The sequence below is a fragment of the Phyllobacterium sp. RCAM01083 genome (assembly GCF_055685835.1).
Map to the genome: position 1 here is coordinate 1,245,341 of NZ_JBVFZN010000005.1, position 113,625 is coordinate 1,358,965.

Consider the following 113,625-nt stretch of genomic DNA (forward strand, 5'->3'; position numbering starts at 1 on the left):
CCGTTTTTATTCGGGCACTTACATATCTTTCGGCCAATGGCGTGTCGCTTCAAGCGATTCACCTGTCTCAAGCAGGCTCTTGAGGCTTGAGAGAAGGCTGGGCCATCCGGTGGAAACCTGTTCGATCAGCTTGGATTCCGGCCGGTCCATCTCATGGACTACAGTCAGTTTCACCATATCGCCCATCGGATCAAGCTCATAGGTGAGGCGCGAAAATCCCTCCTGCTTCAATTCCGGCATGAATTCGTTGCGCCAGGACAGAACGAGGCGTTTGGGCGGATCGATTTCAACAACCTCTCCGGCATCGCCGACCCGCCCGTCCGGAATCATGAGTTTCCACGAGGAACCGGGCTGCCAATCGCAATCCTGCCAGGTTCCCGCCCAATACTGCCGGGTAAATTCCGGATCGATCAGCGCGTGCCAGAGCTTTTGCGGCGTTGTGCGGATATAGGTCACGTACACAAATCTGGGTTTAGTCATGGCCGTCTTCCTCCAGGGTTTTCTTGAGTTCATCGAGGGTGCGCAGCGGACCCTGTTCATACTTGTGGATCCAGCGCGTGGAAATTTCATGGATCGGCACCGGGTTGAGGTAGTGCAGCTTTTCCCTGCCCCGCCAGACCGTCGCGATGAGATTGGCCTCTTCCAATATCGCAAGATGCTTGGTCACGGCCTGACGCGTCATGTCGATGCCCTCGCAGAGTTCGCCCAGCGTCTGGCCGTTCCTGGCAAAGAGATTGTCGAGCAATTGGCGCCGGCTCACATCGGCAAGGGCCCGGAATGTCGCGTCTATGGTCATATCAATATTATGCAACCTTTTGGTTGCATGTCAAATCATTGCTCGATAGTGCTGGGTTGCACACCCTGTGCAACAGCCATGCATCAAAACTTGAAAACTGAAATACTGACGAAATAACATTGGAGTAACCGCTCTTTCTAAAGCGGTTACTCCACTTCTTTGCTTTCAATGGTCAAAGACCGTTCTTTTTGAGAATCTCCGGCGCATTCGCCTTGGTGATGGTTTCAGTGCCGAGAACGATCTTCTTTTCCACCTTTTCGCCGGCCAGAACTTTCAGCGCCTGGCGCAATCCTTCCGCTCCGGGTGTCGGATAGAGGAATGTTGCGGCAAGCTCCCCCTTGTTGACCCACTGGACGCCTTCATTCGGCAGTCCGTCGACACCAAGGAACAGGATGTCCTTCTCGCGCCCCGCATCCTTGGCGGCAAGATAGGCACCATAGGCCATCGGATCATTGTGGCCGTAGACCAGCTTGATGTCCTCATGGTTGCGCAGGGCGGTTGCCATGATGTTGTAGGCCTGATCCTGCTTCCAGTCGCCGGACTGCTTGTCTAGGAGATAGGTGATGCCCTTCTCCGCATCGGTGTATTTGTGGAAGCCGTTGCTGCGGTCATGGCTTGCCTGCGTGCCGAGGCCACCCCAGATTTCGACCACGGTGCCCTTGGCCTTGCCCTTGCCGCCGAGGAGTTCCACGGCATGTTGTCCCGCCGCTTCGCCGATCACCACATTGTCGCCGCCGATCCACTGGGTGAACTTGTCGGTATCGACATTGCGGTCAAGCACGATCACCGGAATGCCGGCATCCATCGCTTTCTCCACGACACCGGTCAGGCCTGCGGATTCCTTGGGTGAAATCAGGATTGCGTCCACCTCCTGCCGGATGAAATTTTCAACATCGGCCACCTGCTTTTCCGTCTTGTCCTGGCCATCGGCGACGAGCAGCTCAACATTCGGATGGTTTTTGGCTTCGGCAACCAGATCCTTGTTGAACTGGACGCGCCAGGGCTCGACGGTCGTGGTCTGGCTGAAGCCGATGACATACTTATCCTTGGCCCATGCGCCCGGCATGTGCAGCGCCAGCGGCGCGATGAAAGCGGTTGCCATTGCCAATCTGGCAAAATGTCTGCGTGTCAGATTCATCATATCCTCCCTGATATTGCTTGTTGTCAGTTCATTCCCCCTGCCCTTGCCGGTTTTCTGGCTTGCCGGGCACGGATTTCTTGGATGGCGTGGCTGTCATGAGCTGGGAGAGAAAAAACAGCCAGCCGCTGGAGCGCCGCTCCTGCAGCAGCACCGCCACGATGATGATAATGCCCTTGAGCACAAGCTGCGTGTTGCTGTCGATATTGTTGAGCTGCAGGATATTGCTGAGAAAGCCGAAGATGAGCACGCCGACAAGGGTGCCGATCATCGAGCCGCGGCCGCCCATCAAGCTGGTGCCGCCGATCACCACGGCAGCGATGGCGTCGAGTTCAAGCCCCATGCCCGCATCGGGCTTTCCCTGCCTGTATTGCGCGACGTAGAGAATGCCGGCCAGTGCGGCGAGATATCCCGATATGGCATAGACGCTGATCTTTACCCGCCAGACCGGCACGCCGGCGAGCCGCGCCGCCTCTTCATTGCCGCCGATGGCATAGATGTACCGGCCGAACTTGGTGTATTTCAGGATCACCCAGAACAGGAGAATGATACCGGCGAAAATCAGACCCGGCACCGGAATCAGCCCGAAAATGAGCGCGCGCAGGAATTCGAAGTTCGCCGTCGCGTTGCTGCCGGTATAGACCGGCCAGACCGCCGTATTCTGCCCCGCCGTCAGGCGGGCAATGCCCAGTCCTGCCACCATCATGGCAAGTGTCACGATGAAGGGCTGCAGGCGGCCGCCGACGATGACGAGGCCGTTGACCATGCCGAGCATGAAACCGACGGCGGGAACCACCACGAGCACCAGCAGCACACCGGCCTTTGCATCAGCGCCGGAGGCGACCCACCAGGCAACAGCGGCCGCGGCGGCCACAGCCACAAGGGCGATGATGCGGTTCAGTTGCGTCCGGTCATTTTCGGGCTCGCCAACCGAGCGGCCGGGCACCTTGGCAAGGAACAGCCCTGCCCCCAGCACAACAAGGAATGCCAGCACGAAAATGGCGGGAACGCCGATGGAATAGGCGGCCGACCAGCCCTCATTGGTCAGAAGCATGGCGCAGACGACGGAACCCAGCGCAAGCACGGACCCGACCGAGAGGTCAATTCCGGCAATGAGGATCACCAGTGTCATGCCCACGGCAGTAATGCCGGTAACCGAAATCTGCCGGAAAACATCGGACAGGTTGCCATAGGACAGGAAAATATTGTGCCCCTTGGACGAGATCGGCGATGAGAAAATGCCGACCAGAAACAGCAGCACCAATCCCCAGTAGAGCTTGGTTGCATTCAGCAGGCGCTTGATCCGGCTAAGATTGCCTTGGGGAGACTGCATGGTCTGCTCGCTCGTTCGTGTCATGCCGCGTCCCTTGTCAGAGCCGTGCCCAGGGGTGTCGCCAGTTCCATCACCTGTTCTTCGGAAAACGCTGTGCTCTCAAGAATGCCCGCCGCCCTGCCCTCGCACATCACGAGGATGCGGCTGGAGAGCGCAAGGAGTTCCGGCAATTCGGAACTCACCATGATCACCGCCACGCCGGACAGGGCGAGCTTTTTCAGGAGCTCGTAGATTTCATCCTTGGCGCCGACGTCGATCCCTCGGGTCGGTTCATCCAAGAGGACGACGCTGGGCCGGGTTTCCAGCCATTTGCCCAGTACGATCTTTTGCTGGTTGCCGCCGCTCAGCTGATCGATCTTCTGGTCCGGACCATCGCAGCGCACGTGCATCGCTTTGATGATCCGGCCCGCTACGGGGTCCTCGCGCCGGCGGCTGATCCAGCCGAACGGCGCGAGCCACGGCAGGGACGGCAGCACGGCATTGGCCCGGATGTCCGCATCCATGAGAAGACCGGTTCCCTTGCGGTCCTCGGTCAGGAACGCAATGCCCTTCGCCACCGACCGGCGCGGGGTCAGGGACGCGGCGGCAAGACTGGCGCCGTTGCGGGTGATCGTGCCGGAGCGTTCTCCGGTTGCCGCGCCAAAAATCAGTTCGAGCACTTCAGTGCGCCCGGAACCGAGCAGCCCGCCGATCCCGAGAATTTCACCGGCGTGAAGATCGAAGCTCACATCGTCGACGACATTGTGCATGCTGCCGCGCGAATTCGGGCGGCGCAGGCCGAGATGGCGCGCTTCAAGCACAATCGGCCTGCCCGATCTATCCGCCTTGGGTTCCGGGGCTGCCAGATCGCGCCCAACCATCATGCGGATGAGATCGCGCTCACTTACATCCTGGGCCCGGCGCGTGGCGATGAAGCTGCCGTCGCGCAACACGGTGATCTTGTCGGCCAGCGAGAATATTTCATTCATCCGGTGGGAAATGTAGATAATGGCAACGCCGTTACGGGCGAGTTCCCGCACAAAACTGGCCAGTCTCTGGGCTTCGGCCTCCGACAGCGCCGAGGTCGGCTCGTCCAGAACCAGCACATCGGCATTCAGGGACAATGCGCGGGCAATCTCGACAAGCTGCTGCTCGCCGACGCGCAAATTCTCCACGTCGGCACGCGGATCGATATCGATGCCGAAGCGGTCGAGCAGTTGCGCGCTCCTCGTCTCGATGCTCCTGCGATCGATGAACAGGCCGCCGATCAGCGGCTCGCGCCCGAGAAAAATATTCTCGGACACGCTGAGGCTTGGAATGAGATTGAGTTCCTGGTGGATGATGGCGATGCCGTTATGCTCGGCTTCCCGCGGCGAGGCGAAGTCGACCGCCCGCCCCCGGACAAGCATGTCACCGCCGCTGCGGCGATGCACGCCGCTGAGGATTTTCACCAGCGTCGACTTGCCCGCACCGTTCTCCCCCATGATGGCATGAATCTCGCCCGGATAGATGTCGAGATCGATACTTCGCAGGGCAACAATATGAGCGAATGACTTGCTGATGCCGCGCATCGAGACGATCGGCAGCTGACTATCCAAAATGTTCCTCCCAAAACATTCTTTCAAGTTAATATGTAACATGTTAGATGTTATTGGGCAGGAGTCAAATGCTTCATTCGGAGAAATGGAATTCAGCCTCCCGCCATGCAACAGGGCCTACCGGGGAGCTTTGGACGTGCAATTGGGGTCAGGCAGCAAGAGTTTCAGGGAACAGAAGGTCGTCGCGGTCACACGCAAGGACCAGGTCTATTCCATCCTGCGGCAGGCCATCATTTCATCGCAGCTGGCACCCGGCGAAGCCATCCGCAAGGAACTGGTGGCGCTGCAGCTCGGCGTATCGCGCACGCCGGTCAGCGATGCCATCAACCGCCTCGCCGACGAAGGCCTGGTGGAGATTTACCCGCAAACCGGCACTTTCGTTGCCCGGCTGCGCCTCGACAAGATCGAGACCGCGCAGTTCGTGCGCATTGCCCTGGAGACGGCGGCCATCCGGCGGGCGGCGGAGCGCAGCGCAGCTGATATCGTGCAGCGCCTGCGCGATAATCTCGACCGGCAGCGCAAGGCGGCGGACTCCAGGGATTTCGAAGGGTTTTATGCGCTCGACGAGGAATTGCACGACATGATCTGCGATGCGGCGGGTTTGGTCGGATTGCGCGAAATTGCCGCCAAGGAGCGCAGCCAGATCGACCGCGTGCGCCGGCTGCTCCTGCACTACGAAACGCGCATGGTCGAAACGCTGAAAGAGCACCAGGCTATTGTTGATGCCATTGCCGACAACAGCGTCGAGCGCGCGGCAGCGGCGATGGAAGAGCATATTTCCAAGATGGGCAAAATGCTGCTGCAGCTGCAGACCAAACGGCCGGAGCTGTTTGCCGATTAGCAAACCGCCCCTCGCCGCGGCCTAGTCTGCATGCAGGTCGCGCGGGATTGCCGGACCGACCTCGAGATCGCGGAATTCCGCCGCAAAGCCGCCGCGCTGCGGCGAACAGGCCATGATACCGACCGACGCATCGTCTTTGGGAAATGGCGCGAGCCTCGCCAGCTGCCATGGCGCATCGTTGATGGCATACTGAACCCGCACCGCATCATCATGGCGGGTGAGCCGGATGTGCACCGCGTCGTCGACGCGGGCGCTGTGCAGGGGAATGATGGACCAATCGGATATGCGGTTGGTCACGACAACGCTGAAATGCATGAGGCCGTCGGTATATTCGATGCCGGTCTTGATCCAGGTCCGGGCGTCGATCCGCAGCATCAGACCGGCCTGATCATAGAGTTCCCGGTAATCGCCGCGCGCCGTCACGCGGGCGCTGAAATCGCCGCTGACCGGCGTCAGATAGGCATGGCCGCTGTCGCGTTCGAAACCATAGAAGGTATGCTGCCAGAAATCGGTATTCTCAGCCGTCGCTAGCGTGAGCAAACGGGCATCACCGTGATGGGACGGCGGCGCATTGAGCCAGTTGAACGCATCAGTCATCACTCTCTCCACACGCGAATCCGGCCTCAAACGGCAAATGCGGTGTAGCAGATTGTGGCAGGTGCTGAAACGTGCCGATTTCTGATCTTACGGTCGCTGAAAGTCGAGATGCGCTATAAGAGCGGCAACATTTTCATCGATGCCTCGAAGAGCCGTCGCGCGCGATGGCTTTCGTGATTCACGCATACTCATGTCGGATTAACGGAGCAAGGTCTCACGAATGCAGCGTTTGCGGGCGTTCGTCGGCTGGCGTGAAGCGGAACGGCTTTTGAAAATGCCCTCTCTCCGCCAAGACGTTCAGTTCGCGATTTGCCGCCATGACGGCCAGCTCATCCACATCGCGCACACCGCTTTCGTAGATCGCAATGACAATCCGGGCGAGCTGGTTGCAGCGAGCGTGGGTTTTCGGGCAGCGATCGAGCATTTTGGAAGCCCGGTCATGGGCCTGCTGCATGATATCCCAATCCGTCGTGGAGTGAATGCGTTGGTCCCTGCTTGAAAAAGGCATGACACACTCCCTGGATATGACTGAAAGTTTTGCAATGCCGCACTGCCGTGCCTGTGGCACGCCAAAATCGCGGACAAAACGAGTAGATTCCTCTTTGCGCCGGAACGCAAATCACACCCGACAAAGCTGGTGATAACTATTTTGTGATAGGCATTTTGGGTTATAAGCGCCAACCATTTTTTGTTGACCAGAGCGCTCATGTTTTGTATGGCTCACTTGTTCCGGGGTCCATTGCTGGCGCAACCGAAATTTGCTCTGCAAGCCATACAAATCAAAGAGGTTTTCATGAAAATCAACTTTCCGACTTTTGCAAGTGCTGCGGCGCTCGCTGTTGCCTTGATCGCCGCGCCGGCGATGGCGCAGAACGCCGATGGCATCGTTGTTTATAATGCCCAGCATGAAAGCCTCACCAAGGCGTGGGCCGACGGTTTCACCAAGGAAACCGGCATCAAGGTGACGATCCGCAACGGCAAGGACATGGAACTGGCCAACCAGATCGTGCAGGAAGGCGCTGCTTCCCCGGCTGACGCATTCCTGACGGAAAATTCCCCGGGAGTGGTTCTGGTCGACAATGCCAAGCTGTTCGCACCGCTCGACAAGGCAGTGCTCGATCAGGTGCCGGCCAATTACCGCCCGGAACATGGCCGCTGGACCGGCGTTGCCGCCCGCTCCACCGTGTTCGCCTATGACAAGAACAAACTGACGGAAGACAAGCTGCCGAAGTCGCTGCTCGACCTTGCTGATGCAAGCTGGAAGGGCCGCTGGGGTGCCGCACCGGCTGGCGCGGATTTCCAGGCGATCGTCAGCGCGCTTCTGGAACTCAAGGGCGAGGAAACCACAGCCAAGTGGTTGAAGGCACTCAAGGAAAATGCGACCGCCTACAAGGGCAACAGCGTCGCCATGAAGGCCGTCAATGCCGGAGAAATCGAAGGCGCGGTGATTTATCACTATTACTATTTCGGCGATAAGGCCAAAACCGGCGAAAACACCAAGAACGTGTCCCTGCACTACTTCAAGCATGAGGATCCGGGCGCATTCGTCAGCATTTCCGGCGGCGGTGTTCTCGCTTCGAGCAAGCACAAGGACGATGCCCAGGCATTCCTGAAGTGGGTCACCGGCAAGGCTGGCCAGGCAGTATTGAAGGACGGCGATTCCTTCGAATATGCCGTTGGCAAGGATACGGCATCCAATGCCGCTCTGGTGCCTCTGGCCGATCTGCAGGCGCCGAAGGTCGAACCTTCGAAGCTGAACAGCAAGAAGGTGACGGACCTGATGACGGCAGCGGGCCTGCTGTAACCACAATGCCGGTTAGCCGGCAATGAAATAACTCTGGACACCTCCTGCACAGACATTTGATCTTGCAGGGGGTGTTGTTCGATTCCCCTTCGGGTATGAAGGCCAATCTGGCCGCCGGCGGGTGTTCGTGCATATGAAAGCAAATGTGAATTGTTGTCTACCGGATCAATAAACGGCCAACGTCCCGATGCAGCTGCTGCGCAGCTGGCCTTGGTCCCGCATCATGCCGTGCGTCGCCTGCCGTTTTTATCCGTTTTCGGCCTTGCGGGGCTTGTTGCCCTGCTCAGCCTTCTGCCTCTCGGCTTCGTCATCTGGGTGACCATCCAGACCGGCTGGGATACGGTCGTCACCCTGGTGTTCCGCGCCCGCGTCGGCGAACTCCTGATCAACACGGTGCTGCTGGAAGTCTGGACAATCCCGCTTTCCATCGTTCTGGCGGTCAGCCTTGCCTGGCTGACCGAGCGCACCGACCTGCCTGGCGCCCGCCTGTGGGCGTGGCTGGCGGTTGCGCCGCTTGCCGTCCCGGCTTTTGTCCACAGCTATGCCTGGATCAGCATGGCCCCCAGCCTGCATGGCCTGTTCGGCGGCGTGCTGGTTTCCGTTCTGGCTTATTTCCCGTTTCTCTATCTTCCGGTCGCGGCGCAGATGCGGCGCGTCGATCCGGCCATGGAAGATGTCGGCGCATCGCTTGGCCTCGGGCCGTGGCGGGTCTTCTTCCGGGTGCTCCTGCCGCAGCTGCGCTTTGCCATTTGCGGCGGCTCCCTGCTGATCGGCCTGCATCTTCTGGCGGAATACGGCCTTTTCGTCATGATCCGCTTCGATACCTTTGCGACAGCCATCGTCGACCAGTTCCAGTCAACCTTCAACGGCCCTGCCGCCAACATGCTGGCCGGTGTTCTGGTGCTGTGCTGCGCCGGTTTGCTGGCGCTGGAAGCGTTGATCCGTGGCAATGAACGCTATGCGCGTGTCGGCTCGGGATCAGCCCGTCCGATCACAAAGTACCGGCTGGGCTGGCTTGCTCTGCCCTGCCTGCTCATTCCGCTGGCAACCACGGCGCTGGCGCTGGGCGTTCCATTCGTCACCCTTGGCCGCTGGCTGATTGCCGGCGGCACATCGGTGTGGAAGCTGAACGAAATCGGCGCTGCCTTCGGGACAACACTGCTGCTGGCCGTTGCCGGGGCCTTGCTGGCCACCATCGCAGCGACCCCCATGGCTTGGCTTTCGGTGCGGGCTCCCGGCCGCATGCAGCGAGCCCTCGAGGCCTGCCATTATTATGTCGGCTCCCTGCCCGGTGTCGTGGTCGCGCTGGCGCTTGTGACAATCACAGTGCGTGTTGTCCTGCCGCTCTATCAGACGGCGGCGACATTGCTGCTCGCCTACGGGCTGCTCTTCCTGCCGCGCGCCCTCGTCGGACTGCGGGCCAGCATCGCGCAGGCGCCTGTCGAACTGGAGCGGGCCGCCATGGCGCTCGGGCGCACGCCGGTGCAGGCGGTCACGCGCATTACCATGCGGCTGGCCGCGCCTGGCGCCGCCGCCAGTGTAGCGTTGGTGGCACTCGGCATTACCAACGAATTGACGGCCACGCTGATGCTTGCGCCCAATGGCACGCGTACATTGGCGACGGAATTCTGGTCGTTGACCAGCGAGATTGATTACGCGGCGGCCGCGCCCTATGCACTGATGATGGTGGTGCTGTCCCTGCCCCTCACGCTCCTGCTGCATGCCCAATCGAAACGGATAATTGGACGATGACCTTTCTCGACATTCGCGGTGTAACAAAACGATACGGTGTCACCACCGCCGTCGATGATGTCACGCTGTCAGTCCCAGCGGGCAGCCGCACGGCGGTTGTCGGGCCATCGGGATCGGGCAAGACCACCCTGCTGCGTCTCATCGGCGGGTTCGAAGCCCCGGACAGCGGCCAGGTGACGTTGAATGGCGACGTATTGGCCGAGGGCGCGGCGATCGTTCCGGCGCATCGCCGCAGTGTCGGGTTCGTGACCCAGGATGGCTCGCTTTTCCCGCACCTGACCGTCGCCGACAATATCGGCTTTGGCCTGGACAAGCGCAGTCCCGACCGCAGCCAGCGTATCCTTGCCCTCATGGATATGGTCGAGCTCGACCCCGTCATGCTGAACCGCCGGCCGCATCAGCTTTCCGGCGGACAGCAGCAACGGGTCTCGCTTGCCCGGGCTTTGGCACGCCAGCCCAAGCTGATGCTGCTGGACGAGCCGTTTTCCGCGCTCGACACCGGTCTGCGCGAAAACATGCGCAAGGCCGTTGCCGCGGTTCTGAAAAAAGCCGGCATTACCACCATTCTGGTCACTCACGATCAGGCGGAAGCCCTGTCCTTTGCGGATCAGGTCGCCGTGATGCGGCAGGGCAAACTGGTTCAGGCCGGACCGCCGCGCTCGCTCTATCTGAACCCGTCGGACCGCACGACGGCGTCGTTTCTCGGCGATGCAATTCTGCTGCCGGCGCAGATCGGCAACGGCTGGATCGATTGCGCGTTTGGCCGGCTGAAGGCACGGACAGCCGAACGGCTGGGCACAGCGGAAATCATGCTGCGCCCCGAACAGCTGAAACTTGTCTCCGTCACCGAGAGCGACGCCATGGCCGCCCCTGACGGGAATGCCGGTTATGGCAGGGTCGTTGACATCGAATTCGGCGGTGCGGTGTGCACGGTGACGCTTGCCATCATGGGAGACCACGGTTCTTGCAATGGCCAGAGGGCCGCGCCGGTGCAGATAAAATGTTCCGCAGTCAATCTTCCTGCAACCGGGGATCATGTGCGCATTGAAGTCCTTGGCGAGCCGCATATATTTGCCTGATGCGGTTGCTGTTCCGGAATCGGAAAGCGCAACTGCTTAAACAAGCATGCTTCCCGGAAGGAACACCCATGCCGCTCTCCATGTATCAGATTTCAGTCCCGGTCTTTATCCGCGGGTTTTCGATCGTCTCGGCGCTGATTGCCAAGGCCGAAGCCTATGCGCAGGAAAAGAAGATCGACCCTTCCGTGCTGGTCAGTGCGCGCCTAGCCCCCGACATGCTGCCCTTTTCGGGACAGATCCAACGGGCCAGTGACACATCCAAGGCGACCATTGCCCGCCTGACCGATGTCAAAGTGCCAAGCTTCCCCGACGATGAAGTGAGCTTTGCCGATCTGAAGGCGCGGATAGACAAGACCGTGGCCTTTCTGGAAGGCCTGGACACATCAGTGCTCGATGACAGCGAAAACCGCGAGGTTACCCTGAGCTTTGGTCCGCACAAGGCGCATCTGGGCGGCCATGACTACATGCTGCAGTTCGCGTTGCCGAACTTCTTTTTCCACGTCACCACCGCCCATGACATCCTGCGGCACAATGGGGTTCCCATCGGCAAGCTGGATTATCTGGGCGCCTACAGCAACTAAAAGAGAAGCCGTTAGCGCTGTCTTGCCTTGCGGGCAGCGTAGCGGCGATCGCGTTCCGCCTTGCGCTCGGCCTCATCGGCGACGACGCGGGCGATCCGGTTGCTTGACTCGGCCTGAAGCGCCTTTGCGGCGGCTTCTGCTGCTTCTGCCACGGCTGCGGCTTCCGCAAGTTTGCGGTCCCGTTCTTCCTGCTTTACGCGCTCGCGTTCTGCCTGCCGTGCCGCACGTGCCGCCGCAATGGCTTCCCGTTCTGCGCGTTTTGCCTGCACCTCCGGGTCGGTCGGCTTTGGTGCTTTTTCGAACTTTTTGAGAAGCAGTTGCTTGGCCTCGGCCGCCGCTTTGCGGCGATCAGCGAATTCATTGAGATGTTTCAAACCGGGGTAGTCCTTGTATGGGTCGTTTTGGATCTGCCGGAGGCGCGCCCGGCACCTGCCGTTTACGCTACAACGCACCGCATCACGCAGCGCCGCAGATAGACTTCCTGTAACCTACCCGGCTCGCCGTGACAATGAAAGCCCCGTCTAAAGACCAATTGAATTATCAAGATTTCCGGCTCATTGTAATATCTGGTGTCGATTGGCAAAAAGAACGTGAAAACCTTCGGGTCACGCACCATATCTCTGGAAACGATCAGGCGTCACAATCTGGCACCACGGACGGACGCCCATGGGAGAGCAACATGGCTCACTTTGAATATCAATTGCATGCCTTTGATCTTGATAGCAAATTTGGTTTTGCTGACGGCAATATGTTTGGCGCGCTGCTGCGCGAAAAACTCGGCAAGCTGGCACCCAACAAGCGCGAGGTTCTGGTGGAGTGCGTCAAACGCTTCCTGTTGCCAGCCATTCCGCGCCGGGTACAGACAATGATTGTTGCCAAGGGCCATAACCCGATCCGGCTGGTTGCCGGCGAAACCATCGACGATGTCGAAGATGTCACGGTGGGCATCCGGGAAAAGGACGTGCTGCAGATTGCCCGCGAGCTTCTGCGCCGTGTCAAGTCCTAGGCCGGCTCATTCCGGCCGCAGATCAAGTGTCCACGTCTGTCCAACAAGGTCGTGGCCGAAAGAATGGTGCCGTTCTTCCTCCACGAGCTTGAATCCGGCTTCCTGATAAATGCGCCGGGCCGAAAGCAGAAAGTCATTTGTCCAGAGGGTCAGCTTGTGATAGCCGACCGCCCGCGCCCGCTCGATGCAGGCGGCAACAAGCGCCGAGCCGATGCCCAATCCCCGCGCTGACGGTTCCACATAGAGCATGCGCAATTTGCCGACCTGCGGGTCGTCCGTGCGCATGAGAAAGACCGAGCCGGCAATTTCACCATTCCGGTCGGCAATCCACGCCTGCTCCCGCGCCGGATCGAAATTTGCGATGAACCCGGACATGATGCCGGCAATCAGACCTTCAAACGTCCAATCCAGATTGTATTCCTTGTTGTAAAGATAGGCCTGCCTGTGAACGACCAGGCCAAGATCACCTGCCCTGGGAGCCCGCAAGGTGTAGGCCGGAGCCGGGCTGACCGTTTCGGATCGATTGCCCAATATGGAGCGGATCTCGCGCATGGATTGGGTCAAGCGGCTGACACGGGCTGTATCGAGCGGTGCAAGCACGGCATTGGCCCTCTCGATTGCGCTTCGGTCAAGCGCTGCGAAGGCAGCCTGCCCCTCCGGCGTCAGCGAGAGGATACGCAGCTTGGCATGATCGGTGCTGACCGCGCTGCTGACAAGCTGGCGCGCTTTGAACCGCGCCAGTATCCGGCTGATCTGCGCGGTGTCCATATCGAGTATCCGCGAGAGGTCGGCAGCCGTTTTGACGGTGTCATTGTTGGCAAGCTCATAGAGAATGCGCGCTTCGGGAAGCGAAAACGGACTGTCGGTCAGATGCTCATCCAGCAGGCCGATAATGTGGGTGTAGAAGCGATTGAACGTGCGTATTTCTGCGACCGGTTCCGGCATCGGCCCATTCCTTTGCTGTTGACCGGCTTGAGTATTGACTCAGTCAACATTAAAAGGCAAGCGGTTGTCGTGCACAAACGGAAAGTGCCCGCGAACGGGCACCTTCATTGCCGGCGTGGCTGGTCAATCAGTCAACGGCGACCATGACGTCGGAAGCCTTGACGACGGCATAGGCACTGTCGCCAACCTTCAGCTGCAACTCGTCAACGGCTTCGTTGGTGATTGATGCCGTGACGATTGAACCGCCGACATCGATGCGGACATGGGCCGTCGTTGCTCCCTTGGTCACTTCGACAACTGTCCCTTTCAGCCGATTGCGTGCACTGATCTTCATGGCGTTTCTCCTGTTGTTTGCCGCACTTTAGACGGGCGAATGCTGTTTACAAGAAGCAAAGGAAAAAGGCCTGGAAAACCGGGCCTTTTCTGCGTTCTCCCAAGAAAATTCATCGTCCGGCGAGTGCCTTGCCTTCCCGGTCCAGCGCGCTGAATTCCTCATCGGAGAGGCTGATCCTCGCGGCATCGACGTTTTCCTCAAGGTGTTTGACCTTGGATGTTCCCGGTATGGGCAAAATGACCGGGCTGCGCTTGAGCACCCATGCCAGGGCGATCTGGCCCGGCGTCGCCTTGTGACGGGAAGCGATGGTGTCCAGCAACGCGCCCGGCTTTGCCAGGTCACCCGCAGCCAGCGGGAACCAGGGTATGAAGCCGATTCCGTTCTGCGTGCAGTAATCCACGACATCCTCGCTTGCGCGATCAACGAGATTGTAGCGGTTCTGCACCGTCGCCACCTTGAAGAATTTCGAAGCGGCCTTGATCTCTTCAACAGACACCTCGCTCAGTCCGGCGTGGCGGATCACACCCGCGTCGAGCAGCGATTTCACAGCGCCGAACTGCTCGTCACGCGGCACTTTCGAGTCGATCCGGTGCAGTTGCCAGAGACCGATCTGATCAACACCAAGCTGGCGAAGGCTCTTATGCGCCTCGTCGATCAGGTACTTCGGATCGCCCTTCGGCGTCCAACGGTCCGGTCCCTCGCGCGTAAGACCAGCCTTCGTGGCAACGAGAATGTCGCCATAGGGATGAAGGGCTTCCTTGATCAGAAGTTCCGAAACATCCGGACCATAGGAATTTGCCGTATCGATGAAGTTCACGCCAAGTTCAGGCAGGCGCTGCAAGGTGCGAATGGCTTCCGGCTTGTCGGCGGGCTCCCCCCAGATACCACGGCCAGTGATGCGCATGGCGCCAAAGCCAAGACGATTGATTTCGATATCGCCGCCAATTCTGAATGTACCGGATTGGGATGCAATGGATTGGGACATTGTCACAGTTCTTTCGTTTGAATTGGAGTATTCGATGAAAGTCAGGAGCGTCTGTTGCGCACGGAACGCGCGCAAGATCGTGAACGCACGCCATGGTGCGTCCTTGATACATATAGACCGCAACGGCAAAAGTTTAAGGCTTGAAGAAGCGCCCGCCCTCGTTACTCGTCACGAGATCGGCCAACGATTACCATCGGCCGACACCCGAACGGCTTTATTCTAATTGAAGTAAAAGGCGTAAGAGGCGAAATTTCCTTCGAAGATAGCCGTGATCTGGTTCCATTCGCCGCTGCTCATCGCCGGGCCGTCCTGAAGATACGGCACGGCAGCCGGACCGGTGAGCCAGAGGATGAAATCAAACGGCCTTGGATCGTCGAAAACCTTGGCCAGATTGATACCTTTGTCAAAGCGCCAATGGGGAATGAGGATCTTGCCATCCAGGGCCGCCTCGAATTGCGACAACACCGCGAGCCAGGCCTGGATGCGCTCCTGCGTGACATTGAAGGATGGCAGCACACCGCTCTTCTGCTTCGGGCCGGGCAGCCATTCATGGTCGTCGTCGGTTTCCTTGTCGATGAGGGCCCAGGTTTCCCGGTTGAGTGCAATCACCTTCTTCAGATGAACGCGCACCTCGCTCCACATCGCCTTCTCGGCAACCGGCCAGCGAATGGTGTGAATGAGGGTTATGAAATCAGCGATGTCATCGGCCTGTGCCTTGTTCACCCCGAACATCGTATATTCGTCCGCGCCCCTGCCATTGACTGCCGACATGGTCGAGACAGCGCGGGGAAACACCACGCTGAAGCTGCTGTTCCAGCTTTCGGAAAAATCATGGGAAAGCCATGCCTTGGCGACGGCCATCAGCAGATTGTCATAACCTTGCAGCCATTTCGCATCGGCGGTGTCGAAGCCGACAATGAAGGGCAGAGGATCGCCGTTTTCATTGGTATCCGAAATGGCACGGCCGATATGGTCTTCCGGCCCAACCTTGCCATCGCCGTTCCAGTCAAACCGGGCAACGGAAAGATCGACCTTCAACTTTGCCGGCTTATCGCCAACGGCGGCAAGTGCCTTGTCGGCAGAATCGAGATCGGCAATAAACGTTGCGAGAATACCGCGGAATTGCTCATGGGTGATGGGTTCCGGATTGCCGTTTCTGGCGATTTGGCTGGCGCCCAGCCCCAGATACAATTCATAGCCATCCGATTTCGAACCAAATCCGTGTTTGAAAAGCGATTGCGCCAGCTTTTCGAACGCGCGGGCGGTGCGCACAAGGCCCAGGCCCAGCTGCGCATCGGCATTGTTCGTCGCTTTCGCCGCCAAGGCGAGCAGTTGCTCATCGGCCTCGCCGATGCGGCCATTGGCAAGATATTTCTGGAACAGCTCGGTCGCGGCATTGTCCGCCCGCGCTGCTGCTGAAAAAGCGAAGCAGGCAAAACTTGCCGCCATGATCAGGGAAATGAGTTTTTTCACGCAGATTTTCCGTTGTTGATGACATCGAACAGCGGATTGATAGGCCGGCGGAGAGCAAAAGTCTGTAAAATACAATCTTGTGGTGTGTTTATTCACCTATAGATTGCAACTTTCAGCGTGGCTGATCGTCATCCCTGGCAAAAAATGCCGTCTTTTCTGCCTCCGATTGCAGCACTTCCTGAGCCCGGTCAAGCGCGCGCATGGCGGCAAAAAGCACCTCCCGATCATGCTGGTGCGCCTCGAACAGCGCAACAAAGGCCGGGTTAGTGATTTCATGCGGTTTTGGTGCAGCTTTGGCCCGGTTCAAGCTGTCATCAGCGGTGCGCCTGGCCTTCTCCACGTGATGTCTGGCCGCATCAACATCCGACAAGCTCTTGAAATACTGGCTCATTGTGCGCTTTACCGCTTTCGATGAACGCCCGGCTGCGCTGGAGAGCAAAGCCTGCCTGCTCTGCTCTTCCAACGTATTCTTGCCGGCGCGGCCGGCAGATTTGCTGTTCAGGTCGGACACGTTTTTCATGGGCCATTCTTTGACGATTGGCCACAGCATAGGGCATGGCATCCCATGCTGAAACGAAAGCACGGTTAAAACTCCCGTCAAAACGGGCACCGGATTCCGGTTCTGCCACCTGTGCTAGAACCAGATTGCGCTTTGCCCGTCTCCCAACTCTGTGGGAGGCCGTCTGTCGATTCGCCTCGCGCCTGTTATCGCGAGGGTCTATGGCCGGCGGTCAATGCGAAATGCGGCGTCCCAGCCGAGCGCATGGCGGGCTTTCCAGCTGTTGGCGACAACGTCCGTCTCGGTAACATTGTAGGCACCGCTTGCACCGCGCTCGATAGCCTTGAGTGCTGCGCTGGCGGCCGCATCGACATGGACGCGCAAATCCGGATTGGCCGGCATATCGACACCGGTCCCTGGCCCGTAGAAAAAGCCGTAGCGCAGGACAATGCCCTCCATGCCGGGCTCGTTCAACACGGCCTGTTCCATGGCCGCGACACCGGCAACGGTCGTTGCACGGGGTTCTTCCGCGTGCAGATCAAGCGGATCCGTTTCGATGAACACACCGGGTTTCGGTGCGTAGGCCCAGGCTATACTCTGCGCGATAATACGCCCGACACCCGCAGCTTTTGCCGCCTGTACGAGATTAGCGGTTCCCTCGCTGCGGATGCGGGCATTGCGGCTGATGAAATCCTTCATCGCCGCAGGACTGACACCGTGCGGCAAATCCGTGAGCTGATGTATGATCACATCGGGCTCGGCCTCAGCCACAACGGATTTGAGTTTTTCGGCATCAAAAACATCGACAATGGCCGGCTCAACCCCGATCTGGCGCAAGGAAGCGGCCTTCTCGGCGCTTCGCGTGGTGCCGGTCACCACATATCCGGCCTCCACCAACAGCGGTGCGAGCCGCCTGCCAACCGCGCCGCTGGCGCCTGCGAGAAAGATATTCCTGATCATGTGCCAGTCTCCTGTCATTGCCTGCAATTGGTCTTGCGCCACCAAGACGAGACAGCCCAATCGAACGTGACTTGCCCCTCACATTTTTCGACCTAGACGGGTTCGAGCATGCCAAACCAGGCAACCAGCCCGAGCACGACAATGCCCAGTGCGATCTCCGTCAGGGTTCCGAGCCGTATGGCGCGTATGGAACCTGCCTCGCTGGTGCGCATGCGCGGAACGAAAACATACCGGTTGATCAGGGCCAGTCCGGTCAGCACCACAACCAGAATGATCTTCAGCGCCAGCAAGGCCTGATAGAGGGATGTCCAATCAGCCGGCAGACGTCGAAGGACGAGCGTGGTATTGACCACGCCGGATGCGATCACCAGTGCGACGGCCGCATGACCGGCCGACGAAAACCGCATCAGCGCCGTTTGCGCAGTCACACGCCATTCCGCCTGGCGCAACCGGCCAAGGATCAGCACGACCGGTATCAGCGCGCCGATCCACGCGCCGCCCGAGAGCACATGCACCATATCGTTAAAACGGTGGGCCGCGCCGATCCAGCCCTCCCGCATTGTGGCATGGCCGGAAAATGCCAGGCTTGCCAGAAGCAGCCCCGAAGCCATGGCAAGAGCGATGGACGCGCGGCGTGGCGAGAGAGCCAATGCGGGCAACAAAAGCAGGGCCGCCGCGACCTGTATCGCCCAGCCGCGGCCGACGCTTGTCTCAAGCAGCACGTCGCGGATGGTTCCGAGATCGACGGCATCGCTCCAGCCCTGCCCGATCATTCCAGCCTGCAGCGGCAGAGCGGCAAAGATCGTTCCGATAGCCAGAAAGACCGCGATCCCGCTCGCAGGACGCAGGCGCTCCCCGATCTCCAGCGCCAGGGGTTTGGGCACAAGCAGTGCGAGATAGGCAAACGCGCCCCACAGGAACATCGTGGACGTATTGTGCACGAACCTGCACAGAACAAGCGTGGTCTCCAACCCCATCAGGGTTTGACGGTGAATGTATAGCTGCCCTTGGTCTTGTGACCGTCGGTGGAAAGTGCGGTCCAGTTCACGGTATATTCCCCCGACGCGAGGGGGGCCGACAGCGGAATAACCAGTGTCTTGTGGTCGTTGATCGACAGTTTGGCCTGTCCCGTCGATATGGTCGCCTTGCCCGGGCCAGTGATCGTTGCACCTGAGAATTTCAGGTTCAAACCCTCGGAAAATGTCAGATCGATCTCGACGGGCGAGACCTTCACGATGGCGTTTTCGGCCGGAACTGCCGATTCAAGATGGGCGTGCGCCAATACCTGCCCCAACAGGCCGGCATTAAGGACCGTTGCGACAGCAAAAATACGAATGAGCCGTGACATGAGAACTCCTGTGAGCGGGCGGATTTGACGGATCCGGAGAAAGGGTGCGACCGCGCGGCGAAAGCTAAGCCTGATTTTTGCCGGGATCATGGCAGAATCCCTGTGGGATGCGGCGGCACGCAGGCGGCAGCGCGAAGCATCCACCGGCGGCCGTCGCTGCTCATTTCCGTACAGCTGCGCGGCTCGACATCGATGCGCCAGAATGCGGAATCCGGTGCCTGCAACACGCTCAGAACAGCGGCACGAATGACGGAAGCGTGCGTCACCACGATTGTGTGACCGCCATCATGCATATGCGCGCTCATCCAATCTGCAATCCTGACGAGAAAATCATGGATGGATTCGCCGCCATGCGGGGCCGAGGCGGGATTGTTCATCCAGTCCGTTACATCGTCCGGGTGAGCTTCGTGGACAGCGGCGAGTGTCCTCCCCGCCCATTTCCCGTAATCGATATCCGCCAACGCCGCATCGACAACGGATACCAGACCCAGGGCATCGGCGGTTTGCCGGGCGCGCAGCGCCGGACTGATCAAAACACGGTGCGCACGGCGCAAATGCCCGGCAATAGCCTGCAGGTTTTGGGCTTCCCCGGGTTCAAGCGCTTCGTCGGCGGGGAAAGCACCTGTGCGGACCGCCGGTGTGGCGCCATGGCAAACAAGGGTCAACCGCGTGGCTCTGGTCAAAATATCCCTCAAAACCCTCAGGAAAAAACCGGAAACAGCCTGCAGACCGTTCATTGACAGTCTGCGGCGCGCACAGATATAACCGTGCTGTTGCGAGTTTGGAAGCCGGTGAAATTCCGGAGCGGTCGCGCCACTGTAATTAATCAGTCCTTTTTCACTGATTGAAAGCCAGACCCTGGCCGCAACATCATTTATTCCGTTAGTGAACGCGTCATTCTGGGAGAAAATTCATGTCCGATATCGCTCTTACGCCGTCAGCAGGCGTCACGCCCATTCCTCTTGGCGAAGTCTTGCCCTGGGCCATTTTCGGCGGGCTGATCATGCTGCTCGCAATCTATTTCATTGGTGCGGAAGAAGGTGCGATGTCGCTCTTCTCGGGCATGTATGTGCACGAATTCGTTCATGACGGCCGCCATCTCCTCGGTTTTCCCTGCCACTGAGGAAACAAAACAATGACAAGAGATCTTTTGATCCGCGGCATGATCGCAGGGGTCATCGCAGGGTTATTGGCGTTCGGGTTTGCCCGGGTGTTCGGTGAACCGCAGGTTGATCATGCCATTGCCTTCGAGGAAAAGATGAGCCAGGCGGCCGGCGCAGCGGCTGAACCGGAGCTTGTCACGCGGGCGACACAGGCCGGCATCGGCCTGTTTACCGGCCTTGTCGTCTACAGTGCCGCGCTTGGCGGATTGTTCTCCCTGGTCTTTGCCTTTGTGCATGGCCGGGTCAGTTCCCTCAGCCCGCGCAGTACGGCGGCCCTGCTGGCGCTCGCAGGTTTTGTGGCAATTGTTCTCGTTCCCTGCATCAAGTACCCGATGAATCCGCCTGCGGTTGGCAGCCCGGATACCATCGGGGCCAGAACGGAACTGTTCTTCGTCATGCTGGTGGTTTCGCTCGGTGCCCTTGCGGCGGCTGTGGGTCTGGCAAAGCGCCTTTATGCCCAGCACGGCGCATGGAACGCGACATTGATGGCCGGTGCCGCCTATGTCGTGTTCATTGCGCTGGTGCAATACGCGCTTCCCGCCATCAATGAAGTTCCCGAACAGTTCTCACCGACCGTTCTCTGGAACTTCCGCGTCGCATCGCTGGGCATCCATGTGATCGTCTGGACAACGCTTGGTCTGCTCTTCGGCGCTTTGGCTCAACGGGTTCTGGCCGGACAGCGTCCGCGCTATCGCCTGCATGCGGCACGCTGAGCGCAGTCGCGCCATTCCTGAACGCCCGCGGGCGTTCAGGCTTCCGCTGCCGATGGGACTGTCATGAGACCGCAACGCTTCGATATCCCCATGGGATGCCCGGGAGGCTGGCTTCTGGCTCTGCTCTCATGCTTGTTCATGCTGCAAACCGAAAGCGGCTGGGCGCACCGCAGCAGCGCCGGTACCGATACATCGGGCATTTCCATTCCAAGCCTGTCCCATGGTGAAATGGCGGTTATCGCCGACTACCGCAAGCCGATCCTCGATCTGGCGGCCCGCATGACCCGCACCGATGAGAAATTCCGGCGGCTGCTGAACTACACCAATATCCAATACAGCTATTGTCTCTGGGGCATTGTCCCCGGCAGCATCGCGGATGAGCAAAGCCCGTTCAATGCCTGTTCGCACGCCTATCTTGCTGCGACGAAGGCTGTGCTTGTGTATATGCGTGACATGCCTGAACACCGGGACGCCGTCAGTGCCCTGGTATCCGATCTCGATGCCACACTTGTGCGCAATGGCGGCTCTTTCGTCATGTGCCAGTATAGCGGCGATCCCTACAACACGGCTGATATCATCAGGCCGCGCTGGAGCGATGTGCCTGGACACCTGACCAGCCTGTTTTCCTTCCTGGGATTCGCGATGCTGCTTGCTTCGGCGATTTTTGCCGTCATCCATCTGACACGCCCGCCACGACAGCCCGTCAACGCCTGATCAAGGCTATGGCCTTTAGGTCACACCGCGCATGTCTTGCCGCCAAACTCCAGATCGCCCTTTCCGCTGCGCGCGACTTGACGTAAGCCTGCTGTCCGGATCGTTTTGACCGTTTGAACGTTACTGCATTCCCTGCCCAAAGACGCTGAGAGCCAAGGACACTTCATGCCCTCCTTTGATTATATCCGCCCCATCCTCCTGTTGCTTGGCTCAAATGTTTTCATGACATTTGCCTGGTATGGCCATCTCAAATTCGCGGACCGGCCGCTCTTTCTGGTCATCTTCATCAGCTGGATGATTGCCTTTGCCGAATATTGCCTTGCGGTACCCGCGAACCGCTACGGTCACGAGATCTATTCGGCCGCCCAGCTGAAGACCATTCAGGAAGTGATCACGCTTCTGGTCTTTGCCGGGTTTTCAGTGATGTATCTCGGCGAAAAAATTACGATCAACCACCTCGTCGGCTTCGCGATGATCTGCGGCGGCGCATTCTTCGTGTTCAAGGGTCCGCTCTAGGAGAAAATGGCCGTGCACATGCTCGATGGCGCACACGGGAAGGATATTTAGTCGGATAATTGTATGGGCGACGGCGGGAAATGCCCTCGCACCAACGGAATCACCGGCCCAGATCGTTCTTGGTGTTCTTGTAGATGTTGACACCCAGTTCGCGGATTTTCTTGCGCAGCGTGTTGCGGTTGAGCCCAAGCAGTTCCGCGGCCTTGATCTGGTTGCCATGGGTAGCGGTCAGGCATGAGAGGATGAGCGGGTATTCCACTTCCTCCAGCACGCGCTGGTAAAGCCCGACCGGCGGCAGATCATCGCCATAGGACAGGAAGTAGCGCTGCATGCTGAGTTCCACCGCCTGGGCGATGGTGATGTCCTCGTTGGACATCGACGTCGAGGATGGCTCCGCCGGCCGCAGGTCGGCCTTGAGTTCCGCCTCGATCACATCTGCATTGATTTCTTCCTGCGGATAAAGCGCGGCGAGACGGCGCACCAGATTTTCCAGTTCGCGCACATTGCCGGCCCAGGGATAGCGGCGCATCAAGTCGAGACCATCGGCGGTGATGCGTTTTTCCGGCAGGCCGTCCTTTGCCGCCATCTTGAAGAAATGCCGGACAAGGTCGGGAATATCCTCGCCGCGCTCGCGCAGCGGCGGCAGACGCAGCGGCACGACATTCAGGCGGTAATAGAGATCCTCGCGGAACATGCCCTGATTGATCAGCGTCCGCAGATCCTTGTTTGTCGCGGCCACGATGCGCACATCGGTCTTGATCGGCGTGCGTCCGCCCACCGTCATATATTCGCCCTGCTGGAGTACGCGCAGCAGGCGTGTCTGGGCTTCCATCGGCATATCGCCGATTTCATCGAGGAACAGCGTGCCGCCATCCGCCTGTTCGAACCGGCCGCTCGACCGGTTCTGCGCACCGGTGAAAGCACCCCGTTCATGGCCGAACAGTTCGGATTCGATCAGGTCGCGCGGAATGGCAGCCATGTTGATGGCGACGAACGGCCCCTTGCGGCGACGGCCATACTCATGCAGCGCCCGCGCCACCAACTCCTTGCCCGTGCCGGATTCACCTGAAATCATCACGGTCAGGTCGGTCTGCATCATGCGGGCAAGAACGCGGTAGATATCCTGCATGGCGGGCGAGCGGCCCACCAGAGGCATGGTATCCGGCTGTTCTTCATTGGCCCATTTTTCCGGCTTTTTCTTCGGTTCCGCCAAGGCACGGCCGACAATGCTGACAAGCTCGGTCAGATCGAATGGCTTTGGCAGATATTCATAGGCCCCTGCCTCCGAAGCGCGGATTGCTGTCATGAATGTGTTCTGCGCGCTCATGACGATAACCGGCAGATCGGGGCGCGATTTCTTGATGCGTGGCAGAAGGTCGAAAGCATTTTCATCGGGCATCACCACATCGGTGATGACAAGATCGCCGTCACCGGCGGAAATCCAGCGCCACAGGGTGGCTGCATTGGATGTGATGCGCACATCGTAACCGGCACGTGACAGCGCCTGATTGAGGACTGTTCTGATTGCTGCGTCGTCATCCGCAACGAGAATGCTGCCCAAGCTCATGATCAGAATCCTGCCTTTTTCGATATAATCATTTCATCCGCATGGTCGTCGTCCGACGGATCGCTCTGCCATGCGGGCATCAGAATGCGGAATGTCGTCTTGCGCGGTACGGAATCGCATTCGATGACACCGCCATGATCGCCAACGATTTTCGCAACGAGCGCCAGGCCGAGACCCGAGCCGTTCGGCTTTGTCGTGATGAACGGATCAAAGAGATGTGGCATGATATCCGGTGAAACGCCTGAACCGGTATCCTGCACGCAGAATTCGAGTGGCAGGGATACCCGATTGCGGATGCCCGGAATCGACAGGCGGATACCGGGGCGGAAGGCGGTCGACAGCGTGATCTCGCCCGGCTCGCTCGTGCCGATGGATTCCGCCGCATTCTTCACCAGATTCAGGAACACCTGTACCAGCTGATCACGATTGGCAAAAACATAGGGCAGCGACGGGTCATAATCCTCATGGAACTTGATGTGGCTGGCAAAGCCGTTCTTGGCGATGGCTTTGACGTGATCCAGCACGACGTGGATGTTCACCGCCTCCCGCTCGATCGGGCGCTCGTCGGAAAACACTTCCATGCGGTCGACAAGCGAGACGATCCGGTCGGTCTCGTCGGTGATCAGCCGCGTCAGGGCGCGGTCATCATCGTTGAGACCGGTTTCCAGCAGCTGCGCCGCGCCGCGAATACCCGACAGCGGGTTCTTGATTTCGTGCGCCAGCATGGATGCAAGACCGGTCACCGAGCGGGCGGCGCCGCGATGGGTCATCTGCCGGTCGAGCTTTTCCGCCATTGACCGTTCCTTGAACAGGATGACGATCGATCCCGGCGCTTCACTGACCGGCGTGACGTAGAGATCGACAATGCGATCCTGTCCGAGGCGCGGCGACGAAACATCGACGCGATATTCATTGACGGGCGACGGGCTTTCCCGCACCTGCTTGACCAGAGCCAGCAACGGGCTGCCGAATGGCAGCAGCATTTCCAGCGTGTTACGGCTCAATATGCTGGCGCTGGAGCGGAAAAACGCTTCCGCATCGGAATTGGCATAGGAAATATGCCCGCTTTCATCGAGCATGATCACCGGATGGCGGATCGCATTGAGAACGATCCCGGCCAGTTTGTCGTCCATCGCAACATTGTCTGCCGATGTCATCATGCAACCTTCTTCATGTCATGTTCGTCCGGCCGCGCGAGTGCGGCATGCAGGCGCCCGGCAACCAGACGCGGATTGGTTTCGGTCATGATCGCGGCGCGTTCAGCCGCGCTGATATCGACACCGTGCTTTTCCAGATACCAGCCGAGATGCTTGCGCGCATGGCGAATGCCGGTCGGCTCGCCGTAATGGGCCAGCATCGCTTCGTAATGGGCGACCGCATAATCGGCGATCAGGCCTGTGTCTTGACCGTTCTGCACGCCATGAACGATCGTCCCGGGCAGCCAGGGCTGCCCATAGGAGCCACGTCCGACCATGACCGCATCGGCTCCCGACGCCTCGAGAATGCCATTGGCATCGTCGCGGTTCAACACATCGCCATTGGCAACAAGCGGGATGGAAACGGCCGCCTTGACGGCACGGATGGCATGCCAGTCCGCCTTGCCCTCATAGAACTGGCAGCGCGTGCGCCCATGCACCGTCACCATCTGCACACCTGCCTGTTCGGCACGGGCGGCAAGTTCCGGCGCATTGATGGTGTCGTCATCCCAGCCCAGGCGCATTTTCAATGTCACGGGAACTTTCACCGCACCAATGGTCGCCTCGATCAGCGTCAGGGCATGGTCCAGATCGCGCATCAGGGCAGAACCGGAAAAACCGCCGGTCACCTTCTTGGCGGGGCAGCCCATATTGATATCGATGATATGCGCGCCCTCGCCTTCGGCGATGCGCGCGGCTTCCGCCATCCACTTCGTTTCGCGTCCGGCGATCTGCACCACATGGGTGCCGAGACCGTCTCCGCGCAGCCGCAGCAGGTTGCCGCGCTCGCGCGTGCACAGCTCGGCGCTGGCAACCATTTCGGACACGACCATGCCTGCGCCGGCCTTCCACGCCAGCTGGCGGAACGGCAGGTCGGACACACCGGACATCGGCGCAAGGAACACCCGGTTACGCAGCTGCACGCCGCCTATCTCGAGTGGTTGATTCAGATCGATCACGTCACTATTGCCTGTTTCGTATGCAATTTTCCAATCGCCTATCCTTTAGACAGGAACACCGGACTAGGCAAGGCAAAGAGCACCTCGAATGGACGAGATTTCGTTTAAACCTCTGGTCTTTCGCCTCGGCAAGAGGTAACGCAGTCTGGAGTTACGGAGAGAAGTGTGGCGGCAGGTACAAACGACAAGCAGATGCGGGTGGCAGCCGTCATTGTGGCGGCTGGTCGCGGGGAACGCGCGGGCCAAAGCGTTGAAGGACCGAAGCAATACCGCAAGATCGGCGGTGAAGCGGTTCTGGCGCATACGCTGCGGGCCTTTCTCGGCTGCCCGTTCATCGACGATGTCGTCGTTGTCATCCACAAGGAAGACGAATCCCTCTTCGCCCTGGCGGCAGGAGACTATGCGGCACGGGTCACATGCGTAACCGGCGGGCCGACGCGGCAGGAATCAACCCGGCTTGGCTTGCTCGCCCTGAAGGACCAGGCGCCGGACCACGTGCTCATCCATGACGGCGTGCGGCCGTTCATCTCCGCCGACCTGCTCGAGCGGGTTATTTTCAACCTGACGCCGCATATCGGTGTCCTGCCGGTGCTTGCCGTCTCCGATACGCTGAAAGCAGCGGGCCATGATGCCATGGTCAGCGCCACGGTGCCGCGCGCCGGGCTTTATGCGGCACAGACGCCGCAGGCCTTCCCCTATGGGCCGATCATGGCGGCGCATGATGCGGCATTCGCCATCGGCCGTTCCGATTTCACCGACGATTCCGCCATTGCCGAGTGGCAGGGCCTGCCGGTGCGGATTGTCGAGGGATCGGCTGACAATACCAAACTCACCTGGGCAAAGGATATCGATATGGCTGATGACCGTCTGTCGCAAAGGCATGCCGCCTTCCCGGATGTGCGCACGGGCAACGGCTATGACGTGCATTCTTTCGAGCCCGGCAATGGCGTCACGCTCGCCGGCGTCTTCATCGAACATGACCGCAAGCTCAATGGCCACTCCGACGCGGATGTCGCCTTGCATGCACTGACCGATGCTTTGCTGGCCACGCGCGGCGCGGGCGATATCGGCACGCATTTCCCGCCGTCCGACCCGCAATGGAAGGGTGCCGCCTCGCATATTTTCGTCGAGCATGCCGTGAAAATCGTCAAGGCGGCGGGCGGGCGCATCGCCAACGCCGATATCACCCTGATCTGCGAGGAACCGAAAGTCGGCCCGCACCGCGAGGCCATGACCGCCGCCCTGTCGAAAATGCTCGGGATTACGCCCGATCGCGTGTCGGTCAAGGCGACGACCAATGAAAAGATGGGCTTTATCGGCCGCAAGGAAGGCATTGCCGCCATCGCTACGGCATCGGTGATCTATCCGGGAGGATTACCGGAATGAGCGGACTGATCGCAGAGACAAAGGCCATCGCGGTTCTGGAAGCCTGCCGCGCCAGAGGCATTTTGCTGGCAACAGCCGAATCCTGCACCGGCGGGCTGATTGTGGCCTCCCTCACCGACATCGGCGGTTCATCCGACGTGGTGGATCGCGGCTTCATCACCTATTCCAACGAAGCCAAGCACGCGATGCTCGGCATTCCGATGGAAGTGATCGCTGCCCATGGCGCCGTATCGGAGGAAGTGGCGCTGGCCATGGCCGCGGGCGCATTGCAACACTCGCGCGCCGGCATTGCCGTGGCGGTGACGGGTGTTGCAGGTCCGGGCGGCGGATCGGCGGCCAAGCCGGTTGGTCTCGTCTGGTTCGGTGTCGCCCTCAAGGGACAGGCACCGCAGGCTGTGCGGCATGTTTTTCCCGACCAGGGGCGCGCGAGCATCCGGCAAAACGCCGTCGAAACGGCGCTCGATCTGGTGTTGAAGACGCTCGCCTGACCTCAGGAGCGCGACACCCGGAACGCCATGCCGATGGAATCCGGCGTCACCGGCTCGAAGCCGAATTTTGCGTAGAGATGTTTGGCCGGGCCATCGGCGATGAGGCTGACATAGGCGCCATCAGGCGCTTCCGCCGCCACATAGTCCATCAGCGCAGTCATGATCTTCTTGCCAAGCCCGCGCGCCTGATGGGCGGGGTCAACCGCAATGTCCACCACCTGATAGAAACAGCCGCGATCCCCGACGATGCGGCCCATGCCGACTGCCTTACCGTCCAGTGTCACCGTCACGCCGCAGACCGTGTTGGGAAGACCGATGAGAGCTGCCTCGCGGCTCTTCGGGCTCAAACCGGAAATCACCCGCAACCGGCAATAGTCGTCAACGGATGGTGCTTCCCCGTGAAGGGTGTAATCGGGCTCAACGCCGCTCATCATTCTCTCCCAAGCTGGTTGCGCCGCAGTTCTAGCTGAATCGTCCCGCTGCGATCAATCATCCGATGCGCGGAAACTTGCCATTCTTGACATCATCACCGCCAGCATGGGATATCGGTTCCATGATCGAGAATGACGTTTTGATTGTTGCGCGGGTTGCCGGCATCCCAACAGGCGGGATGCAGGGACTTCGTGCACGCTGATCGAAAAGCGCAACGCGTCACCAGCAAACCCCGCCGGCAACGGACGGGGCTTTTTTATGGTGCGCGCCGTCCATCGGCATCAAGACGGAGAACACGATGACACAGAATATTTACGATACGCCGGCCTTCTTCGAAGGCTACAGCCAGTTGGGCCGCTCGGTGGGCGGTCTTGCCAGTGCCGCGGAGTGGCCTGCCTTGCAGGCGCTGATGCCAGACCTTCACGGCCTGCGCGCCGTGGATCTTGGTTGCGGTTTTGGCTGGTTTGCCCGCTGGGCGCGCGAGAACGGTGCCGCAGAGGTGCTGGGCCTCGATGTTTCGGAAAATATGCTGGCGCGGGCACGATCAATGTCGACAGATGCGGCCATTCGTTATGACAGAGCCGATCTGGAGGTGCTTGACTTGCCCGAGGCAGCGTATGATCTCGCCTATAGCTCACTCACCCTGCATTACATCGACAATCTGGCCGGGCTGTTCCGGACCGTTCACAAGGCACTCGTTCCCGGCGCGACATTCATCTTCTCGATGGAACATCCCATCTTTATGGCACCATCCCGTCCCGGCTGGTTCATCGATGCGGAAGGCCGCAAATCCTGGCCCGTCGACGGCTATCTGGTCGAGGGACCGCGTGTGACCGACTGGCTGGCCAAAGGCGTCATCAAACAGCACCGGACAATCGGCACCATCCTCAATCTGCTGATGTCAGCGGGTTTCACCATCTCCCACGTGGAAGAATGGAAGCCGACGAAAGAACAGATCATCGCGCAGCCCGAGCTTGCCGAGGAACTGGAGCGGCCGATGTTTCTGCTGGTTGCCGCACAGCGCTAAAAGCCGCAAGACGCCGTTTGATCGGGAGAAATCCGGGGGCTTCCAATGGCGCCCGGATTTTGATACGGCTCAGCGCGGAAGAGTTTTTGACCCGCCTGGAGTCTCATTTTGCCATCGTAAAGACCGGTCTCGCCTGTATTACCCTGTGCTGCTGACAACGCGCGTTGCGTTCCGGCAGTGCTGATACATGTTCAGCGGGTGGCAGAGTTAGAGGCCGGTTGGCAATTCAAGCGTGTGCTTTGCGCAGACGCATCGGCCCAAAACTCTTCCCATCCCCGAACACGCCACACCGCGCTCAGTCCATGACTGTCTGACAGCCTTCTTGCTGAACTTCCAAAAGGAAGATCAAGACGGCATGTCCAATACTCTCTGCGTCCAATGGACCATTGTTCCACGAACGGCTCCCCAGCCTCGCATCGCCTGCAGCCATTGCCGCTGCGTGCGGCCCTTCCAATCCAGCGGCAAGGCCCGGCTCAACGCCAATGGCCGCAAACTCGATGCCTGGCTCATCTACAAATGCACGGTCTGCGACAACACGTGGAACCGCACGATTTTCGAGCGCAGGCATGTCCGGGATATCGACCTGCAAACCCTTACAGCGCTTCAGACCAACGATCCGGAATGGCTCGACCGTCTGGCATTCAATCCAGTGGGGTTGAAGGTAATGGAGGTCACGGAGTTCTCGGATGTTACGGTCAGGAAGCAGGTTCTATCCCACGCGCCGGATGTAACCCATCTGTCGATTGAACTCATACTGCCACTGACAACAACCGTGCGCCTCGACCGGCTTCTGGCTTCGGAACTGGCTTTATCCCGCAGCCGGATACAGACACTCGAAAGCGACGGTCTGCTGTCCACGGTGCCATCAGGCCGCAACATTCTGCGAAAAAGCATTGGAGACGGTCTGGTCGTTCTCCTGGATATTTCCGACGAACCAGAGCGCGGCAGGATTATCGATGCGGCAAGCAGACAGGTAAACGGCTGAAACAGAACACCCTACGGCGGCGATTCCTGCGCTGTGGGGTGCTTTATTTATCCGGCAAATCAAAAGATGGTTTTACGTTATAAATCGCGTCCGTAAATCTGGTCGGCGCGTTTTTCAAAGGCCTCGGTGAATTTCCGGAAGGCAATATCGAACATCGATCCCATCAAAAAACCGAGCGTGCGGCTTTTGAATTCATAGTCGATGTAGAATTTGACCTCGGAATGTTCCGGGTTTGCGGAGGGCACGAACTGCCATTTGTTGTCGAGATAGCGAAACGGACCGTCGACATATTTGGTCTCGATCACCTTCTCGTCCGGCTTGAGCAGGACTTGGCTGGTAAACGTCTCGCGGATCAGCTTGTAGCCCACGGTCATATCGGCGATGAGCAGCGTCTTGCCGTCCCGCTCCTTGCGTGAGCGCACCTTCAGGCTTTCGCACATCGGCAGGAACTGCGGATAGCTTTCCACATCCGCCACCAGATCGAACATCTGCTCGGCCCGATGCACCACGGGGCGTGTCGTATCGAATTTCGGCATTCAGTCAGCTTCTGTTGGCGTGCAGCGCCTCGCGTGCAGCCTTCAGCTTGGCGAAATCATCACCCGCATGGTGCGACGAGCGTGTGAGCGGGCTCGATGCAACCACCAGGAAGCCCTTGGTCTTGGCGATGGTCGCATAGGACTTGAATTCGTCTGGCGTGACATAGTTGAGAACCGGATGATGCTTGCGCGTTGGCTGCAGGTACTGGCCGATGGTCATGAAGTCGACATTGGCCGAACGCAGGTCGTCCATCAGCTGCAGCACTTCGTTGCGCTCTTCGCCGAGGCCGACCATGATGCCGGATTTGGTGAAGATGGTCGGATCGAGTTCCTTCACCCGCTGCAGCAGGCGGATGGAATGGAAGTAACGGGCACCCGGACGCACCTTGAGGTAGTTGGAAGGCACTGTTTCCAGATTGTGGTTGAACACGTCGGGGCGCGCGGCAACGACGATCTCAAGCGCACCGTCCTTGCGCAGGAAATCCGGCGTGAGGATTTCAACCGTTGTGCCGGGAGAAATCGCGCGGATCGCGTTGATGACGTCGGCAAAATGCTGGGCACCGCCATCGGGAAGATCGTCGCGGTCAACCGAGGTGATGACCACATGGGTCAGGCCCATCTTCTTGACGGCCTTGCCGACATTTTCCGGCTCGTTCGGATCAAGCGCCGTCGGCAATCCCGTTGCGACGTTGCAGAACGCGCAGGCACGGGTGCAGATCTCGCCCATGATCATGAAGGTGGCGTGCTTCTTGTCCCAGCACTCGCCGATATTCGGGCAACCGGCCTCTTCGCACACGGTCACGAGGCTGTGCGAGCGCACGATCTCGCGCGTCTCGGCATACCCCTTGGAGACCGGCGCCTTGACGCGAATCCAGTCCGGCTTCTTCAGAATTTCCGTATCCGGACGATGCGCCTTTTCCGGATGCCGCAGGCGCCGCTTTTGATCGATCGTATCGAGAACCGTTACCATCAGGACTTCCTAGTTTAATTCGAGGATCTGGCTTTGCCAAAAATCCACAGAATGATAATCGCGCCCGCCGTCGCAACAATCAGATTTCCAAAAAAGCCGTAAAAGTTGAAATTCAACAATCCGGCCAGCGTGCCACCGACGAACGATCCGGCAATACCAACAAGAATATTGGTGAACAAGCCATGATTGCGGCTCATCGCCTTTTCCGCGATATATCCGGCGATGAAGCCGATGACCAGCATCCCGAAGAAACCGACACCGGGCATGCTCATGATACCGACTGGCTGATCCATCTTCCCTCGCTCGCCCTATCGTCCTGATGCAATCGCAATGGCACGAAACACCAGAGCCCATATAGCACCGAAAAGAAAACCACCCAACCCGCAGGCAAAAGTCACTACCCACACACCGGTCCAGCCGCCGATGGCCGTGCCATTGATGGATATGGTGTTGCCGGAAACCAGACTCAAGGCAGACGCAGCAAACCCCAGCCCAAAGCCGATCAGGGTGGACCATTTGAGGATTGCCCATGACAGGCGAATCCAGGGTTTGCTGTCCTTGATGGTGACCAACGGACCGGAATTCCTTTCGTTATCAGGCGTTCAGTGCACGTCCATAGGCATCCAGCACGCTTTCCTTCATCGTTTCCGACAGGGTCGGATGCGGGAAGATCGTGTGCATCAGTTCTTCTTCGGTCGTTTCGAGGTTCATCGCAACCACAAAACCCTGGATCAGTTCCGTCACCTCAGCACCGACGAGATGGGCGCCGAGGAGCTGGCCGGTCTTCTTGTCGAAGACGGTCTTGACCATGCCCTGATCTTCACCCAGAGCAATCGCCTTGCCGTTGGCGACGAACGGGAAACGGCCGACGCGGACGTCATAGCCTTCCGCTTTCGCCTTGGCTTCGGTCAAACCAACGGAAGCGACCTGCGGGTTGCAATAGGTGCAGCCCGGGATCTTGGCCTTGTCCATCGGATGCACGTTCGGCAGTCCGGCGATCTTCTCGACGCAGATGACAGCCTCGTGCTCGGCCTTGTGCGCCAGCATGGGCGGCCCGGCGACGTCGCCGATGGCATAGATGCCGGGAACGTTGGTCTTGCCATAGCCGTCAATGACGATGCAGCCGCGATCGGTCTTGATACCAAGTGCCTCAAGGCCGATGTTTTCGATATTGCCCTGCACGCCGACAGCCGAGACCATGCGGTCCGCGGTGATTTTTTCGACCTTGCCGTCCTTCTTTTCCACATGGGCGGTGATGGAATTGGCTGACTTCTCGACCTTGGTCACCTTGGCGTCGAGAATGATCTTCATGCCCTGCTTTTCGAACTGCTTGCGGGCAAAGTTGGCAATCTCGGTGTCTTCGACAGGCATGACCTGCGGCATGACTTCGACGACGGTCACATCGACGCCCATCGTGCGGTAGAACGATGCGAATTCGATGCCGATGGCGCCGGAGCCCATGACGAGCAGCGATTTCGGCATTTCTTCCGGCTTCATCGCCTCGAAATAGGTCCAGATCAGCTTGCCATCCGGCTCGATACCCGGAAGCGCGCGCGGACGGGCACCGGTGGCGATGATGATATGTTTGGCCGTATAAGTGCCCTCGCCCAGGGTATTCTTGGGCAGCGGCGCCTGCGGCTCGACCGGCTTCTTGGTGGTCTTGGACACGACGATCTCGCCGGGCTTGGTCAGCTTGGCCTCGCCCCAGATGACATCAACCTTGTTCTTCTTCATCAGGAAGCCGACGCCGCCATTCATCCGCTCGGCAATGCCGCGCGAGCGTGCAACGATGGCCTTGAGATCGGCAGTCACGCTGCCTTCGATCTTCAGGCCGTAATTCTTCGCGTGTTCGGCGTAATGAAAGATTTCCGCCGAGCGCAGCAGCGCCTTTGTCGGTATGCAGCCCCAGTTGGAGCAGATACCGGCGAGATGCTCGCGTTCCACGATGGCCGTCTTCAATCCCAGCTGCGCGGAACGGATAGCGGCGATATAGCCGCCCGGGCCGGAACCAATGATGATCACGTCGTAATTATTGGCCAAGTCTCGGTCCTCCTAAGACTGAACTAAATATCGAGTATGCCTCGAACGATTGGTGCAATGGCCTTGCCGATTGCCCGTGTGTTGTCTGCATCCAGATGCACGCCATCGACCGGCGATGTCTTCGCCACCGATCCCGCATCGAAAAACGCGCAATCGGCCTGCCGGGCGGCATCTTCATAAAAGGCGGCGAGCAGGCGCGACTGTGCGATGCCCTGCTCGAACACCAGCCGGAATTCCGGACCGTCCGTCTCGCCGAGCGGCGGCGGTGACATGATCAGGATGTCAGGCGCTTTCGCATCAAGCTGGTAGGGTGCTGTACGGATGATCTCGATCAGCCGCTGCATGCCGCGCTTGGCGCCCTGCGCATTGCCGCAGATAAAGCTCTTCATGTCGTTGGTGCCGAGCATGACAATCACGAGGTCGAGCGGAAAATGCGTGCCAAGCGCCGTGGTCAGCGTCTTGGCAGCATTGCGTTCAAACCCCGAGAGATGGTCGTCGAAGGCGGTTGTCCGCCCGTTCAGACCATCCGCGACAACATTCACGCTGCCGCCAAGCTCTGCCTGCAAAATCTGTGGCCAGCGATCGCCCAGCGCATGGCGTCCTGACCCGTCGGGAATGTACCCCCAGGTCAGTGAATCGCCATAGCAGAGCACCGTTTTCATCGTCGGCCTCAGACCAGCATGCCCATCGGGTTTTCGATGTGGCGCTTGAAGGCCTGAGCAAGCTCGGCACCCAAGGCTCCATCGACGGCGCGGTGATCGGTCGAAAGCGTCACGGACATGACCGTGGCAACCTTGATCTCACCCTTCTTGACGACGGCCCGCTCTTCACCCGCACCGATTGCCAGAATGGTAGCATGCGGCGGGTTGATGATGGCGGCGAAGTCCTTGACGCCGAACATGCCGAGGTTGGAAACCGCAGTCGTGCCGCCCTGGTATTCCTCGGGCTTCAGTTTGCGGTCGCGCGCGCGCTTGGCCAGGTCCTTCATCTCGTTGGAGATGGTGGACAAGGTCTTTTCCTCGGCCTTGCGGATGATCGGCGTGATCAGGCCGCCGGGGATCGACACGGCAACGCCCACGTCGGAATGCTTGTGCTTGACCATGTTGGCTTCGGTCCAGGACACATTGGCGTCCGGAACATCGCGCAGGGCCAGAGCCATCGCCTTGATGATCATGTCGTTGACGGACAGCTTGTAGGCGGGAACATCGCCCTTTTCCGTCTTGCGCATCGGCGATGCCGCATTGATCTGGGCACGCAGAGCCAGCAATGCGTCGAGTTCGCAATCGACCGTCAGATAGAAATGCGGAACCGTCGATTTGGCTTCCAGCAGACGCTTGGCAATCGTCTTGCGCATGCCGTCATGCGGCACGAGCTCGTAGGAGCCTTCCTCGAACAGTTTCAGCACCGTATCGTCCGACATGGGCTTGGGAGCCGCTGCCGGCGTGGCCGCTGCAGCTGCGGCAGGTGCCTTGGCACCGCCGCTGGAGATTGCTGCCTCGACGTCTTTCTTGATGACGCGGCCATGCGGGCCGGAGCCCGTTACAGCGGAAAGATCGATACCGGCGTCCTTGGCGATGCGGCGGGCCAGCGGCGACGAGAATGTCCGGTCGCCGGACTTTGCCGGAGCTGCAACAGCGGCGGCTGGTGCAGCCGGCGCTGGCGCCGCTTCCTTGGATGCTTCGGCCTTGGCGGGCGCAGGTGCGGCTTCTGCTTTCGCAGGAGCTGCGTCGCCGCCCTTGGCAGCAGCACCAACATCTTCGCCGTCCGCCGCCAGAATGGCGATCAGCGCGTTGACCTTGACGCCTTCCGTACCGGCGGGAACCACGATCTTGGCGACCGTGCCCTCATCGACCGCTTCGACTTCCATCGTTGCCTTGTCGGTTTCGATCTCGGCAATCACATCGCCGGGACCAACCTTATCGCCTTCCTTGACAAGCCATTTGGCAAGATTGCCCTCTTCCATCGTGGGAGAAAGAGCCGGCATGGTGATATTGATCGGCATATCGATTTCCTCCCCTTTACGCTGTGTATGTCACAGCTTTGACGGCCTCGACGATTTCTTGAACGTTCGGCAATGCCAGCTTTTCCAGATTGGCCGCGTAAGGCATCGGGACGTCCTTGCCGGCAATCGTCAGGATCGGCGCATCGAGATAATCGAAAGCCTGCTGCATGACGCGGGTAGCGATTTCCGTACCGACCGAAGACTGCGGATAGCCTTCCTCGATGGTGACGCAGCGACCGGTCTTCTTGACCGATTCGACAACCGTCGGAATGTCCATCGGGCGGATGGTGCGCAGATCGATGATCTCAGCATCGATGCCGAGCTTGGACAGCTCTTCCGCAGCCTTGACCGTGTAGTTCATGCCGATGCCGAAGGAGACGAGCGTGACGTCCGTGCCCTTCTTGTGGATACGGGCCTTGCCGATCGGCAGGACGAAATCATCGAGCTTCGGCACATCGAAGGAGTGACCGTAGAGGATTTCGTTTTCGAGGAAGATGACCGGGTTCGGATCGCGGATCGCAGCCTTGAGCAGACCCTTCGCATCGGCAGCCGTGTAGGGCATGACGACCTTGAGGCCCGGAATATGGCTGTACCAAGCGGCATAGCACTGGGAGTGCTGGGCCGCGACGCGGGCAGCCGCGCCGGATGGACCACGGAACACCATCGGTGCCCCCATCTGGCCGCCGGACATATAGAGCGTCTTGGCCGCCGAATTGATGATCTGGTCAATCGCCTGCATGGCGAAGTTGAAGGTCATGAATTCAACGATCGGACGCAGGCCGGTCATGGCCGCGCCAACACCCACGCCGGCAAAGCCGTGTTCGGTGATCGGCGTATCGACAACGCGGCGCGGGCCGAATTCGTCGAGCAGACCCTGGGTGATCTTGTAGGCGCCCTGATATTCGGCGACTTCTTCACCCATGACGAAGACGTTGGGATCACGGCGCATTTCTTCCGCCATGGCGTCGCGCAGAGCTTCGCGCACGGTGGTCGAGACCATCTCGGTGCCTGCCGGAATATCCGGATCGGCGGCAACTTCAGTCTTCGGCGCGGCCGGAACGGTCGCGGCGGGCTTTGCAGCCTCCGCTTCCTGCTGCGGGGCTTCTTGCGCCTTGGCAGGCGCTTCAACGGCTGCAGCCTTTGGCGCGCTATCGGCGCTTTCACCGTCGCCCAGGAGAACGGCGATGACGGTGTTGACCTTCACGTTGTCGGTGCCTTCGGCAATGAGAATCTTGCCGATGGTGCCTTCATCAACCGCTTCCACTTCCATCGTCGCCTTGTCGGTTTCGATTTCCGCGAGAACGTCGCCGGATGTGACCTTGTCACCTTCCTTTTTCAGCCATTTCGACAGTTTGCCCTCTTCCATGGTCGGCGAGAGCGCTGGCATCAGAATATCTACAGGCATGGTTGCGCCTCCCTTAGAGCAGAATATCGGTATAGAGCTCGGATGCATCCGGCTCCGGATCGGACTGGGCGAAATCCGCTGCGTCGGCAACGATGTCGCGAACGTCCTTGTCGATCTTCTTCAGGTCGTCCTCGGTGGACCAGCCCTTGTCGATCAACCGGCTCTTCACCTGCTCGATGGGATCGTGTTCGGAGCGCATCTTCTGCACTTCGTCCTTGGAACGGTACTTGGCCGGATCCGACATGGAGTGACCGCGATACCGGTATGTCTGCATTTCCAGGATCATCGGGCCCTTGCCGGAGCGCGCCCATGCGGTGGCTTCTTCGCCAGCAGCCTGAACGGCGCGGACATCCATGCCGTCGACCTGAATACCGGGAATGTTGAAGGAAATGCCGCGACGGGAGAAATCGGTTTCGGCCGAAGCGCGGGAAACCGCCGTACCCATGGCGTAACGGTTGTTTTCAATGATGTAGATGACCGGCAGCTTCCAGAGCGCCGCCATGTTGAAGCTTTCGTAGACCTGGCCCTGGTTGGCCGCACCGTCACCGAAATAAGCCAGGGAGACATTGCCGTTGTCGCGGTAGCGATTGGCAAAGGCGAGGCCCGTACCGAGGGAGACCTGCGCACCGACGATGCCGTGACCGCCGTAAAAGTGCTTCTCTTTCGAGAACATGTGCATGGAGCCGCCCTTGCCCTTGGAAAGGCCGCCGCGGCGTCCGGTCAGTTCGGCCATGACGCCCCGGGCGCTCATGCCGCAGGCCAGCATGTGGCCGTGGTCGCGATAACCGGTGATGACCTGATCGCCTTCAACCAGCGTCGCCTGCATGCCGGTCACAACAGCTTCCTGACCGATATAGAGATGGCAGAAACCGCCAATGAAACCCATACCGTAGAGCTGGCCGGCCTTTTCTTCAAAGCGCCGGATCAGCAGCATTTCGCCGTAGGCGTGGAGCTCCTGCTCCTTTGTGTACTCGATTGGTTTTGGTGCTTTGACAGCAGAGGTCTGCGCAGAACGCGCAGGGCTTTTTTTCGCCCTCGTAGCCATATCTCACTCCCTGTTATTTTGTCGGACGACAATAGCAGCAGGAGCAGAACTTACAATATGCAGAATTGAATAAGAGCTATGCAAATAAGACGTTCAAAATGCACGATAAAAAGTGAATTAACCGGAATTCAGTTAATAGTTAAATCACCCGAGCCACGCATAATTGTGACTTCGTCCGGCCGCGATACATTCAACGCCTTGCGGGCCTGTTCATCTAACATGTCCCGCTCGATTGTTCCATCATGCATAAGTTGTACTTCCCGTTCAAGCTCCGTGCGCGACGCCTTGACCGCGTCGTACTGGGCGCGCAGCAACCGGGTTTGATCCTGCAGCTTGATGGTGGAATAGAGACCGTACTCGCCGTGATAGGCATGGAAACCGAAATAGGCGAAAAACATCGAGGCAAGGATCGGCACGACAAGCCGTCCGCGATTGGTTTTCCGTCTCTGTTTTGTCCACATGGCAAATGACCCGAAGGGATGCGGAATCAGGTCACGATGGCCCGATTAGTCACACGGCCATAAAACAATGTTTTGCTTAACAGCCGATTAAATTTGCTGTTCCGGCTGCCCCGGGGCCGCCCCACCAAAACAAAATGGCGGGCACAGGGCCCGCCATCTCAATCGCTCGAATGTAACGCGTATCAGAGGCTGCGGAAAATGCCGCGGCCGGCGTAACGGGCCTGCGGTCCGAGTTCCTGCTCGATACGGATCAGCTGGTTGTACTTGGCGATCCGGTCGGAGCGGGAAAGTGAGCCGGTCTTGATCTGTCCGCAATTGGTGGCGACGGCGAGATCGGCAATCGTCGAGTCTTCGGTTTCACCGGAGCGGTGCGACATGACGGCGGTATAGCCAGCGCGGTGCGCCGTATCGACCGCGTCGAAGGTTTCCGACAGTGTGCCGATCTGGTTGACCTTGACGAGAATGGAATTGGCCACGCCCATCTTGATGCCATCGCGCAGACGAGCCGAATTGGTGACGAACAGATCGTCGCCGACGAGCTGGCACTTGTCGCCGATCAGATCGGTCAGGTATTTCCAGCCTTCCCAGTCATCTTCGGACATGCCGTCTTCGATGCTGATGATCGGGTAGTCAGCCGCCAGCTTGGCCAGATACTTTGCCTGGGTCTTCGGATCGCGGCTCTTCTTCTCGCCTTCATAGACGTAATTGCCATCCTTGAAGAATTCGGTTGCCGCGCAATCGAGACCGATGGCGATTTCTTCGCCCGGCTTGAAACCAGCTTTCTCGATGGACTCCATGATGAAGTCCAGTGCAGCCGGTGCCGTCTTCAGGTTCGGCGCAAAACCGCCCTCGTCGCCCACATTGGTGTTGTGGCCGGCATCCTTCAGGCGCTTCTTCAGCGTATGGAACACTTCCGCACCATAACGCACGGCTTCGGCCAGTGACGATGCGCCAACCGGCAGAATCATGAATTCCTGAAAATCGATGGGATTGTCGGCATGCGCGCCGCCGTTGATGATGTTCATCATCGGCACCGGCAGGACATGGGCGTTCGGTCCGCCGAGATAGCGGTAGAGCGGCAGGCCGGAGGATTCAGCGGCGGCCTTGGCAACGGCGAGCGATACGCCGAGAATGGCGTTGGCGCCAAGACGGCTCTTGTTCGGCGTGCCATCGAGATCGATCATGGTCTTGTCGATGTGGATCTGGTTTTCCGCGTCGAGACCGCCGATTGCATCGAACAGCTCGCCATTGACGGCATCGACAGCCTTCAGAACGCCCTTGCCGAGATAGCGTGTGCCACCATCGCGCAGTTCCACGGCCTCATGTGCACCCGTCGAGGCGCCGGATGGGACCGCCGCGCGGCCCAGTGAGCCGTCTTCGAGAATGACATCGACCTCAACAGTCGGGTTCCCGCGACTATCCAGAATTTCACGGCCAATAATATCGACAATAGCAGTCATAAGGCTTTTCCTTCAATTTGCATTGGGCAGCATTCGCCACTGGAATAGCGAATGAAGATGACAAGGAAAATCCCCATGAAGACGAATTGTTGCTCAAAACAGAAAAAAGGCCGTCAGAGACGGCCTTTTCCTGAAAATCAGATCACGCCGACTTGGCGATCCGGTCGAACTCCAGCAGCTTTTCCAGAAGGCGCGGCATCTGGTCGAGCGGCACCATGTTCGGACCGTCCGATGGCGCATTGTCCGGGTCCTGGTGCGTTTCGATGAACACACCGGCCACGCCAACGGCAACTGCGGCCCGCGCCAGTGTCTCGACAAATTCGCGCTGCCCGCCGGTGGAGCCACCCTGCCCGCCCGGCTGCTGCACGGAATGGGTTGCATCGAAAATGACCGGCGCGCCGAAACCCGCCATGATTGGCAGCGAACGCATGTCCGATACCAGCGTGTTGTAGCCGAAGGATGCGCCGCGCTCGGTCACCATCACATTCGGGTTGCCGCTTTCCGTGACCTTGGCGATGACATTTTTCATATCCCAGGGTGCAAGGAACTGCCCCTTCTTGATGTTGACCACCTTGCCGGTCTTGGCAGCGGCGATCAACAGATCGGTCTGGCGGCAGAGAAACGCCGGGATCTGCAGCACATCGACGACTTCGCCCAGAACCGCGCACTGCTCTTCCGTGTGAACGTCGGTCAGCGTCGGCAGTCCGAACTCCTTGCGGATATCCGCGAAAACCGGCAGCGAATTTTCAAGGCCGAAGCCGCGCTTGCCGGTCAGCGACGTCCGGTTGGCCTTGTCGAAGCTCGACTTGTAGACCAGTCCGATGCCGAGCTTGCCCGTCAGCTCCTTCAGCGCGCCCGCCATGTCGAAGGCATGCTGGCGGCTTTCCATCTGGCAGGGTCCGGCAATCAGCGAAAACTGCGCGGTATTGGAAAAGGCAACCGGGCCGGCGGAGACAGTGGAATTCAGGGACATCAGGCAGCCTCAAATACAATGGCAGCGCCCTGTCCCGGTGCCCTATGCACAATCAGGCGGGAGCCGCGCTTTTCGGTGGAGATATTGTTGTTGGCGAGCAGCGTTTCAACCGCAGCCAGATCGCGAACACCGACAACAAAGGCCTGCAAGCGCAAACCCCGCTCGTTTTCCGGCGCATCCAGACCGAGAAAGGATCGAAGACCGGCAGGCGTCAGCACGGTGATATTGGCATTGGCAGCACGGATATCCATGCCGAAGGAATGGGCGTTGACGTCGCGCTGGTTGACCAGTTCCTGCAAGGGATACTGGAAATCCGTCGGATTGACTTCCGACAGCACGATCTCACGCAAGCCGAGCGCGCCATTCCTGTGAGTCTGCAGGGCCGTGCGGTCCACTTTCGGCGGATTGACACGCTGGCAGGTAAAGAAGAAGGCATCGGGAGCCCGCAGGTCCGCGGCAAAGGCAAGACGGAAACCCGCCACGCCTTCCGCACCGTCCGGTGTTTTGAAGCCGCGCGAAAATTCCAGCATCCGGCCGGCCGATATACCGGATTTTACAAAAGCATCATGATCGGCGGCGGCATCCTGCGTTCCCATGACCAGGGCGGAAAAACCTTCCTGGCCCTGGCGGAAACGGTAGGCCTGATCGCGGGCGACGAAGACATTGCCGTTGCGCGCCTCGGTTTCACAGGTCTCGCGCTGGGCGATGGCCAATGGTTCCAGAAACGTGTCGTCGCTGAAGAAGATGCAGGCGTTCTCGGTACCGAACGGATGGATACCGGCGGGCGCAACAGTAAAGCCGAGTGCTTCCAGACGCTGGCGCGCCGTATCGAGATCCACCGTCGGCAGAACCAGATGATCAACAGGTCGGGGCGTGCGCGGCGTTGCTATGGTCATGGGAAAAGGGTGTGCCTCAATGCGGACTGCAATTCAAGCCACACCCCATATTGTTTCAAACGAGCCGGCTCTGGTCCATGGCCGCCTGAATGAACGAGGCGAACAGCGGATGCGGTTCGAATGGCCGCGACTTCAGTTCCGGATGGTACTGGACGCCGATGAACCATGGATGATCGGCATATTCGATGGTCTCAGGCAGAACACCATCCGGCGACATGCCCGAAAACACCAGACCGCAATCTTCCAGACGGTCCTTGTAATCGATGTTCACCTCGTAACGGTGGCGATGCCGCTCGAATATATCGGTCGAGCCATAGATGTCGGCAATCCGCGTGCCGGATTTCAGCATGGCTTCGTAGGCGCCCAGACGCATGGTGCCGCCGAGATCGCCAGCCTGTGTGCGCTTCTCCAGCATGTTGCCCTTGAGCCACTCGGTCATGAGACCGACAACCGGTTCATTCGTCGGGCCAAACTCGCTGGACGATGCCTTCTCGACGCCTGCCAGCGAACGAGCGGCCTCGATGACAGCCATCTGCATGCCGAAGCAGATACCGAAATACGGGACCTTCTTCTCGCGGGCGAATTTTGCCGCCAGAATCTTGCCTTCCGAGCCGCGCTCGCCGAAGCCGCCCGGCACCAGAATGCCGTGTACCTTCTGCAGATAGGGCGTCGGGTCTTCCTGTTCGAAGATTTCCGATTCGATCCAGTCGAGATTGACCTTCACCTTGTTGGCCATACCGCCATGGTGCAGGGCTTCGATCAGCGATTTGTAGGCATCCTTGAGGCCGGTGTACTTGCCGACAACGGCAATCGTGACCTCGCCTTCCGGATTGTGGATACGCTTGCTGACCTCGTCCCAACGCTCCATGCGGGGCTTTGGTGCAGGATCGATCCCGAATGCCGCCAGAACTTCCGAATCGAGGCCTTCCCTGTGATACGCCATCGGAACGTCATAGATCGTATCGACGTCGAGCGCCTGAATGACCGCAGACGAGCGGACATTGCAGAACAGCGACAGCTTGCGGCGTTCCGATTCCGGAATCTCGCGATCCGCACGAATCAGCAGAATATCCGGGGCGATACCGATCGAGCGCAGTTCCTTGACGGAGTGCTGGGTCGGCTTGGTCTTCAGTTCGCCCGCTGCGGGGATATAAGGCATCAGTGTCAGGTGGATATAGACAGCGCTGCCGCGCGGCAGGTCGTTGCCGAGCTGGCGGATCGCCTCGAGGAACGGCATCGCTTCGATATCGCCGACCGTACCGCCGATTTCGCACAGCACGAAATCGTAGTCCTCATTGCCGTCGACGATGAAATTCTTGATCTCATCGGTAACGTGCGGAATCACCTGAACGGTCGCGCCGAGGTAGTCGCCCCTGCGTTCCTTCTCGATGATGTTGCGGTAGATGCGTCCGGTGGTGATATTGTCCTGCTTGTTGGCAGGACGCCCCGTAAAGCGCTCGTAATGACCAAGATCAAGGTCAGTTTCAGCGCCATCGTCGGTCACAAAGACCTCGCCGTGCTGATACGGCGACATCGTGCCGGGGTCGACGTTGAGATAAGGATCAAGCTTGCGAATCCGTACACGGTATCCACGAGCCTGAAGGAGGGCTGCCAAAGCAGCTGCGGCGATGCCTTTTCCGAGGGAAGAAACCACGCCGCCAGTGATGAAAACATATCGGGCCATGGGCTTATCTCGTTAGTCCTTTGTGAGTGATTTGGCCACAAAAAAATCGGCATGAAAGCCGTTTTTCCCGTGCCAATATCTTTTTCAAACAAGCAAAACGGCCAGACGTTAGGTCTGGCCGTTTCAATTCAGCGACGAATAGTTCTTACAGTACAACCACTTCCGTGCCAACAGTGACGCGGTTGTAAAGATCGATCACGTGGTCATTGACCATGCGGAAACAACCGTTCGAAGCGGAGCTGCCGATGGTCCAGGGCTGCACGGTACCGTGAATACGGATATAGGTATCCTTGTTGCCCTGCGAAAGGTAGAGAGCGCGCGCGCCGAGCGGATTGCCTGGGCCACCGTCCATGCCGTTCTCATACTTGGCGTAGTGATTTGGTTCGCGCTCGATCATTTCCTTGGTCGGGATCCAACGGGGCCATTCGCGCTTGGTGCGGATTTCGGCGGTACCCTTGAATTCGAGACCTTCCTTGCCGACAGCAATGCCATAGCGGCGTGCGGTCGTGGAGGACTCAACCAGATAAAGGAACTTCTGCTTCGGATCGATGACGATGGTGCCGGTCTTGTAACCGGTGAAGGAAACGTCCTGCGGCAGATATTTCGGATCGAGCGAATAGTTGCGCTTGGCCGCTGCCGCCGTTGCACGGGCGGGCTTGCGGGCCTGCGAAACCTTGGCTGGTTTTGCAGTGGAAGCGGTTGGCGTCGTGTCAACCTTTGCCGCATCGGCAGGCGTTGCGGCCGTATTGACGGTGGACTGAGCGAATGCCGATCCGGACATGGCCAGAACAGAAATTCCGATGAGCAGAGAGCGACGTGAAATCATAGTGTTAGTTCCCGGATAATATGCACGCGCCATCAGCGGCACTTGCCAGGCCCCCAAGGCCAAACCTGACTATGGCGATATCTGAAGACTGTTTTCCACTCAATGCAAATCACCGTGAAGAACAGCCCAGACTGATTCTTCACCGCCAAGGGTTGCGGAAGCGCAACACATTTGCTGCGCATCCGCAAAGAATCAGTTTCAGCGGCGGTTACTGCGAATTGGGAACGGGGTTTGCAGGCTGTGCTGGCGCGGCCGGAGCAGCGGGCGCAGGCGCTGTTGATTCGGCCGGTGCTGGAGCCGCTGGTGCTGCCGGTGCCGAAGCGTCAGACGCCGGCGGCGTTGTGGTCGCAGCACCCGGAAGCTGATTGAGAATGCCGCCGCTGCCAGCTGGCTGTCCGCCGGTTGCGGGCTGTCCGCCCGTCGTTGCCGGGATACGGTTGAGAATATCCGTCGGGCTTTCGGCGTAGCGCGACATGATGCCGAGCGCCAGGGACGTGATGAAAAAGCCCGTCGCTAGAATTGCCGTTGCCCGCGTGAGCACGTTGGCAGCGCCGCGTGCGCTCATGAAACCCGAGCCGCCACCGATCCCAAGACCGCCGCCTTCAGAGCGCTGCATGAGCACAACTCCAACGAGGGCAAGTACAATCAGAAGATGAATGACGATGACGACGGTTTGCATGGGGTATTTTCTGCTTTCTAGGTGTCGGACGCGGCTCTTTACACCGTATCTCTTAATAAACCAAGCCCGTCAGCGGACAGTTTTCTCGGCAATTCGGCGCTTTTGATGCTCGTCAGAGCGAATGGTACGCCTCACAGATGGCCAGGAAGTCCACCGCTTTCAAGCTCGCGCCGCCAACAAGTGCGCCATCCACGTTCGCGATGCCGAGAAGCTCGACCGCATTGGAGGGCTTTACCGATCCACCATAGAGAATGCGCTGCTGCGCGCCTTCCGCACCAAAACGCGCGGTCAGCGCCGCACGGATCGACGCGTGAACCTCACGGACATCCCCTGCGGTCGGCGTCAAACCGGTCCCGATCGCCCATACGGGCTCGTAGGCGATAACCGTATTGGCAGCGGTGGCCCCATCGGGGATGGAACCGGCGAGCTGCGTTGCAATGATATCGAGCGTCGCTCCGGCCTTGCGCTGTGCTTCGGTCTCGCCGATGCAGATGATCGCGACCAGTCCGGCATCCCATGCGGCCACGGCCTTGGCATTGACAATCGCGTCGGTCTCGCCGTGATCCGTGCGCCGCTCGGAATGTCCGACAATGACATGCGATGCGCCGGCATCCTTCAACATGTCCGCGGAGATATCGCCCGTATGCGCGCCGGACTTTTTCGCATGGCAATCCTCGCCGCCAATGGCAAGCGCCTCGCCTTCGACGGACTGGGCTGCCCGGAAAACCAGCGTGGCCGGCACACAGATCAATGCGTCAATCTTCTCGCCGATGGCCGAATTCGGCCGGTTGACGATAATGCGCAGTTCATCCAGAGACTCTCCCGTCCCGTTCATTTTCCAGTTACCAGCGACGAGTGGACGGACATCAGGGGTCATTCGGCGTTCCTCAAGACGATAGATTTGATGATTTCTCGGTCATTTGATTGTCTGACTAGCAAATTCACTTGATAAAGCAATCGACACAAGCCCTTCATGACGCTATTCCCCTAAGCAATTCAATTTGAGCCTCATACTGTTACGGTGACTTTCTATGCTCGATTCCTTGCGCGACGTGGCCCAGACCTGGGTAGCCAAGCTGCTTCTTGCTCTTCTTGGCGTCAGTTTTGTTGGCTGGGGCGTTTCCAATACCATTCTCAGCGCCGTCGGCAATGGTTCGGCGATCAGCGCCGGAAGCTCGAAAGTCTCACCGGTCGAATATCGTCTGGCCTATGACCGCCAGCTTGCCGCCCTGCAGCAGCGTTTTGGCCAGCGTTTCACCCGAGAACAGGCCGATGCCATTGGCGTCAGCAATCAGGTGCAGGCGCAGCTTGTCGCCGGTGTCGTGCTCGACGAGGAAGCGCGGAAGATGTCGCTTGGCCTGTCCAAGGATCGCCTGGCACAGCTGGCCGCCGAAGATCCGGCGTTTCAGGGACCTGACGGCCGTTTCAATCCCGGCCAGTTTGATCTGGTGCTGCGCAATGCCGGCATGACCCCGCAGGGCTATCTCGACAGCCGCAGCAAGATCGCCCGCCGCCAGCAGATCGTCGAAGCCGTCGCCGACGGCATCACGGTGCCCGATACGCTGCTGAAGGCGGTCGCGACCTACAAAGGCGAATCCCGCACCATCGACTACGTCTCGATGCCGAAATCCTTCATCACCGACATCCCTAACCCCAGCGATGCGGACCTGAAGACCTATTTCGACGCGAACAAGGAAGCCTACGCCGCGCCGCAGTACCGCAAGATCACCTACGTCAAGCTTGAACCCAAGGACATTGCCGACCAGGCGTCGGTTTCGCCCGAGGAGATCAAGACGGAATATGACAAGAACATTGCCCGCTATACCTCGCCGGAAACCCGCACCATCGAACAGCTGACCTTTGCCAATGCCGATGCAGCCAAGGCTGCCCATGACCGTCTGGCTGCAGGCACCTCGTTCGATGATGAAGTGAAGGCCGAAGGCAAGACAATGAATGACGTGCGTCTTGGCACGTTCCAGCGCAACGCCCTGCCCGACCAGACCATTGCCGATGCGATCTTCAAGCTTCAGGCCGGAAATGTCAGCGACGTGATCACCGGCGCGTTTGGCCCGGTCATCGTGCGGGTGACTGCCGCCGCACCGCAAGTCATCAAGCCGCTTTCCGAAGTTGAGAAGGACATTCGCGAGACGATCGCGCTTTCCCTCGCCGCATCGTCTGTCATGTCCGTGCACGACGCCTATGAGAATGCCCGGGCCGACGGCGCGACGATGGCCGATGCCGCCGCCAAACAGAACCTCAAGGTGGTCACCATTGATGCCGTCGACCAGTCCGGTCGCGGACCGGACGACAAGGAGATTCCCGGTATTCCGTTCGGTGAAAATCTTCTGGCCGCCGCCTTCCTTGCCGATCAGGGTTTTGACAATGAGCCGCTCAATATCGGTCCGAACAGTTTCCTCTGGTATGATGTCACCGGCATCACACCGGCACGCGACCGCACCCTCGACGAAGTGAAGGCGCGGGTCACGGACAACTGGCGGACGGCCGAGCTTGAAAAGCGCCTCAATGAAAAGGCCGAGGAAGTGCGCAAGCGCGTTGCATCCGGCACATCGCTTGATGACATCGCGGCCGAATTCAAGTTCACCAAGGAAACCAAACGCGGCATCACGCGCCAGTCAAAGGATACCGACCTCGGTGTCGGCGGCGTTGCCTCGGTGTTCGACGGGCCCAACGGTCTGGTCGGCGTTACGGAATCGGCGGCGGACCAGTCGAAGCTGATCTTCAAGGTGACGGAATCGATCGAACCGTTGAATGTGGGACCGGACTCGCTGACCAAGGCGGAGAAAGATTCCTTCACGTCGCGCCTGTCCGACGATCTGCTCGATCAGCTGGTCATGCAGTTGCAGACCGTCTATCCCGTCACCATCAACAAGACCGTTATTAATCAGGCGCTTGCCCGCCAGTGATTGCAGTGAGACCCAGGAATGGCTGAACTGAAACGTTTCATCGGCATTGCGGCAGCGGGAAAAGCGCTTTCCCGCGAGGAAGCCGCGGAAGCCTTCGACATCATGATGTCGGGACAGGCAACCCCGGCGCAGATCGGCGCCCTGCTCATGGCCTTGCGGGTGCGCGGCGAGCAGGTTGACGAGATTGCCGGAGCGGTCTCGGCCATGCGCTCGAAAATGCTTCCCGTGAAGGCCGTGCCCGGCGCCATCGATATCGTCGGCACCGGCGGGGACCAGTCGGGTTCCTATAACGTTTCAACCTGCGCCGCCTTTGTGGCGGCCGGCGCCGGCGTGCCGGTTGCCAAGCACGGCAATCGCGCCCTCTCCTCGCGCTCCGGCGCGGCCGATACGCTGGCGGCGCTCGGCATCAACATCGAAATCGGTCCGGATCTGATTTCCACCTGCATCGAGGAGGCCGGTATCGGCTTCATGTTCGCGCCGTCGCACCATCCGGCGATGAAGCATGTTGGCCCCGCCCGGGTCGAACTTGGCACCCGCACCATCTTCAATCTGCTGGGCCCGTTGACCAATCCCGCAGGCGTTACCCGCCAGCTCGTCGGCGTCTATGCGCCCGAATGGGTTGAACCCATCGCGCAGGTATTGAAGAACCTCGGTTCGGAATCCGTATGGGTCGTGCATGGCGACGGTCTCGACGAGATCACCACGGCGGGCGTCACCAAAGTCGCTGCCCTTGAAAACGGTGTGATCCGCACCTTCGAGATCGAACCCGAAGCCTTTGGCCTGCGCCTTGTCGACCCCCAGGATCTGAAGGGCGGCACGGCGGAAGAAAACGCGGTCTCGCTGCTCTCCGTCCTTGACGGCGCGCATGGTGCCTATCGCGATATCACCCTGTTCAATGCGGGTGCCGGACTGGTTGTCGCTGGCGCCACCGGCGACCTGAAAACCGGCATCAGCATGGCGGCCCATTCCATCGACAGCGGTGCGGCGCGAAATGTGCTAAAGAAGCTGGTGCACGTATCCAACAGCAAGGCTGACTGACCATGGTTGATATTCTTCGCAAGATCGAAGCCTACAAGCGTGAAGAGATTGCTGCCGCCAAGACACGCCTGAGCGTCGATGACCTCAAGGCCCGGATCGGTGATCAGGACGCCCCACGTGGTTTTCTCAGCGCCTTGCAGCGGAAACGCGCCGCCAATACATTCGGCCTGATCGCCGAGATCAAGAAGGCGAGCCCCTCCAAAGGCCTGATTCGCCCGGATTTCGATCCGCCCGCGCTGGCGAAGGCCTATGAAGAGGGTGGCGCAGCCTGCCTTTCCGTGCTGACCGATGCACCGTCGTTTCAGGGTGCGCCGGAATTTCTGACTGCAGCCCGCGCCGCCGTCAGCCTGCCTGCCCTGCGCAAGGATTTTCTCTTCGATACCTATCAGGTCTTTGAAGCCCGCAGCTGGGGTGCCGATTGCATTCTGATCATCATGGCGAGCGTCGACGATGCGCTGGCCGCAGCGCTCGAAGAAACGGCCATGGCGCTTGATATGGATGTGCTGGTCGAAGTGCATGACGAAGCCGAGATGGACCGGGCGCTGAAGCTTACCTCGCCGCTTCTCGGCATCAACAACCGCGATCTGCGCACGTTCCATGTGGATCTCGCCGTGTCCGAACGACTGGCCAGAATGGTGCCGGCGGACAAGCTGCTCGTCAGCGAAAGCGGCGTCTTTACCCATGCGGATTGCCAGCGCCTCGCCAAATCGGGCATCGGCAGCTTCCTCGTCGGTGAAAGCCTGATGCGCCAGAGCGATGTGGCGGCAGCGACCCACGCGCTTCTGCATGGCACAGCGGACCAGCAGACAAGCGCCGCATGACAACCGCGCCGAAGCTGACCCATCTCGACAGCACCGGCGCGGCCCATATGGTCGATGTCGGTGGCAAGGCCGAGACTGAACGGGTTGCCGTGGCGGAAGGGTCCGTGCGGATGCTGGCGGAAACACTCGAGCTGATCCTTTCCGGCAATGCCAAGAAGGGCGATGTCATCGGCACGGCCCGCATCGCCGGGATCATGGCCGCCAAGAAAACCCATGACCTCATTCCGCTCTGTCATCCGCTGCTTCTAAGCAAAATCAGCGTCGATATCGACGCCGACAAGGCCCTGCCGGGTCTGCGGGTGCGTGCCACCGTCAAGCTGACGGGTAAAACCGGTGTCGAAATGGAAGCGCTCACCGCGGTTTCCATTGCATGCCTGACGATCTACGACATGGCGAAAGCCGCCGACAAGGGTATGATCATTCAGGATATTCGCCTGTTGCAGAAATCGGGCGGAAAATCCGGCGATTGGTCCGCGGAAACTTCAGACGGGAATTGAACGATGGCAGACCTCCTTCCGGTTGACGAAGCGCTGCGGCGCATCCTGGCCAATGTGGATCTGCTGGAACCGGAAACCGTAGCGCTCGGCGATGCGGGCGGACGCGTGCTCGCTGCCGACCTGCATGCCCGGCGCCAGCAACCGCCCTTTGCCGCCTCGGCGATGGACGGCTATGCCGTGCGCGCCGCCGATGTCGCCAGCGTGCCTGTCCGCCTGAAGCTGGTGGGTCAATCCGCTGCCGGACACGCCTTCCAAGGCTCGGTCGATCCGGGCGAAGCCGTACGCATCTTCACCGGCGCACCGGTGCCGGCGGGTGCCGACAGCGTGGTCATCCAGGAAAATACTTTGCCGCACGGCGACGAGGTGGAGATTGTCGAAACGATCGTCCTTGGCCGCAACATCCGCGCGGCCGGCCTCGATTTCAACAGCGGCGATGTCCTGCTTTCCGCCGGTCGGCAGCTTGATCCGGCGGCCCTTGCCCTCGCCGCATCCGCCGATCATCCGCATCTGTCCGTCGTGCGGCGTCCGCGCGTCGCGATACTGGCGACCGGCGATGAACTGGTCAGCCCCGGCGAAAGCTACCGGCCCGACCAGATCATTGCTTCCAACAGTTACGGTCTGGCTGAAATCGTCCGCAATGCGGGCGGCATCGCCATCGATCTGGGCATTGCCGAAGACCGGCTCGAAGCGTTGAGCGATGCGCTGGACCGCGCTGTTGCAGCGCAGGCCGATATCCTGGTGACACTGGGCGGCGCCTCGGTTGGCGACCATGATCTGGTCCAGCCTGCCCTTGCCGCGCGCGGCATGGAACTCGATTTCTGGAAAATCGCCCTGCGTCCCGGCAAGCCGCTGATGTTCGGCCATCTCCAAGGCATGCGCATTCTCGGCCTGCCCGGCAATCCCGTATCGAGCCTGATCTGTGCGCATATATTCCTGACGCCGCTTATTCGCACCTTCATGGGACTATCGCACGCGCCCGATCTGCGCGCTGCGGTTCTCGGCACTGATATGCCCACCAATGACCAGAGACAGGATTATGTTCGGGCGCGCATCTTCACCGGACCGGATGGCACGCTGACCGCGACGCCGTTTCCGCTGCAGGATTCATCCATGCTGAAATTCCTCGCCGACGCCAATGGCCTGATCATCCGCGAACCGCATGCGCCAGCCCTTGCCGCCGGTTCGCCCTGTACAATCCTGATGTTACGCTGATTTAAAAACCGGGCCTCTGGAGTCATGGGTCAGTCCACAACTCCAGAGCGGTATCGCCTGAGAGCAACCCAAGGCAATTCTTATACTCAAATCAGGCAGTTAACCGGTGCTCTCTACGGTCACTTTCCGTTATATTGGCAAGGTCTATTGCTTTTTGCAACCTAGACGCGTGCCGGAAAGATGGTTCGAGTGTTTTGCCCTGTTTGACCGCCTCGACAAACCGCTGATAGTTCGTCGCAACAGGCTCGACCTCGACGTCTTTCCACGCCGCCGTTTCCACGTCATCGCCGAGGCAGACCAGCAGCTTGGAGCCGTCATGACGGTGCACGACTTCGAATGCACCCTTGTCGCCGTAGACGCGCAGGCGCAGTTCATTGACGTGGCCTGTGGCCCAGCGGCTTGAATGGACGACACCCAGCGCGCCATTGGTGAAGCTCACCGTCATGGTGAAACTGTCATTGGCGTCGAGTTCATATTCGCCGATGCGATTGCCTTCCGCCTTGTCGAATGCCTTGAGGCGGCAGAACACCTCGTCGATTTGCGTATCGGTGCCATAGACGACGAAATCGAGAATATGCACGCCGACATCACCAAGCGTGCCGTTGGAGCCGTGCTTCTTTGACAGACGCCAGAGCCAGCGGCTTTCCGTCTGCCAGTCGCCCCACATTTTCGAGACAAGCCAGCTTTGCAGGTACGATGCTTCCACGTGCCTGACCTTGCCGATCTGGCCGCTGGTGACCAGCTTGCGGGCCGCCTGCAACTGCGCGACATTGCGATAGGTCAGGTTCACCATGCCGACGAGACCCGCCGCCTCGATCTTGTCGGCCATTTCGGCGGCATCTTCATAATTGGCCGCAAGCGGCTTTTCGCAGAACACGTGCTTGCCCGCCGCGATGCACTGCAGGGTCGTGGCGTGGTGGATGCTGTCGGGCGTGACATTGGCCACCGCATCGAAATCGCCCCAGGCCAGTGCCTCCTCCAGCGAGGTGAATGCCCGCTCGATGCCATATTCCGCGCGGAATGCTTCCGCCCGGCCCGGATCGACATCCACCGCGCCCGCCAGTGTTACCCCTTCGATTTCAGCGAAATTCTTGGCATGGGAATTGGCCATACTGCCGGTACCCAAGATCAAAAGACGCATTGGTCCAGTCCTTCACATGAATGTGCCGCACGCTGCAACGCGGTGCCGGCATTGATACTGCGGATATTGGAAACGGCCGCGCGGGCCGTCCCTGATCGGATCGGCGCTTAGCGGAAACCTTCCTCGCCGGCTTCGTGCAGGCTGCCGCCGCGGGCGGTGATAGGCTCGATGGCCTGTTCGACCGGCGTGTTCGGCGCCGTATTGAGTTCCGGATAGCGGTTGGGGTTATAAGCCCAGTTCACCGCATTGCGCAGCACCAGCCCGACCGTCTCATCGTGATAGGTTGGATAGGTTTCGTGGCCGGGACGGAAATAGAACACGTTGCCCGCGCCCTTGCGGTAGGTCAGGCCGGAACGGAACACCTCGCCGCCCTGGAACCACGAGACGAAGATGGTCTCGAGCGGTTCCGGCACGGAGAACGGCTCGCCATACATCTCTTCGTTTTCCAGCTCGAAATAGCGTGGCAGGCCTTTTGCAATGGGATGGCCGGGATTGACCACCCAGAGCCGCTCCCGCTCACCTGCTTCCCGCCAGTGCAGCGCACAGGGCGAGCCCATCAGGCGCTTGAAAATCTTGGAGAAATGCCCGGAGTGCAGGACGATGATGCCCATGCCCTCCCAGACGCGTTTGGCAACGCGCTCGACCACGTCGTCGGCAACATCGCCATGGGCGCGGTGACCCCACCAGATCAGCACATCGGTTTCGTCGAGCACCTTGTCGGTCAGGCCGTGTTCAGGTTCCTGCAGGGTGGCGGTCTTGACCGAGATATTGCCGTCGGATTTCAGAAGCTTGGCAATCTGGTTGTGCATGCCTTCGGGGTAGATTTCGGCGACGGTCTTGTTCACCTGTTCATGAACATTTTCGCCCCAGACGAGCGTGCGGATGGTCATCTTTGTCTTCCTATTCATTGCATATGCGGTTGGGAGGATGCTGAGTTCAGTTTGACGCTGCCGGCCTGCCCGATTGATCGAAGCGGTGGACATTGTCGTTGATCGGCGAAATGTGGAGCAGTTCGCCGGGCTGCTGGCTTGCAGTCCCGTCCTGTCTGACGACAAGCGGGTCCTTCGCGCCAATATCGATGTAGAGATAGGTCTCGGAACCGAGGTTTTCGGACAGGATCAGCTTGCCGTTCCATGTGCCGCCCCTGTCCTTGATTTCGAGATGCTCCGGCCGCACGCCGAGCGTGTGGGCGCGGTAGGTATCCGCATGTTTCTCGGTGAGGAAATTCATCTTCGGCGATCCGATGAAACCGGCGACAAAGACCGATTGCGGCTTCTCATAAAGCTCCAGCGGCGTGCCGACCTGCTCAACGATGCCGTCGCGCAGCACACAGATGCGATCCGCAAGCGTCATCGCCTCCACCTGATCGTGGGTGACGTAGATCATCGTGGTCTCGTGCATTTTTGCATGCAGCTTGGCGATCTCGAGCCGTGTCTGCACGCGCAGGGCCGCATCGAGATTGGACAGCGGTTCATCGAACAGGAAGACCTTTGGATCGCGCACGATGGCCCGGCCGATGGCCACGCGCTGGCGCTGGCCGCCGGAAAGCTGTTTCGGCAGGCGGTCGAGATAGGCGGTGATCTGCAGCATGTCCGCCGCCTCGTTCACCCGCCGCTTGATTTCGTCTGTGCCGCCCTTGGCGAGTTTCAGGCCGAACGCCATGTTGTCGAACACCGTCATGTGCGGATAAAGCGCATAGGACTGGAACACCATGGCAATGCCGCGCTGCGACGGCGTCAGGCTGTTGACCACCTTGTCGTCGAAGGCGAGCGTTCCGGCGGTGATGTCCTCAAGCCCGGCGATCAACCGCAGCAACGTGGACTTGCCGCATCCGGAAGGGCCGACGAACACCATGAATTCGCTCGGGCTGATTTCCAGATCGACCCCCTTGATGACGTCGAACGTACCGAAGGACTTGCGGACATTGTTGAGATGAATAGCTGTCATTTGAGTTACCCCTTGACGCCGCCGGCGGTGAGGCCGGAAATGATCTTGCGTTGGAAAATCAGGACGAGAACAACGAGCGGCACCGTCACGATGACGGATGCGGCCATGATCGTGCCCCATGGGATTTCATGCGCACTGGCTCCGGACAAAAGCGCGATGGTGACCGGCACCGTACGCACCTCGGTCGAAGACGTGAATGTGAGGGCAAACAGGAACTCGTTCCATGCGGCGATGAAGGCGAGCAGTCCGGTCGTTACCATCGCCGGCCACATCAGCGGCAGGAACACCTTGGTGATGATGACCCAAGGCGTTGCGCCATCGACAATGGCCGCCTCCTCGATTTCCACAGGCAGATCGCGCATGAAGGTGGTCAGCACCCACACGGTGAACGGCAATGTGAAGATCGTGTAGGAAAAGACGAGGCTCCACAGCGTGTTGTAGAGGCCGAGAAAGCGCACGACCTCGAACAGGCCTGCCAGCACCGCGATCTGCGGGAACATCGAGACGGACAGGATGGTCAGCAGCAGCAGCGAGCGGCCGCGAAACCGCACACGGGCTAGCGCAAAGGATGCGGTGACGGCGATCAGCAGGGCCAGCAGCACCACCAGTGTCGACACGACAAGCGAATTCAGCAGATTGCGGGTGAAACTGCCGGCATTGATGACCGATACGTAATTTTCCAGCGAGAACGACGACGGGAAATACTCGACGGTGAACAGGTTGCTGCCGGTTTTGAAGCTGGTGATGATGGCGTAGTAGAACGGAAAGACCGCCAGCACGACAATCAGGGTGACGAGCGCATAAAACGCCGTGTTCTTGGTGAGATTCCAGATCATCAGCGGTCTCCTCCGTCGAGGCGCACGCGGCCAAGCCAGATCGCCAGTACGGTCATCAGCGCGATCACCAGAAACAACAGCGTCGACTGTGCCGAGCCATAGGCGAATTTGTCGAACTCGATGAGATTTTCCCGCGCCAGCACCGACATGGTCTTGGTCTGCGAGCTGTTGGGCGTCAGAACATAGATCAGGTCGAAAATGCGCATGGCATCGAGCAGGCGGAAAATGATGGCGACCATCAGTGCCGGCTTGATCAGCGGCAGGGTGATGCGGAAGAACTGGCGGATCGGATGCACGCCGTCGATATGCGCGGCTTCATAGATGTCCTTCGGCACCATCTGCAGGCCTGCCAGAATGAGCAGCGCCATGAAGGGCGTGGTCTTCCAGACATCGACGATCAGCACCGCCGTCATGGCCGTATCGGCACTCGCCGTCCAGGCAATGGGATGGCTGATGAAACCAAGGCGCATGAACAGATCGTTGAGAATGCCGAACTGGTCGTTCAGCATCCAGCCCCACAGGCGGGCCGACACGATGGTCGGGATCGCCCAGGGAATGAGGATGGCAGCGCGGACAATGCCCCTGCCCTTGAACTCGGCATTCAGAACAAGCGCGACGATCATGCCGAAAAAGGCTTCCAGCGCCACGGAGATGATGCTGAAGCGCACCGTGTTCCACACGGCGTTCCACCAGGTCGGATCGACCAGAAGTCCTGAGAAGATCGTGCGGCCGCTTTTCAGCTGGATCCACGACAGATAGTTCTTGAATCCCACCCATTTGGCCGCGCTCATATTGGTCAGCGAGGCATCGGTGAACGAGAAATAGATTGTCCGAAGCAAGGGCCAGCCGGCAACGATGGCCAGCGCGATGATCATCGGAATGAGAAACAGCTGCGCCGAGCGGGCGCGCTGCCGCAAAAGCTCTGAACGTGCGGTGGAAGGCGTCATGCTCGTATTCCTGCCCGTGTGGTTCCGGATGAAGCGAAAGCGTCAGGCAAACGGTGCGAACGGGGTTCGGGAGGTTGTGAACGCCATCCGCACCGTGCCCTTTTGCTGGCAGGGGTCTACCAGCTGTTTCCCTTGAGTTCGGTCAGCTTTGCTTCCAGAAGCTCAAGGTTTTCGGCAGCGGTGCCATTGCCCGATAATGTATCGTGGACCGCGCTCCAGAACATGTTGGACACTTCATTGTATTTCACCTTCGTCGGCGCCGAGGGGCGCGGAACGGAATTTTCAAACACCGGCTTCCAGTTTGGAATGAGCGGCTGCGCGGCGGCGATATCCTTGTCGTCATAAAGCGCCTTGATGGTCGGCATGCTGGCCTGGGAAATCGCCCGCGCCTTCTGCTGTGCGGGAGAGCCGAGGAACAGCGCCAGCTTGATCGCCTCTTCGGGCGCCTTCGAATATTTTGAAACCGCCAGGTTCCAGCCGCCAAGCGTTGCAGCCGAGTTTTGGCCATCCTTGCCGCTCGGCAGGGGCGCCACGTCGAACTTGCCCTTGATGGCGCTGCCATCGGCCCCGGCCAGCGCGTAGGCATAGGGCCAGTTGCGCATGAAAACGGAATTGCCGGTCTGCCAGACACCGCGTGCTTCTTCTTCCGTGTAGGCAAGCACGCCCTTGGGCGAGATGGTATCGACCCAGCCCTTGGCGCGGTCGATGGCCGCTGCCGCTTCCGGATTGTTGATCGAAATCGTGCCATCCGCCTCGACAATCTGCCCGCCGCCCGAGGACTTTACCCATTCGAGCGCGTTGCAGGTCAGGCCCTCATAGGCATTGGCCTGGAAGACAAAGCCATAAATGCTCTTGTTGCCGGCCGCCCGCTCGCCGTCCTGGATCTCCTTGGCGGTTGCCGCCATCTCGTCCCAGGTTTTCGGCACCGGCTTCTTGTACTTTTCCAGCAGGTCCTTGCGGTAGTAGAGCGCCGGGGCGTCGGTGAACATCGGCAAGGCGACCAGCTTGCCGCCGACGGTCTGGCTTTCGATGATCGACGGTATGTGCTGGTCGATAACGTCCTTTGCGGCTTCCTTCAGGTCGAGGAACTGGTCGGCCAGCTGCGGCGCCCAGATCACGTCGGTGCGGTAGACGTCGATATCGGTATTGCCGGCGGCGAGCCACAGGCGGTACTGACCGAAATTGTCGGAACTGTTGGCTGGCATGGCAACGATGGACACCTTGTTGCCGGTTTCCTTCTCGAACTGATCAAGCTGCTTGCGCAGGAACTCGCGTCCATTGCCGGTGTCGCCGGATACGATCGCCAGATTGGCGGCAAAAGCCCCCGAAGCCAGCAAGGTCGTGGTCAAAAGGGTCGCAATGAATGATTTGGCTTTCATGATTTCCTCCCAAAAATCTGACAGAATCGGCTGCCGCACATCGCAGCGATGCTTGGCCCCTCTTCAAAAACTCCTCCTGAAGCGCTTTGGAAATCATTTGAAGTATCAAAATTCAAAGCGCTTTGAATGAAAAATGACAAAGGCTCTTTCACCTGTCAAGCCGCAAATTGGCGGCACAAGCCAGACATCAAGGTCAACCGCATGGAGAAATGGATTATTATATATATGTTACAGTGCATTATACGGTATTGCTGAGAACACGAATTCCGGGCTGCCGCCCTGTTGAAACAGCACTACGCCGACCACGGATCACAATATCGCGAGCAATTTACCAAAGCGCTTTGAATTTAGCCTCTGGTTATGTTTATTATTTGGAGTCATATCTGCATTGCCTGAACAGACCGTACTGGATTGCTTGCCATGAAACTCAAGGAACTGGCTGAACAACTGGGCCTCTCGCAAACGACCGTCAGTCGCGCCCTGAACGGCTATCCTGAAGTCAACAAGGCGACGCGCGAACGCGTCAGCCAGGCAGCCCTGAAATTCGGTTACAGCGCCAATGCCAATGCCCGGCGCCTCGCCATCGGCCGCATCGGCGCCATCGGCATCCTGATGCCGCGCGACCGCAGCGAACGTTTCGGTCCGCACACCAGCGAGTTCTTCTCCGGTCTGGCCGAGCAGCTGTCGCAGCATGAAATGGACCTGCTGATGAGCCCGAGCATCAACAATGACGAGCTTGCGGCCTACCGGCGGCTGATTTCCAGCAAGCGCGTGGACGGCATCATCGTCACCGGCCCCACCCTGATGGACGAGCGGGTCGCCATGCTGACGGAAGCGAAATTTCCCTTTGTGCTGCACGGGCGAACCAATATCGCCGCCCCGCATGCCTGGCTCGATATCGACAATGCCGGCGCCTTCCGGCAGGCGGCATCGCACCTGATCGATCTCGGCCACCGGCGTATCGCGATGATTGACGGGCTGAAGGGCCACACGTTTTCCGAACACCGCGAAATGGGTTATCGCGAAGCATTGCTGGAGCGCGGCATTGCCGTTGATCCGCGCTTCATCGTGCATGAGCGTTTTTCCGATGAAACCGGTTTCCATGAGGCGCAGCGGCTCTTGTCCTATACGCCGCATCCGACCGCCATTCTTGCCGGCTCGATGATGACGGCGCTCGGCATTTTCCGCGCCATCCGTTCAAGGGGCTATGAACTCGGCAAGGAAGTTTCGGTGATCGCCCATGACGACGTGTTCCCCTATCTCAATGCCAGCAACATGGTCCCCGCCATGACCACCACCCGGTCGTCGATCCGCTCCGCCGGATCGCGTATCGCCGAACTGCTGGTGCGTGTCCTCGACGGCGAGCCGGTCGAAAACATCCATGAGATATGGCCGGTCGAACTCATCCTGCGCCAATCGAGCGGTCCGCCCGTCGCCCCGCGCCGGTGAGTGCCTAGCCCAATTCGAAGGTTGTGATGCCAAAAATCCGGTCGAGCGGTAATTCGGGCGCCGGTCCGCGATACATGCGTGCGGTTTCGAACACCGGCGCGAGACCATAGCGGTCGCAAAGGCGCCGCGCGGCCCCATTGGTCCCGGGAATATCCAGAAAGACCTGCGCATTCCCGGCTGTTGCTGCGAGCGATTGAAACAGCCGGTCGGCGATCTCTTCGGTTTCGGCAAACAAGGGACCGATTTTGTACCCCTCGCGGCATGCGCGCACGACGCCATACCCCGCGATTTTTCCGTCGGCAATGCAGGCCAGGCCGTGGCGGGAGCCGGACGGGCCAAGCCAGGCACGGATGAACGATTCCCGTGGTTCGGGATTGAATTGACGGTCATAGGCGGCGACGGCGCCAATCCATTGCGCATCGATGGCGACGATATCGCCGCTGACGGGTGCCTTGCAACCGGGTGCGCCGCCATAGCGGTAATTCGCATGGGCATAGACAAATCCCGACTTCCGATAGTTTTCCTGCTGGGCAACGACACCATCAAGGCCGACGGTCTGTCCGGCAAATCCGCTCAGCACGTCCTGCCAGAGCGACCAGCCGAAACCCAGACCGCGCGATTGCGGACGCACCATGTAGAAACCGAGAAAGCCGTAGTCTCGCGCATAGCGGACCAGCGAGACCGCTGCCGTCAGTTCACCATTCACCTCAAGCACGTGATAGCCCTTGGGGTCCGCGGCCCAGAATGCGTCCGCATCGTCCAAACCGGGGTTCCAGCCCTCAGCGGCTGCCCAGTCAATGATCGCGCCAAGGTCCCGGCGCTCGGCGATTCGGATGAAAGCTGTCATGATATTGTGATATCCAACTGGAAACCGACGGAACAGTACCCTGAACGGGCGCATTTCTGCCCGCACATGCTTCGTAACCAAGCTTCCAGCATTGCCGCAACGGAATATTAAGCACTTGTAGAACAATGCTGGAACAGATAGTGTTTGTTCTGGTTTTGTTTTTCCGATTCCCTGCTAAAGGATCGCCAATGCTCACGCGTAAACAACATGAACTTCTTCTCTTCATTCATGAGCGTCTGAAGGAGACGGGCATTCCGCCATCCTTCGACGAAATGAAGGATGCGCTGGATCTGGCCTCCAAATCCGGCATTCACCGGCTGATCACTGCGCTGGAAGAGCGCGGCTTCATTCGCCGGCTTGCGAACAGGGCACGCGCGCTGGAAGTCCTGCGCCTGCCCGACTCCATCGCACCCGGCCTCAACAGCCAGAGAAAGTTCGAGCCGAGTGTCATTGAGGGCAGTCTCGGACGCAATGTTGCGCCGCCGAAGCCGCAGCCGCGCGCCTCCAATGACATGGACATGCCTGCCAATGTCAGCATTCCGGTCATGGGCCGGATTGCCGCCGGTGTGCCGATTTCCGCGATCCAGAACCAGACCCACATGCTGAGCCTTCCGCCAGACATGATCGGCAGCGGCGAACATTATGCGCTTGAGGTCAAGGGCGACTCGATGATCGAAGCGGGCATTTTCGACGGCGATACCGTTGTCATCAAGCGTGGCGACACCGCAAGCCCCGGCGAAATCATCGTGGCACTGGTCGATGATGAAGAGGCCACCCTCAAGCGGTTTCGCCGCAAGGGTGCCTCGATTGCCCTGGAAGCCGCCAATCCCGCCTATGAAACGCGGATTTTCGGACCGGACCGCGTGCGGGTGCAGGGCAAGCTCGTCGGCCTGATCCGGCGTTATTGACCGGCCGCCGCGTCCCGTTCAGCATTGTCCGGGACGCCTTCGGTCGCGTGGGCCTTGTGTGAACGCTCCGGCCGGTTGCGCGCCGCATTGGAGTGGATGCGGTACGTGTTCCAGGGTCGGTCGGGCGGACCGATCGCCCAGGTCAGGCGGGCTGACTGCACTCTTTGCTCCAGCGCTTCTCCGGCTTTCGATGCATCCGTCACGTCACCCTGCCCTTGCCCGCCGGAACCGAACCGGATTTCCGCAGCACCGTTCAAGGCGAGATCACGGCGCGTGATCACCATCGGGCCCGGAACGGGGCAACCGGTGTCCACACCGGCAAAGCCCAGCACGACAATATTCCCCTCATTGCAGGCGGCGTTCCTTTGTGCGGGATCGTCCGTATAGGCAATGATGAGACCGCCCGGTTCGCGCGCCAGACAGAGCTTTCCGGCGCATTCGAAGACACCCTCCGCTGCCTCTTTGCCGATCCGCGCCGGTTTGACGATCTGTTCCAGCCCAAAACCCTGCCGCCAGTTGTTCAACGTGAAGGCGCCGCCCTGCGGGCGATTGATCATCAATGCCATGCCATTGCGCACACCGGCCAGCCGGCCATCCTCGGACAGGACGATATCCGGCGGCGCTGTGCGTGCCATGATCAGGATGGCCGCAGCAAACAGCGGCAGGCTGCACAGACGCAACCACGACGTCGTGAGAAGCAGGATCACAAGTGCCGCGCTCATCAGGATCAGGCTCGGCTGCGGCATCGGACCGAGATTGCCCGAGGGCGAGAGTGCGGCAACGTGATGGGCGATGAACACCACCAGCTCGATGCCGCGTTCCATGACGGCGAACGGCAGGAAATCCAGATCGAACGGCATCAGCAACAGCGCCAGTACGGCGAAGGGCATGACCAGAACCGAGACCACCGGCAAGGCAAATGCGTTGCCGATCAGCCCGAGCGGTGCCGTATTGTTGAAATGATAGGCGGCAAAGATCGCACTGGCCGAACCGGCGACCAGGGATGTCAGCGCGACGTCAACGATGTGATCGCCGATCTTGCCGGGCAGCTGCGCCAACAGATTGCTGCGGCGCGGACGCTTGCCATTCCGGCCGGCCTTGCGCGGCGACCACCAGCCGTAAAGGGCAATCAGTGCGGCAGTGGCCGAGTAAGACATCTGGAAGCTTGGCCCCATCACCTCGTGCGGCGCGATGGCAATGGTTACCAAGGCGGCCAGGGCAACATTGCGCAGCGACAGCGCCGCCCGGTCCACGGTCATGGCGACAAGCATGACTGCCAGCATGACAAAGCTGCGCTGGGCCGCCACGTCGATCCCCGAAAGCAGCAGATAGAATGCCGACGCCAGCAGCGCCGCGCATGCCGAAAATTTCTTGATGGGATAGCGCGCGGCAAAGTCCGGAAAGAAGGCCATGCATGCGCGCAGCGAGCCGATGACGATCCCGGCCACGAGCGCCATGTGCAATCCCGAAATGGAGAGGATATGCGACAGGCCGCTCAGCCGCATGGCGTTGTTGGTGGCCTCGCTGATGCCATCGCGCTGGCCGGTGATCAGCGATGCGGCGATGGCACCGGCTTCTCCCGGTATATGACCGAGGATACGATCGGTGAGCGCCTGGCGCATCGCGGCGACGGCAAACAGCGTTCTGGTTGTCAAATCAGCCGGTTCCGGCAGAGAGGCTGCTTCCGGCCTGCCAAGAAAAAAGCCGCTGCCGCCGATGCCCCTGTAATAATTGTGGAAGGCAAAGTCATAATTGCCGGATCGCACGGGACCGGATGGCGGGCGCAGATGCACCAGACCGCGCAACCCGCTGCCTATGGCAGCTTCGGGTGGCAAGGCTCTGGCCGATACAGCCAGCCTTGCCGGGGCATAGCGCAGCTGCGGGCGCTCTGTCGCCACGACATCCACCGTCACGCGCCAGCCGCCCCGGTCGGCGCGGTTGATCGCGACGATGCGGCCGGTCAACCGCGTGGTCACGGCGGAGCCAAGCATCGGTGTATCCAGCCGCAGCGTTTCCAGTTTGGCGCAGAGCATGCCCGTCACAACCAGCACGGCGGCGGAAAGGCACATCCCGGTCAGATACCGCTCGCGTGCCAGGAGTTTGAACCCGGCAAGCGCGGTCAATCCGAAAAGGATGGCGCTCAGCCGCGGTTCCACGGGCAAGCCGAAATAGACAATGGCGCCGCTGCCGGCAAAAACCGGAACGAACAGAAAAAGACTGCCGCGATCATAATCCTGCCCGCATGCCCGGGAAACGGCCGGGAGCAAATCCTGCCCCAACCCCATGCGCCGGCGCAGCGCTATGGACAGACTCACGCCTCGCCGGGTGACGGCAACATTCTGGGATATTTGGGTCGCAAGACCCGGCTCATCGTCCGCCGGACGATCAAAAAACTGCCGTTCACTCGTTTGTGTACTGGTGCCGGGCCCCTGCATTTGCCTCCAATTCTGCCAATGCCCTTGCACGACAGCGCTCCTATGCTACATCAACGCCAGATCAAATCGATTGGATGTTAGGCTAATGGCCGAGACGTCTGTTGGAGTCCTTATGTCGTCACCTGTTGTTACCCGTTTTGCACCCTCCCCGACCGGATACCTCCATATTGGCGGTGCCCGCACGGCCCTGTTCAACTGGCTTTATGCCAAGCATACGGGCGGCAAGATGCTGCTGCGCATCGAAGACACGGACCGGGAACGCTCCTCGGAAGCGGCTGTCACGGCCATTCTCGATGGCCTGAAGTGGCTGGGCCTCGATTGGGATGGCGATGCGGTGTCGCAGTACGAGCGCGCGCCCCGTCACCGGGAAGTCGCCGAAGAGCTGGTCGCCAAGGGCAAGGCCTATTACTGCTACGCCTCGCCGGCAGAGCTTGAGGAAATGCGCGAAAAAGCCCGCGCCGAGGGCCGCCCGCCGCGCTATGACGGCCGCTGGCGCGATCGCGATCCGAAGGAAGCCCCTGCAGGCGTCAAGCCGGTTATCCGCATCAAGGCGCCGCAGGACGGCGAAACCCTCGTGCGCGACCTCGTACAGGGCGATGTGCGCTTTCCCAACAAGGATCTCGATGATTTCATCATCCTGCGCTCTGATGGCAATCCGACCTACATGCACGCGGTTGTTGTCGATGACCATGACATGGGCGTCACCCACATCATCCGTGGTGACGATCACCTGACCAATGCCGCGCGCCAGGCGATCATCTATGATGCGATGGGCTGGGATATCCCGGTGATGGGTCATATTCCGCTGATCCACGGTGCGGATGGGGCCAAGCTGTCGAAGCGTCACGGTGCGCTCGGCGTCGAAGCCTATCGCGCCATGGGCTATCTGCCTGCCGCCCTGCGCAACTATCTCGTCCGCCTCGGCTGGAGCCACGGCGATGACGAGATCATGTCCGATGCGCAGATGATCGAGTGGTTCGAGATTTCCGACATCAATCGCGGCGCATCGCGTTTCGATTTCCAGAAGCTTGAAGCGATCAACGGCCACTACATGCGGTTCTCCGCCGATGCCGACCTGGTCAAGGCGATGATCGACATCCTGCCGGAGATCGAAGGCGGCGCGGACATTCTGTCGCGGCTGAACGAGCGGACCCGTCAGCAATTGCTGGCGGCAATGCCCGGCCTGAAGGAACGCGCCAAGACGCTGGTCGAACTGGCGGACAGTGCGAAATACCTGTTTGCGCAACGCCCGTTGGCATTGGATGAAAAGGCAGCCGGCCTGTTGAATGAAGAGGGCCTGGGTGTGCTTTCCGGCGTTCTTCCGGCGCTGTCGGCCGTCAATGACTGGACTGCCGAAGCATTGGATGCGGCGGTGCGGGTTCATGCGGAAAATACCGGCTTGAAGCTGGGTAAAATAGCCCAGCCCTTGCGCGCCGCGCTGACGGGAAGAGCAACATCTCCGGGGGTTTTCGACGTGCTGGCGGTGCTTGGCCGCGAGGAGTCACTGGGCCGTATCGAAGACCGGATAAAAGGTTAATCCGTAGCCTCGCCGGTGCATTTTTGCATTGCAACATTATGCCGTTCGGCTACGGTGACGTGCCTGAGAAAATCAGGATAAAGACCTTGCAAAGAGGTCAAGGCTTTGGGCCAGTGTGCTGAACGCAGAGGTCAGAAAATAACCTGCCTGGAAGGAACATCCTGTTTCAAAGGCATACTGGAATATGAAGTAACTCGTGTGCTTTCACTTCCGAAGTTCGACGAGAGTCTACTGCTCAAGCAGCGAACTTCGGAATGGTACACGGGATGTCAGCGAGAGCTGAAGCAAGAAAGGAACGGCAATGTCTGAGAATAGCGTCAACATCGATCTGAATGGTCACGAGTTTGCGTTACCGATTAAAAAAGGCACCATCGGACCTGATGTCGTGGACATTGGAACACTCTACAAGAACACGGGTGCATTCACCTACGATCCGGGTTTTACATCCACAGCCTCCTGCGAGTCGCAGATCACCTATATCGACGGTGACGAAGGCATTCTGCTGCATCGCGGCTATCCGATCGAACAACTCGCCGAAAAGGGCGACTTCCTCGAAACCTGCTATCTCCTGCTTTACGGCGAACTGCCGACAAAGAGCCAGAAGCATGATTTCGACTATCGCGTGACGCACCACACCATGGTGCACGAACAGATGTCGCGCTTCTTCAGCGGCTTCCGCCGTGACGCCCATCCCATGGCGGTCATGGTCGGCTGCGTTGGCGCCCTGTCCGCTTTCTATCACGACTCGACCGATATTTCCGATCCGCATCAGCGCATGGTTGCATCCATCCGCATGATCGCCAAGATCCCGACCCTGGCTGCGATGGCTTACAAGTATCACATCGGTCAGCCCTTCGTTTACCCGAAGAACAATCTCGATTTCGCCACCAACTTCCTGCACATGTGCTTTGCCGTGCCGTGCGAAGACTACGTCCCCAATCCGGTTCTTGCCCGCGCAATGGACCGGATTTTCATTTTGCACGCTGATCACGAGCAGAATGCCTCGACGTCGACAGTGCGTCTTGCCGGTTCGTCCGGTGCCAATCCGTTCGCCTGTATCGCTGCCGGCATTGCCTGCCTCTGGGGCCCTGCCCATGGCGGCGCCAATGAGGCCGCGCTCAACATGCTCGGCGAAATCGGTACGGTTGACCGCATTCCGGAATTCATCAACCGCGCCAAGGACAAGAACGATCCGTTCCGCCTGATGGGCTTTGGCCACCGCGTCTACAAGAACTACGATCCGCGCGCCAAGATCATGCAGCAGACCACCAAGGAAGTTCTCGCCGAACTCGGCATCAAGGACGATCCGCTGCTCGACGTCGCCATGGAGCTGGAGCGCATTGCCCTGACCGACGAATATTTCATCGAGAAGAAGCTCTATCCGAACGTCGATTTCTATTCCGGCATCACCTTGAAGGCACTCGGCTTCCCCACCACCATGTTCACCGTGCTGTTCGCCGTTGCCCGTACGGTTGGCTGGATTGCCCAGTGGAAGGAAATGATCGAAGACCCGCACCAGAAGATCGGCCGCCCGCGCCAGCTTTACACCGGTGCAACGCAGCGCGACTACGTTCCGGTCGGCAATCGCAAATAAGATCATCCAGAATACGAAAAAAGGCGCCATTCGGCGCCTTTTTCATATCCAAAAGCCTGTTCCTCAGGCCCTCTGATGCACGTATTCGAGAACTTTCCCGGCGGCAATCTCGCCGGAAGGCCGTTCGGTACGCATCAATGCCGCGATCTCGTCGAAACCCTCGAGCTGCAACGCCCTGGCGTAACCCGGTTTCAGCAGTTGTTCGATTTCGCGCGCCAGCGGGCCGGGACGAACGAACTGGTTGAAATATTCCTGCACGACCCGCTTGTCGGCGATGATATTGGGCAAGGCCGCACTCCAGACCTTGATGCGCGGCGCAATGAACATGCGCGCCAGCCAGTCTGGCCGGTATGACAACACCGTCGGGATGCGCGCCAGTGCGAGTTCCAGCGACACGGTCCCGGACGCGGCCAGAGCCGCATCGGCTTCGGCGAAGGCTTTCAGGCGTTCCGCTTCGCCCACCACAATGTTTGGCTGGACTTTCCAGCCGGCAGTGAGCTGGCGCACCAGTGGTTCGACTTTGGGAAGCGTCGGCAATGTCAGCCTGAAGCGGTTGCCGCGTTCCGCCAGCAGTTCAATTGCCTCACCGAAAGGTTTGGAAAGGCTTGATATTTCTGCTCTGCGCGACCCCGGCAGGACAACAAGATTGTGTTCGGTTCTGTCAGCGAAACTGCTTTCCCGCGCCCGGTTCCGCTCTGCCGCCGCCAGCAGCGGCGCATGGGTCACCAGCCTGTGGCCGACATAGGTGGCAGGTGGGCCGTCGAGATCTTGCAATGCCTGCACCTCGAACGGCAGAATGGCCAGCACATGGTCGATATAGCCGCGCATCGCCTTGGCGCGTTCCGGGCGCCAGGCCCAGACCGACGGGCTGATATAGTTGATGATCGGGATCGATGGATCGGCCGCCCGCACCTTGCGCGCGATGCGGTGGGTGAAATCCGGGCTGTCGATAATGACGAGGCAATCGGGTTTCGCCGCAATGATGGCTTTGGCCAGCTGCGCTATGCGGCGGATGAGCTGCGGCAGTTTGGTGACGATGGCCGTCAGCCCGACCAGAGCGATTTCGTGCTGGTCGAACAAGGAGTTGAGGCCGAGGGCTGAGAGATGCTCGCCACCGACGCCGGTCAAGGTCACCTCGCCCGGATATTGCCGCCGCAGGGCCTGCACCAGATCGGCACCAAGCAGGTCGCCGGACTCTTCGCCGGTAACAATGGCAAGGCGAAGCGGCTTGGCTGCGGCCATCACTCGGCCTCCTGCGCAAAAGTTTCGATGAAAATACCGGCTTCGTTGGCAGCAGCGATTGTTTCGGCGTAGCCAAGGATCAGCGTGCGCCGCGCTTCGATGGCAATGCCCTTCAGACCGGCCTTCACCGCATTCTCCACGGTGCTTACGCCGATGGCCGGCAAATCCGCCCGCACTTCCTGCTGCGGTTTGGCGCATTTCACCAGCACACCGCCCTTGCGGTTGATCCGCTTGGCAATGCGCAGTTCGGCGACCCGCTGCAGCATGGCATCGGTGCCCTCCACGCCCTCCAGCGCCACCACACGGCTGCCGACGGCGATGGCCGCCTGCCCGATATCGAGCGAGCCGATCATGATGGCCGCCTCACGGGCGGCCCGCATATCGGCAATGCTTGCCTGATCGGCTTTTTTCCGGGTGATGGTGCCCACTTCAGGCGCCAGAATATCCGGCACGATCTCATGCGCACCGACAACCCGGAAGCCGTAGGACTCAATGGTTGAGATCACGGCCTTGAGCAAACCATCGTCACCGAGGCGAAAAGCCCGCATGAAACGATACAACGCGACGAGATTGCCGTTACCGGGCCGCAGCGCCGCGGAGAATTCCGGCCGGTGGCGCACGCCCCCCGCCAGAACGACATTACTGATCTCTTCCGATTTCAGGATTTTCATCAGGCCGCCCAGCTCGACGATCGAGATTTCGGCATGCTTGCGCGCATTGATCTCGGGCGATGCCTCGCCCTTGATGGCAATGATCAGGGGGTTCGCACCCTGCTTCTGCAGGCTTTCCGCGATGGAAATGGGCAGGAGCCCGTTGCCCGCGACAATCGCCGTGCGGCCCGTTATGGCCGCCGGTTGCGTCCCATCCGTTGTCTTAGCTGTTGTCGTCACTGTCGCTGGTCTCGATTCCGGAACCGAGGGGCGGCGTGCAGAACGCACGTTTGGTATCAGCGGTGATGAAATCGACCAGATCGAGAACCGCCGGCGATTGAGAAAAGGCAAGACGCACGTCACCGGCGCGATTGCGGACCGGCTTGCTGCGGTCGAATAGCATGCGCACCGCACGGCGCAGATTGTGTATCTCCGGGCGGGCCATGCCCGAGCGCTTCATGCCGACAATGTTCAGGCCGCCCAGATAGGCGTGATTGCCGATCACCATGCCATAGGGAATGACATCCAGTGCCACTGCTGCAAGCCCGCCGACAAACGCATGGTGGCCAACCCGCACAAATTGATGCAAGGCAGCGCCGCCGCCGATGATGACGTTATTGCCGACGGACACATGGCCGCCGATCATGACGTTGTTGGCAAAGGTCACATTGTCGCCGATGTCGCAATCATGCGCCACATGTGAATAGGCGAGGAACATGCAGTTGTCGCCAACCGTGGTCAAACCCCGGCTGCCATCGGTGCCGCGATTCATCGTGACGCCTTCGCGGATCGTGCAGTTCCGGCCAATGACAAGCGTGGTGTGCCCACCCTTGTGCTTGGTGTTCTGCGGATCGCCACCCAGAATCGCGTTCGGATAGACCTTGGCACCATCGCCGAGGGTGGTCGCCCCCATGATGACGACATGGCTCAGCAGAGTGACATCATTGCCAATGACCGCTTCCGGTCCGATATGGCAGAATGGCCCGATGTTTACCCTGTCACCAATCTTTGCGCCCGCCTCGACAATCGACGTGGGATGAATGCTGGAATTGGACATCAAGCTCCGGTCTCGTCTTCTTCAGGGAAGCTGACCATTGCCGCCACGTCAGCTTCGGCAACCTTCACGCCATCAACTTCCGCAACGCAGCTGTACTTGTGGATGTTGCCGCGCTGCTTGAGCTTGGTCACGCGCAGCTTGAGCTGATCACCCGGCACGACAGGCTTGCGGAACTTGGCATTGTCGATGGTCATAAAGAACACCTTGCCCGGCTTGCCGCTGCCATTGTGGAACAGAACGATAGCACCGGCGGTCTGCGCCATGGCCTCAATGATCAGAACGCCGGGCATGATCGGCAGTTCAGGAAAATGACCGGCAAAATGCGGCTCGTTGATGCTGACATTCTTGATACCCGTGGCCGAGACATCGCGATCGATATCGACGATGCGGTCAATCAGCAGAAAGGGATAGCGATGCGGCAGATTTGCCAGAAGCTTCTGGATGTCCGCGACGCCAAGACTGCTCGCCTGTACATTTTCATTCATCTGAACTGCTCTCCTTCTTGGTCCTGGTCATCGCGCGGACACTCGCGATTTCACGGAACCATTGCTTGAACGGCTGCGCGGGCGCACCGGCCCACCGCTCACCGTCCGGAATATCATTCATCACACCGCTTGCTGCGGCGATTTCCACGCGGGAACCAATATTGACGTGATCCTTGATGCCGACGCTGCCACCCAGCATTGTCATGTCGCCAAGCACCACACTACCGGAAATGCCACATTGCGCAGCAATCACGCAATGGCGTCCAATACGAACATTGTGGGCAATCTGCACGAGATTATCGATTTTCGTGCCTTCGCCGATCACTGTATCGGCGAGCGCGCCGCGATCAATGGTCGTGTTGGCGCCAATTTCGACATTGTCCTGGATGATGACGCGGCCAAGCTGGGGCATCTTGTCGAGGCCGGCCTTGCCCGGGACATAACCAAACCCATCCTGCCCGATACGCACACCCGGATGCAGCAGCACACGATTGCCAAGAAAGGCATACTGGACCGAGCAGCTCGGCGCGATATAGCAATCGCGGCCGATCTTGCAGCCGTTGCCGATGACGACGCTGGCGGCAATGACGGTGCCGGCACCGATGGAAACGCGCTTGCCGATGATGACACCGGGCTCGATCGTCACGCCGTCTTCTATTTCAGCGGTCGGATCAATGATGGCGTGGGGTGAAACACCCGTCTCTTCGCCGCTCCAGAGATGCGCATTCACCGCCCGCGGATAAAGCGCGCGGCCAATGGCGGCGAAATCCTGCTGCGGATGGCGGCTGACGATAACCGCAACGGTCTTGGGCACGCTTGCTTTGACTTCGTCCGTGCACAGAACGCCGGCGGCTTTCAAACCTTCGAGATTTTGCGCGTTCTTCTTGCCATCGATGAACACAAGCGCATCGGGACCGGCATCAGCCAGGGATGCGAGGCGGGCGACCGGCCGGTTGGCCAGAGAACTGTCCACAAGAACGCCATTGGTCAGATCGGCGATCTGACCAACAGTCACGTTCAGCAGTGGCTCATAAAAGATCGGATCGGCCATCGACTAACTTTCTCCCCCGGGGAAATATGCTCCCCCGGGAGGTCAGCAATCTATCAGAATTTGCTCGACATGCCGAAGTTGAAGTTCTGCACCTGATCGCCATCCACTTTCTTGACGGGGAAAGCGTAGTCGAAGCGCAGCGGACCGAACGGCGATGCCCACATGATACTTACACCCGCGGATGCGCGCCATTCCATGCTGGTGTTCGATGCCTGCTTGAGATCATTGCCATACAATGTAGCAGCGTCGGCAAACAGGGCGCCACGAATACCCAGGCTCTCAGGAACGATCGGCAGCGGGAACTGCGTTTCCACGGTGGCATTGAAGTAGGTATTACCACCCAGGAAGCTGCCCTTGGCATCCGCCACGCTCAAGTCGCGTGGACCGATACCGGCATATTTGAAGCCGCGAATCATTTCCTGATTGTTCTTGAACGTGTCAAACACGCGCAGATCGTCGCCAAATCCCTTGATGTAGCCAGCGCCGACACCGACGAGGCCGACAATGTCCATTTCCTGGGAAAGCGTCTTGTAGTAGCTGCCCTTGAACGTTGTCTTCAGGTAGTTGGCATCGCCGCCGACACCAGCATATTCCTGGTTGAACTTGGCATAGAGACCATCATGCGGGTTTTTCGTATCGTCGATGGTATTGTAGACAAGCGACCAGCTGACCGACGACTTGATCCATGTACCGCGATTTGCCGCATCAATGAACGCCTGCGAAATCTGCGACGGATCAGGAATGTCCGTCCCCGGGATCTTCGCAGCGTCCTCGATCGTGTATTTTTCCTGCGACAGGTTGTAAGCAACACCCGCCGTCAGTGTTTCGGTGATCGGCAGACCAAAACGGATCGTACCGCCGGTCAGATCGGTCTGATACTTGTCATTGACGCCGGACTGGCGCTTGAACAGATCGAAACCAGCCGAAATACGCTGACCGAGGAAGTAAGGCTCGGTGAAGGACAGCGAGTAGGTACGGTTGTTGTTCAGGCCGCCACCGGCAGCGATACGGATATACTGGCCGCGACCGAGGAAGTTGCGCTCGGTGATCGAGCCTTCCACTGTCGGTCCGGGGCTTTCACCACCGGTCGTATAACCGCCACCGATGGAGAATTCACCGGTCGACTTCTCGACAACGTCCACAACCAGAATAACCTGGTCAGGCTGCGAGCCGGGAGCGGTCGAGATATTGACGGTCTGGAAGAATTCAAGCCGCTCCAGGCGCTTCTTGGCGCGCTGGATCAGGACCTGATTGAACGCATCGCCTTCGCTCACATCGAATTCACGGCGGATGACGTAGTCACGTGTCTTCTCGTTGCCGCGGATTTCAATGCGCTCGAGATAGGCGCGCGGACCCTGGTCGATGTTGTAGACGACCGAAATCGTGTGGTTCTCGAAGTTACGGTCGCCGCGCGGCTCCACCTTGGCAAAGGCATAACCCTGGCCAGCCACCTTTTCGGACAGCTTGATGATGGAGTCTTCGACTTCCTTGGCGTTATAGGTATCGCCTTCGGATGTCTGCACGAGACCACCCAGCTTGGATGTATCGACACCCTCGACCGAGCTCTGGATTTCTACGCCGCCGAACTTGTACTTCTCACCCTCTTCAACCGTAACGGTGATCGTGTATTCGTTGGTTGCGGCATCGAGATTGGCCGTCGACGAAACGACGCGGAAATCCGCATAACCGCGGTTGTAATAGAAGCGGCGCAGCGACTCTTCGTCCGCCCGCATGCGATCTTCGCTGTACACGTCATTGCGCGTCAGCCAGGACAGCGGGTTGGAACGCTTGGTCGAGATCACGTCGCGCAGGCGGCGCTCACCAAAGGCGTTATTGCCGACAAATACGATGTTGGCGATCTTGGTGCGGTCACCTTCGTTGATGTCGAAGACAACGTTGACGCGACCCTGACCGAGATCCATGATGCGCGAACTTACCGTAGCATCGCTGCGGCCGATGTTGCGATAAGCGGCGCGGACAGCCTCGGTATCAGCGTCGAGCGTCTGCTGGCTGAAGGCGCTGCGCGACTTCGACTGCACGACACCGGTCAGCTGCGCGTCCTTGATCTTCTTGTTGCCGCGGAAAATGACCTGATTGACGACCTGATGCTCGGACACGGTAACGATCAACGCACCGCCGGACTGGGTGATGCGCACATCGCCGAACAGACCCGTGTTGAACAGGCGCTTGGTGGCAGCATCAATATCATTGTTGGAGAAAGGCTTGCCTGGCGTGATGCCGAGATTGTCCTTGACTGTCTGGGCATCCACACGGGTGTTCCCGCGCACTTCAATGCGGCTGACGGTTGCTGCCTGTGCTGCTGTAATCCCCGCAACCGTCGTAACGATCGCTCCCGAACTTACCAGAGCCGCTGAAATGGCGAGCGCCGACGCTGCACCAACGAATTTTGAACTTGCCGCCATAGGCCTACTAAACCTTTGTTTCTCGTTGTCCCCGGGCGAGATCCCGGACTAAGCAATTACTCGCACACCGTCATAGCCGGTTTTTACATACACGCAAGGCTTACGGTTAAAATCTATTTACTTCACACGAAAGCGTGGCATCCCTGCCACGCCATTCACGGCTTATAGTAAACAGATCATAACGCTTTTCCACCCCACCCCTTTAATTTTCACTAATGTTTAATTTTCATCACCGACAGGCGAAAAGATCATTAAACACAACAAAACCCATGAATCCCAGCACCAGAAGGAAGCCTATCCGGAAGAAAATCTCCTGAACGGCCGGCTTTACCGGCCTGCGGATGACCGCTTCCACGGCATAAAAGATCAAATGTCCGCCATCCAGCGGCGGCAGCGGGAAAAGATTGAGCAAACCGATGCCGATCGACAGCATGGCGGTCAGCTGAATCAGCCAGTCGATCCCCTGACTGGCGGCCTGCCCTGCCATCGTGGCAATTTTGACCGGTCCGCCCAGCTGGCACTTGTCTTCCCTGCCGGCAAAGAAACGGCTGAAAAACTGGCCTGTCCGGGCAATGATGAAACCGCTTTCACGCACCGCCTGGCCGACTGATTCGATGGGGTTGTAGGTCACCCGCCGGAAGTTGCCGAACTCTTGATTGTTCACCACGCCGATCGCGGCGACTTTCACCGGATTGCCCAAGGCGTCCTTCTGTTCGGCAAGCTCCGGAGTGGCGGTCAGACTGACTTCCTGCCCCTTGCGCTCGACGACAAATTTCAGAGAATCGCCCGCCCGTGCCGAAACATGGCGCTGAACATCGGCAAAGGTTTCCACCTTGTCGCCATCCACGCTGATGAAGCGGTCGCCCGGCAGAAATCCGGCCACCGCAGCGGGGCCGCCCGGACGCACTTCCGCAACCACCGGGTCTGCCACCATGCGGCCATAGAGCGCAAAGAAGACGGAAAAGATCGCAACGGTCAGAAGAATATTGAACGCGGGGCCGGCAAAGACCGTCGCCGCGCGCTTCCACACGGGCTGGGTGTGGAAAGCAACGGCGCGCTCTTCAGCGGTCATGTTTTCAGGCAAGCCGATCGGCGAACTGGCCACGCTCTCGTCGCCGGCGAACTTCACATAACCGCCCAGGGGAATCGCCGACAATTTCCAGCGGGTGCCGCTGCGGTCGTTGAACCCGAACAATTCAGGGCCGAAACCGATCGAAAAGGCCTGGACGCCGATGCCGCACCACCGTCCCACGAGATAGTGCCCCATCTCGTGAACGAAGACGACAACCGTGAGTACAATCAGAAAGGGTAAAATCGTACCGATAAGCAAACCGTGCGTGCCGAAGATATAGCTCAGCGTATCCGTCAAAGTGTCCTCCGGGCCTTGCCCAACCCCGTCAGAGGGTCACCTAAGCTCAGCCTGCTAGAAAAGAATGTCGTAAGGCGTTTCCGGCTTCACCAGAATTGCCCCGATGAGGTACAGCAATGCCGCTGCGGCTACAAGTCCATCCACCCGGTCCATCACGCCACCGTGACCGGGGATCATGTATCCCGAATCCTTGACGCCGAATTTCCGTTTGACCCATGATTCGCCGAGATCGCCGATCTGCGCGGTCACCGACAGCACGAAGGCGATGAGCGGAATGGGCACACCGCCGGCCGGGGTAATGAAGGCTGCGCAGGCCACACCGGCAGCCACGCCCGCGGCAGCGCCGCCAATGGCGCCTGACCAGGTTTTATTCGGCGAGAAACGCGGAGCCAGTTTTGGCCCGCCCAGTGCCCGTCCGTTGAAATAGGCGAAGATATCGGTCGACCAGACAACGGCAAACAGGAACAGAACAGCGGCAAAGCCATCCCCGGTGTCGCCGCGCACGAATGTCAGCGCGATGGCCGGAAATCCGGCATAGAGCAGACCGATCGCCGGCCACAGGCCGGACTGCCGTCCACCCAGCACTGCCGTCAGCACGGCTCCGGCCAGCAATATGCCGATGATCAAAAGTCCATTGTGCGACAGCAGCAAAAGTCCAAGCACCACGAGCAGGCAGGCCCAGGCAATGCCGCGGGTCAGCGGACTGGAGCGATCCAGCGTTATGGCATGCCATTCATAGAAAACACCCAAACCGATGGCACTGGCCATGAGCGCAAATGGCACGCCGCCAACCCAGGTCAGGGCGACGGCGTTTGCAATCATGACAACGGCACTGAGGGTTCGTATATGCAGATTGCTGAGACGGCCGGTGCCCTTGTCCGGTGCGGATGGCCCCGATGCCGTCACAGAGCTATTTCCTGCTGATTGACGCCGCCAAAGCGCCGCTCGCGCATGTGGAAGGTTTCGATCGCTTCCGCCAGGTGGGTGGATTTGAAATCCGGCCAGTAGCACGGCAGGAACATGAACTCCGAATAGGCCGCCTGCCAGAGCAGGAAGTTCGACAGCCGCATCTCGCCGCTGGTGCGAATGATCAGATCCGGATCCGGAATGCCCGCCGTATCGAGCCGCTCAGCGATAGCCTCGGCGGTCACCTCGTCCTGCGTCAGAACACCCGCTGCGACGTCAGATACCAACGCCTTCACCGCGCGGGTGATTTCATTGCGCGAACCGTAGTTGAAGGCAATGATCAGCGTCAGTGCCGTGTTTTTCTCGGTCAGGCTTTCCGCTTCGGTCAGGAGGGCGCGAATATCCTTCGCCAGGCCTTCCCGCTCGCCAATGATGCGCACGCGTACATTCTCGCGATGCAGATCAGCCAGATCGCGCCGGATGAACAGCTTGAGCAGGCCCATCAGATCAGACACTTCGGATCGCGGGCGCGACCAGTTTTCCGATGAGAACGCAAACAGGGTCAGGTACGGAATGCCCATTTTGCCGGCGGCGCGAATGGTCTCGCGCAGCGCGTCGACGCCCGCCTTGTGACCGGCGGTGCGTGGCAGGCCACGTGCTTTTGCCCAACGGCCATTTCCATCCATGATGATGGCAATGTGGCGCGGATTGGACATGGCATTCAACCTCCGGTGGTATTAACGGGCTAAAAACAGACTAAACCTGCATGATTTCCGTCTGCTTGACTGCAACAACCTTGTCCATTTCGGCAATGGTCTCGTCCGTCAGCTTCTGTACTTTTTCGGAAAGAACGCGGTTGTCATCCTGACTGATCGCGCCATCCTTTTCGAGCTTTTTCAACTCGTCCATGCCATCGCGGCGCACATGGCGGGCGGCAACTTTCGCCTGCTCCACATACTGATGGGCAATCTTGACGAGTTCCTTGCGGCGCTGCTCGTTGAGTTCCGGCAAGGGAATGCGCAGATTGTTGCCGTCGGTGATCGGATTGAGGCCAAGACCCGACTCGCGAATGGCACGCTCGACCTTGCCAACCATCGACTTGTCCCAGACCGAGACGGCAAGCATGCGTGATTCGGGCACGGTGATGTTGGCGACCTGGTTCAGCGGCATATGCGAACCATAGGCCTCGACGGTGATCGGCTCCAGCAAACTCGCCGATGCACGGCCTGTCCGCAGGCCATTGAGGTCATGTTTCAATGCCTGCACGGCACCATCCATACGGCGCTTCAGGTCATTCAAATCGAGTGCATCACTCATATTCAACGCTCCTATATTCTTTCCGTTATTCTGGTCAGCCCCTGCGAGGTTGGCGGGTCAATCGTCGGAAACGATTGTCGCGCGTCCTCTGCCCTGCAGAATTTCGGCAAAACCACCCTTTTCGTGGATTGAATAGACAATTATTGGGATATTGTTCTCGCGCGCAAGGGCCACGGCTGTTGTATCCATCACCGTAAGGCCGCGATCGAGCATCTCCTTGTGGGTAAGTCGCTCAAAGCGGACGGCGCTGGGGTCCTTTTTGGGATCGGCGGTGTAAACGCCGTCAACCTGCGTGCCCTTGAACAGGGCATCGGCGCCCACTTCGGCTGCGCGCAACGCTGCGGCCGAATCTGTCGTAAAGAATGGATTGCCCGTGCCGCCGGCAAAAATCACGACCTTCCCCATGTCCATGTAGGCTGTCGCCTGTCTCTGCGAGAACGTCTCGCACAATTCAGGCATGGCAATGGCGGAGAGGACGACGGTGTCTATGCCGATCTTGACGAGGGAGGTGCGCAAGGCCAGTGAATTGATCACCGTGGCAAGCATGCCCATGTGGTCGCCGGTGACCCGGTCGCCGCCCTTGGACGCGACAGCGACACCGCGAAAGATATTGCCGCCGCCAATCACCACCCCGACTTCAACGTCGAGCGCCCGCGCTTCGGCAATATCACTGGCAATACGGTCGGCAACCGCAACGTCGATACCGAAACCCTGATCGCCCATGAGGGCTTCACCGGAGGCTTTCAGTAGAACGCGTTTATAGACAGCCGTACCAACCATAAGACCTCCCGCAGAGTCGTGCATTTCAGATATTCGAAGCCCGGATACACCAAGGGCACCGCGTTGTCACGCGATGCCCTCTGATTTCGTCAGTTGTGAAATTACTTCTTCACAGCTGCTGCAACTTCCGCTGCGAAATCGGTCTCTTCCTTCTCGATGCCCTCGCCCAGAGCAAAACGGGCAAATGCAGTGATCTTGGCCGGTGCGCCGATTGCCTTTTCCGCATCTTTCAGAGCGGCTTCGACAGTCAGGTCGGGATTGATGACGAAAGCCTGCGAGAGAAGAACAACTTCCTCATAGAACTTGCGCAGACGGCCTTCGACCATCTTTTCGATGATGTTGTCTGGCTTGCCGGACTGGCGTGCAGATTCGGTGAAAACCGCCTTTTCACGCTCGACGGCAGCCGGATCGACTTCAGCGGCGGTCAAAGCCAGCGGGTTGGTTGCCGCAACATGCATGGCTACCTGGCGGCCGAATGCATTGGCAGCATCGGCATTGCCGGCTGTTTCGATGGCAACGAGAACACCAAGCTTGCCGAGACCATCGGAAACGGCGTTGTGGATGTAGGTTGCAACAACGCCTTCACCAACGCTGAGCGCTGCAGACCGGCGGAAAGACAGGTTTTCGCCGATTGTGCCAACCGCATCCTTGATGGTGTCGACAACGGACTTGCCGGTTGCCGGATAGGTCGCAGCAGCAACGGCAGCCGTGGAACCATCGCTACCAAGAGCAACCGTCGCAACGTTGCGAACGATGTCCTGGAACGCGTCGTTGCGCGCAACGAAGTCCGTTTCGGAGTTGACTTCAACGATAACCGACTTCTTGCCGTTGGTTGCAACACCAACGAGACCTTCGGCAGCCGTACGGCCGGCCTTCTTGTCGGCCTTGGAAATGCCCTTGGCACGCAGCCAGTCAACGGCAGCTTCCATGTCGCCATTGGTTTCGGTCAGGGCTGCCTTGCAGTCCATCATGCCGGCACCGCTGATTTCGCGGAGTTCTTTTACCTGTGATGCAGAAATGCTCATTATGTCGCCTCTTCTCAAAGCGAAGGCATACTGGGGAAACCAGCATGCCAACTTTGCGGCGCGTCATGCGCCAATACAATTGTTTTTAGTCACCCGTTACGACGGGTATATGAAGCCTCAAGCGGAGGCTTCACCGTCCTGTGCAGGAGCCGGTGCCGGCTCTTCGAGCGCTGGCTCGACAGGAGCTTCGTCCTGGGCGCCGATATCGATGCCGAGCGAGCCCTGCTGACGCAGGATGCCATCGAGGGCAGCCTTGGCAATCAGATCGCAATAGAGCGAAATGGCGCGCGAGGCGTCGTCGTTGCCGGGGATCGGGAAGTCGATCTGGTCCGGATCGCAGTTGGAGTCGATAACGGCTACAACCGGAATACCAAGACGCTTGGCTTCCTGAATGGCAATCGCTTCCTTGTTGGTATCGATGATGAAGATCAGGTCCGGGATCGAACCCATGTTCTTGATACCGCCGAGGGCGCGGTTGAGCTTTTCGCGTTCACGATCGAGGTTCAGGCGTTCCTTCTTGGTGAAGCCCTGTGCTTCGCCGGAAAGAAGTTCGTCCAGCTTGCGCAGACGCTGAATGGAGTTCGAGATCGTCTTCCAGTTGGTCATCATGCCGCCGAGCCAGCGGGCATTGACGTAGTACTGGGCCGAACGGGTTGCCGCATCGGCAATGATGTCCGAAGCCTGGCGCTTGGTGCCGACGAACAGAACGCGGCCGCCACGGGCTACGGTGTCCGAAACCTTCTGCAGCGCGCGGTGAAGCAGCGGAACAGTCTGGGCCAGATCGAGAATGTGAATGTTGTTGCGGTCACCATAAATGTATGGTGCCATTTTCGGGTTCCAGCGATGTGTCTGGTGGCCGAAGTGAACGCCAGCTTCGAGGAGCTGACGCATGCTGAAATCAGGCAATGCCATCTCTTAGTTTTCCTTTTCCGGTTTAACCTCCACAGGAAAGAGGCGGGAAACCCGCCACCGGAGGCCATATCGGATTTCTCCCGATATCAACCCAAATCCCGTGTGTGGAATGAAGCGGCTGTTAATGGATATTACCGGCAAACGCAAGAGCTACGGTGAGAAAAGGCTATTTTCACAGGTTTCACCGTCGCGTTATCGATAAATGGCTCCGCGATGGCCAATCTCAAGAACCAAAATAATAAGCCGTTTTCCCTGCAGGTCGCAAATGATGCGGTAGTTTCCGACTCGATAGCGCCAAAGACCGCCAAGCGGCCCCGTCAGCGCTTTGCCCAATTGCCGAGGATCGTCGACTGAAGCCAGACGTTCTCGCAAAAACGCAGCAATTCGCTTTGCATCATGTCGATCAAGTTTTGCCAGTTGCTTTGCGGCGGTAGCAGATAGCTCAATCTGCCAAACCAAGATCGCGTTCCACTTCATCCAAGGAGTAAACGCGCTCTTCTCCTTTGCGTATCCGCTCGAGAACGCCAAGGCCTAGATAGTAATCTTCCATGTCATCCAGGCCATTCTCGATAATTTCGCGTAAATAGAATGCTTTGCTCCGGCCGGTCTTGGACGCGAGGGTATCCAGTCTCTGTTCGATTTCAGGAGTTAAACGGATAGATGTCGCCATGATTGCCGCCGGTTGTATTCACTGCATTCAATGTATTCACTTTATCGCGAAAATTCAAGAATGGGAGATTTCATCCTCTACTTCGTGCACTTCGGCGCATCGAAAAGCTCCAGATTGACGAGCTTGCCGGTCATGGAGAAATCGCCGTAATCCATCTTGAGATCGCGGGTCACGCCATTGCGATAGAGTTTGAAATTGATGCGGTAGCTGGGCAGGCCTTCCGATTTGTCAGTATCGTCGAAATAGGCGATGGAAACCGGCCAGGTGTTTTCCTTCTCGAGCGCGCCCATCTTCTTCGTCTCGTCATCGGAATCACCGGGAGCGGCCTTGCCGATAACCACCGTCGTCGCCATGACCTTGTCGGCATCCTCGGAGCCGTCAAACAGTTTTGTCTGGTAGAACACATCCCCGGCGATCGCCTTCTCGATCAATTCCTGCATGTGGCGTGTCGGGAACTGCGAAAGCTCGAGATTTTCCTTGTTCGCTTCCGGCTTGGTAAGGGAGATTTCTGTCTTGTCCTTGTCCAGAAGCGCATCGCCGCGCACTTCCTTGGTCAGGCTCTGATCGACAAATGTCTTGTTGACGAAACGGAATTTGGCGCCGTCACCCGACTCGAACGTGGTGGTCTGCTGGTCGGTCACCCTTTGAGGCTGTTCTTCCATGTCGACGCGCGTCACAAAGCGAAAATTTGTCGTGTAACCTTCACAATCCGAACCATTGAATTCGTATACCATGCGGCCTGTCAGCCCCGTGATACCACTGCTTTCCTGCGCGTTATCCAGCTTGAGATCATAAATGGCGCGGTGTGGTACGAGAGTCGCTGTTCCAGCAGCGAGAGCCATCGACGATCCGGAAAGACCAAGGGCACTCAGGCTGAAAACGAGGACGGGGAATAGACGCATTGACAAGATTCTCCAGTTTTCGAATGGCCATATTAAAAAAACTCTTGGCGGAAGCGAGGCAAAAATCGCAACTTCATTCACAATCACTTGCGATTCCGCATGAGAAGGATGAGAAACCCAATGACCAGCACCATCGACAGCCGTCTAAACGACCTTGGAATTACCCTGCCCGTAGCCGCCGCTCCGGCCGCAAACTATGTGCCCTTCGCACGCAGCGGCTCGCTGCTTCTCACCTCGGGGCAATTGCCGCTGGCCGGGGGCAAGCTGGTCCACACCGGCCTGCTCGGCATTGATGTCGATCTGGCGCAGGGCCAGGAAGCGGCAAAGGCCTGCGCCATCAATATCCTTGCCCAGGCAAAGGCCGCGCTCGGCGATCTCGAGAAGATCGAGCGTATCGTGAAAATCACGGTGTTTGTCGCCTCCTCGAAGGATTTCACCGAACAGCACCTCGTCGCCAATGGTGCGTCCGACCTGCTCGTGGCCGTGCTGGGCGACAAGGGCCGCCACGCCCGTTCCGCCGTGGGCACAGCGGTGCTGCCGTTGAATGCGCCGGTTGAAATCGAAGCGATCATCGAGGTCCGCTGATCATGGCATCACTGGAATGGCTGACAAAGACGCCCATTGCCCATCGCGGATTGCATGACCTCAACAAATCCCGCTGGGAGAATACGCTTTCAGCCTTTGATGCGGCGGCAAGTGCCGGCTTTGCCATCGAATGCGATGTGCATCTCTCGGCGGATGGCAAGGCTCTGGTGTTTCACGACGGCACGCTGGATCGTCTGGTTGCAAAGCCCGGCAACATTCATGATGTCACGGTGGCCGACGCCGCCGCGTTGCGGGTCGGCGGCACAAAGGACCACGTGCCAACACTCGCTGAGGCGCTCAAGCTCATTACCGGCCGCGTGCCGATCGTCATCGAATTGAAGGGTATTCCGGGAAGGGACGATGGTCTCGTCAAGGCAGTCGCGGAGGATCTGGCCGGGTATGAGGGCAATGCCGCCATCATGTCGTTCGACCATCACCTCATCCGGCTGTTCGGCAGGGACGCTCCGGGGATCCCGGCCGGGCTCACGGCGGAGGGTCTCGATGACAGCGATCTGGAGGCGCATTTCTCCATGCTCGCCCATGATATCGATTTCGTCTCCTACAATGTCCATCATCTGGAAAACCGCTTTGTCGGCTTCGTGAAGGGCAGGCTCGGCCTGCCCGTCATTTCATGGACGGTGCGCAGCCCCGCTGACAAGGCCAGGAGCGATGCGCATGTGGATCAGATTACGTTCGAGGGCTTCGATCCCCGCGCCGTTTGAAACACGGCGGTCATGCCGCGCTGCCTCTTGTATCGCCGGGTGGAATACCTAGTTTAATCAGAGGCAGCGAGGCGACTTTCATCCTGCCGGCAACGTCAGGAAACCAAGTTCAGCAATGTCAAATCTTGATCAGGGCGAGTTTACCTTGCGCGTCGGCGATGGAATCGGCGCGTTTACGCCGGAGGAATGGTCGCAGCTCTCGGGAACGTCGAGCGGCACGCCCGGTTACAATCCGTTTGTTTCGCACGCCTTTCTCTCCGCCCTTGAGGATTCCGGCTGCGTCGACCGCAAGTCCGGCTGGCTGCCGCAGTTCCTGCGCCTCGAGGATGCCGCTGGAACCGTCATCGGCGCGGTGCCGTGCTATCTGAAAGGCCACAGCCAAGGCGAATATGTTTTCGACCATGGCTGGGCGGATGCTTTCGAACGGGCCGGCGGGCGCTATTATCCCAAATTACAGGCCAGCATTCCCTTCACGCCCGCAACGGGCCCTCGCCTGCTTGTGCATCGGGACTGGGACGGTCCGGCTGTCCGGGCCGCGCTTGCCAATGGCCTGCGGCAGCTCACGGGACAGCTCGGGGTTTCATCCGCGCATTCAACCTTTGTGAATACAGACGATCTGCCGGCATTCAACGAAGCCGGTTTCCTGCATCGCATCGATCAGCAGTTTCACTTCTTCAACGAAGGCTATGCAACCTATGACGATTTTCTCGACAGTCTTGCCGCGCGCAAACGCAAGGCCCTGAAGCGCGAACGGCGCGAAGCGCTGGCCGATGGCATCTCCATCGACCGCCTCACCGGCAGCGCCCTGACCAAACCGGTCTGGGACGACTTCTTCACCTTCTATACGGACACCGGCAACCGCAAATGGGGCCGCCCCTATCTCAATCGGGAATTCTACCGGTTGATCGGCGAGCGCATGCCCGGCGACATCGTCCTGATGATGGCGCGGCGCGGCGGCCGCTACATCGCCGGAGCCATCAATTTCATCGGTTCCGACCGGCTTTTTGGCCGCCACTGGGGCTGCATCGAGGACCACCGGTTCCTGCATTTCGAGGTCTGCTATCATCAGGCCATCGATTTTGCCATTGAACGCAAGCTGCATGTGGTCGAGGCAGGCGCCCAGGGCGAGCACAAGCTGGCGCGCGGCTATCTGCCGGTCACCACCCATTCCGCCCACTATATCGCGCATGAGGGCCTGCGCCGCGCCGTCGCCGGTTTTCTCGAGCACGAGCGCAATGACGTTGCGCTGATGAGCGACGTGCTGAACGAACACGCCCCCTTCAAGAAATCCGACTGCTGAACACACCATTTGTCCGGGCACGCTTGACCTTGCGCTAGTGGAACGAATTTGACATTCGCATCCCATTTGACATCATCTGCAACATGCGAATGTCAAATTCAAAGTTCCACTAGAATTATATGCTTGCTAGTGGTCCTTTGATTCTGACATTTGCCAGAATGGCTTGTATCAAAGGGGTTGCAAATGTCAGAATCGGACCACTAGCACATGGCAAACATCCGATTCATCATTCAGGAAAGACGGGTGCCCCATGAGCCAGACCTATGACGACAACAATGTGTTCGCAAAAATCCTGCGCGGCGAGATTCCGTCCCACAAGCTCTATGAGGATGCCGACACCTATGCCTTCATGGATGTGATGCCGCAGGGCAAAGGCCACTGCCTGGTCATACCCAAGCAGCCCTCGCGCAACATCCTCGATGCCGCACCGGCCAGCCTCGCGGCCGCCATTGCCACGACGCAGAAGCTTGCGCGCGCCGTCAAGACTGCCTTTGACGCGGATGGCGTGACGGTCAGCCAGTTCAACGAACCGGCCTCGGGCCAGACGGTTTTCCACCTGCATTTCCATATTATTCCACGCTTTGAAGGCATTGCACTGAAGCCTCATACGGGTCAGATGGAAGATCACGGCGTGCTCGCCGCCAACGCTGACAAAATCAGACAGGCGCTCGCACAGGCCGCTTAGGCTGTCGCCATGGCAGGACGTGAGATCGTTCTGGCGGCGACAGCACGGCCCGATTTGTAAAGCAGGCCGGTACCGTACCAGCATATCAGCGCCACGCCGACGCCTGCGATGACATCGACGAGATGATGTCCTCCCTCGATCGGCGTGGCGATCAGGATAATGGTGTTCAATATCAGGATCGGCAGAAACCAGAACCGGACACCGGAAAAAGCCAGCACCAGCAGGACCGAGAGGGTCCCGTGATAGGACGGAAATGCGATCAGTCCTTTCATGGAGTAGAACGAAATCCACTGATCAACACCGGAGCGAAGATCAAAGAAGGTCTGCTTGTAGGCGAGATCCACCACCGGCCTGTGTATTTTCCAAATGGCATCGGCGGGTTTGATTGTCGCCAATGCTCCGGCTGAAGGCAGAACCGCCGAAATCAGGATGCACGCAAGGGCGCCCGCCATGACGGCTGCAACGAAGTGCTGCGCCCTTTTCGCATCCTCCATCACGCCGAGAATGATGACGGCGCAGGCGACTTGAGCCAACGTCGTCAGATAGGTGATCGAGAACAACAGACCCAGCCAGGGGTGATCGCCAACATATTGCGCATAGGCGAGCCAGTCGAAGCCAAGCAGAGCGTCAAGGCGCATAAGCGGCACGTCAACGGAGGGAAAATCAAGCGATGTCACCAGATAGCTCAGTACCGCCGCGGCAGCGCTGAAGGCCATGAGAATCGCCGTTTCAACGCACATCACACTCAGATGACGCACCGGCCGCTTTGCATGATAGATATAGGCCACGATGCTGCAGAGGCCCGTCAGGACGACCGCCTTCAAGGCACTGAAAGTGTCGAACCGGAAATCAGACACGGCAATCCACACCGCGTCGATCAGCAGTATTCCGGCAACGATCAATGCTTTCCAAAGGGTCTGACTCTTCGACCTCATCTGAACTCCCCGCACGAGCACTCCGGCAAACCTAGAGAGCGGGGATGTTTATCCCGTTAAGCGATTGGCTTAATCAAAGCTAAAAATTGAGAAAAAGCCCTATTATCAAGACGATCTCCGCCGCGATCACACTGACGATCACATGGCGGCCCAGGCGCAGATAAGCCAGAAACCCGACAGCGGCGGCACCAATGCGCAGGAACACCGAGGACTCGGCCAGCGCCCCGCTGGGATAGAGAATGAGCTGGGCGATGACACCCGCAACGAGCGCCGTTGCAACGGCACGCACCGCGATGAGCGCGTCGGAATCCTCGCGCACGCGGCCGCCGATGAGCACACCCAGATAGCGCCAGATATCCGTGGGCAGCCAGCCCGCCAGCAGGATGAAGAGATAGGGCCACCACCAGTCGGTCAGGCTATGCCAGGTCATGCTGCGCGCCCCCTCGCCCACCGCACATAGCCCATCGTCACCGCGCCGCCGGCAAAGCCCGTCAGCAGCAGATCATAGGCCGCTGCCAGGTGATGAATGAGCGGGAACAACGCGAGGCCCGATACCATAGCCACGTGAACAGACCGGTCGCGCGCCGATCCCCACAGCGACGTCAGAAAATACATCGGCGTCAGGAAGAACAGCGCGGCGAAAACAATCGGCGGAAAATCCGTCGACAGAAAATAGACCAGTGCCACCACGAGCGAGTTGGTCACGGTCAGCGTGATGCCGAGCCCGGCGAAGTAGCTGACGCGCATATCGCGCGGAATGTGGCGGAATCGCTCCATGCCCATGACCCAGGCGGTGACGGCAATGAAATGCGACAGCAAAAGCAGCGTGATCCTGCGCGTCTTCGGCCCGCGCATTTCCGGGATGAAGGCGGCGACCATCGGCATGAGACGGATCGACGACAGGGTGACCGCAACCGCCGCCCCTATCAGCGAATAACCGCCGGAAATTGCGCCGATCAGGACGATATTGGCCGGAAGCGCCCAGATCGTCGCGACCATGAAGGTTGCCTGCAGCAGCGACACGCCATTCTCGCTGGCAAAACCGGCAAAGCCCACATGCGCCGTCATCAGAATGAAGGCCGGGATGCTGAAGATCATCGCCATGCCGGACAGAAACCAGGAGAACCGCGTTCTCACGGTGTCGTCTGCCGGCGTCTGTGATGAAGAAAATTCGGAATCGCCCATGATTCAACCGATAGCCCGATCCTGCCATGCCAGCAAGAAAAAGGCCGCCCGGAGGCGGCCTTTTCGTTACTTCTTGCGCGGCACCTTGGGCACTGATGCCTTGCCGCGCGATGGCGGCGTTGGCTCGTCGGCGATGGAGGGACCGGCCGTCACTTTTTCAAGTATCGGCTTCTTCGGTGCAGGCTTCTTCTTCGCCACCGGCTTTTTCTCGACCGCGATTTCCTGCTTCGGCTTCACCGCCACTTCGTCGGCGATATAGTCAAGCACGAGACCCTTGGAACCGTCGGCCTTCTCGGCAACCGAGACGACAACGGTACCGCCCTTCTTCAGCCTGCCAAACAGCACTTCGTCAGCCAGCGGCTTCTTGATGTGCTCCTGAATGACGCGGCCGAGCGGGCGGGCGCCCATACGGTCGTCGTAACCCTTTTCGGCCAGCCAAGCGATTGCCTCAGGCTTCAGATCAAACGTCACGCCGCGATCGGCAAGCTGTGCCTCAAGCTGGATGACGAATTTCTGGACCACCTGATGGATGACCGGGATCGGTAGCGGACCGAACGGAATGATGGCATCGAGACGGTTGCGGAACTCCGGCGTGAACAGCCGGTTGATCGCTTCCATGTCATCGCCTTCACGACGCGAGGAGCCGAAGCCGATGGCCGAACGTGCGGCATCGGAAGCACCCGCATTGGTTGTCATGATCAGGATGACATTGCGGAAATCGATCTGCTTGCCGTTGTGATCCGTCAGCTTGCCGTGATCCATGACCTGCAACAGGATGTTGAACAGATCCGGATGGGCCTTTTCGATTTCATCGAGCAGCAGCACGCAATGCGGATGCTGATCGACGCCATCGGTCAGAAGACCGCCCTGGTCGAAACCGACATAGCCGGGAGGTGCACCGAGCAGGCGCGAAACCGTGTGACGCTCCATATATTCCGACATGTCGAAACGCAGGAGTTCCACGCCGAGCGACAGCGCCAGCTGCTTGGCAACTTCGGTCTTGCCGACGCCGGTCGGACCCGAGAACAGGTAGGAGCCGATCGGCTTCTCCGGTTCGCGCAGGCCGGCACGGGCCAGCTTGATCGAGGAGGACAGAGCTTCGATTGCAAGGTCCTGACCGTAAACGACGCGCTTCAGTTCGGCCTCGAGATTGGACAGAACCGCTTCGTCATCCTTGGACACCGTCTTCGGCGGGATGCGGGCCATCGTGGCAATGGTTGCCTCGATTTCCTTCACGCCGATGGACTTCTTGCGCTTTCCTTCCGGCAGCAGCATCTGGCTGGCACCTGTCTCGTCGATCACATCGATTGCCTTGTCGGGCAATTTGCGGTCGTTGATATAGCGTGCCGACAGTTCCACCGCCGATTTGATCGCTTCCACCGTGTACTTGACCTTGTGAAAGTCCTCGAAATACGGGCGAAGACCCTTCATGATCTCGATGGCATCCGGGATGGACGGCTCATTGACGTCGATCTTCTGGAACCGCCGGACAAGCGCCCTGTCCTTCTCGAAGAACTGGCGGAATTCCTTGTACGTCGTCGAGCCGATGCAGCGGATCGCACCGGACGACAACGCCGGCTTCAGGAGGTTCGACGCATCCATTGCGCCGCCCGACGTAGCTCCGGCACCGATGATCGTGTGAATCTCGTCGATGAACAGGATCGCACCCGGAAACTCTTCGAGCTCCTTGATGACCTGCTTCAGACGCTCTTCGAAATCACCGCGATAGCGTGTTCCGGCCAGCAATGTGCCCATATCGAGCGAAAACACCGTGGCGTCGGCCAGGACCGACGGCACCTTGCCTTCGACGATCCGCTTGGCAAGACCTTCGGCGATGGCTGTCTTGCCCACGCCTGGATCACCCACATAAAGCGGGTTGTTCTTGGAACGGCGGCACAGAATCTGGATCGTCCGGTTGATTTCCTGATCGCGGCCGATCAGCGGATCGATCTTGCCGGCTTTCGCGCGGTCGTTCAGATTGTTGCAGTAGGCCGTCAGGGCGTCCTGCTTCTTCTTCGTTGCACCCTCTTCCGACTCGGAAGCGTGGTTTTCTTCATTGTTGCTCTCCGTACCCAGCGGGGTGCGCGGCTCGGATGCGCCGGGGCGCTTCGAGATGCCATGGGAGATGTAGTTGACCGCGTCGTAACGGGTCATCTGCTGTTCCTGCAGGAAGAACGCCGCATGGCTTTCCCGCTCGGCGAAAATAGCGACGAGAACGTTGGCGCCGGTGACTTCTTCACGGTTGGAGGATTGAACGTGAATAACGGCGCGCTGGATGACGCGCTGAAACGCGGCAGTTGGTTTTGAATCCTCGTCATACCCGGTGACAAGGTTGTCCAGTTCGTGATCGACATAGTCGGTCACCGTGCGGGTCAGCTGTGCGAGGTCAACATTGCAGGCGCGCATGACACTGCTCGCGTCCTGATCATCGATGAGTGCGAGGAGCAGATGCTCCAGCGTCGCATATTCATGATGATGCTCGTTCGCGATTGTCAGCGCCTGATGGAGGGCCCGCTCCAGACTAGGTGAGAAAGATGGCATGAAACCTCACTTTTTCTCCATCACGCATTGTAGCGGATGTTGGTTTTGCCGCGCATAGTCCATGACTTGGGTCATCTTGGACTCCGCGACCTCATAGGTAAAGACGCCGCACTCTCCGACTCCATGATTATGCACATGAAGCATGATGCGTGTGGCATCTTCTTTGTTTTTCTGGAAAAAGCGTTCCAGAACATGAATGACGAATTCCATGGGGGTGTAATCGTCATTCAGGAGCAACACCCGGTAAAGACTCGGCTTCTTCAGCTTAGGCTTGGTACGTGTGATGACAGCCGTTCCCCGGCCGGGGCCATTGCCGCTGCCTTTGTCTTCATCTTGCATTGTTGGTGCAAACCGCTTCATCTCTTCCAATACCCGCATTTGGTGGTCATGTGTTGCCCTGTGCATTCTATGTAGGTCGCAACGCGCTGATTTTAAGCCCTCTCACAAAGCATGCAATATCACTCGGCCCGTTTTCGGGCGCGCAAATAAAAAAAGTCCGGTTGCACGCGCAACCGGACCTTTCGCAAGCCGCCAATAAGGCTGGATTTATTTGGTAACCTTGGCAACTGCCGCCTCGTAGGGCTTGTAGGCTTCCTTGGCGAGGTCGGCATAGAGTTCGCCGAACTTGGTTGCCTGGGCAACAAAGGCTTCATAGGCCTTCTTGGAGAATGCGGTGTGCGCTTCGTAGAGCTGTTCGACCGACTTGGTCGTGCCGAGCTTTTCAACAAGTGCCGTGCCGTCTTCGAAGGACTTCTTCGAATATTCAGCCGCTTCATTGGCGATTGTCTGCAAACCCTGCGACAGGACCGAAACGCTCTTCATCGAGTTGTTGACGAATTCCTTGCTGGATTCACTCAGAGTTTCGAATGGGCTGGCCATGATAAATCCTTCCATGGATTAAATTTCTGCGTAGCCGTATTTAGTGTGCACTGCACAAAAAGTCAATTTTTTTGTGCATTGCAATAATTTCCGACAATTTTAAACAACGCAATGCCGCGGAATTCGTGAACATTCCGGTTACCATAAACAGTTTGGTAACGCTGTTGCGGGTAATGTTCGACGATCCGTACCTGACGAAACATTACGTCAGTCAAATTCCATATACGCTTCAGTATGAGCAGGTGTTGATTGTGCTTTATCCAGCCCGCCAAGGTTCCAGACTTTTTACCAGACTTACCCATACATTCCTGGCTTTGGCGCTCGCTTCCGGAATAGGCCTGACACAGACACCCAGGGCAGAAGCATCCTCGAAGGCATCGGCCATCGTGGTGGATGCCAACACCGGCAAGACGCTCTACTCGTCCAATGCCGATGCCCAGCGCTTTCCCGCGTCCCTCACCAAGATGATGACGCTGTACATGCTGTTTGAAGCGATGGAAGCCGGAAAGGTCTCGAAGTCGACACCCATTCCCGTTTCCGCCTATGCCGCCGGCCAGCCGCCGACAAAGATCGGCTTCAAGCCCGGCCAGACCATCAGCGCGGAAGCGGCCATTCTCTCCGTCATCACCAAATCGGCCAACGACTCGGCGACGGCCATCGGCGAATATCTCGGCGGTTCGGAACAGCGCTTTGCCCAGATGATGACCAACAAGGCGCGCCAGCTCGGCATGCGCAACACCACCTTCCGCAACGCCTCGGGCCTGCCCAATCCGCAGCAGCGCTCGTCGGCGCGCGACCTTGCCCTGCTCGGCATCGCCCTGCGCGAGCATTTCCCGCAATATTATGATTATTTCTCCACCCGCAGCTTCAGCTATCGCGGCCGCCGCATCGCCGGTCACAACCGCCTGCTCGGCAAGGTGCGCGGTGTTGATGGCATCAAGACCGGCTACACCCGCGATTCCGGCTTCAACCTCGTTTCGTCGGTGAATGTCGACGGCAAGAAGATGGTTGCGGTCGTGATGGGCGGCACCAGCGGCGGCGCCCGCGATGCGCAGATGGCCAAGCTGATCGAACAGTACCTGCCCGGCGCCTCGCGCCGTGACGGCGGCAATCTGCTGGCCTCGCGCAAGAACAGCAAGGTTCAGGTTGCAGCCGTCGAACTGCCTGAAGACGACGATGCGCCGATGCCGACACAGCGTGCGGAAGTCGTTGCGAAAACCAGCAATGTCGTGACGGCCTATGCCTCCGCCCCGGCCCAGTCGCCAGCCGCGCAGATCCTGACCGTTCCGACCCCGACCGCACGCGCTGCGGCAGCCGAATCCGACGATGAGGCAGAGGTCGATCCGGTCACCACCGCTTCGGCTTCGGACAAGGGTACGGCCAGCGGCTGGATGGTGCAGATCGGGTCGATGGGCAGTGCCGACGAAGCCAAGGCGATCCTTGCCCGCGCGGCATCAGAAGTCGGCGGTTCGCTTGCCACCCTGTCGCCCTACACCGAAAAATTCCAGAAGGGTTCGGCAACCTATTACCGCGCCCGCTTTGCCGGCATTGCCTCAGCCAAGGCTGCAAACAATGCCTGCACCGCGCTGAAGCGTCAAAACTACCACTGCTTTGCAATTGCGCCCCAATCGTAAGGCAGTGATCTGAAAGACCCAGTTTGTACAGAGTTGAGGGTTTTGCGAATGTCGAGTGTCAATGATTTCCATGGTTCTGCCGGTGCTGCCGGCAAGGAATCCCGGTCGCTCTTTGGCGGTATGCACGCGTTGCAGCAGGCGGCGCAGCGCCTTGCCGATCTGCGGCGCGGCAACGCAGCGTTCAAGACGATGGACCTGGTGAACGTGCTGCTGTGCCAGGCGGCGAGAACGCGCCGCGCGGCCATGCCTGCCGTGCGCTTGCACATCCGCACCGCCGGTCACAATGGCGTGACCGCAGTCCGCCTCAAGGTTTCCTGAGAGTTCGGATCTAGAGCAGCCCCAGCGACGCCAGTTCGTTGCGCAGTTCCGGCGGCAGTTTGGCCCGGCCCTTGCCCTGCCCCTCATCAGCCGGTGCATCCTCGCTTGTCAGATAGCGCCAGCCCTGGAATGCCCGCCGCGGCTGCCATTCCGTCGCGATGATGCGCGGATCCAGCACCAGATGGCAGCGTGAAATCCCCTCGTCATCGGTGAAGGTGCGAATGTCCGTCAGTATCTGGCGGCATTGGATGTTGCCCTTGATCACCCAGTAGAGCGATCCACCGGCCAGCAATTCCTCCACGCGCTTGGGAACCATGCGCGTCGTATGGAACTGTTCGGGCGACAGGCCGGCACGCCTGCGCTCATCCAGGCGAAAATCGATCCACGCCGCGAGATCTTCGATCGCAGTGCAGCCGACACAAAGTTTGACGAGATTGAGAGCCATGCAGGAGATTTGACGCTTTCAGGCGGCAAGGTCAACCGAAACCGGCGGGTTCTCCACAAAGCGCCGGCGGGAAGCATGGCGATGCCGCCCGCCGGCGAAAGTCTCAGTGACCGGTTGCGGGTATGGCCGCCCCGCCGCCCGGTTGCCGTTTGACCGCCGGGGCATGAACGTCCGCCGCAACGACCGGCACCTCGACGCCCTTGGCGTCATAGAGCTTGCCGTTGAGGAAATAGTCGCCGTCATGCAATTGCGCGATGTCCTGATAGCGCAGCACCCGCTCGGTACCGGCGACGAAGACCGACTGCTGGTCCGAATTGCCCGCGGTCAGATGGTTGAACACGATGTTCAGCGCAATCGCCATGAGCGCGGCCGAACTGATGCCGGAATGGAAGATCGTGGCGAACCATGTGGGGAAATGATCGTAAAAATTCGGCGATGCAATCGGGATCATGCCGAACCCCAGCGACGTCGCGACGATGATGAGGTTCATGTTGTTGGCATAGTCGACCTTGGACAGCGTGCGGATGCCGCTGGCAGCCACGGTCCCGAAGAGCACGAGCCCCGCGCCGCCAAGGACGGCACTCGGCACCGCCGCAACGATGCGTCCCATGACGGGCAGCAAACCCAGGGCGACGAGGAACACGCCGCCTGTCGCCACCACATAGCGGCTCTTGATGCCGGTCACCGCAACCAGCCCGACATTCTGGGCAAAGGCGCTCTGCGTGAATGAGCCGAACACCGGCGCGATCAGGCTCGACAGCATGTCGGCGCGCAGACCATCGCCGAGACGGCGCGAGTCCACCTTGGTCTCGATGATCTCACCAACCGCCAGAATGTCGGCCGATGTTTCGACCAGCGTGACCATGATCACGATGAACATGGAAATGATGGCTGCCACCTGGAAGGTCGGATACCCCCACTGAAAGATCGTCGGCAGGGCGATGAACGGCCCTTCGCTCACCTTGGAGAAGTCGGTCATGCCCAATGCCAGCGCAATCAGGGTGCCGATGACGATGGCCAGCAGGATCGACAGCCGTGAAATCCGGGCACTGCCGACCTTGCTGAGCAAAAGCACGATGACAAGGGTCACCGCCGCCAGCTCGATATTGGCCATGCTGCCGAAATCCGGCGCCTTGCTGTTGCCGCCCATCGCCCAGCGCGCGGCAACCGGCATCAGGGTCAAGCCGATGGTGGTGATGACGATCCCGGTGACCAATGGCGGGAAAAACCGGGTAATCCTGGAAAAGACCGGTGTGATCAGCAGGCCGATGAACGAGGCGACCATGACGGCGCCCAGCACCGCCTCGATGCCGCCATTGCCTGTGATGGCGACCATGGTCGCCACGCCGGAAAACGACACGCCCTGAACGAGCGGCAAACGGCAGCCGAAAAAGGGCAGGCCCATCGTCTGTAGGATTGTCGCCAACCCGCCGGCAAACAGCGACGCGGTGATCAAAAGGCCGATGTCGTTCGATGACAGCCCTGCCGCCTGGCCAAGGATCAGCGGAACGGCAATGATGCCGCCATACATGGTCAGAACATGCTGAAAGCCATAGGCCATATTGGCCGCCAGCCCCAGATTCTCGTCCTCCGGACGGTCCTCTGGCGTATTTTCATTCAATCGTGATGCCAAGGTAGTGTCCTCCCAATACCTTTATGCAGCCCAACCAAACATTGCTGATCGGGCGGGAGGAAAACTATGGCAGCTTTTTGGGATTTGACTGTATCTGATTTATTGAAAGTGTTTTCGGCTGCGTGCGGGTATTGCACGCGCCGGTTCAATCAATCTCAGCACTCCACGACATTGACCGCAAGACCGCCAAGGCTGGTTTCCTTGTAACGCTCGTTCATGTCATTGCCGGTCTGGCGCATGGTTTCGATGCAGGCGTCGAGCGGCACGAAATGCGTGCCATCCCCCTTGATCGCCAGGGATGCGGCCGTCACCGCCTTGACCGCGCCCAGCGCATTGCGCTCGATGCAGGGAACCTGGACGAGACCGGCCACGGGATCGCAGGTCATGCCGAGATGGTGCTCGAGCGCAATCTCAGCCGCATTCTCGATCTGCGCGGCATTGCCGCCCATAACGGCAGCGAGCCCGGCCGCCGCCATGGCCGAGGCAGAGCCCACCTCGCCCTGACAGCCGACTTCCGCGCCTGATATCGAGGCATTGTGCTTGATGACGCCGCCAATGGCCGCCGATGTCAGCAGGAAATCGCGAATACCATCCGCGTCGGCATCGTCATGGAAATGCAGATAGTAGCGCAGCACAGCGGGAACCACGCCCGCAGCGCCATTGGTCGGCGCGGTGACGACGCGTCCGCCGGCAGCGTTCTCCTCGTTCACCGCCATGGCGTAGACGGACAGCCAGTCATTGGCCAGCAGCGGATTCATGCGGTTCTGCCGCCATTCCTCCTGCAGGCGGTCATGCAGATAACGGGCGCGGCGCTTGACCTTGAGGCCGCCCGGCATGATGCCTTCCTGCTCCAGCCCGCGATCGATGCAGGAGCGCATGGCCGACCAGATGCGATCAAGACCGGCGTTGAGCTCATCCCGGCTCATGAAGACTTCTTCGTTGCGGCGTTTCATTTCCGCGATGGAGAGCCCGCTCTCCGCGCTCATGGCCAGCATCTGGGCCGCGTTCTTGAACGGGAACGGCACGGGATGTTCGGGTTTTGGTGCGGTGCGGGTCTTCGCGCTTTCCAGCTCTTCCTCGGTGACGACGAAGCCGCCGCCGATCGAATAGAAGATGCGGCGCAGAAGCAGGCGTTCATCCGCATCATAGGCTTCGAAGGCCATGCCGTTGGCATGCCCCGGCAGCGGCGTCCTGCGGTCCATGATCAGATCGGTTGCCGGATCGAAGCGGTAGGCGGGATGCCCCTCGGGACGAATACGTTTTTCCTGTTTGACGGTCTCAAGCAGCGCATCCATCTGGTTGGGATCGACCGTCGCGGGCAGAAGGCCGCAGAGGCCAAGGATCACCGCCCGGTCCGTCGCATGACCAATGCCCGTGAACGCCAGCGATCCATGCAGATGCACGCGCAGGCGATCCACCCTCACGCCGGTCGGGCGTGGCCATTGCCCGTTCTTCAACTCTTCGAGGAACAGGCTGCCGGCGGTCATCGGGCCCATCGTATGGGAACTCGAAGGACCAATGCCGATTTTATAAAGATCGAAAACCGACAGGAACATCCGGCTACCTCAAACAGTGAAATTGCATCGCGCTATAATGGCTGCTCCAAGACATAAGCCGAAGCCAGCCACCGACCTAGCGTTGTGTTTCTACGACATGCCGGACCAAAGAAAAAGGGTGCAGACGCACTGCACCCCTCCATCAGAAATTTATTCCGGCTCAACTGGACTGGAGCCTGATTTTTTATCAGTGCATCGCGATGAGATAGGTCACCAGCATGATCACTGCGAAACCGACAACTGCCCAGGCGGTGATGCCCCAGCAGGACTTTTGAACGCTATCGTCCATGAATTTTGTATTTCCCTGTTGCTCTCGGAAGGACACGATTCTGTCGAAACGCTCCCTCCCTGGGAACGCGGGTATATCCGTCCATGCCGTCCTTCGCAACGCCAAAGATGGCAAAATCAGGGCGGCGCGGCGCATGGCTGCGTTGTTCTGGCCGCATGACTTCAATGATTTCAATGCGTTAAAGAAAGCTTCAGCGCGCTGCGCCGTTTACGATTGGGGTAAATTCGTGTTGAGTGAATCTGCAAACTGAGTCATGTGTTTGTGCACGTCTTTGCCTCACACCGAGAGAGCCCGCATGGAACCCGCACGCTTTATGTCCTACTGGCTCGATGCGCTGGCCCTTGTCTATTTCTTTGGCGTGTGGGTGCTCTATTCGCGCACCACGGACAAGGGATTTCTCAACCGGCGCTCGCTGACATCGGAAATGAATCTCGCCCGGCGGCAATGGATGACCACCATGTCGAGCCGCGAACTGCGCATGATCGACACCAGCATCATGATCGGCCTGCAGCAGGGCACCGGCTTTTTTGCGTCAACATCGATTCTCGCCATCGGTGGCTGTTTCGGCCTGCTGAATTCATCCGGCCGGGTGGTCACGCTGTTCCACGATATCCCCTTCCTCGGCGAGACGACCGAGCGGCTGTTTGAAACCAAGGTTCTCGGTCTGCTGGTGCTCTTCGCCTATGCCTTTTTCAAATTCGCCTGGGCTTACCGTCTGTTCAACTACTGCTCGATCCTGATTGGCGGCGTGCCCATGGCGCGCGACAAGGCGCCGGATGATCCGCAGGTCATTGTCAGCGTCAACCGGGCGGCGGAGATCAACATCCTGGCCGGCCAGCACTTCAACAGCGGACTGCGCGGCATCTTCTTTTCCATCGGCTATCTCGGATGGTTTCTCGATCCGCTGCTGTTCATGATCACGACGAGCCTTGTGGCGGTTGTGCTGTTGCGCCGTCAGTTCTTCTCCAATGCCCGCGACGCGCTGATGCGCAACAATGCCAATGCGGATTCATAGGCTGCGCGGCAGATAGCGCCAGACGACGACGGCGGTGAAGACCATCAGCGTGCCCAGGGCGATGAAGATCGCGCCAAGGCTGAAGAATGTCAGGATGATCGAATAGAAGAATGCCGGAAGGAGCTCGGAAAAATCGAGATAGGTCCGGTAGACCGAGGTCATCTGCGCCCGTTCGTGCGGGTGAACCGCGCGAATGAAGGTGGTCGAGGCCAGCGTATCCAGCGCAACGCAGAAAAACGCCCCGGCAAGCAGCATGAGCGCCGCGATCATCGGGAATTTCTCACCCGCCAGCCCGGCGCCGGCCAGCGCAATGGCCAGAAGGATGAAAACGCCTGATATCGTCCGCATCAGCCCCTTGGCCATGCCGACCTTGCCCCACAGGATCGATCCCAGCAGGAACAGGTTGCCGAGGGAGACGAGCAGGCCGCCCGCCAGCTTGCCCTGGCCCGTCGCCACCATCAGGATCGGCCCGTAGACGAAGAACGTGCTCCAGTAGCACGACCGCGAAAACGCGATGAGCCAGGCGAGCCGCAGCCGTGGCTGCGCGACAAACCGCCGGACATTGGCAATCGGATTGGCGGCCCGGCTCGGCCCCTTCTGCAGGGCGGGATTGTCGCTGAGGCGAAAATACCAGAACAGCGTCAGAAGCAGCAGGGAAAAGCCGATCGACAACAGGAACGGCGCGATCATGCCGATGGTGCTGTAGAGAAAGACGCCGAGGAACGGCCCGGCCGTCCAGGCAAAGGTCGCCGTCGCCATGCGCACGGACTCGGCGCGGACGAGTTCGCCCTTCTTGATATGGTCCATGATGTAGAGGCTGAGCGTGATGGACAGTGCACCTGCCCCGAACGTGCGCAGGAACAGCCCCGCCGCCTGCCCCGGCACGGTGTCGAGCGCGAAGGCGCAGCAGCCCAGGATCAGCGAGGTGGCGCCGGCCGTATAGACCCAGCGGCGCGGGATGCGGACGATCAGCAGCGGAATCGACAGGGTGACCATCAGCCCCAGCATCGACATGCAGGTGTAGAGGATGCTGACGCTGCGTTCACTCTGCAGCAGGTCGTAGGTCTGGATCGGCACCACGCTGGTGATGATCGCCCGGGCCATCGACTCGATGCCAAACAGGATCGCAAACACCCGGGCTGTCGGACGTTTGGCCGTGCTGATCCAGATGGGATGGCGAACTTGATTGATCACTGGCTTGGCTATCGGGGAAATGCTGATTCGAGCGCCCCCTGACATTGGAGCGCGAAACCATGGATAGCAGTCAATCAAGCGACATTATATGTCTGTTTCGCAGAAACCTTTGAAACAAGTGCGAAATATGCGGCGTGATGCGTGCCGGAAACACATGGATTTTGTGTTGCAACTCCCCTAGCCTGTCAGGAGTTGCAATCATCGAGATTCCCGCATGAGCCAGACCGAGACGCTTGCCCCGCCCGCCAAATCCCGTCTCGGCAGGCTTGATGTGCTGCGCGGTATCGCGCTCATTGCCATGGCGACCTATCACACGGGCTGGGATTTCGAGTTCTTCGGCTACATGGAGCCCGGCACCACGGGCCATGGCGCTTGGAAGCTTTATGCCCGCATCATTGCCTCGACCTTTCTGGTGCTTGTCGGTTTCAGCCTCGTGCTGGCCCATCGCAACGGTATCCGCTGGCGCTCTTTCGGCATCCGCCTGGCGCAGATCGTTGCGGCATCCCTCGCCATCACCCTCGTCACCCGGTACATCACGCCGGACAGTTTTGTGTTCTTCGGCATCCTGCATGAGATTGCCGCCGCCAGCGTGCTCGGCCTGTTGTTTCTGCGCCTTCCCGCCATTGTCATCGCTGCCGCAGCCGCGGCCGTCATCGCCGCACCGCATTACCTGACCTCCGCTGCATTCGACGCACCGGCGCTCTGGCCGCTCGGCCTGTCGGAAATGCCCATCCGTTCCAATGATTACGTGCCCATTTTCCCGTGGTTCGGCCCGGTCCTGGCGGGCATGGCCCTCGCCAAGACAATGCTGCACCTCGACCGGATGCGCATTTTCGCCGGAACCATCCGTCCGGCCTGGCTCGACTGGGGATTGCGGTTCATCGGCCAGCATAGCCTGGCGTTCTATCTGATCCATCAGCCGGTGCTGATCAGCTGCGTTTTCCTGATCGCGCAGGTGTTTCCACCAGCCACGCTTACACCGCACGAGGTTTTCGACCGGGAATGCACCCGTAGCTGCTCGGTGGACAATGACAGGGCGTTCTGCGAACGTTTTTGCACCTGCACGGTGGGTCAGCTGGAGACCCAGAAGATTTTCGATGATGTCTATACGGGCAAGCGCAACCAGGACAATGACCCGCAGATACAGGACATCACCGGCATGTGCACGCAGGAAGCGATGCAGCCCTGATCGAAATTTTCATCGGCAGTTGCAGTGTGCGTGGTTCGACAAGCTCACCATGAGGAAGGTCGAGAGTTGCGGGGGAGCCTTATTCCGCGACGTTCGCGATTGGCATACAGCCAACCCACCACCCTCATGGTGAGCTTATCGAACCACACAGCACGAACCATGCAGAAGGATATTACCAGCTCTCAGGTATTAACGCCCAGTTCCGCCAGCCGTTCGATGCAGGCTTCTTCAACCTGATCGAGTTCGGCCAGGGTTTCCTCGATGTCACGGCGCTTCTGCCGCAGGTCGCCGCGCTTTTCCTCGACGCGCTTCATCAACAGGTGCAGTTGACCCATTTCTCCCGGCGGCTCGCGGTACATCTGCACGATCTCGTGGATTTCCGCGATGGAAAAACCGAGCCGCTTGCCGCGCAGGATCTGCTTGAGCAGATGCCGGTCCGATGGCCGGAACAGGCGCGTGCGCCCGCGGCGGACGGGGTGGATCAGCCCCTCATCCTCATAGAAGCGCAATGTCCGGGTGGAAACGCCGAACTCCCGCGTCAGCTCAGTAATGGAATAATATTCGCGCATGACAGACATTGCTCTGATTTTTCTTACTATTTCACATGGATGTTTGGCCACGCAATTACGTAAAAGTCAATTGTACCTTTGTTAGCATAAATGAACGTTAGTCTCAAATGCCGGGAAATCAGCTGTCAGGCCAGTCCGAACCACCAGGTTGCCAGTCCCAGGAACGAGAAAAACCCGACAACATCGGTCACGGTGGTGACAAAGACAGCCGACGAAATGGCGGGATCGGCCCCGAACTTGTCGAGCAGCAGGGGAATCAGAATACCGCCGAGGGCAGCGGCCATCATGTTGATGATCATGGCCGAGGCGATGATCCCGCCAAGTTCGGCATTGTGGAACCAGAAGCCGGCAACCATGCCGATCAGCACGGCGAACACCATGCCATTGATCAAGCCGACCGAGGCCTCGCGCCGGATGATGCGGCCCGCATTGTAGATATCCATGTCGCGTGTCGCCAGCGCGCGCACGGTCACAGTCATGGTCTGGGTCGCCGCATTGCCGCCCATGGAGGCAACGATGGGCATCAGCACCGCCAGCGCCACCATCTGCTGGATGGTGCCGTCAAACAGCCCGATGATGGAGGCGGAGAGAAACGCCGTGAACAGGTTGACGACCAGCCAGGGCGTGCGCGAGCGCGAGGTGGAGAGAACGGAGTCGGACAGTTCTTCGTCGCCGACGCCGCCGAGGCGCATGATGTCCTCCTCGGCCTCCTCCTGGATGACGTCGACGATGTTCTCGATGGTCAGCACGCCGACGAGCCGTTCATTCTCGTCGACAACGGCGGCGGACAGCAGGTCATACTGCTCGAAAATCTGTGCCGCCTCTTCCTGGTCCATCGTCGCGGGTATGGCATGGCGCGTCTCGTGCATGATCTCATCGATCTTGCTGTCGCGGCCTGCGCGCAGGATGCGGTCGAGATCGATGGCACCGAGCAGCCGGAACATCGGATCGATGACGAAAATCTGCGAGAAGGATTCCGGCAGGTCGGCATTGTTGCGCATGTAGTCGATGGTCTGGCCAACGGTCCAGAACGGCGGCACGGCGACGAACTCCGTCTGCATGCGGCGTCCGGCGGTTTCTTCCGGATAGCCGAGCGAACGGCGCAGGCGCACGCGCTCGGTGAACGGCAGCTGCGCCAGAATCTCGTCGCGGTCTTCCTGGTCGAGATCTTCCAGGATGTAGACGGCATCGTCGGAATCCAGGTCCTGAACCGCTTCAGCGATCTGCTGATTCGGCATGGCATCGACGATTTCGAGGCGCACGGCCTCGTCGACTTCGGTCAGCGCGGCAAAATCGAATTCATCGCCAAGCAGTTCAACGAGCGCCGCGCGCTGCTCCGATTGCAGCGCTTCAAGAACGTGGCCCAGTTCGGACTGGTGCAGTTTGCCGACATGGGAACGCAGGAACAGAACATCACGATCCGCAATGGCGGCGCCGACACGGGCGAGATAGGACGAGCGGACGGCACCGTCTTCGCCGTAAATGTCGACGTCCCGCTCGTCATCGGCGGGCGGAGGCAATGTTTCCGTTTCGTCCATCGATCCGCACCTGCCTTCCCGACACGACTTGCACCATACAGTGTCAGTTAACGCATAACCCCCGAAATCCAAATCGATTTCTCCGGGGATTGCGCGTCAATTCAGAAGGTTATTCCCCCTGCGGGATCGTGTGCGCGGCGCAGCCGGGTCAGGCGGCGCTGTCTTCCCAGCCGCTGATGGCCTTGACCTCAAGGAAGTCTTCCAGCCCCCAGTGACCGCCTTCGCGGCCGATGCCGGACTGCTTGTAGCCGCCGAACGGGGCGTCCGCCTTGTGCGACGCGCCGTTGATGCGCACCATGCCCGCACGCAGCTGTTTCGACACGCGCTTGATCCGCTCGCGATCGCCCGACTGGATATAGGCGGCAAGACCGTATGGCGTATCGTTGGCGATTTCGACGGCTTCTTCTTCCGTATCGAACGGGATCATCGCCAGTACCGGCCCAAAGATTTCCTCACGGGCAATCGTCATGTCGTTGTTCACATCGGCGAACACCGTCGGACGGACGAAATAGCCGCGATTGAAGCCTTCCGGGCGGCCGGTGCCACCGGCGATCAGGCGTGCACCTTCCTTGATGCCCTGTTCGATCAGCCCCTGCACCTTGTTGAACTGCGCCTCAGAGACGAGCGGGCCCATATGATCGCCGTCCTGCGCGGGATCACCGACAACGGTCGCCTTCGCCGTGGCGGCGGCCACCTCAGTCGCCTTGTCGTAGACCGAGCGTTCCACCAGCATGCGCGTCGGCGCATTGCAGGACTGGCCCGTATTGTTGAACACGTGCAGGACGCCGCGCGTTACCGCCGCTTCCACATCGCTGTCGGCGAAAACGATGTTGGGCGACTTGCCGCCGAGTTCCAGCGATACGCGCTTGACCGTATCGGCAGCAGCCTTGGTCACGGCAATGCCGGCACGGGTCGAGCCGGTGAAAGACATCATGTCGATGCCCGGATGCGCCGACATGACAGCACCCACGGACGGACCATCGCCATTGACCATGTTGAACACACCGGCGGGAAGGCCCGATGCATCGATGATTTCAGCAAAAACCACCGACGAAATCGGCGCGATTTCCGAGGGCTTCAGCACCACGGTGCAACCGGCGGCGATGGCAGGCACGACTTTCAGCACAACCTGGTTCATCGGCCAGTTCCACGGCGTGATCAGGCCGCAGACGCCGATGGGCTCATAGGCGATCCGCACATTGGGGTTGTGCTCGTCGAGCGGACGTTCGAATTCGAAACTCTTCAACGCCCGCATGAAGGCCTTGAGGTGGCCGGTGCCCGAGGCTGCCTGCTCTTCCAGCGCCATCTTGATCGGCGCGCCCATTTCGGAAGAGATGGCCTGCGCCATGTCATTGATGCGCGTCTCGTAGACGGCGGTCAGGCGCTCGAGCCAGGCAATGCGCTCCTCGCGGCTTGTCAGGCTCCAGGTGGCGAATGCCTTGCGCGCGGCGGCAACGGCGGCATCGACATCGGCGGCCGAGCCCATTGAAATGACGGCGAATGGCTGCTCGTCGGCAGGATTGATGACATCAAGATCCTTTGCCACGGCCGGAGCGGTCCATTTTCCATTGATATAGAAATCGGTCTTGCGAAGCATGGTTGGTCTCCTGCCTGGTGCTGTCGGATTGGGTTGGTTCAGGGGCGGATGTGCATCCGTTGGACTGTTGGTGTAGCGGATGAATGGACCGGCAGCCAACAGGAATATCGAACAAAGAGGCGAAAATAGCGGCGCGCTGGCGTCTGATCGTCATTTCCTGCGGTGGTGGAAGGCACGCCCGATGCGCAGGAAATTGCCGAGCATGGCGTGGCCATATTCCGTCAGCACCGACTCCGGATGGAACTGCACCCCGAATGTCGGGTGCTCCCGGTGGGCAAGCCCCATGATCTCGCCCCTGTCGGAGCGGGCCGTTACGGTGAGCGATGCATTGTCCTCGTCCGCAACGACAATCAGCGAATGATAGCGCCCCGCCTTGAACGGGCTCGGCAATCCCTTGAAAACGCCCGTTCCGTCATGCTGGATCAGCGACGAGCGGCCATGCATGGGTTCCTGCGCCCGCAGCACCGCGCCGCCAAACGCTTCGCCGATACACTGGTGGCCAAGGCATATGCCGAGAATGGGAATGCTGCCGCTGAAGGCTTCGATGATGGCGAGCGACTGCCCCGCTTCATGCGGCCCGCAGGGACCCGGCGAGATGACCAGAGCCGCGGGTTGCAGCGTTTCGATGTCAGCGACGGTGATTGCGTCGTTGCGCACGACGCGTGTTTCCTCGCCGAGCTCGGCAAAATAGCGTGCCACGGTGAAAACGAAGGAATCATAATTGTCGATGATGAGGATCATGAGCCGGCATCTCCGGCCATGTCGAACACATCGAAAATCCGCGCCGCCTTGTCGAGCGTCTCCTGATACTCCGCTGCGGGATCGGAGAGCGCCGTGATGCCGCCGCCCGCCTGGAACACCACCTTGCCGCCCTGGAACAGCACGGTGCGGATGGCGATGTTGGTGTCCATATTGCCGTTAAAACCGAAAAAGCCGATCGAGCCGCAATAGACACCGCGCGCGCCCTGTTCCATCTCGGTGATGATTTCCATCGCCCGCAGTTTGGGCGCACCGGTGATGGACCCGCCGGGAAACGCCGCGCGGATCAGGTCCGGCAGTGATTTTTCGTCCGCCAGACGCCCGGTGACGACCGACACCAGATGATGCACGCTGGCATAGGATTCCAGCCCGCACAGCACGGGCGTGAGCACGGAATGGGGATTGCAGACCCGCGACAGATCATTGCGCATGAGGTCGACGATCATCAGGTTTTCGGCGCGATCCTTTTCCGAGGCGAGCAAGGTCTCCGCATGCCGCCGGTCGGTATCCGGGTCGGCCGAGCGCGGCACCGTGCCCTTGATCGGCCGTGTCTGCACGTCCCGGCCCCGAACGGAAAGAAACCGCTCCGGCGAACTCGACGCGATGACCAGATCATCGTGCTCCAGATAGGCGGCAAATGTCGCGGCATTGCGCTGGCGCAGCGCCTTGTAGAAGGCCCAGACGGGATAGTTTTCGGGAAGATCGGCGATAAAGCGTTGCGCGATATTGGCCTGGAAAATATCGCCATCGAGAATGTATTCGACAACTTTCGCCACCGCCTGCATATAGGCTTCGCGCGTGAAATTGGATTGCCAGATATTGCGCGCAACGCGTGGCCGCGCGGAGTCTTGCGTGTTCACCGGCTTCTCGAGCGCCGCGAGAAAGACATGAGCGCGTTCGGCGGCACGCCTTTCATCCGCCTGTTCGGGCAAACCGGACGAGACGAGCCAGACCCGTTGCGTCAGGTGATCGAAGGCAAGCACGACATCATGAAAATGCCAGATGGCGTCGGGCACATCGCCCTGCGACTGTTTGCGCGGTTCTGGAAGATTTTCCAGCAACCGTCCGAATTCATAGGAGAAATAGCCGATAGCTCCGCCATGGAATGGCGGAAGACCAGCCTGATCGTCGAGGCGGAAACGTTTGAGATACTGGGAAAGAGCCTCCAGCGGGCCGAGATCCAGTGGCTGATCGTTCCAGCTGGCCGCACCATCCCGGACCGCCAGCGTGCCGAAGGGATCGGCCGCCACATAGGAATAGCGGCCAAGCTGGTCGTGCCGCATGGCACTGTCAAGGAAGCTCAGCCCGCCGAACGGCTTCAGGCGTTCGGCAGCGTCGACTGGTTCCAGCCAGGGGATTTCACGGATGTACATCCGTTGTCAGCCTTTCCCGAACGATGGCGTTACCCGCTCTTGCGGGTGGAAAGAAGTATACTTGTCTCGGTCAGGGTGATTCCGTCAATATGCCTGATGTCGCGCAGGGTGTGATCGAACGCTTCCAGCGTCTCCACCTCGATCTCCGCAACAATATCCCAGCGGCCGTTGGTGGTATGCAGCGCGCGGATTTCCGGAAAGCCCTGCAGGCGGCGGATGACCTTTTCCGCGCCCTGCCCGGCCACTTCGATCATGGCGATGGCGCGAACGCCATAAACGCCGGCACCCGCCTTCAGCGTCACGGTAAAACCCTGAATGGTGCCATCGGTCGTCAGCTTGTCGACGCGGGCCCGCACGGTGGCGCGCGAAATGCCGAGCAGCGTTGCCATCGACGAGACGGGCATGCGGCAGTCATCGCGCAGCAGTGACAAGAGGCGGCGGTCAAGATCATCCATGTCTGTTCCAATTTGTACAATTGAGATGCGCAAACTGCGCATTAAGTAGCGCATTTCTATCAGGATGCTGTCTATTTGTCACCGTCTCGGGGTGGCAGTATACTGGCTGCGCCGGTGAATCCCCCGGCTTCATTTGATCGACCATTCAAACGCGAAAGTGGCGCTTGTTGATGAACATGCTCAGCAACTTTGAGAACGACCCCAAACAGAAATTGATGATCGTCGGCGCGCCCATCGAGGAAGGTGCCGGTCGTCTCGGCGCCCTGATGGGCCCGGCAGCGCTGCGCACCGCCGGTCTCATCCGCACTTTGGAAGAGATGGGCCATCCGGTCGATGATCATGGCGATCTTCGCCTGCCGCAGACCCTGCCAGCCGTTGCGCCCGTCACCGGCCTTGCCCATCACATCGAAAAGATCGCCGCATGGTCGCGCATGCTCTGCGTTGAAACCTATGAGGCCATGAAGGACGGCAGTTTTCCGGTCATTCTGGGCGGTGACCATTCGCTGTCCATGGGCTCGGTCGGCGGCATCGCCCGCTACTGCCAGGAAAACAACCGCGAACTGTTCGTGCTCTGGCTCGACGCCCATTCCGATTTCAACACCCCGGCAACCTCGCCCTCCGGCAACATGCACGGCATGTCCGCAGCGCTCCTGTGCAACGAGCCCGGCCTTGAAGGCGTGTTCGGCGACGAGCCGCATGGCCTGATCAAGCCGGAAAACCTGCATCTCTTCGGCATCCGCTCCATCGACACGGTCGAGCGCAAGCTCCTGCGCGAACGTGGCATCGACGTCATCGACATGCGCCAGATCGACGAGTTCGGCGTGGCCAAGCTGATGCGCCGCATCATCGAGCGGGTACAGAAAGCCAATGGCATCCTGCATGTCAGCTTCGACGTGGATTTCATCGATCCGTCGCTTGCGCCGGGTGTCGGCACGACGGTTCCGGGCGGCGCCACCTATCGCGAAGCCCATCTCGTGATGGAAATGCTGCATGATTCCGGCGTTGTCGGCTCGCTCGATATCGTCGAGCTCAATCCGTTCCTCGATGATCGCGGCAAGAGCGCCATGCTGCTCGTCGATCTCGTCGCCAGCCTGTTCGGCCGGCAGATTTATGAACGGCCCGCCGTTTCAGACCAGAGCACCACGGCGCTCAACGTATAAGAAAATTGGCAAATAGGAGGATATTTTGCTGCAAACAGCCGCCCAACTGATTTCGACCGAGTCCCGTCTTGGCGCTCACAACTACAAGCCGCTTGATGTGGTTCTGTCGCGCGGCGAAGGCGTGCATGTCTGGGATATCGATGGGAACCGCTATCTCGACTGTCTTTCAGCCTATTCCGCCGTCAACCAGGGCCATTGCCATCCCAAGATCCTGGCGGCCATGACCGAGCAGGCGTCAAAGCTGACGCTGACCTCGCGCGCCTTCCGCAACGATCAGCTGGCCCTGTTCTACGAAGAGCTGGCAACCCTCACCGGCTCGCACAAGATCCTGCCGATGAACAGCGGTGCCGAAGCTGTGGAAACAGCCATCAAGGCCGTGCGCAAATGGGGCTACGAGGTCAAGGGCGTGCCGGAGAATGCCGCCGAGATCATCGTCTGCTCGGATAATTTCCACGGCCGCACGATGGGGATCGTCGGGTTCAGCACGGACCCGTCCGCCCGCGAGAATTTCGGCCCGTTTGCGCCGGGCTTCAAGGTCGTTCCCTTCGGCGATATCGATGCCTTTGCGGCGGCATTGACGCCCAATACCGTGGCGTTCCTTGTCGAGCCCATCCAGGGCGAGGCCGGCGTGAAAATCCCGCCGAAAGGCTATTTCTCCAAGGTGCGCGCGCTCTGCACGCAGAACAACATCACGCTGATCCTCGATGAAATCCAGACCGGCCTCGGCCGCACCGGCGCCCTTTTGGCCGAGGAGCATGAGGCAATCGAGGCCGACGTGACGCTCATCGGCAAGGCGCTCTCAGGCGGCTTTTATCCGGTCTCGGCCGTGCTGTCGAACAGCGATGTACTCGGCGTTCTGAAACCCGGCCAGCACGGCAGCACATTCGGCGGCAATCCGCTGGCCTGCGCCATTGCCCGCGCCGCGCTGCGTGTTCTGACCGAAGAGAACATGATCGAGAATTCGCGCATCGAGGGCGAGTATTTCCTGCAGCAGCTCAAGGGTATCCGCAGCAATATCGTGCGCGAAGTGCGCGGCCGCGGTCTGATGCTGGCCATCGAGCTGCATCCGGAAGCCGGTGGCGCCAACCGCTTCTGCTACGAGCTGAAGGAACGCGGCATCCTCGCCAAGGACACCCATGGCGATACGATCCGCATCGCGCCGCCACTGGTGATCAAGCGCGATCAGATCGATTGGGCGCTGGAACAGTTCAACGAAGTGCTGACCAGCATGAATTGAGGCCGGCGGGGGTTCAACACCCCCCTCTGTCCTGCCGGACATCTCCCCCACAAGGGGGGAGATCACATCGGCATCAGCGATTTTGCATCATTTTCAACATTGAAGATGAACCGATACAGCTGTGAAGGCTGATCTCCCCCCTTGTGGGGGAGATGTCCGGCAGGACAGAGGGGGGTGAAATACTTACATCCTCACCCGTTCCGCCTTCGGATCGTACATCGGCGTGAGCGAGGCCACGGCTTGCACGCGCTCTCCGGCGATCTCGATCTCGTAGCTTGAGGACAGCACCTGCTCCGCGCTTTCGCCCTTGCAGGCGACATAGCCAAGCCCGATCGCCCCGCCGAGATGATGGCCGTAATTGCCCGAGGTGATCGTTCCGACGATTTCGCCATCGCGCACGATGGCTTCATTGTGGAACAGCAGCGGCTCGGGATCGGCAAGACGGAACTGCACCAGCCTGCGGTCCAGCCCGTTTTCCTTCTTCTGCAACACCGCATCACGCCCGATGAAGTCGCCCTTTGTGGTTTTGACGGCAAAGCCGAGCCCTGCCTCCAGCACATGGTCTTCGTCGGTGATATCATGGCCGAAATGCCGGAAAGCCTTTTCGATCCGGCAGGAATCCAGCGTGTGCAGGCCGCATAGTTTTAAACCCAGCTCCTGACCGACCTCCTCCAGCGCCTCGAACACATGGGCGGTCTGGTCCGACGAGACATAAAGCTCCCAGCCCAGTTCGCCGACATAGGTGACGCGGTGGGCGCGGGCGAGGCCCATGCCGATCTCGATTTCCCGCGCGGTGCCGAAGGGATGACCCGCATTGGAAAAATCGTTGGGGCTGATCCTTTCGATCACCTCGCGGGATTTCGGCCCCATCAGGCACAGTACGGATTCCGCCGCCGTCACATCGGTGATGACCACGAATTCGTCCTTGAGATGCTTGCGCATCCAGGCGAGATCGCGCTGCAGGGTGGCGCCGGGAACAACGGCAAAGAATGCCGTTTCCGACAGGCGCGTGATGGTCAGGTCGCTTTCGATCCCGCCGCGGTTGTTGAGCATCTGGGTGTAGACGATGCGTCCGGGCTCGACATCGAGCTGGTTGGCGCAAAGTCTTTGCAGGAAAGCCAGTGCATCGCGGCCCTCGACGCGGATCTTGCCGAACGAGGTCATGTCGAACAGGCCGACGCCATTGCGCACCGCCAGATGTTCCGCGCGCTGATTGTCGAACCAGTTCTGCCGCTTCCAGGAATAGTGGTATTCGCGCTCTTGCCCATCATTGGCGAACCAGTTTGCCCGTTCCCATCCGGCCACTTCGCCGAAAACCGCGCCGCGTGCCTTCAGATGTTCGTGGATGGGCGAACGGCGGATATTGCGGGAGGTCGCCATCTGCCGATAGGGAAAATGGTCGGCATAGAGCAGGCCAAGTGTCTCGGAGACGCGTTCTTTCAGATAGCGCCGGTTCTTCTGGAATGGCTGGGCCCGGCGGATATCCACTTCCCACAGATCGAACGGCGCTTCACCGTCGTGAATCCACTGCGCCAGCGCCATGCCGGCACCACCGGATGAAACAATACCGATGGAATTGTAGCCCGCCGCCACCCAGTAACCACCGAGTTCTGGTGCTTCGCCGAGATAATAGCGATCATCCGGGGTAAAGCTTTCCGGGCCGTTGAAAAAGGTGTGAATGCCCGCCGTGCCGAGCATCGGCATGCGGTTGACGCCCATTTCGAGGATCGGTTCGAAATGCTCGAAATCCTCCGGCAGCTGGTCGAAGCAGAAATCCTCGGAAATGCCGTTCATGCCCCACGGCTTGGCCACGGGCTCGAAGGCGCCGAGCATCATCTTGCCGGCGTCTTCCTTGTAATAGGCGCACTCATCCGGCACGCGCAGCACCGGCAGGCGGCCGAGCCCCTCGATGGCCTCGGTAACGAGATAGAAATGCTCGCAGGCGTGCAGAGGCACCGTCACGCCTGACATCGACGCCAGATCACGTGCCCACATGCCCGCGCAGTTGATCACCACATCGGTCTCGATCGTGCCCTGCTCCTCGCCCTTGGCCCAGGAAACGCCGGATACCCGGCCGTTCTTCTTGTGAATGTCAGTGACTTTCACGTTCTCGAAGATTTTCGCGCCGCGCTGCCTTGCGCCCTTGGCCAGTGCCATGGCGATATTGGCGGGATCGCACTGCCCGTCCAGCGGCAGATGCACCGCCCCGACCACATCCGATATGTTAAGATGCGGGTACATCTCTTTGACTTCCCTTGGAGAAATCTCCCGCACATCCACATCGAAAGCACGCGCCAGAGAAGCCTGGCGATAAATCTCGTGCTTGCGTTCTTCGGTCAGCGCCACGGTGATGGATCCCACCTGACGCATGCCCGTGGCCACCTCGGTTTCCGCCTCCAGCTTGACGTAGAGGTCAGCGGAATATTTGGCGAGCCGCGTCATGTTCTGCGAGGCGCGCAACTGGCCGATCAGGCCCGCCGCATGCCACGTGGTGCCCGAGGTCAGCTGCTTGCGTTCCAAGAGAACGATGTCGGTCCAGCCCAGTTTGGCAAGGTGATAGGCGACGGAACAGCCGGAAACGCCGCCCCCGATGATGACGGCTCTGGCCTTGGCCGGAAGAGAACTCATGCGCGGATTCTTTCGTTAGCGGGGTCCCAGAGCGGCTGATCCGGATGCACGGTAGCCTTGAAACGTTCGCCGAAAATCTCGACCTCGATTTCCGTTCCGGGTTCGGTAAGTTCGGTCTTGAGCATGCCGAGCGCGATGGATTTATCGATCCGGTGCCCCCAGCCGCCCGAGGTGGTTTCGCCGACGATGCTGCCCTGGTGCCAGAGCGTCGACATATAGGGCGCATCGCAATCCCCTGCATCGACGGTCAGCGTGACGAAGCGCTTTTTCACGCCTTGCTGCTTTTCGCTTTCCAGCGCGGCTTTGCCGAGAAATTCGGGCTTTTCCCATTTGATGAAACGGTCCAGCCCGCTCTGCAGCGGCGTGTAGTCGGTGGACAGATCGCCCTTCCAGGCGCGGTAGCCTTTTTCCAGCCGTAGCGAGTCCAGCGCATACATGCCGAACGGTTTCAGCCCGTATGGCTGCCCCGCCTGCCAGACCGCATCGAAAATCGCCTGGGTATCGGCGACCTTGCTGTGGATTTCCCAGCCCAGTTCCCCGGCAAACGACACGCGCACAAGCTGGCAATAGCGTCCGGCGATCTGTGTCGTCTGGTGCGACAGCCAGGATTTGCCGAGGTCCGCATCGCAGATGCTGGCAAACAGATCGCGCGCCTTCGGGCCCGTGACGATCTGGCAGGAAAACTGCTCGGTGACGTTGCTGATGCTGATCGCGCTACCCTTCGGCAGGTGCTGTTTCAGCCATTCCAGATCGTGCCACTCGGCAACGCCTGCGGTGATCAGGAAAAACACGTCCTCATCAATGGCCATGATCGACATTTCGGTGACAACACGGCCCTTGGCATCGGCGAAATAGCCAAGGCCGATGCGGCCGGGTTTCGGCACAAGGCCGGTGATCAGGCCGGACAGCCAGTCGCGTGCGCCGGCGCCGCTCACCTTGAAGCGGGAGAAACCGGGCAGATCGAGAATGCCGACCGCGTCGCGTACCGCATGGCACTCCTCGCGGATGCGCCGTTGCCACGGCCCTTCCCGCGTGAATGTCTGTGTCGCCTCTTCCGAGGTATCGTCGCCGGGCTGCGCATACCAGTTTGCCCGCTCCCAGCCATTATAGACGCCGAACTGCGCGCCCAAACCGGTCACGCGCGCATGCAGCGGCGACAGCTTCTTGTTGCGTCCGGCAGACCACGTATGGCGCGGAAAATGGATGGCGTATTCGTGGCCATAGACTTCCACGCCCTTGGCGACGCTATAGTCATGATCGGCAAAGGCGGTGAAGCGGCGCGGGTCGCAGGACCACATGTCCCATTCGGTCGCGCCTTCCGTCACCCATTCCGCCAGCACCTTGCCTGCCCCGCCTGCCTGCGCGATGCCGAAGGTGAAAACACAGGCTTCGAACGCGTTGGGCACACCGGGCATCGGCCCGATCAACGGGTTGCCATCCGGCGCATAGGGAATGGGGCCATTGATGATTTTCGACAGACCGGCCGTACCAAGGATCGGCACGCGGGCGATCGCGTCGTTCAGATACCATTCGAGGCGCTCCAGATCGTCGGGAAACAGCTGGAAGGAGAAATCATCCGGCATCGGATCGTCTGAGGTGGCCCAATGCGCCCGGCAATTGCGCTCATAGGGGCCGAGATTCATGCCGTTCTTTTCCTGCCGGAGATAGTAGGACGAATCCACATCGCGCAGCAGCGGCAGCTTGTGGCCCTGCTCGCGGCTCCATGCGGCAATTTCGGGGATTTCATCGAACAGCAGATATTGATGGCTCATGACCATCATCGGCACATCGCGGCCGAACAGCCTGCCGATTTCCTGCGCCCGGTAACCGGCGGCATTGACCACATATTCGCAGCGAATCTCGCCCTGCGGCGTCGCGATCACCCATTCGTCGCCGTCGCGCCGGGCACCTGTCACCGGGCAGAAACGGATGATCTTTGCGCCCATGTCGCGTGCGCCCTTGGCCAGCGCCTGCGTCAACTGGGCCGGATCGATATCGCCATCATTGGGATCATACAGCGCGCCCGCCAGATCATGCGTCGCGATGAAGGGATAACGGCCATTGATTTCATCGACGCCGAGCACGTCGATATCCATGCCCTGATAGCGGCCCATGCTTTTCACGCGCTGGAACTCGCGCATGCGCTCCTTGCCATGGGCAAGCCGCAGCGAGCCGGTGACATGGTAGTTCATGGGATAGTCCACTTCCTGCGCCAAGCGCCGGTACAACTCGGCGGAATAACGCTGCATGTTCATCACCGACCACGAGGCGGAGAAGGTCGGCACGTTGCCCGCCGCATGCCAGGTGGAGCCCGATGTCAGCTCGTTCTTCTCCAGAAGCACGCAATCGGTCCATCCCGCCTTGGCGAGATGATACAGCGACGAGACGCCGACCGCCCCGCCGCCGATGATGACGACCCGCGCCGACGTTGGAAATTCAGACATGCATAGTCTCCCGTGGTCTCATGCTGTGGTTTTGCTGCCCGGTCATGCCCGGGCGATTTCATCGAGGTACCACTGGATGTACCGCAACTCATTGTGTTCCATCGGCGCGATGGGCCCCGGCACGAAGTAGTGCGAGCGCACGCCGCGCGCCGTATGTTCGATGATCGTCTTGTCCTCGGCCGTGGTCACTTTCCAAAGCCATGTCAGCTTTTCCAGGTCGTAGTCCCGGCCCTCCTCGGCATCGCCGCGCACCAGCCAGATCAGCTCCATCTCGCAGGTATCGGCTGT

General features: G+C 59.5%; 114 protein-coding genes and 1 riboswitch (1 of these 115 running past the window's edge). Of the genes, 33 read left to right on the top strand and 81 right to left on the bottom strand.

Translation table 11 applies throughout. The features are described from left to right. Positions 1–18: 18 nt before the first annotated feature. The 5 genes from ACZ25R_RS12805 to ACZ25R_RS12825 all read right to left on the bottom strand — a co-directional run bounded on the left by ACZ25R_RS12805 (position 19) and on the right by ACZ25R_RS12825 (position 4,844). A complete protein-coding gene (locus ACZ25R_RS12805; protein ID WP_472461179.1) occupies positions 19–480 on the bottom strand; it encodes an SRPBCC family protein in 462 nt (153 codons plus the stop codon). Further along, positions 473–790 carry an ArsR/SmtB family transcription factor gene (locus ACZ25R_RS12810; protein ID WP_288193807.1) on the bottom strand — a complete coding sequence of 106 codons (318 nt, stop codon included), beginning with the start codon at positions 788–790 and terminating at the stop codon, positions 473–475. Before ACZ25R_RS12810 ends, ACZ25R_RS12805 begins: the two co-directional genes overlap by 8 nt. Before the next feature lie 178 nt (positions 791–968). Continuing rightward, positions 969–1,898 (bottom strand): substrate-binding domain-containing protein, encoded by a 930-nt coding sequence (locus ACZ25R_RS12815; RefSeq protein ID WP_223615208.1) that lies wholly within the window; start codon positions 1,896–1,898, stop codon positions 969–971. Between the two features lie 67 nt (positions 1,899–1,965). Then, the gene (locus ACZ25R_RS12820) at positions 1,966–3,291 is read right to left on the bottom strand and encodes an ABC transporter permease (protein ID WP_472461180.1); all 1,326 of its coding nucleotides are present in this window, start codon (positions 3,289–3,291) and stop codon (positions 1,966–1,968) included. Continuing rightward, entirely contained in the window at positions 3,288–4,844 is a 1,557-nt protein-coding gene (locus ACZ25R_RS12825; protein ID WP_472461181.1) for a sugar ABC transporter ATP-binding protein, read from the bottom strand. The genes ACZ25R_RS12820 and ACZ25R_RS12825 overlap by 4 nt, the downstream gene beginning before the upstream one ends. A gap of 136 nt (positions 4,845–4,980) precedes the next feature. Here ACZ25R_RS12825 and ACZ25R_RS12830 point away from each other — a divergent pair, with 136 nt between their 5' ends. Further along, on the top strand, positions 4,981–5,685 hold the full coding sequence (locus ACZ25R_RS12830; RefSeq protein ID WP_472461182.1) for a GntR family transcriptional regulator: 705 nt from the start codon (positions 4,981–4,983) through the stop codon (positions 5,683–5,685). 21 nt (positions 5,686–5,706) lie between these two features. Here ACZ25R_RS12830 and ACZ25R_RS12835 read toward each other — a convergent pair whose 3' ends face one another. Both ACZ25R_RS12835 and ACZ25R_RS12840 read right to left on the bottom strand, forming a co-directional pair. Then, positions 5,707–6,282, bottom strand: a complete 576-nt coding sequence (locus ACZ25R_RS12835; RefSeq protein ID WP_472461183.1) for a DUF1349 domain-containing protein — start codon at positions 6,280–6,282, stop codon at positions 5,707–5,709. 214 nt (positions 6,283–6,496) lie between these two features. Next, complete coding sequence (locus ACZ25R_RS12840; protein WP_223614969.1) at positions 6,497–6,790, bottom strand: hypothetical protein; 294 nt, start codon at positions 6,788–6,790, stop codon at positions 6,497–6,499. 285 nt (positions 6,791–7,075) lie between these two features. Here ACZ25R_RS12840 and ACZ25R_RS12845 point away from each other — a divergent pair, with 285 nt between their 5' ends. The 4 genes from ACZ25R_RS12845 to ACZ25R_RS12860 all read left to right on the top strand — a co-directional run bounded on the left by ACZ25R_RS12845 (position 7,076) and on the right by ACZ25R_RS12860 (position 11,498). Beyond that, on the top strand, positions 7,076–8,086 hold the full coding sequence (locus ACZ25R_RS12845) for an iron ABC transporter substrate-binding protein (RefSeq protein WP_472461184.1): 1,011 nt from the start codon (positions 7,076–7,078) through the stop codon (positions 8,084–8,086). A gap of 210 nt (positions 8,087–8,296) precedes the next feature. Beyond that, the gene (locus ACZ25R_RS12850; protein ID WP_472461185.1) at positions 8,297–9,838 is read left to right on the top strand and encodes an ABC transporter permease; all 1,542 of its coding nucleotides are present in this window, start codon (positions 8,297–8,299) and stop codon (positions 9,836–9,838) included. Next, positions 9,835–10,917 (top strand): ABC transporter ATP-binding protein, encoded by a 1,083-nt coding sequence (locus tag ACZ25R_RS12855; protein WP_472461186.1) that lies wholly within the window; start codon positions 9,835–9,837, stop codon positions 10,915–10,917. Before ACZ25R_RS12850 ends, ACZ25R_RS12855 begins: the two co-directional genes overlap by 4 nt. A gap of 68 nt (positions 10,918–10,985) precedes the next feature. Further along, positions 10,986–11,498 carry a DUF1993 domain-containing protein gene (locus ACZ25R_RS12860; protein ID WP_464660291.1) on the top strand — a complete coding sequence of 171 codons (513 nt, stop codon included), beginning with the start codon at positions 10,986–10,988 and terminating at the stop codon, positions 11,496–11,498. 11 nt (positions 11,499–11,509) lie between these two features. Here ACZ25R_RS12860 and ACZ25R_RS12865 read toward each other — a convergent pair whose 3' ends face one another. Further along, positions 11,510–11,872, bottom strand: a complete 363-nt coding sequence (locus tag ACZ25R_RS12865) for a DUF6481 family protein (protein ID WP_464660290.1) — start codon at positions 11,870–11,872, stop codon at positions 11,510–11,512. A gap of 305 nt (positions 11,873–12,177) precedes the next feature. Here ACZ25R_RS12865 and ACZ25R_RS12870 point away from each other — a divergent pair, with 305 nt between their 5' ends. Beyond that, positions 12,178–12,504, top strand: a complete 327-nt coding sequence (locus ACZ25R_RS12870) for a hypothetical protein (RefSeq protein WP_288193780.1) — start codon at positions 12,178–12,180, stop codon at positions 12,502–12,504. Between the two features lie 6 nt (positions 12,505–12,510). Here the strand turns inward: ACZ25R_RS12870 and ACZ25R_RS12875 are convergent, their stop codons facing one another. The 9 genes from ACZ25R_RS12875 to ACZ25R_RS12915 form a co-directional block, all read right to left on the bottom strand. Then, positions 12,511–13,449: a bifunctional helix-turn-helix transcriptional regulator/GNAT family N-acetyltransferase gene (locus ACZ25R_RS12875; RefSeq protein WP_472461187.1), complete on the bottom strand. Its 939-nt coding sequence runs from the start codon at positions 13,447–13,449 to the stop codon at positions 12,511–12,513. A gap of 127 nt (positions 13,450–13,576) precedes the next feature. Further along, positions 13,577–13,783: a TOBE domain-containing protein gene (locus ACZ25R_RS12880; RefSeq protein WP_223614977.1), complete on the bottom strand. Its 207-nt coding sequence runs from the start codon at positions 13,781–13,783 to the stop codon at positions 13,577–13,579. A 109-nt stretch (positions 13,784–13,892) separates the two neighbouring features. Beyond that, on the bottom strand, positions 13,893–14,768 hold the full coding sequence (locus tag ACZ25R_RS12885; protein WP_472461188.1) for an aldo/keto reductase: 876 nt from the start codon (positions 14,766–14,768) through the stop codon (positions 13,893–13,895). Between the two features lie 219 nt (positions 14,769–14,987). Then, positions 14,988–16,241 (bottom strand): hypothetical protein, encoded by a 1,254-nt coding sequence (locus ACZ25R_RS12890; RefSeq protein ID WP_472461189.1) that lies wholly within the window; start codon positions 16,239–16,241, stop codon positions 14,988–14,990. A 112-nt stretch (positions 16,242–16,353) separates the two neighbouring features. After that, entirely contained in the window at positions 16,354–16,851 is a 498-nt protein-coding gene (locus ACZ25R_RS12895; RefSeq protein WP_288193785.1) for a hypothetical protein, read from the bottom strand. Positions 16,852–16,959: 108 nt separating this feature from the next. Beyond that, a complete protein-coding gene (locus tag ACZ25R_RS12900; protein WP_472461190.1) occupies positions 16,960–17,700 on the bottom strand; it encodes an NAD-dependent epimerase/dehydratase family protein in 741 nt (246 codons plus the stop codon). A gap of 92 nt (positions 17,701–17,792) precedes the next feature. Beyond that, positions 17,793–18,677 carry a copper homeostasis membrane protein CopD gene (gene copD / locus ACZ25R_RS12905; protein ID WP_472461191.1) on the bottom strand — a complete coding sequence of 295 codons (885 nt, stop codon included), beginning with the start codon at positions 18,675–18,677 and terminating at the stop codon, positions 17,793–17,795. Then, entirely contained in the window at positions 18,677–19,048 is a 372-nt protein-coding gene (gene copC, locus ACZ25R_RS12910; protein WP_472461192.1) for a copper homeostasis periplasmic binding protein CopC, read from the bottom strand. The genes copD and copC overlap by 1 nt, the downstream gene beginning before the upstream one ends. A gap of 86 nt (positions 19,049–19,134) precedes the next feature. Further along, the gene (locus ACZ25R_RS12915; protein WP_472461193.1) at positions 19,135–19,731 is read right to left on the bottom strand and encodes a histidine phosphatase family protein; all 597 of its coding nucleotides are present in this window, start codon (positions 19,729–19,731) and stop codon (positions 19,135–19,137) included. 47 nt (positions 19,732–19,778) lie between these two features. Beyond that, positions 19,779–19,929, top strand: a riboswitch (cobalamin riboswitch). Between the two features lie 32 nt (positions 19,930–19,961). Between ACZ25R_RS12915 and ACZ25R_RS12920 the strand changes: the two genes are divergently transcribed. From ACZ25R_RS12920 to ACZ25R_RS12935, 4 genes are all read left to right on the top strand, one after another. Continuing rightward, the gene (locus ACZ25R_RS12920) at positions 19,962–20,171 is read left to right on the top strand and encodes a CbtB domain-containing protein (protein ID WP_130269314.1); all 210 of its coding nucleotides are present in this window, start codon (positions 19,962–19,964) and stop codon (positions 20,169–20,171) included. A 12-nt stretch (positions 20,172–20,183) separates the two neighbouring features. Beyond that, positions 20,184–20,924, top strand: a complete 741-nt coding sequence (locus tag ACZ25R_RS12925; protein ID WP_472461194.1) for a CbtA family protein — start codon at positions 20,184–20,186, stop codon at positions 20,922–20,924. A 138-nt stretch (positions 20,925–21,062) separates the two neighbouring features. Next, positions 21,063–21,638, top strand: a complete 576-nt coding sequence (locus ACZ25R_RS12930; RefSeq protein ID WP_472461195.1) for a hypothetical protein — start codon at positions 21,063–21,065, stop codon at positions 21,636–21,638. Between the two features lie 165 nt (positions 21,639–21,803). Beyond that, positions 21,804–22,154, top strand: coding sequence for a DMT family protein (locus tag ACZ25R_RS12935; RefSeq protein ID WP_463012938.1), 351 nt, complete (start codon positions 21,804–21,806; stop codon positions 22,152–22,154). 100 nt (positions 22,155–22,254) lie between these two features. Here ACZ25R_RS12935 and ntrC read toward each other — a convergent pair whose 3' ends face one another. The 3 genes from ntrC to dusB are packed head-to-tail and all read right to left on the bottom strand — an operon-like array spanning position 22,255 to position 25,876. Further along, complete coding sequence (gene ntrC, locus ACZ25R_RS12940) at positions 22,255–23,721, bottom strand: nitrogen regulation protein NR(I) (protein ID WP_472461196.1); 1,467 nt, start codon at positions 23,719–23,721, stop codon at positions 22,255–22,257. Between the two features lie 2 nt (positions 23,722–23,723). Beyond that, the gene (locus ACZ25R_RS12945) at positions 23,724–24,881 is read right to left on the bottom strand and encodes a two-component system sensor histidine kinase NtrB (protein WP_223614991.1); all 1,158 of its coding nucleotides are present in this window, start codon (positions 24,879–24,881) and stop codon (positions 23,724–23,726) included. Continuing rightward, positions 24,878–25,876, bottom strand: coding sequence for a tRNA dihydrouridine synthase DusB (gene dusB / locus ACZ25R_RS12950; RefSeq protein WP_472461197.1), 999 nt, complete (start codon positions 25,874–25,876; stop codon positions 24,878–24,880). The genes ACZ25R_RS12945 and dusB overlap by 4 nt, the downstream gene beginning before the upstream one ends. A gap of 192 nt (positions 25,877–26,068) precedes the next feature. On the opposite strand from dusB, the gene ACZ25R_RS12955 reads away from it, so the two are divergent. Both ACZ25R_RS12955 and ACZ25R_RS12960 read left to right on the top strand, forming a co-directional pair. Beyond that, on the top strand, positions 26,069–27,262 hold the full coding sequence (locus ACZ25R_RS12955) for a bifunctional 2-C-methyl-D-erythritol 4-phosphate cytidylyltransferase/2-C-methyl-D-erythritol 2,4-cyclodiphosphate synthase (RefSeq protein ID WP_472462487.1): 1,194 nt from the start codon (positions 26,069–26,071) through the stop codon (positions 27,260–27,262). Further along, entirely contained in the window at positions 27,259–27,750 is a 492-nt protein-coding gene (locus tag ACZ25R_RS12960) for a CinA family protein (RefSeq protein WP_464660268.1), read from the top strand. Before ACZ25R_RS12955 ends, ACZ25R_RS12960 begins: the two co-directional genes overlap by 4 nt. A gap of 2 nt (positions 27,751–27,752) precedes the next feature. Here the strand turns inward: ACZ25R_RS12960 and ACZ25R_RS12965 are convergent, their stop codons facing one another. Continuing rightward, positions 27,753–28,181: a GNAT family N-acetyltransferase gene (locus tag ACZ25R_RS12965; RefSeq protein WP_472461198.1), complete on the bottom strand. Its 429-nt coding sequence runs from the start codon at positions 28,179–28,181 to the stop codon at positions 27,753–27,755. Between the two features lie 299 nt (positions 28,182–28,480). Here ACZ25R_RS12965 and ACZ25R_RS12970 point away from each other — a divergent pair, with 299 nt between their 5' ends. Together ACZ25R_RS12970 and ACZ25R_RS12975 are read left to right on the top strand one after the other, a co-directional pair. Then, positions 28,481–29,209 (top strand): class I SAM-dependent methyltransferase, encoded by a 729-nt coding sequence (locus tag ACZ25R_RS12970; protein WP_472461199.1) that lies wholly within the window; start codon positions 28,481–28,483, stop codon positions 29,207–29,209. A gap of 355 nt (positions 29,210–29,564) precedes the next feature. After that, complete coding sequence (locus ACZ25R_RS12975; RefSeq protein ID WP_472461200.1) at positions 29,565–30,194, top strand: DUF1062 domain-containing protein; 630 nt, start codon at positions 29,565–29,567, stop codon at positions 30,192–30,194. A 77-nt stretch (positions 30,195–30,271) separates the two neighbouring features. Here the strand turns inward: ACZ25R_RS12975 and ACZ25R_RS12980 are convergent, their stop codons facing one another. The 17 genes from ACZ25R_RS12980 to tpiA all read right to left on the bottom strand — a co-directional run bounded on the left by ACZ25R_RS12980 (position 30,272) and on the right by tpiA (position 46,048). Next, complete coding sequence (locus tag ACZ25R_RS12980) at positions 30,272–30,730, bottom strand: type II toxin-antitoxin system RatA family toxin (protein WP_472461201.1); 459 nt, start codon at positions 30,728–30,730, stop codon at positions 30,272–30,274. A gap of 4 nt (positions 30,731–30,734) precedes the next feature. After that, positions 30,735–31,700, bottom strand: a complete 966-nt coding sequence (gene lipA / locus ACZ25R_RS12985; protein WP_130269307.1) for a lipoyl synthase — start codon at positions 31,698–31,700, stop codon at positions 30,735–30,737. A gap of 14 nt (positions 31,701–31,714) precedes the next feature. Then, entirely contained in the window at positions 31,715–31,993 is a 279-nt protein-coding gene (locus tag ACZ25R_RS12990) for a GlsB/YeaQ/YmgE family stress response membrane protein (RefSeq protein WP_223614997.1), read from the bottom strand. Between the two features lie 15 nt (positions 31,994–32,008). Beyond that, on the bottom strand, positions 32,009–32,272 hold the full coding sequence (locus ACZ25R_RS12995) for a hypothetical protein (RefSeq protein ID WP_403174018.1): 264 nt from the start codon (positions 32,270–32,272) through the stop codon (positions 32,009–32,011). Between the two features lie 22 nt (positions 32,273–32,294). Beyond that, positions 32,295–33,740 (bottom strand): dihydrolipoyl dehydrogenase, encoded by a 1,446-nt coding sequence (lpdA, locus tag ACZ25R_RS13000; protein WP_223614998.1) that lies wholly within the window; start codon positions 33,738–33,740, stop codon positions 32,295–32,297. 23 nt (positions 33,741–33,763) lie between these two features. Beyond that, the gene (locus ACZ25R_RS13005) at positions 33,764–34,402 is read right to left on the bottom strand and encodes an SGNH/GDSL hydrolase family protein (RefSeq protein ID WP_472461202.1); all 639 of its coding nucleotides are present in this window, start codon (positions 34,400–34,402) and stop codon (positions 33,764–33,766) included. 8 nt (positions 34,403–34,410) lie between these two features. Then, entirely contained in the window at positions 34,411–35,742 is a 1,332-nt protein-coding gene (locus ACZ25R_RS13010) for a pyruvate dehydrogenase complex dihydrolipoamide acetyltransferase (protein ID WP_472461203.1), read from the bottom strand. Between the two features lie 16 nt (positions 35,743–35,758). Further along, a complete protein-coding gene (locus ACZ25R_RS13015; RefSeq protein ID WP_472461204.1) occupies positions 35,759–37,147 on the bottom strand; it encodes a pyruvate dehydrogenase complex E1 component subunit beta in 1,389 nt (462 codons plus the stop codon). 13 nt (positions 37,148–37,160) lie between these two features. Then, entirely contained in the window at positions 37,161–38,192 is a 1,032-nt protein-coding gene (gene pdhA / locus ACZ25R_RS13020) for a pyruvate dehydrogenase (acetyl-transferring) E1 component subunit alpha (RefSeq protein ID WP_346305418.1), read from the bottom strand. Positions 38,193–38,320: 128 nt separating this feature from the next. Further along, on the bottom strand, positions 38,321–38,653 hold the full coding sequence (locus ACZ25R_RS13025) for an FtsB family cell division protein (protein ID WP_223615003.1): 333 nt from the start codon (positions 38,651–38,653) through the stop codon (positions 38,321–38,323). Positions 38,654–38,835: 182 nt separating this feature from the next. Beyond that, positions 38,836–40,113 (bottom strand): phosphopyruvate hydratase, encoded by a 1,278-nt coding sequence (gene eno, locus ACZ25R_RS13030; protein ID WP_223615004.1) that lies wholly within the window; start codon positions 40,111–40,113, stop codon positions 38,836–38,838. A 142-nt stretch (positions 40,114–40,255) separates the two neighbouring features. Next, positions 40,256–41,089 carry a 3-deoxy-8-phosphooctulonate synthase gene (kdsA, locus tag ACZ25R_RS13035; RefSeq protein ID WP_463013023.1) on the bottom strand — a complete coding sequence of 278 codons (834 nt, stop codon included), beginning with the start codon at positions 41,087–41,089 and terminating at the stop codon, positions 40,256–40,258. Beyond that, a complete protein-coding gene (locus ACZ25R_RS13040; RefSeq protein WP_472461205.1) occupies positions 41,086–41,982 on the bottom strand; it encodes a VOC family protein in 897 nt (298 codons plus the stop codon). The genes kdsA and ACZ25R_RS13040 overlap by 4 nt, the downstream gene beginning before the upstream one ends. 55 nt (positions 41,983–42,037) lie before the next feature. Further along, positions 42,038–43,666 carry a CTP synthase gene (locus tag ACZ25R_RS13045; RefSeq protein ID WP_403173990.1) on the bottom strand — a complete coding sequence of 543 codons (1,629 nt, stop codon included), beginning with the start codon at positions 43,664–43,666 and terminating at the stop codon, positions 42,038–42,040. Between the two features lie 145 nt (positions 43,667–43,811). Next, complete coding sequence (locus ACZ25R_RS13050) at positions 43,812–44,492, bottom strand: L,D-transpeptidase (protein WP_223615007.1); 681 nt, start codon at positions 44,490–44,492, stop codon at positions 43,812–43,814. Between the two features lie 208 nt (positions 44,493–44,700). After that, the gene (gene secG / locus ACZ25R_RS13055; protein WP_403173980.1) at positions 44,701–45,171 is read right to left on the bottom strand and encodes a preprotein translocase subunit SecG; all 471 of its coding nucleotides are present in this window, start codon (positions 45,169–45,171) and stop codon (positions 44,701–44,703) included. 112 nt (positions 45,172–45,283) lie between these two features. After that, entirely contained in the window at positions 45,284–46,048 is a 765-nt protein-coding gene (gene tpiA, locus ACZ25R_RS13060; RefSeq protein WP_472461206.1) for a triose-phosphate isomerase, read from the bottom strand. Positions 46,049–46,202: 154 nt separating this feature from the next. Between tpiA and ACZ25R_RS13065 the strand changes: the two genes are divergently transcribed. From ACZ25R_RS13065 to ACZ25R_RS13085, 5 genes are read left to right on the top strand one after another with little or no spacing between them, the layout of a single operon-like run. Beyond that, positions 46,203–48,095 carry a SurA N-terminal domain-containing protein gene (locus ACZ25R_RS13065; protein WP_472461207.1) on the top strand — a complete coding sequence of 631 codons (1,893 nt, stop codon included), beginning with the start codon at positions 46,203–46,205 and terminating at the stop codon, positions 48,093–48,095. Between the two features lie 18 nt (positions 48,096–48,113). Beyond that, on the top strand, positions 48,114–49,133 hold the full coding sequence (gene trpD / locus ACZ25R_RS13070; RefSeq protein ID WP_472461208.1) for an anthranilate phosphoribosyltransferase: 1,020 nt from the start codon (positions 48,114–48,116) through the stop codon (positions 49,131–49,133). Positions 49,134–49,135: 2 nt separating this feature from the next. Further along, the gene (trpC, locus tag ACZ25R_RS13075) at positions 49,136–49,954 is read left to right on the top strand and encodes an indole-3-glycerol phosphate synthase TrpC (protein WP_472461209.1); all 819 of its coding nucleotides are present in this window, start codon (positions 49,136–49,138) and stop codon (positions 49,952–49,954) included. Further along, positions 49,951–50,451: a cyclic pyranopterin monophosphate synthase MoaC gene (moaC, locus tag ACZ25R_RS13080; RefSeq protein ID WP_464660246.1), complete on the top strand. Its 501-nt coding sequence runs from the start codon at positions 49,951–49,953 to the stop codon at positions 50,449–50,451. The genes trpC and moaC overlap by 4 nt, the downstream gene beginning before the upstream one ends. 3 nt (positions 50,452–50,454) lie before the next feature. Then, entirely contained in the window at positions 50,455–51,663 is a 1,209-nt protein-coding gene (locus tag ACZ25R_RS13085; protein ID WP_472461210.1) for a molybdopterin molybdotransferase MoeA, read from the top strand. Positions 51,664–51,754: 91 nt separating this feature from the next. Here ACZ25R_RS13085 and ACZ25R_RS13090 read toward each other — a convergent pair whose 3' ends face one another. The 6 genes from ACZ25R_RS13090 to ACZ25R_RS13115 form a co-directional block, all read right to left on the bottom strand. Further along, positions 51,755–52,804: a Gfo/Idh/MocA family protein gene (locus tag ACZ25R_RS13090; protein ID WP_472461211.1), complete on the bottom strand. Its 1,050-nt coding sequence runs from the start codon at positions 52,802–52,804 to the stop codon at positions 51,755–51,757. A gap of 107 nt (positions 52,805–52,911) precedes the next feature. Continuing rightward, complete coding sequence (locus ACZ25R_RS13095) at positions 52,912–53,694, bottom strand: ThuA domain-containing protein (RefSeq protein ID WP_472461212.1); 783 nt, start codon at positions 53,692–53,694, stop codon at positions 52,912–52,914. A gap of 46 nt (positions 53,695–53,740) precedes the next feature. Continuing rightward, the gene (locus ACZ25R_RS13100) at positions 53,741–54,751 is read right to left on the bottom strand and encodes an ABC transporter ATP-binding protein (RefSeq protein ID WP_472461213.1); all 1,011 of its coding nucleotides are present in this window, start codon (positions 54,749–54,751) and stop codon (positions 53,741–53,743) included. 5 nt (positions 54,752–54,756) lie between these two features. Then, complete coding sequence (locus ACZ25R_RS13105; RefSeq protein ID WP_223615017.1) at positions 54,757–55,587, bottom strand: carbohydrate ABC transporter permease; 831 nt, start codon at positions 55,585–55,587, stop codon at positions 54,757–54,759. Continuing rightward, complete coding sequence (locus ACZ25R_RS13110; RefSeq protein ID WP_346306815.1) at positions 55,587–56,534, bottom strand: carbohydrate ABC transporter permease; 948 nt, start codon at positions 56,532–56,534, stop codon at positions 55,587–55,589. The genes ACZ25R_RS13105 and ACZ25R_RS13110 overlap by 1 nt, the downstream gene beginning before the upstream one ends. Before the next feature lie 116 nt (positions 56,535–56,650). Then, positions 56,651–57,913: an ABC transporter substrate-binding protein gene (locus ACZ25R_RS13115; RefSeq protein ID WP_223615019.1), complete on the bottom strand. Its 1,263-nt coding sequence runs from the start codon at positions 57,911–57,913 to the stop codon at positions 56,651–56,653. Between the two features lie 420 nt (positions 57,914–58,333). On the opposite strand from ACZ25R_RS13115, the gene ACZ25R_RS13120 reads away from it, so the two are divergent. Next, a complete protein-coding gene (locus ACZ25R_RS13120) occupies positions 58,334–59,362 on the top strand; it encodes a substrate-binding domain-containing protein (protein WP_472461214.1) in 1,029 nt (342 codons plus the stop codon). A gap of 4 nt (positions 59,363–59,366) precedes the next feature. Here ACZ25R_RS13120 and ACZ25R_RS13125 read toward each other — a convergent pair whose 3' ends face one another. Continuing rightward, positions 59,367–60,209: a GNAT family N-acetyltransferase gene (locus tag ACZ25R_RS13125; RefSeq protein WP_472461215.1), complete on the bottom strand. Its 843-nt coding sequence runs from the start codon at positions 60,207–60,209 to the stop codon at positions 59,367–59,369. 188 nt (positions 60,210–60,397) lie between these two features. Between ACZ25R_RS13125 and lexA the strand changes: the two genes are divergently transcribed. Next, the gene (gene lexA / locus ACZ25R_RS13130) at positions 60,398–61,117 is read left to right on the top strand and encodes a transcriptional repressor LexA (RefSeq protein ID WP_105733144.1); all 720 of its coding nucleotides are present in this window, start codon (positions 60,398–60,400) and stop codon (positions 61,115–61,117) included. On the opposite strand, the gene ACZ25R_RS13135 is transcribed toward lexA, so the two are convergent. Next, complete coding sequence (locus ACZ25R_RS13135; RefSeq protein ID WP_472461216.1) at positions 61,111–63,432, bottom strand: ComEC/Rec2 family competence protein; 2,322 nt, start codon at positions 63,430–63,432, stop codon at positions 61,111–61,113. The genes lexA and ACZ25R_RS13135 overlap by 7 nt on opposite strands. 232 nt (positions 63,433–63,664) lie before the next feature. Here ACZ25R_RS13135 and gltX point away from each other — a divergent pair, with 232 nt between their 5' ends. Together gltX and gltA are read left to right on the top strand one after the other, a co-directional pair. Beyond that, entirely contained in the window at positions 63,665–65,089 is a 1,425-nt protein-coding gene (gene gltX, locus ACZ25R_RS13140) for a glutamate--tRNA ligase (RefSeq protein WP_472461217.1), read from the top strand. Between the two features lie 301 nt (positions 65,090–65,390). Then, positions 65,391–66,683: a citrate synthase gene (gene gltA, locus ACZ25R_RS13145; RefSeq protein ID WP_105732880.1), complete on the top strand. Its 1,293-nt coding sequence runs from the start codon at positions 65,391–65,393 to the stop codon at positions 66,681–66,683. Between the two features lie 63 nt (positions 66,684–66,746). Here gltA and lpxB read toward each other — a convergent pair whose 3' ends face one another. The 16 genes from lpxB to ACZ25R_RS13225 all read right to left on the bottom strand — a co-directional run bounded on the left by lpxB (position 66,747) and on the right by ACZ25R_RS13225 (position 81,472). After that, positions 66,747–67,928: a lipid-A-disaccharide synthase gene (lpxB, locus tag ACZ25R_RS13150; RefSeq protein WP_472461218.1), complete on the bottom strand. Its 1,182-nt coding sequence runs from the start codon at positions 67,926–67,928 to the stop codon at positions 66,747–66,749. Continuing rightward, entirely contained in the window at positions 67,925–68,815 is an 891-nt protein-coding gene (locus tag ACZ25R_RS13155; protein ID WP_472461219.1) for an LpxI family protein, read from the bottom strand. Before ACZ25R_RS13155 ends, lpxB begins: the two co-directional genes overlap by 4 nt. Beyond that, a complete protein-coding gene (gene lpxA, locus ACZ25R_RS13160; RefSeq protein ID WP_464660225.1) occupies positions 68,799–69,632 on the bottom strand; it encodes an acyl-ACP--UDP-N-acetylglucosamine O-acyltransferase in 834 nt (277 codons plus the stop codon). The genes ACZ25R_RS13155 and lpxA overlap by 17 nt, the downstream gene beginning before the upstream one ends. Next, positions 69,632–70,117, bottom strand: coding sequence for a 3-hydroxyacyl-ACP dehydratase FabZ (gene fabZ / locus ACZ25R_RS13165; protein WP_223615028.1), 486 nt, complete (start codon positions 70,115–70,117; stop codon positions 69,632–69,634). Before fabZ ends, lpxA begins: the two co-directional genes overlap by 1 nt. Then, positions 70,110–71,168, bottom strand: coding sequence for a UDP-3-O-(3-hydroxymyristoyl)glucosamine N-acyltransferase (gene lpxD / locus ACZ25R_RS13170; RefSeq protein WP_223615029.1), 1,059 nt, complete (start codon positions 71,166–71,168; stop codon positions 70,110–70,112). Before lpxD ends, fabZ begins: the two co-directional genes overlap by 8 nt. A 53-nt stretch (positions 71,169–71,221) precedes the next feature. Then, on the bottom strand, positions 71,222–73,591 hold the full coding sequence (gene bamA, locus ACZ25R_RS13175) for an outer membrane protein assembly factor BamA (protein WP_346306822.1): 2,370 nt from the start codon (positions 73,589–73,591) through the stop codon (positions 71,222–71,224). Positions 73,592–73,820: 229 nt separating this feature from the next. Further along, complete coding sequence (gene rseP / locus ACZ25R_RS13180; protein ID WP_472461220.1) at positions 73,821–74,960, bottom strand: RIP metalloprotease RseP; 1,140 nt, start codon at positions 74,958–74,960, stop codon at positions 73,821–73,823. A gap of 54 nt (positions 74,961–75,014) precedes the next feature. Then, the gene (locus tag ACZ25R_RS13185) at positions 75,015–75,866 is read right to left on the bottom strand and encodes a phosphatidate cytidylyltransferase (protein WP_472461221.1); all 852 of its coding nucleotides are present in this window, start codon (positions 75,864–75,866) and stop codon (positions 75,015–75,017) included. Then, positions 75,863–76,582 (bottom strand): isoprenyl transferase, encoded by a 720-nt coding sequence (locus ACZ25R_RS13190; RefSeq protein WP_472461222.1) that lies wholly within the window; start codon positions 76,580–76,582, stop codon positions 75,863–75,865. Before ACZ25R_RS13190 ends, ACZ25R_RS13185 begins: the two co-directional genes overlap by 4 nt. Positions 76,583–76,622: 40 nt before the next feature. Beyond that, positions 76,623–77,183, bottom strand: coding sequence for a ribosome recycling factor (gene frr, locus ACZ25R_RS13195; RefSeq protein WP_105732890.1), 561 nt, complete (start codon positions 77,181–77,183; stop codon positions 76,623–76,625). A 57-nt stretch (positions 77,184–77,240) separates the two neighbouring features. Beyond that, a complete protein-coding gene (pyrH, locus tag ACZ25R_RS13200) occupies positions 77,241–77,963 on the bottom strand; it encodes a UMP kinase (RefSeq protein WP_472461223.1) in 723 nt (240 codons plus the stop codon). A 101-nt stretch (positions 77,964–78,064) separates the two neighbouring features. After that, positions 78,065–78,988 (bottom strand): translation elongation factor Ts, encoded by a 924-nt coding sequence (gene tsf / locus ACZ25R_RS13205; RefSeq protein ID WP_346306826.1) that lies wholly within the window; start codon positions 78,986–78,988, stop codon positions 78,065–78,067. Between the two features lie 117 nt (positions 78,989–79,105). After that, on the bottom strand, positions 79,106–79,900 hold the full coding sequence (gene rpsB, locus ACZ25R_RS13210; RefSeq protein WP_223615036.1) for a 30S ribosomal protein S2: 795 nt from the start codon (positions 79,898–79,900) through the stop codon (positions 79,106–79,108). Between the two features lie 192 nt (positions 79,901–80,092). Continuing rightward, the gene (locus tag ACZ25R_RS13215) at positions 80,093–80,359 is read right to left on the bottom strand and encodes a type II toxin-antitoxin system RelE family toxin (RefSeq protein ID WP_464660215.1); all 267 of its coding nucleotides are present in this window, start codon (positions 80,357–80,359) and stop codon (positions 80,093–80,095) included. Beyond that, the gene (gene relB / locus ACZ25R_RS13220) at positions 80,343–80,570 is read right to left on the bottom strand and encodes a type II toxin-antitoxin system RelB family antitoxin (RefSeq protein WP_105732895.1); all 228 of its coding nucleotides are present in this window, start codon (positions 80,568–80,570) and stop codon (positions 80,343–80,345) included. The genes ACZ25R_RS13215 and relB overlap by 17 nt, the downstream gene beginning before the upstream one ends. Before the next feature lie 77 nt (positions 80,571–80,647). After that, entirely contained in the window at positions 80,648–81,472 is an 825-nt protein-coding gene (locus tag ACZ25R_RS13225; RefSeq protein WP_472461224.1) for a cell envelope integrity EipB family protein, read from the bottom strand. A gap of 120 nt (positions 81,473–81,592) precedes the next feature. Here ACZ25R_RS13225 and ACZ25R_RS13230 point away from each other — a divergent pair, with 120 nt between their 5' ends. The 4 genes from ACZ25R_RS13230 to ACZ25R_RS13245 all read left to right on the top strand — a co-directional run bounded on the left by ACZ25R_RS13230 (position 81,593) and on the right by ACZ25R_RS13245 (position 84,764). Then, positions 81,593–82,057: a RidA family protein gene (locus ACZ25R_RS13230; RefSeq protein WP_403173757.1), complete on the top strand. Its 465-nt coding sequence runs from the start codon at positions 81,593–81,595 to the stop codon at positions 82,055–82,057. 2 nt (positions 82,058–82,059) lie between these two features. Next, a complete protein-coding gene (locus ACZ25R_RS13235; RefSeq protein ID WP_472461225.1) occupies positions 82,060–82,779 on the top strand; it encodes a glycerophosphodiester phosphodiesterase in 720 nt (239 codons plus the stop codon). 115 nt (positions 82,780–82,894) lie between these two features. After that, positions 82,895–84,079, top strand: coding sequence for a GNAT family N-acetyltransferase (locus ACZ25R_RS13240; protein WP_472461226.1), 1,185 nt, complete (start codon positions 82,895–82,897; stop codon positions 84,077–84,079). Positions 84,080–84,329: 250 nt separating this feature from the next. After that, on the top strand, positions 84,330–84,764 hold the full coding sequence (locus tag ACZ25R_RS13245; RefSeq protein WP_472461227.1) for an HIT family protein: 435 nt from the start codon (positions 84,330–84,332) through the stop codon (positions 84,762–84,764). On the opposite strand, the gene ACZ25R_RS13250 is transcribed toward ACZ25R_RS13245, so the two are convergent. From ACZ25R_RS13250 to ACZ25R_RS13275, 6 genes are all read right to left on the bottom strand, one after another. Beyond that, positions 84,761–85,699, bottom strand: a complete 939-nt coding sequence (locus ACZ25R_RS13250) for a phosphatase PAP2 family protein (RefSeq protein WP_464660206.1) — start codon at positions 85,697–85,699, stop codon at positions 84,761–84,763. The genes ACZ25R_RS13245 and ACZ25R_RS13250 overlap by 4 nt on opposite strands. Before the next feature lie 79 nt (positions 85,700–85,778). After that, positions 85,779–86,129 (bottom strand): AzlD domain-containing protein, encoded by a 351-nt coding sequence (locus tag ACZ25R_RS13255; RefSeq protein ID WP_223615043.1) that lies wholly within the window; start codon positions 86,127–86,129, stop codon positions 85,779–85,781. Then, on the bottom strand, positions 86,126–86,767 hold the full coding sequence (locus ACZ25R_RS13260) for an AzlC family ABC transporter permease (RefSeq protein ID WP_472462488.1): 642 nt from the start codon (positions 86,765–86,767) through the stop codon (positions 86,126–86,128). The genes ACZ25R_RS13255 and ACZ25R_RS13260 overlap by 4 nt, the downstream gene beginning before the upstream one ends. A gap of 183 nt (positions 86,768–86,950) precedes the next feature. Next, positions 86,951–89,425, bottom strand: a complete 2,475-nt coding sequence (clpA, locus tag ACZ25R_RS13265) for an ATP-dependent Clp protease ATP-binding subunit ClpA (RefSeq protein ID WP_346308441.1) — start codon at positions 89,423–89,425, stop codon at positions 86,951–86,953. Between the two features lie 6 nt (positions 89,426–89,431). After that, the gene (gene clpS, locus ACZ25R_RS13270) at positions 89,432–89,785 is read right to left on the bottom strand and encodes an ATP-dependent Clp protease adapter ClpS (protein WP_105733146.1); all 354 of its coding nucleotides are present in this window, start codon (positions 89,783–89,785) and stop codon (positions 89,432–89,434) included. Positions 89,786–89,971: 186 nt separating this feature from the next. After that, a complete protein-coding gene (locus tag ACZ25R_RS13275) occupies positions 89,972–90,304 on the bottom strand; it encodes a phasin family protein (protein ID WP_464660199.1) in 333 nt (110 codons plus the stop codon). Positions 90,305–90,477: 173 nt separating this feature from the next. Between ACZ25R_RS13275 and ACZ25R_RS13280 the strand changes: the two genes are divergently transcribed. Both ACZ25R_RS13280 and ACZ25R_RS13285 read left to right on the top strand, forming a co-directional pair. Then, a complete protein-coding gene (locus ACZ25R_RS13280; protein ID WP_464663247.1) occupies positions 90,478–91,938 on the top strand; it encodes an SPOR domain-containing protein in 1,461 nt (486 codons plus the stop codon). Between the two features lie 48 nt (positions 91,939–91,986). Beyond that, on the top strand, positions 91,987–92,256 hold the full coding sequence (locus tag ACZ25R_RS13285; RefSeq protein WP_464660197.1) for a hypothetical protein: 270 nt from the start codon (positions 91,987–91,989) through the stop codon (positions 92,254–92,256). A gap of 10 nt (positions 92,257–92,266) precedes the next feature. Here ACZ25R_RS13285 and ACZ25R_RS13290 read toward each other — a convergent pair whose 3' ends face one another. The 3 genes from ACZ25R_RS13290 to ACZ25R_RS13300 form a co-directional block, all read right to left on the bottom strand. After that, positions 92,267–92,701: a DUF1489 family protein gene (locus tag ACZ25R_RS13290; protein ID WP_105732907.1), complete on the bottom strand. Its 435-nt coding sequence runs from the start codon at positions 92,699–92,701 to the stop codon at positions 92,267–92,269. Positions 92,702–92,804: 103 nt separating this feature from the next. After that, positions 92,805–94,334 (bottom strand): nucleobase:cation symporter-2 family protein, encoded by a 1,530-nt coding sequence (locus ACZ25R_RS13295; RefSeq protein ID WP_472461228.1) that lies wholly within the window; start codon positions 94,332–94,334, stop codon positions 92,805–92,807. Between the two features lie 155 nt (positions 94,335–94,489). Next, positions 94,490–95,890, bottom strand: a complete 1,401-nt coding sequence (locus ACZ25R_RS13300) for an L-serine ammonia-lyase (protein ID WP_472461229.1) — start codon at positions 95,888–95,890, stop codon at positions 94,490–94,492. 584 nt (positions 95,891–96,474) lie between these two features. Between ACZ25R_RS13300 and ACZ25R_RS13305 the strand changes: the two genes are divergently transcribed. Further along, positions 96,475–97,194, top strand: coding sequence for a DUF599 domain-containing protein (locus ACZ25R_RS13305; RefSeq protein WP_464660191.1), 720 nt, complete (start codon positions 96,475–96,477; stop codon positions 97,192–97,194). Here the strand turns inward: ACZ25R_RS13305 and ACZ25R_RS13310 are convergent. Next, complete coding sequence (locus tag ACZ25R_RS13310; protein ID WP_403173723.1) at positions 97,189–98,388, bottom strand: MFS transporter; 1,200 nt, start codon at positions 98,386–98,388, stop codon at positions 97,189–97,191. The two genes, ACZ25R_RS13305 and ACZ25R_RS13310, sit on opposite strands and share 6 nt — an antisense overlap. 214 nt (positions 98,389–98,602) lie before the next feature. On the opposite strand from ACZ25R_RS13310, the gene ACZ25R_RS13315 reads away from it, so the two are divergent. Further along, positions 98,603–99,577, top strand: a complete 975-nt coding sequence (locus ACZ25R_RS13315; RefSeq protein ID WP_472461230.1) for a heparan-alpha-glucosaminide N-acetyltransferase — start codon at positions 98,603–98,605, stop codon at positions 99,575–99,577. A gap of 182 nt (positions 99,578–99,759) precedes the next feature. Here ACZ25R_RS13315 and ACZ25R_RS13320 read toward each other — a convergent pair whose 3' ends face one another. From ACZ25R_RS13320 to ACZ25R_RS13345, 6 genes are all read right to left on the bottom strand, one after another. Then, positions 99,760–100,146 carry a MerR family transcriptional regulator gene (locus tag ACZ25R_RS13320; RefSeq protein WP_105733149.1) on the bottom strand — a complete coding sequence of 129 codons (387 nt, stop codon included), beginning with the start codon at positions 100,144–100,146 and terminating at the stop codon, positions 99,760–99,762. A 125-nt stretch (positions 100,147–100,271) separates the two neighbouring features. Continuing rightward, on the bottom strand, positions 100,272–101,684 hold the full coding sequence (mgtE, locus tag ACZ25R_RS13325) for a magnesium transporter (RefSeq protein WP_223615051.1): 1,413 nt from the start codon (positions 101,682–101,684) through the stop codon (positions 100,272–100,274). A gap of 148 nt (positions 101,685–101,832) precedes the next feature. Then, a complete protein-coding gene (locus ACZ25R_RS13330) occupies positions 101,833–103,281 on the bottom strand; it encodes an aldehyde dehydrogenase family protein (protein ID WP_472461231.1) in 1,449 nt (482 codons plus the stop codon). 150 nt (positions 103,282–103,431) lie between these two features. Beyond that, a complete protein-coding gene (locus tag ACZ25R_RS13335; protein ID WP_472461232.1) occupies positions 103,432–104,022 on the bottom strand; it encodes an anthranilate synthase component II in 591 nt (196 codons plus the stop codon). Then, a complete protein-coding gene (gene pabB, locus ACZ25R_RS13340) occupies positions 104,019–105,413 on the bottom strand; it encodes an aminodeoxychorismate synthase component I (protein WP_472461233.1) in 1,395 nt (464 codons plus the stop codon). Before pabB ends, ACZ25R_RS13335 begins: the two co-directional genes overlap by 4 nt. A 29-nt stretch (positions 105,414–105,442) precedes the next feature. Next, the gene (locus tag ACZ25R_RS13345) at positions 105,443–105,868 is read right to left on the bottom strand and encodes an Lrp/AsnC family transcriptional regulator (protein ID WP_105732917.1); all 426 of its coding nucleotides are present in this window, start codon (positions 105,866–105,868) and stop codon (positions 105,443–105,445) included. A gap of 176 nt (positions 105,869–106,044) precedes the next feature. Between ACZ25R_RS13345 and rocF the strand changes: the two genes are divergently transcribed. Beyond that, entirely contained in the window at positions 106,045–107,028 is a 984-nt protein-coding gene (rocF, locus tag ACZ25R_RS13350; RefSeq protein WP_374042729.1) for an arginase, read from the top strand. A gap of 28 nt (positions 107,029–107,056) precedes the next feature. Beyond that, a complete protein-coding gene (gene rocD, locus ACZ25R_RS13355) occupies positions 107,057–108,265 on the top strand; it encodes an ornithine--oxo-acid transaminase (RefSeq protein WP_403177564.1) in 1,209 nt (402 codons plus the stop codon). Positions 108,266–108,448: 183 nt separating this feature from the next. Here the strand turns inward: rocD and ACZ25R_RS13360 are convergent, their stop codons facing one another. The 3 genes in view from ACZ25R_RS13360 to ACZ25R_RS13370 are tightly spaced (at most 42 nt apart) and all read right to left on the bottom strand, a layout consistent with a single transcriptional unit that may run on beyond the window. Beyond that, positions 108,449–110,893, bottom strand: a complete 2,445-nt coding sequence (locus ACZ25R_RS13360; RefSeq protein ID WP_472461234.1) for a GcvT family protein — start codon at positions 110,891–110,893, stop codon at positions 108,449–108,451. After that, on the bottom strand, positions 110,890–113,337 hold the full coding sequence (locus tag ACZ25R_RS13365; protein ID WP_472461235.1) for a GcvT family protein: 2,448 nt from the start codon (positions 113,335–113,337) through the stop codon (positions 110,890–110,892). The genes ACZ25R_RS13360 and ACZ25R_RS13365 overlap by 4 nt, the downstream gene beginning before the upstream one ends. A 42-nt stretch (positions 113,338–113,379) precedes the next feature. Further along, positions 113,380–113,625: the 3' portion of an aromatic ring-hydroxylating oxygenase subunit alpha gene (locus ACZ25R_RS13370; RefSeq protein WP_472462489.1), read on the bottom strand. The gene runs 987 nt beyond the window's last position; the window shows 246 of its 1,233 coding nt (coding positions 988–1,233); its start codon lies off the right edge, out of view — the gene reads right to left on this strand; the stop codon is at positions 113,380–113,382.

Coding starts and splice junctions, on each gene's coding strand:
- relB (WP_105732895.1), bottom strand. CDS start 80,570: ATGGCGACATCTATCCGTTTAACTCCTGAAATCGAACAGAGACTGGAT.
- ACZ25R_RS12960 (WP_464660268.1), top strand. CDS start 27,259: ATGAGCGGACTGATCGCAGAGACAAAGGCCATCGCGGTTCTGGAAGCC.
- ACZ25R_RS12925 (WP_472461194.1), top strand. CDS start 20,184: ATGACAAGAGATCTTTTGATCCGCGGCATGATCGCAGGGGTCATCGCA.
- ACZ25R_RS13115 (WP_223615019.1), bottom strand. CDS start 57,913: ATGAAAGCCAAATCATTCATTGCGACCCTTTTGACCACGACCTTGCTG.
- ACZ25R_RS12935 (WP_463012938.1), top strand. CDS start 21,804: ATGCCCTCCTTTGATTATATCCGCCCCATCCTCCTGTTGCTTGGCTCA.
- ACZ25R_RS13025 (WP_223615003.1), bottom strand. CDS start 38,653: ATGTGGACAAAACAGAGACGGAAAACCAATCGCGGACGGCTTGTCGTG.
- ACZ25R_RS13090 (WP_472461211.1), bottom strand. CDS start 52,804: ATGCGTCTTTTGATCTTGGGTACCGGCAGTATGGCCAATTCCCATGCC.
- bamA (WP_346306822.1), bottom strand. CDS start 73,591: ATGGCGGCAAGTTCAAAATTCGTTGGTGCAGCGTCGGCGCTCGCCATT.
- ACZ25R_RS12875 (WP_472461187.1), bottom strand. CDS start 13,449: ATGCCGGAACCGGTCGCAGAAATACGCACGTTCAATCGCTTCTACACC.
- trpD (WP_472461208.1), top strand. CDS start 48,114: ATGGCTGAACTGAAACGTTTCATCGGCATTGCGGCAGCGGGAAAAGCG.
- moaC (WP_464660246.1), top strand. CDS start 49,951: ATGACAACCGCGCCGAAGCTGACCCATCTCGACAGCACCGGCGCGGCC.
- ACZ25R_RS13235 (WP_472461225.1), top strand. CDS start 82,060: ATGGCATCACTGGAATGGCTGACAAAGACGCCCATTGCCCATCGCGGA.
- lpxA (WP_464660225.1), bottom strand. CDS start 69,632: ATGTCCAATTCCAGCATTCATCCCACGTCGATTGTCGAGGCGGGCGCA.
- ACZ25R_RS13040 (WP_472461205.1), bottom strand. CDS start 41,982: ATGACCATAGCAACGCCGCGCACGCCCCGACCTGTTGATCATCTGGTT.
- ACZ25R_RS13300 (WP_472461229.1), bottom strand. CDS start 95,890: ATGTTCCTGTCGGTTTTCGATCTTTATAAAATCGGCATTGGTCCTTCG.
- ACZ25R_RS12805 (WP_472461179.1), bottom strand. CDS start 480: ATGACTAAACCCAGATTTGTGTACGTGACCTATATCCGCACAACGCCG.
- ACZ25R_RS13045 (WP_403173990.1), bottom strand. CDS start 43,666: ATGGCCCGATATGTTTTCATCACTGGCGGCGTGGTTTCTTCCCTCGGA.
- trpC (WP_472461209.1), top strand. CDS start 49,136: ATGGTTGATATTCTTCGCAAGATCGAAGCCTACAAGCGTGAAGAGATT.
- ACZ25R_RS12920 (WP_130269314.1), top strand. CDS start 19,962: ATGTCCGATATCGCTCTTACGCCGTCAGCAGGCGTCACGCCCATTCCT.
- rocF (WP_374042729.1), top strand. CDS start 106,045: ATGCTCAGCAACTTTGAGAACGACCCCAAACAGAAATTGATGATCGTC.
- ACZ25R_RS13330 (WP_472461231.1), bottom strand. CDS start 103,281: ATGCTTCGCAAGACCGATTTCTATATCAATGGAAAATGGACCGCTCCG.
- clpS (WP_105733146.1), bottom strand. CDS start 89,785: ATGAAGCGGTTTGCACCAACAATGCAAGATGAAGACAAAGGCAGCGGC.
- clpA (WP_346308441.1), bottom strand. CDS start 89,425: ATGCCATCTTTCTCACCTAGTCTGGAGCGGGCCCTCCATCAGGCGCTG.
- ACZ25R_RS13050 (WP_223615007.1), bottom strand. CDS start 44,492: ATGATTTCACGTCGCTCTCTGCTCATCGGAATTTCTGTTCTGGCCATG.
- ACZ25R_RS12900 (WP_472461190.1), bottom strand. CDS start 17,700: ATGATCAGGAATATCTTTCTCGCAGGCGCCAGCGGCGCGGTTGGCAGG.
- eno (WP_223615004.1), bottom strand. CDS start 40,113: ATGACTGCTATTGTCGATATTATTGGCCGTGAAATTCTGGATAGTCGC.
- pyrH (WP_472461223.1), bottom strand. CDS start 77,963: ATGGTTGGTACGGCTGTCTATAAACGCGTTCTACTGAAAGCCTCCGGT.
- ACZ25R_RS12980 (WP_472461201.1), bottom strand. CDS start 30,730: ATGCCGAAATTCGATACGACACGCCCCGTGGTGCATCGGGCCGAGCAG.
- ACZ25R_RS12990 (WP_223614997.1), bottom strand. CDS start 31,993: ATGGATCAGCCAGTCGGTATCATGAGCATGCCCGGTGTCGGTTTCTTC.
- ACZ25R_RS13240 (WP_472461226.1), top strand. CDS start 82,895: ATGTCAAATCTTGATCAGGGCGAGTTTACCTTGCGCGTCGGCGATGGA.
- ACZ25R_RS13320 (WP_105733149.1), bottom strand. CDS start 100,146: ATGCGCGAATATTATTCCATTACTGAGCTGACGCGGGAGTTCGGCGTT.
- secG (WP_403173980.1), bottom strand. CDS start 45,171: ATGCAAACCGTCGTCATCGTCATTCATCTTCTGATTGTACTTGCCCTC.
- pdhA (WP_346305418.1), bottom strand. CDS start 38,192: ATGGCTACGAGGGCGAAAAAAAGCCCTGCGCGTTCTGCGCAGACCTCT.
- ntrC (WP_472461196.1), bottom strand. CDS start 23,721: ATGAGCTTGGGCAGCATTCTCGTTGCGGATGACGACGCAGCAATCAGA.
- ACZ25R_RS13125 (WP_472461215.1), bottom strand. CDS start 60,209: ATGACAGCTTTCATCCGAATCGCCGAGCGCCGGGACCTTGGCGCGATC.
- ACZ25R_RS12820 (WP_472461180.1), bottom strand. CDS start 3,291: ATGACACGAACGAGCGAGCAGACCATGCAGTCTCCCCAAGGCAATCTT.
- ACZ25R_RS12945 (WP_223614991.1), bottom strand. CDS start 24,881: ATGATGACATCGGCAGACAATGTTGCGATGGACGACAAACTGGCCGGG.
- lexA (WP_105733144.1), top strand. CDS start 60,398: ATGCTCACGCGTAAACAACATGAACTTCTTCTCTTCATTCATGAGCGT.
- ACZ25R_RS13005 (WP_472461202.1), bottom strand. CDS start 34,402: ATGAAAACGGTGCTCTGCTATGGCGATTCACTGACCTGGGGGTACATT.
- mgtE (WP_223615051.1), bottom strand. CDS start 101,684: ATGGACGAAACGGAAACATTGCCTCCGCCCGCCGATGACGAGCGGGAC.
- ACZ25R_RS13065 (WP_472461207.1), top strand. CDS start 46,203: ATGCTCGATTCCTTGCGCGACGTGGCCCAGACCTGGGTAGCCAAGCTG.
- ACZ25R_RS12975 (WP_472461200.1), top strand. CDS start 29,565: ATGTCCAATACTCTCTGCGTCCAATGGACCATTGTTCCACGAACGGCT.
- ACZ25R_RS13255 (WP_223615043.1), bottom strand. CDS start 86,129: ATGACCTGGCATAGCCTGACCGACTGGTGGTGGCCCTATCTCTTCATC.
- ACZ25R_RS13105 (WP_223615017.1), bottom strand. CDS start 55,587: ATGATCTGGAATCTCACCAAGAACACGGCGTTTTATGCGCTCGTCACC.
- ACZ25R_RS13230 (WP_403173757.1), top strand. CDS start 81,593: ATGACCAGCACCATCGACAGCCGTCTAAACGACCTTGGAATTACCCTG.
- fabZ (WP_223615028.1), bottom strand. CDS start 70,117: ATGAATGAAAATGTACAGGCGAGCAGTCTTGGCGTCGCGGACATCCAG.
- ACZ25R_RS13015 (WP_472461204.1), bottom strand. CDS start 37,147: ATGCCTGTAGATATTCTGATGCCAGCGCTCTCGCCGACCATGGAAGAG.
- tpiA (WP_472461206.1), bottom strand. CDS start 46,048: ATGACCCCTGATGTCCGTCCACTCGTCGCTGGTAACTGGAAAATGAAC.
- ACZ25R_RS12955 (WP_472462487.1), top strand. CDS start 26,069: ATGCGGGTGGCAGCCGTCATTGTGGCGGCTGGTCGCGGGGAACGCGCG.
- ACZ25R_RS13285 (WP_464660197.1), top strand. CDS start 91,987: ATGTCGAGTGTCAATGATTTCCATGGTTCTGCCGGTGCTGCCGGCAAG.
- frr (WP_105732890.1), bottom strand. CDS start 77,183: ATGAGTGATGCACTCGATTTGAATGACCTGAAGCGCCGTATGGATGGT.
- ACZ25R_RS13360 (WP_472461234.1), bottom strand. CDS start 110,893: ATGAGTTCTCTTCCGGCCAAGGCCAGAGCCGTCATCATCGGGGGCGGC.
- ACZ25R_RS13305 (WP_464660191.1), top strand. CDS start 96,475: ATGGAACCCGCACGCTTTATGTCCTACTGGCTCGATGCGCTGGCCCTT.
- ACZ25R_RS13085 (WP_472461210.1), top strand. CDS start 50,455: ATGGCAGACCTCCTTCCGGTTGACGAAGCGCTGCGGCGCATCCTGGCC.
- ACZ25R_RS13275 (WP_464660199.1), bottom strand. CDS start 90,304: ATGGCCAGCCCATTCGAAACTCTGAGTGAATCCAGCAAGGAATTCGTC.
- ACZ25R_RS13315 (WP_472461230.1), top strand. CDS start 98,603: ATGAGCCAGACCGAGACGCTTGCCCCGCCCGCCAAATCCCGTCTCGGC.
- lpxD (WP_223615029.1), bottom strand. CDS start 71,168: ATGGCCGATCCGATCTTTTATGAGCCACTGCTGAACGTGACTGTTGGT.
- ACZ25R_RS13010 (WP_472461203.1), bottom strand. CDS start 35,742: ATGCCGATCAATATCACCATGCCGGCTCTTTCTCCCACGATGGAAGAG.
- ACZ25R_RS12885 (WP_472461188.1), bottom strand. CDS start 14,768: ATGTCCCAATCCATTGCATCCCAATCCGGTACATTCAGAATTGGCGGC.
- ACZ25R_RS13290 (WP_105732907.1), bottom strand. CDS start 92,701: ATGGCTCTCAATCTCGTCAAACTTTGTGTCGGCTGCACTGCGATCGAA.
- copC (WP_472461192.1), bottom strand. CDS start 19,048: ATGTCACGGCTCATTCGTATTTTTGCTGTCGCAACGGTCCTTAATGCC.
- ACZ25R_RS12860 (WP_464660291.1), top strand. CDS start 10,986: ATGCCGCTCTCCATGTATCAGATTTCAGTCCCGGTCTTTATCCGCGGG.
- ACZ25R_RS13345 (WP_105732917.1), bottom strand. CDS start 105,868: ATGGATGATCTTGACCGCCGCCTCTTGTCACTGCTGCGCGATGACTGC.
- ACZ25R_RS12840 (WP_223614969.1), bottom strand. CDS start 6,790: ATGCCTTTTTCAAGCAGGGACCAACGCATTCACTCCACGACGGATTGG.
- ACZ25R_RS13280 (WP_464663247.1), top strand. CDS start 90,478: ATGTTCGACGATCCGTACCTGACGAAACATTACGTCAGTCAAATTCCA.
- ACZ25R_RS12970 (WP_472461199.1), top strand. CDS start 28,481: ATGACACAGAATATTTACGATACGCCGGCCTTCTTCGAAGGCTACAGC.
- ACZ25R_RS13190 (WP_472461222.1), bottom strand. CDS start 76,582: ATGTCCAATCCGCGCCACATTGCCATCATCATGGATGGAAATGGCCGT.
- ACZ25R_RS13225 (WP_472461224.1), bottom strand. CDS start 81,472: ATGCGTCTATTCCCCGTCCTCGTTTTCAGCCTGAGTGCCCTTGGTCTT.
- ACZ25R_RS13250 (WP_464660206.1), bottom strand. CDS start 85,699: ATGAGGTCGAAGAGTCAGACCCTTTGGAAAGCATTGATCGTTGCCGGA.
- pabB (WP_472461233.1), bottom strand. CDS start 105,413: ATGTACATCCGTGAAATCCCCTGGCTGGAACCAGTCGACGCTGCCGAA.
- ACZ25R_RS12815 (WP_223615208.1), bottom strand. CDS start 1,898: ATGGCAACCGCTTTCATCGCGCCGCTGGCGCTGCACATGCCGGGCGCA.
- ACZ25R_RS12845 (WP_472461184.1), top strand. CDS start 7,076: ATGAAAATCAACTTTCCGACTTTTGCAAGTGCTGCGGCGCTCGCTGTT.
- ACZ25R_RS12835 (WP_472461183.1), bottom strand. CDS start 6,282: ATGACTGATGCGTTCAACTGGCTCAATGCGCCGCCGTCCCATCACGGT.
- ACZ25R_RS12880 (WP_223614977.1), bottom strand. CDS start 13,783: ATGAAGATCAGTGCACGCAATCGGCTGAAAGGGACAGTTGTCGAAGTG.
- ACZ25R_RS13100 (WP_472461213.1), bottom strand. CDS start 54,751: ATGACAGCTATTCATCTCAACAATGTCCGCAAGTCCTTCGGTACGTTC.
- gltA (WP_105732880.1), top strand. CDS start 65,391: ATGTCTGAGAATAGCGTCAACATCGATCTGAATGGTCACGAGTTTGCG.
- ACZ25R_RS12870 (WP_288193780.1), top strand. CDS start 12,178: ATGGCTCACTTTGAATATCAATTGCATGCCTTTGATCTTGATAGCAAA.
- ACZ25R_RS12965 (WP_472461198.1), bottom strand. CDS start 28,181: ATGAGCGGCGTTGAGCCCGATTACACCCTTCACGGGGAAGCACCATCC.
- lipA (WP_130269307.1), bottom strand. CDS start 31,700: ATGGTAACGGTTCTCGATACGATCGATCAAAAGCGGCGCCTGCGGCAT.
- ACZ25R_RS13245 (WP_472461227.1), top strand. CDS start 84,330: ATGAGCCAGACCTATGACGACAACAATGTGTTCGCAAAAATCCTGCGC.
- ACZ25R_RS12930 (WP_472461195.1), top strand. CDS start 21,063: ATGCTGCAAACCGAAAGCGGCTGGGCGCACCGCAGCAGCGCCGGTACC.
- copD (WP_472461191.1), bottom strand. CDS start 18,677: ATGGGGTTGGAGACCACGCTTGTTCTGTGCAGGTTCGTGCACAATACG.
- ACZ25R_RS13365 (WP_472461235.1), bottom strand. CDS start 113,337: ATGTCTGAATTTCCAACGTCGGCGCGGGTCGTCATCATCGGCGGCGGG.
- ACZ25R_RS13095 (WP_472461212.1), bottom strand. CDS start 53,694: ATGACCATCCGCACGCTCGTCTGGGGCGAAAATGTTCATGAACAGGTG.
- ACZ25R_RS13260 (WP_472462488.1), bottom strand. CDS start 86,767: ATGACGGCGCATGTGGGCTTTGCCGGTTTTGCCAGCGAGAATGGCGTG.
- ACZ25R_RS13110 (WP_346306815.1), bottom strand. CDS start 56,534: ATGACGCCTTCCACCGCACGTTCAGAGCTTTTGCGGCAGCGCGCCCGC.
- tsf (WP_346306826.1), bottom strand. CDS start 78,988: ATGAGCATTTCTGCATCACAGGTAAAAGAACTCCGCGAAATCAGCGGT.
- gltX (WP_472461217.1), top strand. CDS start 63,665: ATGTCGTCACCTGTTGTTACCCGTTTTGCACCCTCCCCGACCGGATAC.
- ACZ25R_RS13120 (WP_472461214.1), top strand. CDS start 58,334: ATGAAACTCAAGGAACTGGCTGAACAACTGGGCCTCTCGCAAACGACC.
- ACZ25R_RS13335 (WP_472461232.1), bottom strand. CDS start 104,022: ATGATCCTCATCATCGACAATTATGATTCCTTCGTTTTCACCGTGGCA.
- ACZ25R_RS12855 (WP_472461186.1), top strand. CDS start 9,835: ATGACCTTTCTCGACATTCGCGGTGTAACAAAACGATACGGTGTCACC.
- rpsB (WP_223615036.1), bottom strand. CDS start 79,900: ATGGCATTGCCTGATTTCAGCATGCGTCAGCTCCTCGAAGCTGGCGTT.